The sequence below is a fragment of the Massilia sp. MP_M2 genome (genome assembly GCF_039123635.1).
GTDB lineage: Bacteria > Pseudomonadota > Gammaproteobacteria > Burkholderiales > Burkholderiaceae_D > Telluria.
On the sequence record NZ_JBCHJF010000010.1, the window covers coordinates 111,162 to 223,148 of the forward strand.

Below are 111,987 nucleotides of genomic sequence, written 5' to 3' on the forward strand. Positions count from 1 at the left end.
CACTTCGGTAACGGTCAGGCCGGTGACGTTCACTTCGGCCAGCGCTTCACGCACTTCGTCGAGCTTGAACGGTTTGATCACGCAGGTAATCTGTTTCATGGTGGTAGTCCTTTCGATGAGTCGGGGATGGTCGCCAGGTCGCCCAGCCAGACGGTGGCCTCGGAGTCGGACGGTGCCCGCCAGTCGCCACGTGGCGAGAGCGAGCCGCCGTTGCCGACCTTCGGTCCGTTCGGTACGCACGAGCGCTTGAACTGGCTGGTCTTGAAGAAGCGGTACAAAAAGATCGACAGGTTGCGCTTGATGGCGTCCATGTCGTAGGCATTGCGCTCGCCGGCCTCGTCCGGCCAGCGGCCCGCCGCGCTGTCGTGCCATGCCGAATACGCCATGAACGCGACCTTGCTCGGCTTGAAGCCGTAGCGCAGCGTATAGAACAGATTGAAATCTTGCAGCTCGTAAGGGCCGATGCGTTCCTGCGTGCTTTGCGCAGGCTTGGCATCGGCGCCGTGACTGCCTGCACCGCCAGGCACCAGCTCGGGGCTGATCTCGGTCTCGAGGATGTCGATCAGCACCCGCGACTGGCCCTCGGCGACGACCGAGCCCGTCTCGGCGACCCAGCGCACCAGGTACGAGATCAGCGTCTTGGGCACGCTGGCGTTGACGTTGTAGTGCGACATATGGTCGCCCACGCCGTAGGTACACCAGCCCAGCGCCAGCTCGGACAGGTCGCCCGTGCCGATCACGATCCCGTTATGGAAGTTCGCCAGCCGGAACAGGTGGTTGGTACGCTCGCCGGCCTGCACGTTCTCGAACGTGATGTCGTAGTCGGGCGTGCCCTCGCTGTACGGGTGCCCCAGATCCTTGAGCATCTGGATGCAGCTCGGGCGGATATCAATCTCTTGCGCGCTGCAACCCACGGCCGCCATCAGGTCGCGCGCCTGCCTGAGCGTGCGCTCGCTGGTGGCGAAGCCGGGCATCGTGTAGGCCAGGATGTTCGTGCGCGGCAGCTTCAGGCGGTCCATCACTTTCGCGCAGACGAGCAGCGCGTGGGTCGAGTCCAGGCCGCCGGACACGCCGATGACCACCTTCTGGATACCGCTCGCGGCCAGGCGCTGGATCAGGGCCTGCACCTGGATGTTGTAGACCTCGGTGCAGCGCTCGTCGCGCCGGGCGCGGTCGAGCGGGACATACGGGAAGCGCTCGACGCTGCGCGCCAGCGGCAGGGTGTGCTCGAGCGGCAGCGCGAGCTCGAAGCGCACGACGCGAAACGCCGCCACCTCGGCCGCATGGCGCCGGGCCGACTGCGCAAACGTCGTCGCTTTCATGCGCTCGGTCGACAAACGCTCGAGGTCGACGTCGGCGAAGATGATCTGCGATTCGTCGGAAAAGCGCGCGGATTCGGCCAGCAGCTCGCCCTTTTCGTAGATCAGCGACTGGCCGTCCCACGCCATGTCGGTGGTCGATTCGCCGCGCCCGGCCGACGTGTACAGATACGCTGCCATACAGCGCGCCGATTGCTGGCCAACCAGCTGATGACGGTAGCCGCTCTTGCCGACGACGACATTCGATGCCGACAGGTTGACCAGCACCGTGGCGCCGGCCAATGCCGCGAACGACGACGGCGGTACCGGTACCCAGACGTCTTCGCAGATCTCGAGGTGAAAGCGCAGCAGTGGCAGGTTGGCGACCTCGAACAGCAGGTTTACGCCGAACGGCACAGTCTCGCCAAACAGGTCGATCTGGTCGACGGGCGCGCAATCGGCGGGCGTGAACTGCCGGGATTCGTAAAACTCGCCATAATTAGGCAAATAACTTTTCGGCACCACGCCCAGCACGCGTCCATTGGCGATGGCAACGGCGCAGTTGAACAGCATATGGTTCACCCGCAGCGGCATGCCGATGACGATGGCCAGCGGCAGGCTGCGCGATGCATCAAGAACGGTGTGCAAGCCGTCCAGGCAGGCGTCGAGCAGCGCGCGCTGGTGGAACAGGTCGTCGCAGGTGTAGGCGGACAGGCCCAGTTCGGGAAACGCGACCAGCGCCGCGCCTTCGCTTGCCGCCCTCTGCGCCAGCTTGATCGTCTGTTCGACGTTGTAGGCCGGGTCGGCCACGCGGATGTGCGGGATGGCGACGGCAACGCGTGCAAAATGGTGCGAATAGAGATTGAAGAATCGGCTGTTCATGAATGGGTCTCTCGCAGTGCCGACGCGGCGAATCGCTGCCCGTCGCCACTCACTTCGTAGGATTGGAAGCAATGTTGAAAGCAATGACAGATTATCGCACGCATATCGTCTCGAGCCTGTCCGAAGTCGGGCAAGCACCATGGGACGCGCTGGTCCAGGCCCAGGCCGCGCCGACGCCGTTTCTCTCGTACGCCTTCCTGCACGCGCTGCATGCGTCAGGCAGTGCGGCGCCCGAAAGCGGCTGGCAGCCGCAGTTTTTGTTGCTGTACGACGCAGCCGACGTGCTGGCTGCCGCCCTGCCCCTGTACGTCAAGGGCCACTCGTATGGCGAGTATGTGTTCGACTGGGCCTGGGCCGACGCTTACGCGCGCAATGGCCTCGACTATTATCCGAAGCTGCTGTCGGCGATTCCGTTCACACCGGTGGCCGGCTCGCGCCTGCTGGCGGTCGACGCGGCCGCGCGCGCCGCGCTGATCGAGGTGCTGACGGCCACGCAGTCGGCCACCGAGGTCTCGTCGACCCACATCCTGTTCCCGCCCGAGGACGAAGCGCAGGCGCTCAAGGATGCCGGCTTCCTGCTGCGCAGCGGCGTGCAGTTTCACTGGCTGAACCGGGGCTATGCGAGTTTCGATGACTTTCTGGCCACGCTCGAACCGAAAAAGCGCAAGAACATCCGCGCCGAGCGACGCAAGGTGGTGGACGCTGGCGTGACAATGCGCCGCGTGCGCGGCGTGGACGCCACGCGCGACGACTGGGTGCTGTTCAACCGCTGCTACCGCAATACCTACAAAGACCACCACTCGACGCCCTACCTGAACCTGGACTTTTTCCTGCAGATCGGTGCGACGATGCCGGACAATATCCTGCTCGTCATCGCCGAAATGGAAGGCCGCGCCGTCGCTGCGTCCCTCGTCATCCACGACGCCGACACGCTCTACGGGCGCTACTGGGGCGCGCTCGAACACGTGCCGTGCCTGCATTTCGAGGCAGCGTACTACCAGCCGCTGGAATTCTGCATCGAACAGGGCATCGCCACGTTCGAAGGCGGCGCGCAGGGCGAGCACAAGATGGCGCGCGGCTTCCTGCCGACCAAGACCTGGTCGGCGCACTGGCTGGCGCATCCGTCGTTTGCGAATGCGGTGGAAAATTTCCTGCAGCGCGAAGCGGGCTGCATTGACGACTATCTCGATGAGTTGAACGAGAGGAGTCCCTTCCGGCAGCGTGGCGGGTAGCTTGCGGGCGTCGTGCAAGGGATCGCGTATGCGTGCCGGGTATTCTCACCCGATGTAGGCTGTGCGCGCGGCAAAACGCCTATAGTTGGTGATTGATGATTATTTACTTGCGAGGCGCGCATATGGCAACCCCTTCATCCACCGTCATCATCGATGGCGTCGAGGTCGATATCACGGCCGGGACGGACACGTTCGGCAACCCCACGCGCACGTTGGTCGTGCCGGTGGTTACGTCCACACGCGAGGATGGGAACGGCAACGCGCTGGCCGATATCCCGGTCACGACGAGCGAGGACGGCGGGCCTGCGCTGACGGCGCACCTGCCAACCGGGTACGGCATGCAGGTGACGGTGCTCACGGACGAGCAACCGATCACCGATGGCCCGGCGCTGTTGCAGGCGCAAATCGAAACGCATGTCCCGGCACCAAGCCAGGCCGCGATGAACGGCACCATCGCCGCACAGTGGGTGCTAATGGGCGTCTCGGGCAAGATCCTGCTGTCGACCGTCATGCCGACAATGGCAGCCGAGCGCGCACCAGGCGCGGTGATGCAGGTGTCGAACAGCGTAGGAAACTTTACCACCGCTGTGCTAATCGACACCAATGGCCTTGGCGACGCGGCGCACATGGCCGTGCGGGGCTTTAGCTTCACGCTCATCACCGGAGGCGGCACCTTCGATCACGTGATCGGCAGAGCCAACATCATCGCCGACGGCGCCAGCCAGACCATTGTTCTCGACGGTGGCGTGGACCAGGTCAGCGCCGGCGGCGGCAACGACCGGATCATCGTCGGCGAGAGCATCCAGGACACGATCGGGCACGTCGCGTTCAACACTATCAATGGCGGCGAAGACTATGACACGCTGCAGCTCAAAGGTGACAGCCGGGATGACTACACGTTCTTTGCATTCGACATGGGGGACGGTCGTGCCGCGTTCACCTTCAGCGACACAGATCGCCCCAACTTGATTTATAAGGCATTCAACATCGAAGCCTTCCAGTTTGCCGAGGCAGTTGCTGACACCACGGTGCGCGGCAGTGTCACCCGGTTGTACGAGACGCTGCTGGAGCGCTCGCCCGACGCCGGCAGCCTCGATTACTGGATGCGCACGCTGGCCGGCGACACCGCGCTGGTCGACGTCACGCAGGCCATCCTGGCGTCGGACGAGCTCGCTGGCAAGGTGCCGCAGTCGAACGCAGCTTACATCACCTGGCTGTACGACCAGGTGCTGGGCCGCGCCGCCGACGCTGGCGGCCTGGCCTACTGGACGGCCACCCTGGCCAGCGACGGCATCAGCCGCGCCGATCTGGCACTGGCGCTGGTCGATTCGGCCGAAAAACTGGCACAGGACGCATCGAACGAGATCGCATTCGGCGCCACCGACGTCGGCGTACTCATTCGCATGTACGACGCGCTGTATGACCGCCAGCCGGATCTGGCAGGCCTGAATTACTGGGTCGATCGCTTGGAGGATGGCACGTCGCTGGCCGATATCGCCGACAGCTTTGTCGATGCCGCCGAGTCGACCGGCCGGCTGGATGATCCAACCTTTGTCGCACAGCTGTACCGGATGGCGCTCGAGCGCGAAGCGACGACGATCGAACTGGCGGATTGGGCCGGGTTGCTGGCGCAAGGCCATGTCGATCGGGGCGATGTGCTGCTGGCGCTGGCCGAGTCCGCAGAGATGGTGGAACTGGTCGGCGTGATGAGCACGACGTTCGAGCTGGCCTGAAGCACTGCCGCGTGCGGCCCCGCGAAAATATAGTTGGCCGTTCAACATCGCTCACTTGCAAGGACTGCATATGGCAACCGATACATCCACCGTACTCATCGATGGCGCCGAGGTACGCATCACCACCGAAACGGCGCCCCTTGGCGACGTGACGCGCACGGTCGTTGTACCGGTCATCCAGCCGGGGCGCCAGGACCAGAATGGCAACGATGTGGCCGATATTCCCCTGTTGACCTTACCAGGCGGCGCTGCGGCGCTCACGGCGCATCTGCCCACCGGGTACGGGCTGCGAATGGAGGGGCCGCAGGCGCGCCACAGACGGCCTTGCGCGCGCTGGACATGCTGAGCGCGCAAATCGCGGCGCACGCCCCCGCAGCCGACCGGGCCGCGATGACCGACGCCCTCTCTGCAATGTGGTATTGGCAATTCAATTCGGTATTCCTGCTGTCGACAGTCTCGCCGACGACAGCCACGAGCACCGCAGCGGACGCCGTCATGGGGCTGACGAGCTGGCGCGATACGGCATTGAGCGCGGTCCTGATCGATACCAATGGCCAGGGCGACCGGGTGCACCTGGCCCTGGACAACTTCAATCTTTCCCTGATCACCGGGGCGGGAACCTTCGACCATGTGCGGGGCCGCGCCAACATCATTGCCGATGGTGCCAGCCAGACCTTCATCCTCGACGGTGGCCAGGACCGGGTCAGCGCCAGCGGCGGCGACGACCGCATCATCATCGGCGAGAGCATCGCCGAGTCGATCGGCCACGTGACGTTCAACTCGCTGGACGGCGGCGAAGGCTACGATACCTTGCAGTTGGGCCGCGCCAGTCGCGACGGCTATACCATTGGCGTCGGTCGCGATCTGGACGGGCTCGCCTCACTGGGCCTTCGCCCCGGAAACTTTGGCAACATCAGCTTCAGTGCGGATCACTTCGAAGCCTTCCACTTTGCCGAGGCCCGGGCCGACACGTCCGAGCGCGGCAGCGTAACGCGTCTGTACGAGAGCCTGCTGGAGCGCTCGCCCGACGCCGGCAGCCTCGATTACTGGGTGCGTACGCTGGCCGGCGACACCGCGCTGGCCGATGTCACGCAGGCCATCCTGACGTCGAGCGAACTGGCGGGCAAGGTGCCGCAGTCGAACGCGGCCTACGTCACCTGGCTGTACGATCAGGTGCTGGGCCGCGCCACCGACGCAGAAGGCCTGGCCTACTGGACGGCGACCCTGGCCAGCGGCGCCATCAGCCGCGCCGATCTGGCACTGGCGCTGGTCGATTCGGACGAAAAGCTGGGCATGGACGCATCGAACGAGATCGCGTTTGGCGCCACCGACGTGGGCATAATCATTCGCATGTACGACGCGCTGTATGACCGCCGGCCGGATCTGGATGGCCTGAACTACTGGATCGACCGCTCCGAAGCAGGCACGTCGCTGGCTGACATCGCGGACAGCTTCGTCAACGCCGCCGAGTCGACCGACCGGCTCGATGATCCGACGTTTATCGCGCAGCTGTACCGCGCTGCACTCGAACGTGAAGCGACGACGATGGAATTGGCGGATTGGGCCGGGTTGCTGGCGCAAGGCCATGTCGATCGCGGCGATGTGTTGCTGGCGCTGGCCGAATCCGCAGAGATGGTGGCGCTGGTCGGGGTGATGAGCACGACGTTCGAGCTGGCATGAGCCACAGTACGTCACCCATGAAAAAAGGCTGGTTCGCCAAACGGCGCCAGCCTTTGTTCTTAACGCCCTGCCAGGACAGGCTTAGTTCCAGCCGCCCGCGTTCAGGCGGTAGTCGACCTTCGATGGCTTGATGGCTTCTGCCCGCTTGCGCAGGGCATATTTGGCGCGGCTGCCGGCAGCGGCGACCAGTGCATGGACAATCTTTTTCACGTGCAGCTCCTTCGATTGCATTGCCCACATGGGCAACGCCTATGGTTTCAGTTGGTGTACAACTGTTATATAGGCGACTCAGTGTGTTTTCCAATTATGAGTTGCAATATCAGACATCAGCTTCGTGAATGTCAGTCGAGCTGCCTCTGTAGCCAAGCGCGTATCCCATCGAGCGAGCGAAACTCCGTGACCGAACGGCACGCGATGTTTTGTTTGCGCGACTGCAACATTTTTGACAGCGCGGCCCCCGGCCCCAGTTCGAGCGCCACCGTGATGCCGGCTTCGCTCATCGCTTCCATACAGTCGCGCCAGCGGATCGGCTCGGCGATCTGGCGCGGCAGTTCGGCCAGCGCCTTGCCTGCAGCAAACACCGGTTCGGCCGAGATGCCGGACAGCACCGGGAACGCCGGTGCGCGCCAGCACGCGTCGGCCAGCAACGCTCCGAACGGTGCGACCGCGCCGGCCAGCATTGGCGTGTGCGAGGCGACCGCGACCGGCAGCACCGTGGCATGGCCGCCGGCAGCCATCGCGGCGTTGGCCAACGCATCGCGCTGGGCGGCAGGGCCGCCGGCCACCAGCGCATCGTCACCGGTCACGATCGCCGGATAGAATCCGCAGCCGGCCAGCAAAGCGTCAACGGTCCCGGACGGCATGCCGGACAGCGCCACCATGCCCTGCTCCGCGCCATCGACCACGCAGGCATCCATCAGGCGCGCCCGTTCGATGGCCAGCTTGATCACGTCCTCCGGTGCCAACGCCCCTGCCACGCCATAGGCCGACAACTCGCCGATGCTGTAGCCGGCCACCAGCACCGGCGGCGCAATCGTGGCCTGCAACGCACGCCACATGGCCAGCGTGGCGGCGACGATCGCCGGTTGCGCGATGCGGTTCGTGAAGCGCTCTTCGCCAAGACCGGCCTGCAGCGTCGCGCCCAGCGCGGGATCGGCAAACCAGGCGTCAAGCAGCGCTCTGGCGGCGGGGTCAAGGCGCGCCATGTCGAACATGGCCAGATGCTGCGCGCCCTGCCCCGGGCACAGGATGGCCAGGCGCCCTGCCATCAGCGCGTCGTCACCGCGTGCACGAGGCACACGGCGCCCAGCAGATCGGCGGCGCCGCCCGGCGACAGCCGCGCCGCCACAAAGCTGCGGTGGCTGGCCAGCGCCCGCGCTTCCCAGTCCGGCGCGGCCGTAGCACCGCGCGCAACGAAGGCGCGCGCCTGGCGCCGCACCGTCAAGGCGCCTTCGATGCCGCCGCGATGGTAGACGTTGGTGTCGCTGATATGGGCCATCAGCGCGAACAGTGTGTCGATGCGTGCTTCGCGCATGCCGCGCCCCGCTGCCAGGGCACGCTGCAGCGCCGGCAGGCCGACAGCGAACACCGCCGGGAAGCCAAGCGCACCTTCTTCGCGCGCGCCGCTGGCTGCATAGCGCAGCGAGACACGGGCGCCGTGTGATGCATGGTCGTCGTTGACAATGCTGTGCGCGCCCAGCGCCTGGCCCCAGCATGCGCGCAGCAGGTCGGCGATGCGCGCCGGGGTCAAGGCTTCAGCGCGCGCCCGGCAGCGACCGATGGCCGCGCACAACATGCCGAGGCAAAAGATCGCGCCGCGGTGCGTATTGATGCCGGCGGTTGCGCGCAGCATCCGCGCTTCGGCGTCGATCCCCAGCTGCTTTAAAACGTGGAACGGCGCATCGACCATGCCGGCGCGGGTGATGTCGCCAAAGTAGCGCCGCAGCGCAAACAGGCTGCGCATGAAGGTGGCCGCCGTCATGTCGGTGTGGCTGCCGTTGTCGACGGTCGAGACCAGACCCGGCTTCGGATACAGCACCAGTTCGGCATACAGACTGCGCACGGCCACGCGCGCGATGCGCCGGCAAAAGGCGCGCTCGCCGGCGTCGCCCTGGTCGTGCCAAGCGGGCGCGCGCGCCGTCTGCACGCGGTTCAGGTCACCCATGTTCTTCCTCCAGCGTGGCCATCAAGGTTTCGGGCAGGACCAGCGCGATGCGCTCGAGCCCCTTCGTCAACACGCGCTTACCCGGCGCGCCGGCAAACGCCGCGCGCAGTTCTTTCCACGCGACCGCGCGGCCGTCGGGGAACACCACTTCGCCGTCGAGCGGCAGGATGCCCGCATGCCACGACAGCAGATCGAGACCGATCATCAGTTGGCGCCGCGTCTGCGGCTGCAGCAGCACGTCGATATCGGACAGCGGCGTCAGATAATACTGGCCCGTGAGCGCGGCCAGCGCCACCGAACCATACACGCAGAGGCTCACGCCGGCATCGGCCGCCTGGCGCTCGAGCGCTTCCAGGCCTTCGCGCCACTGCGCCGGCACGGCATAGAGCGCGCCCACCAGCGGCAAGGCGCGCGTACGCCGGCCGATATCGGACATCTCGACCGCGCAGCCGAACTTGAGTTTGCCGCCGTCTTCAGGCCGCGGCGGCAACGGGAATCCGATCGCCACTTCGCCCGGCAACGTGCCCACCTCAGCGCGCCGCACGACGGCCGGCCAGCCGCCTTCCTGCCAGCGATCCAGCGCAGACAGCGCTGCCGGCGGCGCAGCGGCGCGCACGCGCTGCCAGCCGCGGCTCGTCAGCCAGACCAGGTCATGCCGGGCGAACATCGCTGCCCACCCTGACCGCCTGCGCCACCGGATGCGCCATCAGGCGGCCGCCCCGCGTCAGGCCCAGCGCCATGCGCCCGTCCTCGACCTCGGCATCGGCCAGCGCGCGTACCAGTTCGCCGGCCAGATCGCCATCCCAGATGCCGTGCAGCCCCCCCATGCGCAGGTAGTTTTCCGGGCCCGGTGCAAACACGGGATTGTCCTTGGCCAGTTCGGTCAGGCGTTCCTCGGGCACCTTCGTGATGCGCGCCATCGCCGGCAAGCCCATCACGCGGATGGTGGCCTCGGGCAGCGCGTAACAGGCGCTGGCGATCAGGCCACTGGTGATGAAGCCACCCGACAGCGCCTGGTCGTAGACGAGGCCGATCACCGTGTGGCCTTCGCGCCGCGCCAGGTCGACGCACTTGCCCAGGTGGGCCATGTAGCTGTTGATGCCCAACATCTCGTCGCGGTGGCGCAGGCGCTGGCCTTGCGTGTCGACCAGGATCAGGATCGGGCGGCCCGGATGCTCGCGCACCGTCCGCAGGATCGCCTGGGCCTGGGCCAGCGCGATCTCGATGCCGATCGGCGTGTGGCCCGTGGTGCCGATGACGGCCACTGGTTTGCCGTCGACCTGCGCGCTGCCACTCAAAAAGTTGTCGGCTTCGGCGATGGCATGCCCGCCGGGGAACAGTTGTGCTGCTACAGTCTGCCAATCCATCATCGTGCTCCCAGCGTGGGCGTGGCGCGGTGCTGCGCCGCCAGTTCGAGGAAGGCGTCGGGCTCCAGCATCGGCACCCGCGCCGGGTCAGGCATGCCAAGCCCCTTCCAGACCTCCATCGGTTCGCTCATGCCCTGCGTGTCATGCAGGCGCCGTTCCAGCATCGCCTGCTCACCCAGCAGGCCATCGAGCGTCAGTGTTACCTCACCCGGCGGGATCGCGGCAATGGCCTCCAGCGCCGCCGCGCGCAGCGCTGCTGTGTCGTCTTCGACCAGCACCTGGCAGTCGCCCAGCAGGTAGCGGTGCTTGCCGCCCGTCGTGCGCCAGACCAGCGCGCGGTCGCGCGAATCGAATTCTTCCACGCCGTTGGCGGTCTCGATGACTTCGGGGCCCGACATCGCCAGGCGCCCTTCCTCGGACATGATGACCGTGTTGGCGCAGCGCGCCGCGATGCCCATGCCGCCAAAGCAGCCATTGGCGCCGCCGACCACCGCGATCACGGGGATGCCGGCTGCGCGCACGTCGAGCATCGCGCGCATGACTTCGGACACGGCGATCAGGCCTGCGTTGGCTTCGTGCAGCCGCACGCCACCCGATTCGAGCAGCAGCACGACGGCGTGCGCCCGCTCGTCAATCGCGCGCTGCAGCATGCCCACCAGCTTGGCGCCGTGGACTTCGCCCACGGCGCCGCCCATGAAGCCGCCCTCCTGCGCCGCGCCAAACACGACCTGGCCACCGAGCTTGCCGCGCCCGACCACGACGCCATCGTCGAACGATACCGCCGCATCGAGCTGCGCCAGGTGCGGACTGACGATGCGCATGGACGGCGGCAAAAATTCTTCAAACGTGCCGACGTCGAACATGGCCGGAATGCGCTGGCGCGCGGTGAGTTCCTGGTAGCTGCTCATGGCGCGCCTCCGGGAAGATTGGCGATCGATTCGACCGCCTGGTCCAGGCGCAGGCTCACGACCGCTGGCGTGGCGCCCATGTCGTTGACGCTCACGCGCGCATCGGCCAGGCTCCAGCGCGCGTGAAAGTCAGCCATGACGGCTTGCCAGGTGGCGCCGAAACCAACGGCTGCGGTGCGCACTTCGATTTCGCACGCGCCCTTCAGGTGCGCCGGTTCGATCAGGATTTCGAGGTTGCCCGAGCCGACCACGCCCACCAGCTGCGGCATCCCGGTCAGCAGGCGCCGCCCGCCTTCGAAACGATAATTCAGCGTTTCCATGATATGTGTTCCTTACCAGTTCCTGAAGCGCTTCGGCGGGTCGTACAACCCGCCCGATGCGCGCACCAGGCCCTTCATGTTCTTGGCGGCCAGCAGGTCGCGGGTCGCCATGCGTTTGTCGATGCCGAGATCTTCGGGCCGGCGGATGATGCCCCGGTCGCGCAGGTTCTCGACCATGCGCTTGTCGCGCGCCATGCCCACCGGCGTGTAGCCGGCCACGCCGCGGATCGCCTGCTCGCGCTCTTCGTCGGTGCGGCACAGCAGCAGGTTGGCGATGCCTTCCTCGGTCAGGATGTGGCTGACGTCGTCACCATAGATCATCACCGGCGGAATCGCCATGCCGGCCTGCTCGGCCAGTTGCCAGGCGTCGAGTTTTTCGACGAAGGCCGGCGCCATGTGTTCGCGGAAGGTCTCGACCATCTGCACTACCAGCTTTTGCCCGCGCGGGATCATGTTGCGGCCCGCGCGCGCCTGTTCGCCGGCTTTCAGCCACGCCTTGCTCGGATGGCGCCGGCCACGCGCATCGGCGCCCATGTTCGGCGCGCCGCCAAAGCCCGCGATGCGCCCCAGCGTGGCGGTCGACGAATTGCCCTGCAAATCGATCTGCAGCGTCGAACCGATGAACAGGTCGCAGGCGTAATGCCCGGCCGCCTGGCAGAAGGCGCGGTTGCTGCGCATCGAGCCGTCCGGCCCCACGAAGAACACGTCGGGCCGCGCGCGGATATAGTTTTCCATGCCCAGCTCGGAGCCGAACGAGTGCACCGATTCGACGAAGCCCGCTTCGATCGCCGGGATCAGCGCCGGGTGCGGGTTCAGCGCCCAGTGACGGGCGATCTTGCCCTTCAGGCCCAGGCTGGCCGCGTAAGTGGGCAGCAGCAGTTCGATGGCGGCGGTGTCGAAGCCGATGCCGTGGTTCAGGCGCTCGATCTCGTACTCGGCATAGATGCCCTTGATGGCCATCATCGCCATCAACACCTGGATCTCGGAAATCAGGGCCGGATCACGCGTAAACAGCGGCTCGATGTAGTACGGCGTGGGCGACTGCACGACGTAGCCGACCCAGTCGCCGGGAATGTCGATGCGGGGCAGCTTGTCGACGATCTGGTTCACCTGCGCGATCACGATCCCGCTCTTGAAGGCCGTCGCTTCGGCAATCGCCGGCGTGTCTTCGGTGTTCGGACCGGTGTACAGATTGCCCTCGCGGTCGGCCATCTCGGCAGCCACCAGCGCCACGCGCGGCGTCAGGTCGATGAAGTAGCGGGCGAACAGCTCGAGGTAGGTGTGAATCGCACCGATATTGAGCTTGCCCGACTGCGCGAGCTTGGCCAGGCGCCCGGCCTGCGGGCCCGAGAACGAAAAGTCGAGTTTCGACGCGATACCCTTTTCGAACACGTCCAGGTGTTCGGGGAGCGAGAGCACCGACAGCAGCATATGCAGGTCATGCACGCGCGCCGTATCGACGCGCGTCAGGGCCTTGCCGAGGAAGTCGGCCTGCTTCTGGTTGTTGCCTTCGAGGCAGACGCGGTCGCCCGGTTCGAGCACCGCGTGCAGCAGCTCGACGATGTGCGAGGCCTGCACGATCTTGCCGTCGAGCGCCCCGCCAAGGGCGGCGCCGGCGCGGGCCACGCGCTCGCTGCGGTTACGTTGCTGGCCGGTCCAGCGGCCTTCAGCATGATTCATGATAGTTCCTAAAATTTGCGTGGCCTTACAACACCACGAACAGCAGCCACACGACGATCGGCGCGACCAGCGTCACGATACCGCCATAGATCATCAGCTGGCGCAGGAATACGTCGCGGTCGATGCCCTGGGCACTGGCCAGCACGAGTGCACCATTGGTCGAGAACGGGCTGACGTCGACAATCGTCGATGCGACCGCCATGGCGGCGATGAAGCCGATGGCGTCCACGCCGGTGCCCGACGCCAGGAACGGCACAGCCAGCGGAATGAGCGAACCCAGCACGGCGGTGGAAGAAGCAAAGGCCGAGACGATGGCGCCGACGAACAGCAGCAGCAAGGCCACCGTCAGTGGCGACGTCAGGGTGGCAACGCTGTCGCCGACCCAGGTGATGGTGCCCATCTTCTGCATCACGCCGACATACGTGCTCACGCCGACGATCAGCATGATTTCGGGCCACGACACCTGGCCGATGGCGCGCTTTTGCACTTGCGGCGACAGGATGGAAATCACCAGACCGATGGTCAGGGCGACAAAGCCGATATCGAGTTTGAAGAACAGCACCAGCACCGCCAGTGCAGCCAGGCCGAACACGGTAAACAGCTGGTGGAAGGTCGGGCCGGCGTCGAGCGCGATCTCACCTGCACCCAGGCCGGAACCGGCACCACCGGCACCGACTGCGCCGACTGCCGCACTCGAACGCTGCGCGGTGAGGCGCTCTTCGCTGCCGGTTTCGTTTTCAGCGTCGCCGTAGATTTGCGGACCCTGCGCCGCGACCGCCACCGGCGGCGTGAATGGCGTCATGGGACGCACGCCCCGGCTGGACTTCGGCATTTCCTGGCGCATCAGTTTGGCACCGCCGAACACGAAGAACAGGATGATCGACACCGTCAGGTTCACACCCAGGCTGGTGAAAGCAGTGGTCAGCGGCGAGATCGGCAGCCCCGCTTCCATGACGACCTTGTTGGTGATACCACCGTAGATGCTGATCGGCGAGAAGCCGCCGCCCTGCGCGCCGTGGATCACGAGCAGGCCCATCATCAAGGGATTGATCTTGTACTTGGCAGCAAAGCTCAGCGCGATCGGCGCGATGATGGCCACCGCCGCAGGGCTGACGGCGCCGACGGCCGTCAGCAGCGCCGTGACGAAGAACATCACCCACGGGATGGCCGCGATGCGCCCGCCCACGGCGCGCACGGCTTGCCGCACCAGCCAGTCGATGGTGCCGTTGTTTTGGGCCTGCGCGAACAGGAAGGTGATGCCGACCAGGGTCAGGAACAGTTCGGCCGGGTAGCCGGACATGATGGCCTTGGTCTCCATGCTGAAGACCAGGGTGCCGACCAGGAAGGCGCCGACAAACGCGATGACGCCCATATTGATGGGCATGGCGGTGGCGACGATGAACATGAGCGCCAGAACGCAGATTGCAATGACATGAGAGGACACAGGGTGGCTCCTACGAGGTGCGGCGGCCGGTTCCACCCGGCGCGTCGCTGGTGATACGTCTCCAATGCATGGCCTGTCGCCATCGCTTCCTCGGACCGTGGTCTCGGGAACGTTGCGGGGCCGGCCATGCTCTTTTGTTATGCAGGTTGTGCGGCAAAGGTAAACCCGATCGCCGTCCAGATCAATTACGCTGAGTCGGCGACGTTTACTGTCAGCGGAAGTGTTAGGAAGTGTTACATTCCTGTCTTGGCAGAAATCGGACAGCACGCGCCCGGCGCGCAGGCGCGAGACCTTACTGCATCACCCAACCGGAGAACAAGTTGACAACGAGTGCGACACCGACATCCAACAAGGCACCAAGCGTCTTCGACACGGTCGCCCGCTGCGTGCTGGTCACCGGCGCCACGGGCTTCGTCGGCCAGCACCTGGTGCGCGCGCTGCTGCAGGACGGTCACGACGTGATCGCGCTGACCCGCGACGTACAACGCGCTACGACGCTGTTCGAGGGCCGGGTGCGCGCCATCGCTGCGATGGATGATCTGCCGCTCGAGCACCGGGTCGACATCGTCGTCAACCTGGCCGGCGCCCGGATTCTCGGCCAGCGCTGGACCGACGCGCGCAAGGCCGCGCTGCGCCAGAGCCGCGTCGCACTGACGGAAAACGTGGTCGACTGGATTGGCCGCGCCAGTCACAAGCCGCGGCTGCTGCTGTCGGCATCCGCGATCGGCTACTACGGTATCCAGGCGATCGGCGACGACGCCAAGCTCGATGAAACGGCGCCGCCACAGCCGATGTTCATGTCGGATCTGTGCCGCGAGTGGGAAGCGGCCGCCGCCGGCGCCGTGCGCCATGGCGTGCAGGTCGAGTGCATGCGCTTCGGCCTGGTGCTGGGCGAGCAAGGCGCGCTGCCGATGATGCTGCTGCCGATCCGGCTGGGCATTGGCGGCCGGCTGGGCAGTGGCCGCCAGTGGCTGTCATGGATTCACGTCGACGATCTGGTCGCAGGCATCGCCCATCGCTGGAAACAGGCGTTAAAGGATGCATCTGCGCCGACGTTTGGTGCGACCAATTTCACCGCGCCGATCGCGGTGTCGCAACTGGAATTCAGCCAGGCGGCTGCGCGTGTCTGGAACCGGCCCTGCGTGATCCCGACGCCAGGTTGGCCGATGCGCCTGGCGCTGGGCGAGCAGGCCGACCTGCTGCTCGAAGGCCAGCGTGTGGTGCCCTTGCGCTTCGCACGCGAAGGGTTCGAGTTCACCTATCCGGCGCTTGAAGCGGCGCTGCGCAGCCTGAAGTAACGGCGGGGACAGGGCCCCCGGGCCTGTCAGTCAGGTCCGGATTCCGGTATCATTCAGCATGCTTAGTTTTCCTTTTCAACCGTTTATTATTGGCGTCGCGGGCGGTAGCGGCAGTGGCAAGTCCACCGTGTCCAGGCAAGTGTTGTCCACGTTCGGCACCGAGATGGTCTCGGTCGTGATGCAGGACGATTATTACTGCGACCAGACGCATCTCAGCCCCGAAGTGCGCACCCAGCAGAACTACGATCATCCGCAGGCGTTCGAGTGGTCGCTGCTGGTGCAGCACGTCCAGGCCCTGCGCCGGGGCGAATCGATCGATATGCCCGAGTACGACTTCACGCTCCACAACCGCTCCGACCGCACCATCCGGGTCAAGCCGGCCCCGGTGATCGTCATCGAAGGCCTGTTTGCGCTGTATGACCCGGCCTTGTGCGACATGATGTCGCTGAAGATCTTTGTCGATACGGCGTCCGACATCCGCTTCATCCGCCGCATGCAGCGCGATATCACGGAACGCGGCCGCTCGGTGGACAGCGTCATCAGCCAGTACTTGGACACCGTGCGTCCGATGCACAAGCAATTCATCGAGCCGACCAAGCGCAACGCCGATGTCATCATCCCGCACGGAGCGAACAATCCGGCTGTCGACATGATCACCACCAAGGTCGCCAGCGTGATCAGCCAGCTCAAGCGCGCATGAGTATGGCTGGGCGCTGATCCGGACTGGCACCGGCGCCAACGCGCTCAGTTCGTTGGCGTGCGGTGTTTCAGCATCCGGCACACCGCCGCCAGCGCCAGCAGGTTCGGATCCCGCTCGCGCACGCGCAGAAAACTCAAGCCGATCGTCTGGCGCATCAGATAGTCGTTTTTCAACGGGATCAGCTGGACCTTGTCGCCGAACGCATGGCGCACGCGGCCAGGCAGCAGCGTGTAGCCGATCCCCGCCCCCACCAGATTCATCAGCGAAAAAATATCGCCCACGCGCGTGACGATGCTCGGCGCATACCCGGCGATGCGAAACGCTTCCTGAAAACCGCTGAAGGTCACGAAACCATCTTTCAGGCAGACGAATTTCTCGTCCGCGCAGGCGCGCAGATCCACCTCTGTCATGCCCGCGTACGGCGACCCGGCCGGCGCCGCAAAAAAAATCTCGTCCTCGAACAAAACGATCGATTCGATATCCGGATCGGGCTCGGGCACCGCCATCAGCGCCGCATCGATCGCATTCTGTTTGAGTTTGTGCAGCAGATCGGCGTTCGAACCCAGTACCAGTTCGGTTTCGAGTTCCTGCTTGCGCAGTTTGATGCCGATGATGACATCGGGGATCGTGCCAGTCGTCAGCGAATACAGCGAGCCGATCTTCAGATGATCCGCCGAATAACCGGCTGCCGAGCGCGTCGCCGCAATCCCGTCCGCCATCAAGCGCACCACTTCGCGGCTCACATCGGCCAGCACCTGCGCGGCGTCGTTGGGAATCAGGTTGCGGCCTTGCAGACTGAACAGCTGACAACTCATGCCGTCTTCCAGCGAATGCAGCGCGCGGTGCACGCTCACGGCACTGATGTCGAGCATGCGCGCGGCGGCGTTCAGGTTGCCGCCCTCCATGTATGCCAGCAGGATCTCGAGCTTGCGGAAGGTGATGTCGTCGCTGATCTGGCTGCGCATGGGGGCCCTCGTGAAATGGATACTTCGCGAGGATACATCAACCGCACGGCCGGGTCCTCAATCGCCGCAGCGCCGCATGGCTTGGTGAGACGGCGCGCCGCCGTTCGACCATCTGTTGCAACGCCGCCATTCGAACTGCGTATTCACCAGAGCGCTTGTTAATACGCAAGGCCACGCATGGTGCGCTCGTGCACATTCCCCCATTGAGCGACACATCCACCGTGGCGACGAACAACAAGGAGACATGCATGCGTACGATCAGAAAGATGAAGCTGCTGAACCCGTCCACGTATGCCCTGCTGGCCGCGTGCAGTGGCGCCATCGGCGCCGTCCATGCCCAGGAAGCGACGGGCGCCCCGGCAGCGGCGAACACCGACGACACTATCTCCAGGGTGGTCGTCACCGCCCGCCGGCGCGAAGAGTCGCTGCAGGACGTGCCGGTATCGGTCACCGCGTTCTCCGCCGACCAGCTTTCCAAGCAGGCGCTGCCCGACGTGACCGCCCTCGCGCTGTCGCTGCCCAACACGACGCTCAAGGCATCGCGCGCCACCAACAGCACGCTCACGGCGTTCATCCGCGGCGTCGGCCAGGCCGACCCGCTGGCCGGGTTCGAATCCGGCGTGGGCATCTATGTCGATGATATCTACCTGGCCCGGCCGCAGGCCGCCGTGGCCGACATCTACGACGTCGAGCGCATCGAGGTGCTGCGCGGCCCGCAGGGCACGCTGTACGGCCGCAACACGATCGGCGGCGCGCTCAAGTACGTCACGCGCAGGCTTGGCGCCCAGCGCAACGTGCGCTTGCGCGCCACGCTCGGCGACTATGGCCAGAAGGATGACGTGCTCACGGCCAGCACGCCGCTATCCGACACGGCGCGCATCGGCGGCACGTTCGCGCGCTTCAAGCGCGACGGCTTTGGCGACAACCTGAGCACTGGCAAGGGCAACTACGACAAGGACGTTACCGCCGGCCGGGTCTCGGCCGAACTCATGCCGACCCAGGACCTGTTCGTGCGCCTTGCCGGCGACGTCACGCAAGACGATTCCAGCCCCAAGAATGGCCATCGTTTGATCGTCGGGCGCACGAGCGGCGCGCCAATCCTGGACAACGTGTTCGACACGCGCGGCAACCTGACCAAGGCACTGGGCCGCGACCAGGAAGTGCGCTCGTACGGCGGCTCGGTCACGCTTGACTACACCGTCGACAGCGCGTGGCGCCTGAAGTCGATCACCGCCGCGCGCCGCGACAAGTCGTGGGCGCCGATCGACTTCGACGCCCTGCCCGTGGTCGACATGGAAGTGCCGGCGCTGTACACCAACCGCCAGTTCAGCCAGGAACTGCAAGCCACCTACACCGGCGCGCGCCTGCAGGGCGTGGCCGGCGTGTACTACATGGACGCCAACGCCTACAACAAGTTCGACACGCTGCTGGCCGGTGCGGTCCCCACGTCGACCTTCACGCTGGGCGACATGGACACGCAGGCCTGGGCCGCCTATATCGACGGCAGCTACACGATCACCGATGGCGTGAACCTGTCGCTGGGCGGGCGCTACACGGTCGACAAGCGCGAAGGCGACGTGCTGCGCCAGATCTATTTCGGCCTGGCCGGCTCGCCCGCGATGGGCAATCCGAACGCGATCCTGTTTCGCACCGATACTGACCTGACCGGCGGCCTGCTGGCGCGCACGGACAAGAAATTCACGCCGCGCGTGGCACTGAGCTGGAAGATGAACGACGCCCACAACCTGTACGCGTCGTATGCCGAAGGCTTCAAGGGCGGCGGATTCGATCCGCGCCTGAACGTGGTCGGCACGCGGCTCCCGATCGCCACCGCGCGCGCCGGCTATGCCCCGGAGACGATCGAGACGACCGAACTGGGCCTCAAGTCGGCCTTCAATGGCGGGCGCATCACCACCAACCTGGCCGTGTTCTACAGCGATTACCAGGACGTGCAGATACCGGGATCGGTCGCCATCGATACCAACGGCGACGGGCGCGACGACAGCTTCGCCGGCGTGACGACCAACGCCGGCAAAGCAAGGATCAAGGGCGTCGAACTCGAGGCGGTCGCCAACCTCACGCCCAGCTTCATGCTTGCCGGGATGTACAGCTACATCGACGCCAGCTACAAGGAATACATCGTGGCCAATGTCAATGTGGCCGGCCAGCGCAGGTTCCAGAACACGCCGAAGAATTCGGCCAACCTGCGCGCCAACTACGATATTGCGCTGCCGGTCATGGGCCATAACGGGCGCGTGTCGCTGATCGGCAGCTATGCGTTCAAGGGCGCCACCAGCCAGTTCGAAACCGCCTCGATCCTCGACCAGGACGCGTACAGGATCTGGGACGCCAGCATCGTCTGGACCCGGCTCGATGGCAAGGTGCGCGCCGGCCTGCACGGCAAGAACCTGGGCGATGCGCATTACAAGACCGCCGGCTACCTGTTCCCGACGCTGGGCAACGAAGGCACCTTGACCGCCTTCTACGGCAACCCGCGCACGGTGTCGGCAACGCTCGAACTGCGCTTCTGAATTGCAGCCTGAACCACGCGTGACACGACATCACCAGGAGACAGCATGCCCCATCCGATCATCCCCTTCGCCCTGCTGCTGCTGGCTGCGGTCGCACTGGGCGCGACGCCCCATGCGGGCGCGCAGGGCAAGGAAATCAAGGTTGCCCTCATCGCCGGCAAGACGGGCGCACTCGACAACTATGCGCGCGAGACGGAAACCGGCTTCATGCTGGGCCTCGAATACCTGACCAGGGGCACGATGGCCATCAACGGCCGCGCCATCAAGGTGATCGTCAAGGACGACCAGAGCAAGCCCGATCTGGGCCGGACGCTGCTGGCCGAAGCGTATGGCGACGACCGCGTCGACATCGCTGTCGGCACCACCTCGTCGGCCTCGGCGCTGGCCATGCTGCCGGTGGCGAAGGAATATAAAAAAGTCCTGATCATCGAGCCGGCCGTGGCCGATGCGATCACCGGAGACAAGTGGAACAAGTACATCTTTCGCACGGCGCGCAGCTCGATGCAGGATGCGCTGGCCGCCGCCAGCACCCTGAAAAGCGGCAGCGTGGGCTTCCTGACCCAGGATTACGCGTTCGGGCGCGACGCGATCAAGGCTGGCAAGGAAGCGCTGGCGGCCACTGGCAGCAAGGCCAGCGTCATCCACGAAGAATACGCGCCGCTGGCAACGACCGACTTCACCGCATCGGCGCAGCGCCTGTTCGACGCCCTGAAAGACAAGCCGCCGCCACGCGTGCTGGCGATCGTCTGGGCCGGGCCCAGCCCGATGAACAAGATCGCCGCCATGAAGCCGGAGCGCTACGGCATCGTGCTGGCGCCGGGCGGCAATATCCTGCCCGTGATGCAGACCTGGAAGGCCCATGCCGGCACCGAAGGCACCATCTATTACTACTACGATTTTCCAAAAAATCCGATGAACGACTGGCTGGTGGCGCAGCACACGAAGCGCTACAAGACCCCACCCGACATGTTCACCGCCGGTGGCATGGCCGCCGCCAGCGCGGTCGTTGCGGCGCTGGGCAAGGTGTCGGACGGGGATGGCGACAAGATGGCCGCCGCGATGGAAGGCATGCGCTTCGAGACACCAAAGGGTGCCATGGTCTTTCGCAATCAAGACCATCAGGCGATCCAGCCGATGTACCACTTTCGCATCAAGAAGAACCAGAAGAGCGAGTGGGATCTGCTCGAACTGGTGCGCGACATTCCGGCCGGCGAGTTACCGCTGCCGCTGCGAAACAAGCGCTGACATGGCCGCCGACCGCGCTCCTGACCGCATTGCGCCGTCCCTGTCCACGCGTGGCCTGACGATCCGCTTCGGCGGGCACGTTGCCGTCAACGCCGTCACGGCCGACTTTTATCCCGGCACGCTCACCGTAATCGTCGGGCCCAACGGGGCCGGCAAGACCACGTGGTTCAACCTGATCTCGGGCCAGCTGCGCGCGAGCGCCGGCAGCGTGCACCTGCATGGCCGCGACATCACGCGCCTGGGCGCCGCGCGCCGCACGCGTCTCGGCATCGGCCGCGCATTCCAGCTCACGAACCTGTTTCCGCTGCTCTCGGTGATCGAGAACGTGCGTCTGGCCGTGCAGAGCCGCGCCGGCATCGGGCTGAACTTCCTGTCGGTCTGGTCCAGCCATCAGGGGCTGATCGAACGCGCCGACTATTACCTCGAGCGGGTGGCGCTTGCCGCGCGGCGCGACATGCTGGTGGGCGCACTGTCGCACGGCGACCAGCGCAAGCTGGAAGTGGCGATCCTGCTGGCGCTGCAGCCGTGCGTGATGATGTTCGACGAGCCCACTGCGGGCATGAGCGTGGATGACGTGCCGGTCGTGCTCGACCTGATCCGCGAAGTCAAGGGTGACGCTGCCCGCACCGTCTTGCTGGTCGAGCACAAGATGGACGTCGTGCGCCAGCTGGCCGATCGCATCGTCGTGCTGCACAACGGCGCGCTGGTGGCCGATGGCGACCCGCGCGAAGTCATGGCATCCGCCATCGTTCAGGAGGCCTATCTTGGAACGTCCGACACCGAACATGCTCGCGCCTGACCCCGCGATGGGCCGACCGCTGCTGCGCCTGGCCGGCGTGCACACGCACATCGGCCAGTATCACATACTGCAGGGCGTCAACCTGCAGGTGGCGCGCGGCGAACTGGCCGTCCTGCTGGGGCGCAACGGGGCCGGCAAGACGACGACGCTGCGCACGATCATGGGCTTATGGCGCGCCAGCAGCGGCAGCATCCACTTCGATGGCTGCGACATCACCAACCTGGCCACGCCCGACATCGCGCGGGCCGGCATTGCGTACGTGCCCGAAAACATGGCCGTGTTTTCCGCGCTGACGGTGCGCGAGAACCTGGTGCTGGCCGCGCGCGACGGTCCGCTCGACGCTGCCCGCATCGACTGGATCTGCGGCTTCTTCCCGGCGCTGCGCACCTTCTGGCACCGCCCGGCCGGTAACCTGTCCGGCGGCCAGAAACAGATGGTGGCGATCGCGCGCGCCATGGTCGAGCCGCGCAAACTGCTGCTGGTCGACGAGCCGACCAAGGGGCTGGCGCCAGCCATCGTGCACAGCCTGATGGCGGCGTTTCGCGAACTGAAGGCCCAGGGCGCGACGATCCTGCTGGTCGAGCAGAACGTTCACGTCGTGCGCGCGCTGGGCGACACGGCCAGCGTGATGGACGACGGCCGCGTGGTCCATGCCGGCCCGATGGCCGTGCTGGCCGGCGACGCCGCGCTGCAACAGCGCCTGCTCGGGCTATCCCTCGACACCCACCCATAGGAATACCCATGTCCATCGCCACCGCCGTACCGCAGGCCGACGTCCAGCTACCGGCCACCCGCCCCGACATCGCGCCGCTGCTGCTGGTGCCGGCGCTGATGCTGGCCATGCTGCCGCTGGTGGGCAGCTGGTCCACCTGGGTCACCCTCACCGTCGCGGGGCTCGCGATGGGCATGATGATCTTCATCATGGCCAGCGGCCTGACCCTGGTGTTCGGATTGATGAACGTGATCAATTTCGGCCATGGCGCGTTCATCGCCGTCGGGGCATTTTCCGCCACGCTCGTGTTGTTGCCGCTGCGCGCCTGGCTCGAGATGGATTCGCTGCCGCTCAACCTGGGCGTGCTGGCGCTGGCGATCGTGGTCGCCATGCTGGTCACGGCGCTGCTGGGCTGGGCCTTCGAGCGCCTGCTCATCCAGCCCGTCTACGGCCAGCACCTCAAGCAGATCCTGGTCACGATGGGCGGCATGATCGTGGCCGAGCAGCTGATCCACGTCGTCTGGGGCGCCGGGACGATCGCCGTGCCGCTGCCCACGGCCCTGCGCGGCGCGCTCCTGCTGGGCGACGCGGCCATCGACAAGTACCGCCTGGTGGCGGTGGCGGTCGGGCTGGTAGTAGTCGTCGCGCTGCACCTGATCCTGAACCGCACGAAGATCGGCCTGCTGGTGCGCGCCGGCGTCGAACATGGCGAGATGGTCGAAGCGCTCGGCTACCGCATCCGGCGCCTGTTCGTGATGGTGTTCGCGGCCGGCGCGAGCCTGGCCGGCCTGGGGGGCGTCATGTGGGGCCTGTACAAGGAAACACTGACGGCGGCGATGGGCGGCGAGATCATGGTGATGCTGTTCATCGTCATCATCATCGGCGGCCTGGGATCGGTCGGCGGCTGCTTCATCGGCGCGCTGCTCATCGCGCTGGTGGCCAACTACACCGGCTTCCTGGCGCCCGGGATCGCGCTGGTTTCGAGCATCGTCCTGATGATCACGGTGCTGCTGTGGCGGCCCGCCGGGCTGTACGCGACGGGACGGGGCTGAGCATGCTGCTGAAATTGCTATCGGGCGACCTGCCGCGCAGCCGCATCCTGACGGCGCTGCTGATCGTGATCCTGCTCGGGCTCGCACTGGCGCCGTTCCTGACTTCCGGCGCGCGGCCGCTCAACTCGGCTGCCACGATCTGCGTGTATATCGTGCTGGTCGCCTCCTACGACCTGCTGCTGGGTTATACCGGCATCGTCTCGTTCGCCCACACCATGTTCTACGGGATCGGTGCGTATGGCGTCGGGCTGGCGCTGGCGCGCGTCGACACGCCCACCTGGAGCGTCGCCATGACGGGTCTTGGCCTGGCGCTGCTGCTCGCGCTCGCTCTGGCGCTGGTGGTGGGCCTGTTCGCGCTGCGCGTGCAAGCCATCTTCTACGCGATGATCACGCTGGCCGTGGCCTCGTCGTTTGCCGTGCTGGCCTCGCAACTGTCCGACTTCACCGGCGGCGAGGATGGTGTCACGTTCGGCGTGCCTGCTGTTCTCTCGCCCGGCTTCCGGCTGGTCGAGCACGAGGTATTCGGGCGCCAGCTCGATGGCCGGGTACTCACCTATTACGTCGTGTTCCTGGGCTGCGTGCTGCTGTTCCTGTTCCTGCTGCGGCTGGTCAATTCACCGTTCGGGCGCGTGCTGCAGGCGATCCGCGAAAACCCGTTTCGCGCCGAAGCACTGGGCTACCGCACGATGGTGTACCGGATCTGGGCCAACGTCCTGGCGGCGCTGACGGCGAGCCTGGCCGGCGCGCTGATGGCGCTGTGGCTGCGCTATGTTGGCCCGAAGACGTCGCTCGGGTTCGAGGTCATGACCGATATCCTGCTGATCGTCGTGATCGGCGGCATGGGCACGATGTATGGCGCGGTGGTCGGCGCCACGCTGTTCATCCTGGCCCAGAACTACCTGCGGGACTGGATGGCGCACGGCGCTGCCGCGCTCGGGGGCGTGCCGGTGCTGGCCGCCATCCTGCACCCGGATCGCTGGATGCTATGGCTGGGGCTGCTGTTCATCCTGTCCATTTACTGGTTCCCGATCGGGATCGTGGGCAAGCTGCGGCTGCGGGCGTGGCTGGCGCGCTCTTGACGCTACGCAACTTGCGACCTCGGCGTCTTTTTTTGGTTCCGCCTCCCCCTTTGCGCCACGCCGGGCAGGCGACGTGGCCGCCCCAACGCACCACAATACCGCAGCGCATGCCGTTTCTATGATGAAGCCACCACTCACCATACGACGGCTTACGATGCAACGACTCAATTACATGCTTGCCGCAGCAGCGGTCCCGGCCGCCTGCGCCCCACTGACGGTGCAGCCGGCCGGGATCGAGGTGCTCAGCGAAGACTTCAGCAATCTGGCCGCGTCCCCCGGCTGGGCGCGCATCAACCGCAGCGTCCCACCCGGCGCGCCGTGGTGCCAGGGCAATCCCGCCATCTTCCCGGCGCAGGCCGGCGCACCTGGCGCGTACGCCGCTGCGAGCTGTCTCAGCGCCGCCAACGGCATCGGCCTTGTCGACAACTGGCTGATCACGCCCACACTGACGCTCGGCGGCCTGAGTACGCTGTCGTTCTTCACCAGTCGCGAACGCGTCGACGGCTTCGACGACCTGCTCGAAGTGCGTTTCGGCCACGGCAGCGCCACCGCTGCGGCGTCCTTCGATACCCTGCTGGCCACCATCGGCGGCGCCACCGACTTCCCCGCCCAATGGCAGCCATGGCACCTCGACCTGACGCTCGACGGCGCAGGCCGCTTCGCGTTTCGTTACCTGGGCGACCCGGCCAGGCTAAGCCATGTCGGACTCGACGCGGTACGCGTGCTCACGCGCCTGCCGGAACCGACCAGCCGGCTGCTGCTGGCCAGCGGCCTGGGCGTGCTTGGCCTGCTGCGCCGCCACGAGCGCCACGAGCGCCACTGAGATAAAAAAGCCGGCGGTCCTTACGGGCCGCCGGCTTTCGTAGACTGCATGCGCGCTGGCTTATGCCTGGGCGCCCTTGTTGAACGCTGCCACGCCGGCAACGATCTCGGCCTTGGCTTCATCGATACCAGCCCAGCCTTCGATCTTGACCCATTTGCCGGCTTCGAGATCCTTGTAGTGCTCGAAGAAGTGCTGGATCTGCTTCAGGCGCAGCTCTTCCACGTCGTCGAGCGACTGGATTTTCTTGTACATCGGCAGCACTTTTTCGATCGGCACGGCGATCACTTTGGCGTCGCCGCCGCCGTCGTCGGTCATCTTCAGCACGCCCAGCGCGCGGCAACGGACCACGACGCCTGGCGGCAGCGGGAACGGGGTGATGACCAGCACGTCGCATGGGTCACCGTCGTCGGCGATGGTTTGCGGCACGTAGCCGTAGTTGCACGGGTAGTGCATGGCCGTACCCATGAAACGGTCGACGAAGATCGCGCCCGTGTCCTTGTCGACTTCGTACTTGACCGGATCGGAGTTCATCGGGATTTCGATGATGACGTTGAAGTCGTTCGGCACGTCTTTGCCGGCGGGGACGTTATTCAGGCTCATGAGGGGGTCCTTGGTTGCTAAATAGTCAAAATTAGTCCGTCATTATAGCGAAAGGCCCGCGTTACAACACGGTCGCCAGTGCGCACTGCCGGTAATGCTTTGCGGCCAGCTCTTCGTGTCCCAGCGCTTCGTGCATCTGGGCCAGTTTCAGATGCGCTTCGCGCACCATCGACGCTTCGGTCGCGTCCGACAAGGCTTGCTCCAGATAGCGCTGGGCCTTGCCCCACAATTTCTGTTTCAGGCACAGCGTGCCGAGCGTGAGCGCCAGTTCGGCGTCCTGTGGCCGTTCGCGGCGCCAGGTTTCGCAGGCTTCGATCTGGGCCAGCAGCGATGGCGAGCCGGCCGGGCTGGCCGCGTCGCGGTAGGCGCGCACGACGCGCTCGTCCCAGTTGGCCCTGAGCGACTCTTCGGCAATCGCGCGCGCTTCGTCGTGCAGGCCGCGCGCATTGAAGGCGCCGGCGGCGCGCGCCGCCACATACGGCACCGTGCGGTCTTGCAGCGGCACCGTGGCCCAGGTCCAGCGGATCGATTCGGCGTCGTGGTCTTGTTCGCCCAGCAGCGCTTCGTAGGCCATTTCGCGCAGGCGCCGGGCCAGGGCCGGATGCAGCGCGTTGCGCTTGTCGAGGATGCGTACCAGGCGCAGCACCTCGGGCCAGTTGCGCGCCTGCTGGTTGGCCTTCATCGCCCACTGCAGCGCATGGATGTGGCGCTGGCCGCTGGCATTGAGTTCGGCCACCGCTTCGAGCGCCGCTTCGGGCCGGTGGTCGTCCACCAACAGTTCGGTCAGCGTCATCAGGCGCGCCGTCTTGAGCGTGGTGTCGTGCGAGATGCCGGCCAACCAGGCGTCGCGTCGCGCCGGCTCGCGCATGCGATGCGCCGCGCGCGCGCCGATCAGGGCGGCCAGGCCCGTGTTCTCGGGCAGGTCGGCGGCGCGCATCGCGGCTTTCTCGGCATGGCCGAAACGGCCTTCGAACAGCGCCTTGAGCGCATCGCGCAAGCCCTTGTTGCCGTCGCGCTCGCGCCGGCGCTGGCGGTACGCCGCCACCCGCTGCGGCATGCGCGCCGTCGCATAGAACGTGCGCACCAGCACGTACAGCGTGGCAAACAGCAGCAGCAGCACCACGACAAACAGATTGAGCGACATGTCGATCCGGTGCGGCGGATAGAACAGCACCACATTGCCCGGATTGAAGCGCGCCGTCACCGCGATGCCGATGGCCGCAGCCATCAGCGTAACCAGCCAAATGAGTAGGCGCATGGTTATTGCTTCGCTTTGTAGTTACGTACCGCGCCCAGGCTTTCGGCGAGCGTCGGCAGCTCGATCGTCAGGTCGTTGGCCTGGACTTGGCGCAATGCCGCCTGGACCGATTGCGTCGTGCGGGCGCGCGTGTCGAAATACTTCGCCAGCATGGTCTGGGCGGTGGCCAGATCGTCGCGGAACGTGGCTTCGTTACGCGACAACAAGGCCAGGCGCGCATTGAGCAGGCGCAGCTTGAGGTTTTCGCGCACGAAGAACGACTCGCTCGGCGAGAGCATCAGCGCCTCGGGCTCTTCGACACTGCGCACGCGGATCAGCTGGCGTACGTCGTCCCACATTTCCTGGCTCCACATACTCCAGGTCTGCAGCAGGCGCTGGCCGACGCCAAGCGATTCGGGCGCGACGGCTGGCGCGGCAGTCCTGCCCGGCGCGGCTGCGGCCTCGAGCCGGCGCGTCGTGCGCACTGGCGCGACCGGCAGCAACGGCTTTTCGTCGGCCAGCATCGGCAGCGTCTCGACCTGGGCGATCGCATTGTCAAGGCGCAGCGCGACACCGGCCAGATCGACGGCCGGCAAGGCCTTGAGCTTGTCGATGTCGGCCGCGATCGCGCGGCGGATGGTCAGGAACTGCGGTGCGTTCGAGCTCGAGACGGCGCGGTCGGCGTTCTGCAGCGCGATCAGGGCGCCCTGCACATTGCCGGCCAGTTGCAGTTGCTGGCTCGCGGTGGCGAGCACCTGCTCGATTTCGGACAGTGCCCACTCGTCGCGGTTCTGCGACAGATCCTTGTAGAGCTGCTCGAGCGCGACCTGCTGGCTCTGCGCTTCGCTCTGACGGCTCTCCAGTACGCCGACCTTGATCTGCAGTTCTTTCGACTGATCGGCCACGTCGCGCGCCAGCGCTGCCGTCTCGGCATTGACCGCATTGCCCTTCTGCAGGCTGCGCGCCATGTCCTGGCGCAGCGAATTGATGCGGCTGTGCGACGAGAGGGTCTGCGCCACCAGCAGCACGGCCAGCGCGATGACGGCCAACGGCAACGGCCGCGCCACGCGCTCGAGCAGGCCGCGCGTGGCCGGGCCGCTCATGCGTGGCGCAGCAGCAGGCGGCACCTGCGCCTCCTCCGGCTTGGCAAGGCTGGGAGCGGGCACACTGGCCTGGGGTTGGTCTGGATTATTCGGCAATTCGTTCATTCTTGTGATTGTAACGCGGCTAGTAGGCGTGCATCGCCGGAACCGGTGAGGCGCACGTGTTCCAGGCCCAGATCGCGGGCCGTCTGTGCAATCCGCGCATGGGGCACGATCAGGCGCTGCTGCAGCAACCGTGGCATCAGCGCATCGTCTCCACCGTTGTCGATGGATTGCACCAGCCCTGCCAGGCCGCGCAGGGCTTCCGAGCTCGTGATTATCCAGTCGTTTGGCTGCGCCAGCAAGGTGCGCAATCGTGCAGCCAGTTCTGCCGTCAATACCGGCGTCGCGCGGCGATATGCGGCCACCGGCTCGACCCGGGCGCCGGCGGCGCGCAAGGCGTCGGCCAGCAGCTCGCGGCCACCGTCGCCGCGCACGATCAGCACGCGCTTGCCGGCGTACGATGCCAGGTCGAGGCGCTGCAGCAGATGCTCAGAATCGCTGTGCGCGCTGTCGGCCGGGCTGAAGATGGTGAAGGCGTCACCCGTCACGCCGTGGCGCGCCAGCGCGGCGCGGCTGCCGTCGCCGACGATTGCCACCGGGACCGCCGCTGGCCAGGCATCGATGTGCGCGAACGCGGCGTCGATGGCATTCGGAGAGACGAAGGCGACCAGCGCGAACCCGTCCAGTTCGGCCAGCGCCGCGCGCAGCGGCGCCGCATCGTCGACCGGGCTGATCTCGAGCAGCGGCAGGAGCACGACCGTGCGGCCGCTGGCGGCAACCGCCTGCGCCAGCGCGTCGGCCTGCGCGCGCGGGCGCGTGACGACGACGCTTGCCGTGTCAGGCATCCTGGTTTGCCGCGGCATCGAGACGGCACGCCGCCAGGATCGCGTTCGCATCCTGCTGGGCCAGCAACTCGGACACCTGCTCGCCCAGATACTCGGGCTGCTCGACCGGGCCGCTCACTTCGGCGTGCGCGCTGCGCTTGCCGTCGGGCGTGGCCACCATCGCGCGCAGGCGCAGTTGGCCACCCTGCACGGTGGCGAACGCCGCCAGCGGAATCTGGCAGCTGCCGCCAAAGATGCGCGACACCTTGCGCTCGGCCAGCACGGCGCTGGCCGTGTCGTCGTGATTCAGTGGGGCGAGCACCGCGCGCAGGTCGACGCCGTCGCTGCGCGCGTTGCTCAGGATTTCGATCGCCATCGCGCCCTGCCCGGCGGCCGGCAAGCTCATTTCAGGTTCGAGCAAAGCGCGGATGCGCTGCGGCAGGCCGAGGCGCTTGAGGCCCGCGGCCGCCAGGATGATGGCGGCATATTCGCCGCGATCGAGCTTGCCAAGCCGCGTATCGAGGTTGCCGCGCAGCGGCAGGATGACCAGGTGCGGATAGCGCGCCGCGATCAGCGACTGGCGGCGCAGGCTGCTCGTGCCGACGATGGCGCCGGCCGGCAGCACATCGAGGCTGGCATAGTCGTTCGAGACAAACGCGTCGCGCGGGTCTTCGCGTTCGAGCACGGCGGTCAGTTCGAAGCCTTCGGGCAGCTCCATCGGCACGTCCTTGAGCGAGTGCACGGCCAGGTCGGCGCGGCCTTCGGCCATCGCGACTTCGAGTTCCTTGACGAACAGGCCCTTGCCGCCGACGGCCGCCAGCGTGCGGTCGAGAATCTGGTCGCCCCGTGTCGTCATCCCGAGAATCTCGACCCGGCACTGTGGATATAATGCGACGAGCCGGTCGCGCACGTGCTCAGCCTGCCACATGGCCAGGCGGCTCTCGCGGGATGCGATAATGAGTTTTGACGGCGTCAAGCCTGCCGGCGTCGCGCTGGTGGACGCCGCTGGCGCCGAAGTTCCCTGCGAAGTTCCCTGATGTATAGCTGCTAACACACGAATTCTTTCACTGTCATTGGGCCGATCCGACCGATGCCGGTAACCGCTCCCTGCATAAGATCACAAATTTTATCATGGGGGCCTCTTGCAGACCGTGGCCAACCGCCCTCGCACAACGCTTACTTGTGGTCGATATGAACAACCCTGCTCTCCCTGACGTATCCACCGGCGCCGACAAGGACGCGCCGCTCAAAGAAGACATCCGCCTGCTCGGCCGCCTGCTCGGCGACGTGCTGCGCGACCAGGAAGGCGCCGAAGTCTTCTATCTGGTCGAAACCATCCGCCAGACTGCCGTGCGTTTCAGGCGCGACGACGATCCCGACGCCAGCAAGGAACTCACGACGATGCTGCACGGGCTCACGCGCGACCAGACCATTTCGGTGGTGCGCGCGTTTTCGTATTTTTCGCACCTGGCCAATATCGCCGAAGACCAGCACCATAACCGCCGCCGCCGCGCGCACCTGCTGGGCGGCTCGGCGCCGCGCGCGGGCAGCATCGGCTACGCGCTGGGCCAGCTGGCCGGCGCCGGCATCGGGCGCGACGAGGTCCAGGCATTTTTCAACGATGCCCTGATCTCGCCCGTGCTGACGGCGCACCCTACCGAGGTGCAGCGCAAGAGCATCCTGGACGCCGAACACGATATCGCGCGCCTGCTGGCCGAGCGCGACACGCCGCTCACGCCGCGCGAGCGCCAGCGCAACGAGCAGATGCTGCATGCGCGCATCGCCACGCTGTGGCAGACGCGCATGCTGCGCTACTCGAAGCTGACGGTGGCCGACGAAATCGACAATGCGCTGTCGTACTACCGCATCACGTTCCTGCGCGAATTGCCGGCGCTGTACGACGATATCGAGTTCGAGATCGCCGAGCAATACGGTCCTGACGATGAGGCAGAAGATGGCTCACCCCGGCCGCACGCGTCGTACCTGCAGATGGGCAGCTGGATCGGCGGCGACCGTGACGGCAACCCGAACGTCAACGCCGACACGATGCGCCACGCGCTGACGCGCCAGTCGACGACGATCCTCGACTTCTATCTCGACGAAGTCCATGCGCTTGGCGCCGAACTGTCGGCCTCCACGCTGCTGGTGGACGTCACGCCGGCGCTGGAACTGTTGGCCCAGAACTCGCCCGACGCCTCGCCGCACCGCAGCGACGAGCCTTACCGGCGCGCGCTGATCGGCATCTATGCGCGCCTGGCCGCCACCGCGCGCGAACTGGGCGTGGGCCACATCCTGCGCAAGGAAGTCGGCCACGCCGCGCCCTACCTCGACCCGGAACTGTTTGCGGCCGACCTCGAAACGCTGGCTGACTCGCTGCGCCAGAACCACGGTGCCATGCTCACCATGCCGCGCCTGGCCGGCTTGCTGCGCGCTGCGCGCATCTTTGGCTTTCACCTGGCCTCACTCGACATGCGCCAGAGTTCGGACATCCACGAGCGCGTGCTGGCCGAATTGCTGGCCCGTGCCGGCGTCGAGCCCGACTACGCCGCGCTCGACGAAGACGCCAAGGTCGCGCTGCTGCTGCGCGAACTCGACAGCGCCCGGCCCTTGATTTCGCCATGGGACACCTACGGCGAAGAGACAGCTTCCGAGCTGGCAATCCTGCGCTGCGCGCGCGAGATCCGCCTGCGCTACGGCCCGCGCGCGATCCGCAACTACATCATCTCGCACACCGAGACGGTGTCCGACCTGCTCGAAGTGCTGCTGCTGCAAAAAGAAACCGGGCTGCTGCGCGCGGGCAGCACGACGGGCGAAGTGATGGTGATCCCGCTGTTCGAAACCATCCCCGACCTGCAGCGCGCGGCCGGCATCATGGATGCCTGGATGGCGCTGCCCTTCGTGGCCAGCGTCATCGCCAAGCAGGGCCACCTGCAGGAAGTCATGCTGGGCTACTCCGACTCGAACAAGGACGGCGGCTTTTTGACCTCGAACTGGGAGCTGTACCAGGCCGAGCTGAAACTGGTCGACGTGTTCGCGCAACAGAAGGTCAAGCTGCGCCTGTTCCATGGCCGCGGCGGCACGGTCGGCCGTGGCGGCGGCCCGAGCTACGACGCGATCCGCGCCCAGCCGCCGGGCACCGTCAATGGCCAGATCCGCCTGACCGAACAGGGCGAGATCATCGCGTCCAAGTTCTCGAATGCCGAAATCGGCCGGCGCAACCTGGAGCTGCTGGTCTCGGCCACACTGGAGGCGAGCCTGACGCCCAACACCGCCAGCCAGGCGCAGACCGGCCGCCTGCACCGCTTCGAATCCGTGATGGCCGAGCTGTCCAACCGCGCCTACAAGGCCTACCGCGACCTGGTCTACGACACGCCGGGCTTCACCGACTACTTCTTTGCGGCCACGCCGATCGCCGAGATCGCGGAACTGAACCTCGGTTCGCGTCCCGCCTCACGCAAGTCGACACGCCGCATCGAAGACCTGCGCGCGATTCCATGGGGCTTTTCGTGGGGCCAGTGCCGTCTGCTGCTGCCGGGCTGGTTTGGCTTTGCCTCGGCGGTCCATGGCTGGCTTGGTGAAGGCGAGCGCGAGGCGAAACTGGGCGAGCTGCGCACGATGTTCCAGGAATGGCCATTCTTTGCCACGCTGCTGTCGAACATGGACATGGTGCTGGCCAAGACCGATCTGCCGATCGCCCGCCGCTATGCCGAGCTGGTCGCCGACGTCGGACTGCGCGAGCGGATCTTCAAGCGCATCACGGCCGAGCACGCGCTCACGCTGACCATCCTGGAAGAGATCACCGGCACGGGCGAGCGCCTGCAGGGCAATCCGCTGCTGGCGCGCTCGATCCAGAACCGGTTTGCGTATCTGGACCCATTGAACCACCTGCAGGTCGAGTTGATCGTGCGGCACCGGGCGCTGGCGCTTGACCCGGCGAGCCAGGTCGATGCGCGCGTGCACCGGGGCATCCACCTGTCGATCAACGGCGTGGCGGCCGGCTTGCGCAATACCGGCTGACGGTTCAGCCTGCCCGGGCCAGCGGCCCGGGCAATCACCCTGCGCGGCCGCTCAGGCCAGCTGCAGGGCGACAGCCTGGCGCCGCCGGCTCACCGGCGCCAGCTGTACCGGCGCCGCCTGGCCCAGCTTGAAATTCCCGACCAGTACACTAAGGTTGGCCGTCTGCTCCTGCATCGAGGCCGCCGCCGCCGCCGCCTGTTCCACGAGCGCGGCATTCTGCTGCGTGACGGCGTCGATTTCTCCGATCGCGCTATTGACCTGCGCGATGCCCAGCCCCTGCCGATGACTGGCATTGGCAATCTCCGCCACGATCTCGGTCACGCGCCGCACACTGACCACGATCTCGTCCATCGTACCGCCGGCCGCTGCCACGAGGGCGATGCCGTTGTCGGCGTGGCGCACCGACTCGTCGATGAGCACCTTGATTTGGCCGGCTGCCGTATTGGCGCGCTGGGCAAGGCTACGCACCTCGGACGCCACCACGGCAAAACCGCGCCCCTGCTCGCCGGCGCGCGCCGCTTCCACCGCCGCATTGAGCGCCAGGATATTGGTCTGGAACGCGATCGACTCGATTGTGCCGGTGATGTCGACGATGCGGCGCGACGAGGTGTGGATCGCGCCCATCGTGTCGACCACGCGCGCCACCGCCTCGCCGCCCTTGACGGCGACCGCGGAGGCCGATGCAGACAGGGTGTTGGCCTGCAAGGCGCTGTCGGCGTTCTGCTTGACCGTCGCCGTCAGTTCTTCGATCGACGCCGCCGTTTCTTCCAGCGCGCCGGCCTGCTGTTCGGTACGGCGTGACAGATCCAGATTGCCGCTGGCGATTTCACCGGACGCCGTTTCGATCGCGTCGGCACTGCCGCGCACCTGGCTGACCACCCCATGCAGGTTGGCGCGCATGCGCTGCAGTGCCACCTTCAGGCGACCGGTTTCAGTCTTGTCGTCGGCGTTGCACTCGAGCGTTGCGCCCAGGTCGCCATCGGCGATGCGGCCTGCGAACGCCACCGCTTCTTCGAGCGGGCGCCGGATGGCGCGCGCCGACAGCTGGCCCACCACCACCATCAGCATCACGGCGATCAGGGCAGCGATCAGGAGCAGGCGTTCCGAGCGGGCAATCAGCGCGTTGCCGCCAACGCGTGTGGCTTCCGAACTGGCCTCGATGGTGTCGCTCAGCTCGCCCATACTCGTTTCCAGCTTGCGAAAATGCCCCACGAAGTCCGCCTGCGCCTCGCGCGCCGCGACGGGATTCGTGAACGCCAGGTCGATCATCCGCGCCACGCTTTTGAGGTAAGCGTCGACGTCGGCGCGCACGGGGGGAATGGCGCTTTGCAGCGCGGCGTCGGTACCCTCCTTGGCCAGCGTGTCGATCAACCCGGCCAGCGTCGCCGCGTGCTGCGCATGGTCACGCCGGACCTCGGCCTGCTTGGCTGCGTCATCCGGCCCGGCGATCAGCGCGGCCAGCACGTCGGCGCGCAAGGCGTCGTGCGCCATGTCGGCCTGGAGCTGGTGCTTCAGCGCGGTGCCGTTGACGGTGATCGCGTTGATCGCCGTATCGAGCGACAACATCGCGCCGTAGCCGATACTGGCGACGATGGCGGCCAGAAAGACCGCTGCCAGGTTCGATAGAAACAGCCGGTGCCGGATCGTCAGATTCATGGTGGATTCTCCCTACAGTTTGAACGATAGCCCGACCGTGAGCGCGGCATCGGGCGTGCGCCGGTTCAGGCCCAGCGCGAGCATGGTGTCGAGCTGGCAGCGCTCCGACAACAGCCAGGCCATGCCCGCGTCGAAGGTGGCCACGGTGCCGCCGTTGGCGCTGCGGGCGATCTGCGGCGCCGCCACTTCGACGAACGCGCGCCACGTCGGCGTCAATTCCTTGCCAAGCACGATGCCGAAGATGCCGTAGCCGTAGCGCTTGCCGTCCTCGGTGCGCTCGCGCCCGATGCCGGGCATTACGCCCAGCGCGAGGCCGCCCGGCAATTCCCATTCGGCCGCCATGCGCAGCGACGGGCGTACGCCCTGGCCGCGCCAGGCGCGCGAGCCGCTGGCCAGGTCGGCGTGCAGCAGCACACCGACTGACGGGCGGCCCGGCGACTCGTCCTGCACATGCCACTTCACGCCGAGCGCCGTGTCGGCGTAGCCGGCTGACGTGCCATCGCCGCTGACATGCTGGACCGTACGGCCGTCGGTCTCGAGCCGCAGTTCGAGAACGTCGCCCACGCCGTAGCGCAGCAGCGTCGGCATGCTGTAGGTGCGCGCGCGCGCACCATCGGACTTGTCCCGCTCGGTCAGCACGCTGGTCTCGATCTGGAACCGGCCGCGGCCGACCACATTGCTGGACTCGACGAAATCGGGACGGTCGGTGACGATGCCGTCGTCGTCGCCAGCGACGGCTGACAGCGGGGCCAGCAGCGCGAGGCTGGCCAGACAGGTAAAGGTAAGGCGTGGGGTTTGGATGGAAGGCATCTTGCGGTCTTTCAGGAAGGAGGTCTGAGCCTGGCGTGCAGGTCGAGTATTGCAAAAATTTGTGCGCGCAGAGCAGATGTCCAAATTTATTTCTGCTGTTCAATAGAACGTGTGTATTGACAACCACGATTTACTTGGGAAAGTGACAAAGAATCGTGTTCGCGGCACATCCGTGGTTTATCCTGACAGGTGGTGCGCACTGCATCGATCGCAGAAAAACGACAGCGCAAAAAAAGCCGCCCGGCGCAAACCGGGCGGCTTTGTCACGTCGAGACCACCGACGCTTTGGAACGAATTACTGATTGTGCAAGAAAGTCTTGAGCTTGTCCGAACGCGACGGCTGGCGCAGCTTGCTCATCGCCTTGGCTTCGATCTGGCGAATCCGCTCGCGCGTGACGTCGAACTGCTTGCCCACTTCTTCCAGCGTGTGGTCGTTCGACATCTCCACGCCGTAACGCATGCGCAGCACCTTTGCTTCGCGCGGCGTCAGCGAGTCCAGCACTTCCTTGATCACGTTGCGCATCGAGGCGTGCAGCGCAGCGTCGAGCGGCGCCAGCGTGGCGTTGTCTTCGATGAAGTCGCCCAGCTGCGAATCGCCGTCCTCGCCCATCGGCGTTTCCATCGAAATCGGCTCCTTCGCGATCTTCATGATCTCGCGAACCTTGTTCTCTGGCATTTCCATCTTCAGGGCCAGCGTCGGCAGATCGGGCTCGCTGCCGGTTTCCTGCATGATCTGACGCGAGATGCGGTTCATCTTGTTGATCGTCTCGATCATGTGCACCGGCACGCGGATCGTGCGGGCCATGTCGGCGATCGAACGCGTGATCGCCTGGCGGATCCACCATGTCGCATAGGTCGAGAATTTGTAACCACGACGGTATTCGAACTTGTCGACCGCTTTCAGCAGGCCGATATTGCCTTCCTGGATCAGATCCAGGAACTGCAGGCCGCGATTGATGTATTTCTTGGCAATCGAGATCACCAGGCGCAGGTTGGCCACGGTCATTTCGCGCTTGGCCTGGCGTGCGCGCTTCTCGCCCGCCGCCATCTGCTTGTTGATCTTGCGCAGGTCGGCCAGTGGCAGCGCCACGCGCGCCTGCAGGTCGATCATGCGCTGTTGCAGTTCCTTGATCGCCGGCAGGTTACGGCTCAGCACCGCGCTGTACGGATAGGCGCAGTCGACTTCGCGGTCGCCCCATTGCAGATCGGTTTCGTTGCCCGGGAAGACCTTGATGAAGTGGGCGCGCGGCATGCCGCAGCGGTTCACGCAGATATCCAGCACGGCGCGCTCGATCGAACGCACTTCGTCCATCTGGCCGCGCAGCGTGTCGCACAGCTTTTCGACGACCTTGGCAGTAAAGCGGATGCCCAGCAGCTCGTACGAGATGACGGCTTGCGCATCTTCGTAGGCGGGCGAACCATAGCCATTGTTCTTGAAGGCGTGGCCCATCAGGTCGAACTGCTGCTCGATCAGCGCGAATTTTTCGAGCGCGCTTTTCTTCAGTTGCGCAAGCTGCTCAGGCGAGTAGCCGGCAGCGGCGCCGCTGTTGACGTCGCCCTCTTCTTCTTCAACTTCTTCCTCTTCTTCTTCGTCGTCCTCTTCGCTGATCGCAGCGGCGTGGGCGACCGACGCGGCTGGCGCCGGGGTGTCGTTCATGTCGACGAAGCCATCGACCACGTCGTCGATCTTCAGCTCATCGTTGGCGATCTTGTGCGACAGCGCGATGATTTCCGAAATCGTCGTTGGGCAGGCCGAGATCGCCTGGACCATGTCCTTCAGGCCCTGCTCGATACGCTTGGCGATTTCGATCTCGCCTTCGCGCGTGAGCAGCGACACGGCGCCCATTTCACGCATGTACATGCGCACCGGATCGGTCGTGCGGCCGAAGTCGGAGTCGGCGGTCGACAGCGCGGTCGCGGCCGCCGCTTCCACTTCGTCTTCGCTCGTCGGCGTCACGGCCTGGTCCGACAACAGCATCATTTCGGCTTCAGGCGCGCGTTCGTAGACGGCGATGCCCATGTCGTTGAAGGTCGCGATGATGCCTTCGATCGCTTCCGGATCGATGATGTTTTCAGGCAAATGGTCGTTGATCTCGGCGTGGGTCAGGAAGCCCCGCTCCTTGCCCATATTGATCAGGTTCTTCAGCTGCTGGCGGCGACGCTCGAGTTCGGTCTCGGAGAAGCCTTCTTCCTTGAGCAGCGCAATGCCCTTGGCCTTGCGCTCACGCACTTTCGATGCAGCCTTCATTTCGGCGCGCTCGACGGCGTTCAGCGCCGCGACTTCGTCGTTTTCCGGCACGAATTCGCTCGGCTTGCGGCCACGGCGGCCAGGCACCTTCACCTGCGGCAGCAGGTAGCCCGACGTGTCGATCGCAGCCAGCGCGGCGGCGTCGGTGGTCTTGCTGACGGTGCCGACGGCATTGGTCTGGGCGACGGGGACGGATGCCGGGCTGGCATCAACGCGGCGCGCGGTGCGGGTGCGCACGACTTTCGGCGCTTCCTCGGCCACCGGGGCAGGGTCGGCAACGGCGGCGGCCACCGCCTCGGCCGGTGCAGGCTCGGCAGCAACGTCGCTTTCCGACTCGGCGTTTTTCAGTGCCGCCAGACGGCCGCGCTTGCGCACGATGACAGGTGGCGCGGCCGGCTTGGCCTGCGTTGGCATGTAGTCGTCGGCAGGATCGTGCGCGGCGATGGCATCGGCGGCAGCGTCGGCAGCGTCGGCAGCGTCGGCGTCGACGCTAGCCGGCTCGCTGAACTCGGCAGGAGCCGCAGCTTGCACCGGGGCTGCGGCCAGTGGAGCTTCAACGACCACCGGGGCCTGGGCTGCGGCTGGCGCGGCAACTGGCTCGCTGACCACAGGCTCGGCGGCGGGGCCACCGGCGGCCAGGATCGCGTCGGCCTGGGCTTTGAGCGTCGCCAGGCGCGAACGGGTCTTGACCACCGTGACCTTGGCCGCCGCGTCCGTTTCGAGGAAGTAGGAAGTGGCGGTTTTAGGCACTGCCAGCGGGGCCGATGCCTTGGCAGGGGCTTTTTTCGCTGTCAGTGTCAATGTCTTGGCGGTGTTTTTCATAGCTTAAAACTCTCCAGTCGAGGCGAGTGGCGCGCCTGCGAAGTCAATAATCCAGCGGGCCCCGCGTACGGGACCTGGGAATGGGGAACGGAAGTGGCCCTACCTTAGGGCGTACATGCCAGACTTCAAGCTCGACCTGCCCTTCGGTGCGCGCGCCGGCGTAATATCGGGGCTGCGGGCAGATGGCGTTGGTCGCTGTTCAAAATCGTGCTGTGCATGTCGGAACGAAAAAAAGCCCGCTAATACGGGCTTGCATCTATTTTTCTAGAAGAATAGGAGATGGGGCCATTACGCCCCAATGCAAGTTTTGGTGATGATCGCTCGATCCGGTGAAGGATCTGCACGCATCACCGAGTGCATTGCCCCGGCATGACGACCTTCTTGCTGGTCTGCGCCGGCGCAAGCCGGACTCAAGGCAAGAGGCGGATCATACACGATTTCGCGTTTCAATGCTTCATCGCAGTGCGTCTTTCTCAACATTTATTAGTGGAACTAGTACAATGCGGCTTTTAGCGCCGTGCTATCCTTCGCAATCCTGTTCTTACCATGAAGTCAATGAATACCAATACCCCTGCAGAGTCCGTCGACACCACCGCCGCGCCAGCCACCCCGGATGCAGAGCAGCCATCGCAGTCGCCAGCCGAGCCGGCAGCGCCAGCAGCCCCGGCTGCGGCCCCGGCCCCGGCATCAGGCCAGTCGGCGCGCTCGCTGCTCAAGCAACTCCAGCAGGAGTATCCCGCCTTCCGTGACTGCCTGCCACTGTCGATCGGTATCGACAAGCAGCTGCAGGCACGCATGCCAGGCCTGGACAAGAAAACGATGCGCGCTGCCCTGGGCATCCACACCGGCTCGATGCGCTACCTGCGCGCGATGGAAAAAGCCACGGTCCGCCATGACCTCGACGGCACCGCCGGCGCCGAAGTGCCTGAAGCGCATCGCCTGCACGCCAAAGAGCAATTGCAGCAGCGCTTCAAGAAAGAAGCCGACCGCAAGAAGGCCGAGCGCGACGCCGCCCTCGAGGATGAAAACAACCGCAAGCGCCAGGAAAAGCTGCAGGCGCTGGCGTCCAAGTTCTCCAAGACTTGAATTCGGGCGACGCCTCCAAGGGCGTGGCGGCGCACGCGCTGCCACCCGACTTGCCACCCGAGCTGCCCGCCTACATCGGCATCGACCCGGCCCATGTGCGGCTGGTGCGCTGCGAAGCCGACGCGCAGCAAGCGCTCGCGGCGCTGCTCGCGGCCGACGTCATCGGCTTCGACACCGAATCCAAGCCCACGTTCGCCAAGGGCGAAGTCTCGACCGGGCCGCATCTGGTGCAACTGGCCACCGATGAGGTCGCCTTCCTGTTCCAGACCGCCACGCCGGCTGGCAACGCCCTCGCCTTCACCGTGCTGGAACCGGTACTCGCGTCCAGCAGCATCCTGAAGGTGGGTTTTGGCCTGGGTGACGACGTACGGCGACTCAAGTCCAAGTTCGGTATCGAGCTGCGCCACGTGCTCGATCTGTCCACGGCGCTGCGCCGACGCGGCGAAAAGAATCCCCTTGGCGCGAAGAGCGCCGTGGAGCGCTTCTTTGGCCAGCGCCTGCAAAAATCCAAGCGCATCACGACCACCAACTGGTCGCTGCCGCACTTGTCCGACAAGCAGTTGCAATACGCGGCGGACGATGCGCATGCGGCACTCCGGATCTATCGGCGCTGGAAAATGGAACCGCCGGCAGTCTGAATCCCGCGCGGCGTTCAATATTCGCGCTATCATCGTCAGCGTCCATGCTGCCGGTGAATCCATGCCATCTCGACGCTTCCGTTGGCCCGCTGCTGCGCTTTTCTGTGCCGTAACGTCCGTGGCCAACGCCGCGCCACAGCCCGTCCCCGACACCCTCACCCAGCGCCTGCTCGCCTGCGCCACCTGCCACGCGCGCGTCGATGCGCGCGGCAATCCCGTCAACGACAGCTTCTATCCGCGCATCGGCGGCAAGCCGGCCGGCTATCTGTACCACCAGCTGCGCAACTTCCAGGACGGCCGGCGCCACTACCCGGTGATGACCTATCTGGTCGGGCACCTGCCCGACGCGTATCTGCGCGAGATTGCCGCGCACTTTGCGGCGCAGGCGCCGACCGCGCTGCCACCCACGCCGATGAACCTGTCCCCCGCACAGCGCGAACGCGGCCACCAGCTCGTGCACGAGGGCGACCGGGCTCGCAGCATCCCGGCCTGCATCGCCTGCCACGGCGCGCGCCTGACCGGCGTGCAGCCGGCCATACCGGGCCTGCTTGGATTGCCGCGCGATTACATCAACGCGCAGTTCGGCGCGTGGCGCAACGGCGTGCGGCGCGCCCACGCGCCTGATTGCATGGGTCAGGTGGCCGCACGCCTGTCGCCCGATGATGTCGCCGCCGTCTCGGGCTGGCTGGCGGCGCAGCCAATGCGGTCCGATGCGCGGCCGGCCGAGCGCAGCGCCGGTCCGCTACCGATCCCCTGTGGCAGCGCGCCATGATGAAGACGACGCGCATGGTCCTGCTGGCGGCGGTGGCAACCGTCATCCTCGCGATCGCCCTGGCCTGGCCGCGCGCCGCGTTGGTCCCGGCCAGCTCTCCCGCCGCCTGGGCGTCCACACCCGCCAATATCGCACGCGGCGCCTATCTGGCGCGCGCCGGCGACTGCATTGCCTGCCACACGACGCGTGGCGGCGTGGCGTATGCCGGCGGGCGCGCGCTTGATACGCCGTTCGGGCGCTTTTACGGTCCGAACCTCACGCCCGATCGCGACACAGGCATCGGCGCCTGGAGCGCGGACGACTTCTGGAACGCGCTGCACAATGGCATCGCGCCAAATGGCCGCCTGCTGTATCCGGCCTTCCCCTACACGAACTACACGAAGGTCACGCGTCCCGATGCGGATGCGCTGTATGCGTACTTTCGCAGCCTGCCCCCGCAGCGCCAGGCGAACCGCCCGCATGCGGTCCGCTTCCCGTACGACCAGCAGGCATTGCTGGCCGGCTGGCGCCTGCTGTACTTCCGGCCCGCTGTCCATGCCCCGCAACCGGCGCGCAGCGCCAGCTGGAACCGGGGCGCCTACCTGGTCGAAGGACTGGGTCATTGCAGCGCCTGCCACAGCGCGCGCAACGGCCTGGGTGCAACCGATGGGACGCTGGGCGGCGGCATGATCCCGACCCTTGGCTGGTATGCGCCGTCGCTGACCGCCAACCGCGAGGCGGGCCTTGGGGACTGGAGCGACGCGCATATCGTGGCGCTGCTGGGCACCGGCATCTCGCCACGCGGCGCGGCGACTGGCCCGATGGCCGAAGTGGTGGCGCGCAGCCTGCAGTACCTGACGCCGGACGATCTGGGCGCGATGGCGGGCTATCTGAAGACGCTTGCCGCCACGCCCGCGAGTGCGCAGCCGGCACCGGCGCCGGCGTCGATGACGGCCGCTGAACAGGTGCTGGCTGAAGGCGGCCGGATCTACGCGGCGCAGTGCGCGGCGTGTCATGGCGACGATGGCAAGGGAAGAACGCCGGCCTACCCGCCGCTGGCAGGTAACCGCGCCGTATTGATGACGCCGGCCGTGAACGCCATCCGGCTGACGGTCAACGGCGGCTTCCCGCCCGGCACGCGCGGCAATCCACGGCCATACGGGATGCCGCCGTTCGGGCATGAACTGAATGACGCGCAGGTCGCGGCCGTGCTGACCTGGATCCGGGCCAGCTGGGGCAATACCGGCGCGCCGGTCACGGCGACCGAGGTGAACCGCTATCGGGCGGTGTCGCTCGACTGAGTCGCCAAGGACTCACACCATATCGGCAAACGCCACCCGATCGGTGGTGGCATTGCGCGCATCCTCGACGCGCACTTTGTGCGAGGCCAGCAAGCCTTCGAGCGACGCATTCATCGTGTGGCAACCGGCATCGATGCCACGATTCATGTGCGCGCGGATGCTGCCCAGGTCCCCTGATTCGAGCATGCGCACGACCGCCGGACTCGGCGTCAGGCATTCGGTGGCGAGGTGATAGCGGTTACCCTCGACCGATGGCAGCAACGCCTGGCACAGCACGCCGCGCAGCGCGTGGGCAAGCGCTTGCGCCTGGGCGTCGGTATTGCCCAGCAGGCGCAGCATCTTTTGCAGGCCCAGCTCGGTCGAGCGCGCATGCAGCGACGCCAGCACCAGCGGGCCGGATTCGGCCAGCGCCAGCGCTTCCTGGGCCGTCTGGGCGTCGCGGATCTCGCCGATGACGATCACGTCCGGCCGCTCGCGCAGCGCGTCGAGGGCGCCCAGGTAGTAGCTGTCGACGTCGCCATCCTCGCCCACTTCGCGCTGCGTGATGATGCAGCGGCGCTGCGGAATCAGGGTTTCGACCGGGTCTTCGATGGTGATGATGTGGCCCGAGCGGTGACGGTTGATCTCGTCGAGGATCGACGCGATCGTCGTCGACTTGCCCTGGCAGGTGTCACCGATGATCAGGACCAGGCCGCTGGTCAGGCGGGCGAACTCGCGCTCGTCGTCCCACAGACCCAGGTCAGCCAGCGGGATCGGCTCTTTCGGGAAGCGGCGGATCACGCAGCCGATCCGCTTGCCGCCCTGGAAGCGAAAGCAGTTGGCGCGGATGCGCGCCGTGTGCAGGTCGATGGAACGGTCGAACGCGCGCGAGGCGATCCTTTGCTGCCAGTTCGGCTCGATCACGTCGAAGAATTCTTCCAGCTCTTCTTTCGTGATCGGCGAATCGGTCACCGCCACCAGGCCCTTCGGCTGGCGCAGCATCAGCGGACTGTTCTGGTGGATGATGATGTCCGAAAACACCAGCTTCGAGTTCAGCAGATGCAGGATCTGCTGGACCAGCGTTTCGAACACCGGGTGGTCTTCGTTCTCGATATACGACAGGGTGGGAATCTGCGAGGACTGGTGATGTTCCATCTGGCCGATGCTGGTAAAAGATCAAGTGTCGACCATTATAGAACCGGAATATTGCAGGAAAGAAAAAAATCTTCAGCGTGACATGCTTGCAACAATGCGCTCGCCGAACACCGTGATCGTCACCCCGGCCACCACCACCAGCGCGCCGAAGATACGCACACCGGACACCTTGCGCGTCGCCATATTGATCAGGCCAAAGTGATCGATTGCCATCGAGCTAAGCAGCTGACCGGCAATCACCAGCACGATCAGGCTGAGAAGCCCGATGCGCGGTGCCAGAAACACGGTCCCGAACACGAACGCCGCGCCCAGAAAACCGCCCAGGAACTTCCATGCAGGCTGCGACGGCAAGGCCGCCAGCGTCGCGCCCAGGCCACCGACGCCGCTCTTGGCCAGCGCGACTGCCAGCAACACCGCCGTGCCGCAGCTGAACGACACCAGCGCCGCCATCACCGAATTGGCACCGATCGAATGGGCCAACTGGCTATTGACTGCCGCCTGCACCGACATGGCCATGCCGACACAGAATGCCATCGCCAATAAAATCACGTTCATCGCACTACTCCGTTGCAAAAAGCGCACTAGTTTAGTGCATCTGGCGCTTGTGCGTCAGGTTGTTCGGATCATGCGGCTCAATCCGCACAGTTGCATTTCACACCACGCCGCGCGCAGTCTGTCGCAAACGGCTCGGCGCCACAGGCCCGCCCTGCCAGGATGTGCAGCATTCCCACCGACTTTCAAGGAGCCCCGCCATGTCGCATAACCCCTATTTCCACCCTGCCCTGCGCGCCCTGATGCTCGGCGCCGTCCTCGCCTGCACCGTGGCGCCCCCGGCGGCCATGGCCTGGCCATTTGGCGGCGAACAAGTCGAAGGCAACGGCAGCGTCACGCGCCAGGTGCGCCAGGTCGGCTCGTTCAATGGCATCGCGCTGGGCCTGCCAGGCCGACTGGAACTGCGTAGTGGCAGCGTCGACAGTGTCACGGTCGAAACCGATGACAACCTGCAAGCTCTGGTCGAGACGCGCGTCGAAGACGGCATGCTGCGCATCCGCCCCGCCAAGCGCATGCTGAACCTGCGCACCCGCAATCTGAAGATCGTCGTGACGGCGCGCCAGATCGAGCGCCTGTCACTGGGCGGCTCGGGCACCATCGATGCGGATGTCCTGCGCGCCAAGCGCCTGGACGTGGACGTCGGCGGGTCAGGCAAGATCCAGATCGGGCGACTGGAGGCCGAGACGGTTGCAGCCAGCGTGGCCGGCAGCGGCGACCTGCGCGCCGATGGCGGCGCGGTACGCGAACTGTCAGTGTCGATCGGTGGTTCGGGCAATGTCGACCTGGGCAAGATCGCCGCCGATAACGCGCGCGTCAGCGTGGCCGGCTCCGGCGATGTCACGGTGTGGGCAAAGAACGACCTGCGCGCGAGCATCGCCGGGTCGGGCGACGTCGGCTATTACGGTGACCCGAAGGTCAGCCGCAGCGTGGCAGGTTCGGGAGAAGTGCGGCGCATCGGGAATGCGCCGCGCTGATGGTGTGAAATCGCCGGCTGCGCTCAGTGCGCCGAGTGGCCGGCATGCGCACCGTGCGCATCCTGCGCTGCTGGCTTGCCGCTGTGCGTCAGCGGCATGACCGGCAGCGTCACTTTCACTTCCTGGCGCTTGGCGCCGGCGTCCTGCACCACCAGGGTCAGCTCGACGTTCTCGCCTTCTTTCAGCTGGCGCTTCAGGTCCAGCAGCATCACGTGGTAGCCGCCCGAGGCCAGCACGACCGGTTTGCCGGCCGGCAGGTCGATGCCCTTCACCTGGCGCATGCGCATTACCTGGCCTTCCATGGCCATCTCGTGGATCTCGGCGCGACCGGCCGCCGGTGTGCGCACTTCGAGCAGGCGCGCGGGCGTGGCCGATTGCAGCTGCATGAAGGCGCCCGTGCTTTTCTGGGCCGGCACGGTGGCGCGCACCCAGGGCTCGGTGACGGTGACCTGGGCCAGCGCGGAGACGGAAAACAGGCCCGCGGCAAGCGCGGCGATCAGGTGACGGGTCATAGTAATCCTTGGCAAATGAAAGTCAGTGAAAAATACAATCTTACACCGCGCCGCGCAACGCTTCACGCTCGACCAGCACGGTGTCGGTGCCGTCGGTCAGCCACACCTGGCCATCCTGGATCGTGCACTGCAGCGCCATCGAGCGTGACGCCATCTTCTCGAGCTGGGCACTGATGTCGGACGGGATGTTGATCACGCTGACGTTTTTCGCGCGCTCGATCTTGTTGGCGATGCCCTTGAACCAGATGCTGCTCGTCGCGCTGTAGCTGTAGACGATCACTTTCTCGGCGCGGCCAGCCGCTTTCAGCAGGCGCTTTTCATCAGGATGGCCCACTTCGATCCACAGGTCGATGGCGCCGGTCAGGTCCTTGAGCCACAGCGCCGGCTCGTCGACGTCGAACAGGTCTTTGGTGAACGCCAGCGCCGGATCGGCGTGCAGCGCGTAGGCCAGCACGCGGATCATCACGCGCTCGTCGGTCTCGGACGGATGCCGGGCAATCGTCAGGCTGTGTTCGTGGTAATAGTTGCGGTCCATGTCTGCAATCGACAGGTCGGCCTTGTAGATGGTCGCTTTGATAGCCATTGGTGCGGTGCTTTGAACGGATTGATCGGTGGTCGGACTCTTGAGCCCGCTATTGTCGCATGCGCGGCGCGCGCCGGGCGGCGGCGCGGGTTAGACTTCCGGCACAGATCATCCAACCCTGACCAGGAGACCCGCATGACCGATACCTTTCCACCGAACCAGCAATTCCTGCTCGCAGCCCGCCCGGTCGGACTGCCGCAGCCCCACGACTGGCAATTGCACGAACAGGCGGTGGCGGCACCTGGCGAGGGCGAGATCGTGGTCAAGGTTCTGTACCTGTCGCTCGACCCGGCCATGCGTGGCTGGATGAACGAAGGAAAATCGTATATCCGGCCGGTCGCCATCGGCGAAGTCATGCGCGCCGGTGGGCTGGGCGTCGTGGTGGCATCGCGCTCGCCCCGTTTCGCGGTGGGCGACCATGTCGCCGGCGGCACCGGCGTGCAGCGCTACTGGTGCGGCCCCGCCGACGACAAGGGCGCCAGCTTCAACAAGATCGATCCGCGCATCGGTAACCTTACCGCGTGGCTGAACCTGCTGGGCATGCCGGGCATGACGGCCTACTTCGGCCTGCGCGAGGTGGGTCAGGCCAAGGCCGGCGACACGGTCGTGGTCTCGGGCGCGGCCGGCGCCGTCGGCATGACCGTGGGCCAGGTCGCCAAGCGCATGGGGTGCCGCGTGGTGGGTATTGCGGGCGGCCCCGAGAAATGCCGCTTCGTCGTCGAGCAACTGGGTTTTGATGGCTGCATCGACTACAAGGCGGGCGGCCTGCACGCGGCGCTCAAGCAGCATTGTCCGCAAGGCGTCGACGTCTATTTCGACAATGTCGGCGGCGAGATCCTCGACGCGGTCCTCACGCGCATCAACCTGAAGGCCCGGATCGTGATCTGCGGGGCGATCTCGCAATACAACGTCACGGCGCCGGTCAAGGGGCCGGCGAACTACCTGGCGCTGCTGGTGAACCGCGCGCGGATGGAGGGCATGGTGGTATTCGACTACGCGGCGCGCTATCCGGAAGCCGTGGCCGAACTGGGCGCATGGCTGGCGGCCGGCGAGATCGCCAGCCACGAGCACGTGGTCGACGGTTTCGAGCAATTCCCGCAGACGCTCTTGATGCTGTTCGAAGGCCGCAATCTGGGCAAGCTGGTATTGAAGGTGGCCGACGCCTAGTCGCAGCAACACTGTCTCCCATCCCGCCCTGGCGTGAAAACGGCGGAACTTACGCTCACCACGTTTCTCTAAACACGAGAGCGTAACCTGTGTGCGCTCGTGGCATTCGGGCACGACTTCTTCCACTGACAGCCCAAGGGTACAAGGAGATCGACATGGCGAGCAAAGAGAACGGCAGCAAAGGTACGGGTACCAGCAGTGCCCAGAAGAGCGGGCCACCGGCCAAGCGTGGTTTCGCGGCGATGGACCAGAACCAGCAACGTGAGATCGCCAGCAAGGGCGGCCAGGCAGCACATCAAAAAGGCACGGCGCACGAATTCGATTCCGAAGAAGCGCGCCGCGCCGGTCAGAAAGGCGGCGAAGCCGTCAGCTGCAATCGCGCGCACATGGCCGATATCGGCCGCAAGGGGGGCGAAAGCCGGCAGTCGGCGCAGCGCGCGGCAGCTGCGGCAATGGCCGACAAAGGCAATCGCCAGAGCAGCAAGGACACTTAGCCCTGTCAGCGTCGTTCCCCGCCGGTGCGGGAACGACGCTTTACCGCGGTGCCACCTGCGTCGCGTTTCGGCCGGCTCCTAGCGACGCATCATCCCCGGGCCGTGGCCGTGACACTGGCCCACCATCCAGGCACGGCGCCAGCCCCTGTGGTACATTGCCCGGCTTATGCACACCCTGAAATACCTGACCGCCTACCCCGAACAACTGCGCACCCAGGTCAGCGGCCTGATCGCGCAAGACCGTCTTGGCGACACGCTGCGCCAGCGCTATCCGGCGCCGCACGGCATCCGTACCGACCGCGCCCTGTACGACTACGTCCAGGACCTGAAGGACGACTACCTGCGCCAGGCCGCGCCGGTGTCAAAAGTCGCCTTCGACAGCAAGATCCAGGTGGTCCAGCATGCGCTCGGCCTGCACACAGCCATCTCGCGCGTTCAGGGCGGCCGCCTCAAGGCCAAGCACGAGATTCGGATCGCCAGCCTGTTTCGCGATGCGCCACTGCCATTTCTGCGCATGATCGCCGTGCACGAGCTGGCGCACCTGAAAGAAAAAGAACACGACAAGGCGTTCTACAAGCTGTGCTGCTGGATGGAGCCGGCCTATCATCAGCTGGAGTTCGACGTGCGGCTGTACCTGACCTGGCTCGATCTGGCGGGCGCACGCCTGTGGAACGCCGAACCAGCGCCGCTTCCACGTTGATGTTACCATTCGCAACTATCGTTGCGCATGCGCAACGAAAATCACCGTCAATCGCTTGTCCTGTCGCGCTCCGCTCGACTTTGCCAGGACGCTTCGCTAGAGTCGTCTGGTTCTGGCCCGGTGTCACCCGACACCACACAGGCCCATGGCGCCAACATCACATCACATGCCTTCGCACTATTTTCCCGGCAAGCTATTGCCTGCCGCATTCGCCACTTGTGTGCTCGCCTGCACGCCCCTGCAGGCACAGGCGCAGACACAGGTAGAGGCACAGGCAGCCGACCCGGCGCCCGAGACCGTCGCAGGTCCCACGTGGAACCTGTCCGGCTTCGGCACGCTCGGCGTTGTCCATTCGAACCGCCGCGATGCCGATTTCAGCTCGTCCATCCTGCGCGCCAGTGGCGCCGGCGCGTCCGGCTCATGGAGCCCGGACGTCGACAGCCGCCTCGGCGCCCAGCTCGACGTGGGCCAGGGCGCGTGGTCGGGTGTGCTGCAGGTGATTACTGAGCAGCGCTTCGACCGCAGTTATCATCCGCGGATCGAGTGGGCCAATATCAAGTACCAGCTGACGCCCGATCTCGCCGTGCGCGTCGGCCGCATCGCACTGCCGGTGTTTCTCGGCGCCGAATCACGCAAGGTCGGCTATACCATTCCATGGGTGCGTACGCCGGTCGAAGTCTATGGCGCATTGCCGATTTCAAGCAGCGACGGGGTCGACGCGACCTGGCGCTGGAATGCGGGCGCCATGCGCCACGCCACCCAGGTCTTTTCGGGCAGTACCGACCAGGATCTGGGCTATGGCCTGCAAATCGACGCCCAGAATATTCTGGGCCTGTCGCACAGCATCGACTCCGGCCCCCTGACCGTGCGCCTGTCGGCGGCGCGCGCACGTCTGAGCACGGCCATCGCCGCCGACCTGTTCGCAGGCTTGCGCATGTTCGGCCCCCGCGGCCAGATGCTGGCCGAGCGCTACGCCATCGTCGACAAACGGGTGACGATGATCAGCGCCGGCGCCAGCTACGATCCCGGCACCTGGTTCGTCACCGCCGAAGCGGGGCGCACGCGCACCGACTCCCTGCTCGGCGGCGCCACTGCGGTGTATGTCGGCGCCGGCTGGCGCCAGGGCGCATTCACGCCCTATGTCGGCTATGCGCAGATCCGCGCCGACGTACCGACATCCGACCCCGGCCTGCCGCTGGAAGGCTTGCCCGCGCCCCTCGCCGCCCGCGCCGCCCGGATCAATGGCGCACTGAACATGCTGCTGGCGGCGATTCCGATCCAGACCACCTGGAGCACCGGCGTACGCTGGGACGTCGCCGCCGACCTGGCGCTCAAGCTGCAGTTCGAGAGCGTGCGGCCGCGCGGCGGCTCACGCGGCACCCTGATCAATTCCACGCCTGCGTTTCGTTCGGATCGCACGACGAACGTGACCAGCATTGCGCTGGACTTTGTCTTTTGACACCGATGAAAACACGCCTCGGTACCTATGCCCGCCACATGCTGGCCCTGTGCACGCTGTGCTTTGTCGCCACGAGCGCGTCGGCCGAACTGGTCGTCATCGTCTCGAGCCGTAACCCGAACCCTGTTCTCAACACCGAGCAGGTCAGCGCCATCTTCCTCGGCCAGACGGGCCGCTTCCCGGATGGCGCCGCCGCCGTTGCCATCGACCAGGGACTGGGCGCAGCGCAGCGCGACCTGTTCTATCTCCAGCTCACCGGCAAGACCCCGGCGCTGCTCAAGGCGCACTGGTCCAAGATGGTGTTCACCGGCCGCGGCCAGCCGCCGCGCGAAGCTGCGAGCGACACTGCCGTGCGCCGCATGGTGGCCGACAATCCGTCGATGATCGGCTACATCGAGCGCGCCGCGCTCGATCCGTCGGTGCGCCCGGTGCTGGTGCTGCAGTGAGCACGCCATGAACATGCTCGCGCGTCCCACCGGTCCGGGCTCCGCTACCGGCGGCGAGCCGTCGGCGGGCGCACCGGGCATGCGCGGCCTGCGCGCGCGCTGGCTTGGCCTGGCGCTCGAGACGCACATCTCGCTGCCGCTGTTCGCGCTGGCGCTGCTGGGCGCCATGTGGTTCGGCACATTGCATGTGATCGAATCCGAGCGCCGCGCCGCCGTCTTGGCCACGCGCGACGCCACCCAGGAATTGCTCGACACCTATGAAGCACAACTGGCGCGCAGCCTGAGCGCGATCGACCAGACCCTGCGCGTTCTGAAGTACGCGGTCGAGCAGAATGGTCCGACCGGCGCCCTGCCCGCGCTCGCAGCCAAGGGTCTGCTGCCGCCCGGCCTCGTGTTCCAGGTCGAGATCAGCGACGCCAGCGGGCGCATTGTCGCCAGCAATCCCGCATCGACGCAGCGCGACCTGGCACGCACGGCGTGGTTCGAATTTCATCGCCAGACCCGCGACGACGTCCCATTCGTCAGCCTGACGAGCCAGGGCGAGGGTGCGCAAGAACCGACCGTCCACTTTTCGCGCCGCATCAACGATGCGGCCGGGCGCTTCTCCGGCGTGGCAGTCGTCGCGCTCGATCCGGCCTATTTCACCAGCGGCTACGAACGCTCGCGCCAGGGCGATCGCGGCCTGCTCGGCATGGCAGGCACCGATGGCGTGCTGCGCGCGTTGCGCGTGGGCGAAACGGTGTCGTGGGGCCAGCGCTTTGCGCTGGGCGCACATGGCGGTGTGGCGGCCGGCACGACCGCGCGCGGCGCCCCCGTGCTCAAGGCTGTGGTGCGCTCGGTCGCCAGCCGTCCGATGAGCAGTTTCCCGCTGGTCGCGGTGGCCGGCCTGTCCGAAGCAGAGCAGATGGCCGAGTTCTACCAGGGACGGCGCGCCTGGCTGCTTGGTGCGGGTGCGGCCAGTGCGCTGTTGATTGCCGTCGTGATCCTGGTCAGCGCATGGTCATGGCAGCTGGCCAAGGCGCGTCGGCGCGAACGGCTGGCGCAGGAAACCTACGCTGCTGCGTCCGAAGCCAGCCCGGATGCCTTCTTCGTGCTGCGCACCGTGTTCGGTCCGCGCGGCGAAGTGCGCGATTTTATGGTTGCCACCACCAACAGCCGCGCCGAGCGCTTCACCAGCCTGTCCAAGCAGCAGATGGCCGCCAAGCCGATCTCGGGCCTGTTGCCACCATCGATCAGCCAATCCATATTCGACGACCTGGCGGCAGTGGCGCGCGACGGCATTGCGCGCGAGACGGAATGGCAGGCGCAGACCATGCCCCAGCCCGGTGTCTGGCTGCATCGCCAGGCGGTGGCCGTCGAGGGCGGCGTGGTGGTGATCGTGCGCGACATCACCGAGCGCAAGGTCGGCGAGCAGCGCATCCGTCATCTGGCGCACCACGACGACCTGACCGGCCTGCCCAACCGCAGCCTGCTGCGCGAGCGCCTGGGCAAGGCGATCGTCACCGCCGCCGAAGCGGGCCGCGCGGTCGGCCTGGCGTTCATCGACCTCGATGGCTTCAAGCTGGTCAACGACACGCTGGGCCACAACGCCGGCGACGAACTGCTCAAGGTGGTCGGCGCGCGCATGCACCGCTGCCTGCGGCGCGACGACACGCTGGCGCGCTTTGGCGGTGACGAATTCGTGATCCTGCTGCCGGAACTGGCGGGCGATCCGATGGCGATCGCCCCGCTTCTCGAGCGGGTGCGCGAAGCCGTCACCGAGCCGGTGCTGGTCGAGGGCCAGGAAGTCCAGGTCAGCTGCAGCATCGGCGTGACGTTCTACCCGCGCGACGGCGTCAGCGCCAATGCCCTCATGATGCACGCCGACGTGGCCATGTACCGCGCCAAGGAATTGGGCAGCAATAACGTGCAGTACTACGTCAGCGAAATGAACGAGAGCGTCGACGAAAAACTCGTGCTGCTCGAAGGCCTGCGCGCAGCGATCGACACCTGCGCCGAAGACTATCCGGGCCCCTGCCAGTTCCAGCTGCTGTACCAGCCGAAGATCGACCTGCGCACGAATTGCCTGTTCGGCGTCGAGGCGCTGATTCGCTGGCACCATCCGGAGCAGGGCCTGGTCTCGCCGCTGCGCTTCATCGGCCTGGCCGAAGAAAGTGGCCTGATCGTGCCGATCGGCGACTGGGTGCTGCGCACCGCCTGTGCCCAGGCCCAGCAATGGCGCACCGATGGTCTGCCGCCAGTGAGCGTGTCGGTCAATGTCTCGGCGCGCCAGTTCGAAGACAAGCGCCTTGTCGAGCGCGTTGCCGACGCCCTGCGCACCAGCGGCCTGCCGGCCAATGGCCTCGAGGTCGAAGTGACCGAAAGCCTGATCATGCGCGACCTTGGTCGCTCGGTCGACAAGATGCGCGAGCTCGAAGCGATGGGCGTGGCGCTGTCGATCGACGACTTCGGCACCGGTTACTCGAGTCTGTCGGCGCTGAAGTCGTTCCCGATCAGCCGCCTCAAGATCGACAAGTCGTTCGTTGCCGACCTGGCCGACTCGCCCGACGACCAGGCGATCGCGATGGCCGTGATTTCGTTGGGCCACATGCTCGACCTGCGCGTGATCGCCGAAGGCGTCGAGACCGAGCAGCAACGCGACTTCCTGCGTGCCAACGACTGCGACGAAATGCAGGGTTACCTGTTCAGCCGTCCACTCCCGGCCGGCGACATCGCACGCCTGCTCGCAGGCGGCGCAGGAGACGCACATGCACGCTGCATCCAGTAACGCCAGCACGAGCGCTGCACTGCCCCAGGACGCGCTCATGCAGCGCCGCATGCGCAACTACTGGTTCGCCACCGCGATGCTGTACGTGGCCACCATGGGCCTGCTGGCGGCGCAGGTCGGGGCTGGCTACACGCCGCGCGGCCCGGCGCTGGTGCTGAGCATCGTCGCCGCCTGCGGCACGCTCGCGTTCTATGCCCTGATCCGCTTCAGCAAGCGGCTACAGATCACGCCCGACATGCTCGCCGCGCTGCAATCGCTGTTCGCGATCGGCTGCGTCATCGCGGGCTATGCGATCGCCGGCCCGCTGCGCGCCTCGCTGTTGAGCATGCTGGTGGTGGCGATCGCCTTCTGTACGTTCGCCATGCACCCGCGCCGGGCGCTGCTGCTGGCCGGCGCCGCACTGGCCGGCATGGCCGGCATCATGTGGTATTTGCAGGCCAGCGATCCCATGCGCTACCCGCCCGCTGTTGAAGCGATGAGCTTCTGCTACCTGGCTGCCGCCTTGCTGGCGACCACGCTGCTGACCAGCGAAATGACCAAGTTGCGCCGGCGCATGAAAGCCAGCCGTCAGGAGCTGCTGGCAGCGCTCGACACCATCCGGCTGCTTGCCACGGTCGACGAATTGACGTCGCTGGCGAATCGTCGCCACATGAACGCGTTGTTGGGCGCCGAAGAACGGCGCTCGGTGCCCACGACCAGCTGCGTGGCGCTGCTCGACCTCGACCTGTTCAAGCAGGTCAACGACCAATATGGCCACGCGGTGGGCGACGCCGTACTGCGCGGGTTTGCCGGCGCGGCGCATGGCGCGCTGCGCGAACACGACACGCTGGCGCGCTGGGGCGGCGAAGAATTCCTGCTCCTGCTGCCGGACGCCACGGCGCAGGCGGCGCGCCAGGTACTCGAGCGCATCGTCGCGCGCGTGCGCGCGCTGCAGATCGACGGGATGGATCCGGCGCGGCCGATCAGCTTTTCGGCCGGTCTGGCCGAACGCCGCGATGGCGAACCATTCATGGAGGCGATCAACCGCGCGGACAAGGCCCTGTACCGGGCCAAGGCGGCGGGACGCGACCGGATCGAAGTGGCGTAGCCTCTTAGCGCTAGCCTTTCAATTCGTCGGCCGCGGCCGCTGGCAGGCTTGACGCCAGCACAACGGGAGCGGCTGCGCGCAGGCGCTGGATCAGCAGGTCGGGATCGCTGTCGGCGATCATCAGGTGTTCGTGTTCGGGCCGCACGAACCCTTCGGCCACCTGGTGGCCCACGAAGGCACGCAGGCCGTCGTAGAAGCCGTTCACGTTCAACAGGCCGATCGGCTTGGCGTGGATGCCCAGCTGGGCCCAGGTCACCATTTCGAACAGTTCTTCGAGCGTGCCCATCCCGCCCGGCATGGCGATGAAGCCTTCGGACAGATCGGCCATCATCGCTTTGCGCTCGTGCATGTCCTTGACGACGAACAGACGCGTGAGGCCCGCGTGGCCCACTTCGCGCTCGACCAGCGCGCGCGGGATGACGCCGGTGGCTTCGCCGCCCAGGCGCAGCACTTCGTCGGCGATCACGCCCATCAGGCCGACCTTGCCGCCGCCATACACGAGGCTGATATTGTGGTCGACCATCGCGCGCGCCAGCAGGCGCGCAGCATCGGCGTGGACCGGGTTGACGCCGCGCGCGGCGCCGCAGTAGACAGCAAGGGTTTTCATCGTAGGCATTTTCAAAGGAAATCAGCGCCAGGCCGGGCGTCGGCCGACAGTTTTTTAAGATAGTCGTCAGAGAGCTTCTCGAACAGCACGCGCGTCTCGCCATTGAGGTAGGGGCCGACCATCGACAGCACCTGGTAGCAGCCGCGCGCCAGCGCATCGGCAATGGCCTGCTGCTCGCTGTATTTGCGTGGGTTGCGCACGTATTCGAACGAAAGCCAATAGGTGGCCACCACCACCATATTGGTGGCCATGGCACCGATCTGCTGGTCGGACGCGTCGAGCGAGCCTTCGCTGCGCAAGTCTTCGCACAGCTGGCGCGCGACCTTGATCTTGTGCGCGTGGATCGCCTTGAAGTGCAGTTCGAGCTTGCGATTGCGCGACAGCAGGTCGTTCAGGTCGCGGTAGAAGAAGCGGTAGCGCCAGATCAGCTTGAACATATGGTGCAGATACAGCCACACGTCTTCCATGTTCGAGCGGCGCCCGGCAGGCACCGTCAGGATGCGCTCGATCTCCGCCTCGAACTGGACGAAGATCGAGTTGACGATATCGTCCTTGTTGCGGAAATGATAGTACAGATTGCCGGGCGAGATATTCATCTCTTCGGCAATGACGGTGGTCGTGATATTGGGCTCGCCGAACTCATTGAACAACCTGAGCGAGAGCTCGAGGATGCGTTCACGGGTCCGGCGCGGTGCTTTTTGTTGCATGTAGGCCGCTGTTCGTGTGTGTACCCGCAAGGATATCATCGAACGGTCGTTCTATCGAGCAAACTGCCGGATGACTGGCCTGGGAATCGCCTTACGCCATGCCCCGCGCGCTCTGCAGGCGGAAGGCTGCGTCGAGCTGCTCGCGCAGCGCGCGTGCGCCAAGCGGCTTGATGTAATGGCCATCGGCCACGCCGCTCCTGATGGCCGCTTCGATGTCGGTCAGGTCGGGCTGGCCGGACAGCATCAGGCGCACCGTGTTGGGGTAACGCGCTGCCGCCTCGGCCAGCACTTCGGTGCCGCGCATGCCGGGCATGGCCTGGTCGCACAGAATGACTTCGACCGGTTCGTGCGACAGCACCTGAAGCGCTTCTTCGCCCGAGCAGGCGCTGAGCACGCGGTACGGCTGGCCGACCAGCATGTCGTTGAGCACCCCCAGCATGAAGCGGTCATCGTCGACCAGCAGCAGCGTGCGCGCGCCGGTGTCCCGCGCTGATGCCGCCCCGGTTGGCGCCGTTGCCTGGGCCGGGGACGGGGATGGAGACGGCGCCGGCGCAGCTGCGGATGCCGGCGCGGTGATGAGGAATGCTTCGAGCTCGGCCACGAAGCTCTCGGGTTCAATCGGCTTGCTGATGTAGCCATCGAAGCCGGCAGCCAGCAATTTTTCACGGTCGCCGGCCATCGCCAGCGCGGTCACGGCCAGGATCGGCACCGCGGCCAGCGCCGGGTCGCCCTTGAGTTCGGCCAGCACGGCAAATCCGTCCATGCCGGGCAGGTTCACGTCACAGGCGATCAGGTCGGGGCGCTCGCTGCGCGCCGCGGCAACACCGCGGGGGCCATCGGCCGCGCTCAGTGGCGTGTGACCGTATGCGCTGAGCAGGAACGACATCAGTTCGATGTTCGCCGGGTTGTCTTCGATGATCAGGATGCGCGCCACTAGGTGCTCCGAAGAATGCGTTATTGACATCACTGTACCACGCGCGGGCGCGGGGTGGATTCACGCAACGCCGTGCACAACAAGGAGTGCGGGACAGGCCGTCTGCACGCGCGCGATCTCGGCCATGACCAGCGCCAGCACGCGCCGGTTGCGGCCCAGCGCAACGTGGCCGACGCCGCCCATCTCGACGTTGCGCGCACCAATCAGGTGACCCGATGTCTGGGGCGCCACGATATTGTCGTGATGCGTGTAGATCGACGTGATGCGCGCGCGCGTGGCGGCGTTTTCGTGTGCCGCGAGTTCGTTCAGCCACGCGCAGGCAGGACCATCGATCCCTCCCCGCCGCATCTGCGCCGCGTTAATGCCGATCCCGAACGCCGCCAGGCATGTGCCGTGGTGCGGCGTACCAAGCGTGATGACGTGCGCCGCATGCGCGCTCCCATGACGGCGCAGCCAGGCGCGCGCCGCCAGGCCGCCCATGCTGTGAGCGACGACGATCACCTGCTGCGCGCCACTCTGTTGCCGCAAGCGTGCCACGCCCTGCTCGATCGCATCGGCGAAGCCGTCGATGTCGCCGGTGAGCGGCTCCAGGTCGAGCGTGGCGTGGCTGATGCCAGCCGCCTCGAGCCGCCGCGTCAGGTGCGCCCAGTAGCCGCTGTTGCAGCCGTAACCGTGCAGCAACAGGACGGGCGGCGTGGCGCAGCCGGGATGGATACGCATACAGGGCCGCGCGCGCGGCATGTGCCAGGAGCTGGCCAGCATGCTGGCACCGAACTCTTCGCCGAACATCCGCAAGGCGGCTACCACCCCGAGCTGGTGCTCGGGCGGCGTGGGACTGGCCACGCGCCAGCTCATCACGAAATTGTTCGCGTTGATCGCCAGGCGCACCAGCATCACGCTCGCCAGGCCGATAGCGGCAGCTTGCCACGGCCCGGCGCCGGCCCGCGCTGCGCCCGCGCCGATGGCACAGGCGATCAGCACCTGCACGAGCAGGACGAGGCGCAGCAGCAGGCGCGAACTCATGCCGGCGCCGCCTGCGAAAGGCTGGCGCGGCGCGGGGCAGGATCGATGCGGTTGGTGTCCATGACGCGAGTATAGGCTTGCGGCGGCGGCGCCATCAACGGGGTGGCGTGTCCTTCAGGATCGCGCGCGCGATGCCGCGCAGGATATTGACTTCTTCGAGCTCCAGGCCACCCCGCGCGAACATCCGTTTGATGCGCGGCATGAGTTTTTTGGGGTTGTCGGCATTCAGAAAACCGATGGCGACCAGTGCCTGCTCGAGGTGCGTGTACATGCCGTCGATCTGGGTCACGCTGGCGGTGTCGCCCTGGAAGCCGACGCCACGCGTATCCGGGACGCCACCCATGGACGCCATGGCTGCCATGCGCGCCTCGTAGGCCAGCACCTGGGCCGCCTGCGACAGGTTGAGCGACGAATAGTCGGGGTTGGCCGGGATGTTGATCAAGACATTGCAGCGCTCTACAATCTCGTTCGGCAGTCCGACGCGCTCGTTACCGAACACGATGGCAGCGCGCAGCTCGGGCGCCGTGCCGGCGTGTTCGGCGAATGCGCGCGGCGTCCAGACGGGGGGCGAAAATTCACGCAATCGGGCCGAGACGGCAGCGGCGAAGTTGCAGCCGTCGAGCGCCGCGCCGATATCGGATACGACCCGTGCATTGTTCAGGACGTCGCCCGCGCCGCTGGCAAAGGCGACGGCTTGCGGATCGCTGACGAAATCGGCGCACTTCGGCGTGACCAGCACCAGATCGGTAAAGCCCATCGTCTTCATTGCGCGCGCGACCGAGCCGATGTTGCCGGCGCGGCTCGTTTCGACGAGGACAAAACGCAAACGGCCGAACAGCGGCGGCGCTCTGAAAGAAGAAGTGTCGGTTTGGGTCGGGTTCATTTACAATAGCGACCATCGCGTGTTGCGGACGGTTTTACGGTAGCGGGGGAAAGCCCCGGATTGTAACGGGTTCCGGCGCCACCCTGCTCTTTAATCACTCTTCAATAGCTGATCGTTCACGACGCCCCATCGGTGCGTGAGTGGGCGTTCGCGTTCTTACGGAAAAAGCCTCCATGCACCCAATGCTCAACACGGCCATCAAGGCCGCCCGCCGCGCAGCCACCGTCATCAACCGTGCGTCCTTCGATATCGACCGCATCGTCGTTTCGGAAAAGCAACACAACGATTTCGTCACCGACGTCGACCAGGCGGCGGAGCACGAGATCATCGAAACGCTGCTCAAGGCATATCCGGGCCATGCCATTCTGGCCGAGGAAAGCGGTGCATCAGCCAATCTGAACGACGAGAGTGAAAACGTGTGGATCATCGACCCGATCGATGGCACCACCAACTTCCTGCACGGCTATCCCAACTATTGCATTTCGATCGCGCTCAAGCAGCGCGGCGTGATCACGAACGGCCTGGTCTATGACCCGGTCCGCAACGACCTGTTTACCGCCACCAAGGGCGGCGGCGCCTATCTGAACGACAAGCGTATCCGCGTGCGCAGCACCGAGCGTATCGGCCGCGCCCTGCTGTCGTCGGGCCACGGTCCGGATCCACGTGCACTGGCCGAATACCTGCGCATGTACGAAGTCGTGGCCTCGCGCAGCCATGGCGTGCGCAGCGGTGGCTCGGCAGCACTGGAGCTGGCCAACGTGGCTGCCGGTCGCATCGACGGCTTCTTTGAAAAGAACCTCAAGATCTGGGACATCGCGGCCGGCGCCCTCCTGGTGACGGAAGCTGGCGGCATCGTCGGTGAGTTCAGCGGCGAGTCCGATTACCTGAACAAGGGCGACGTCATCGCCGCCGGCCCGAAGGTTTTTGGCGCGCTTGTCCCGCTGTTGTCGCCTTTCGCGTAAAATACACGTTGTAACAGTCAGGCCACTCGCAGGCGGCGCTTGCCAGTGGCCTGTGCTTTTGTACAAAACGTTACAGAGTTCCGCATCAAATACTTTCTACAGTGAAATACACTTCACTATAATCCCTGCTAGCCGCCTGTGCGGCAGCGTCCGGGCGCCCGCTAGCTTGCGCGCCTGCATCGATCAATCCGATTCCAGGACTGCCGCCATGCATGGCGACGGGCCGCTTTTTTACTGAAAAACTCTATGTCATTTTCTTCACTTGGTCTTTCTGACGCGATCGTGCGCGCGGTAACCGAACAAGGCTATACCGCCCCGACCCCGATCCAGAGCCAGGCCATTCCCACCGTGCTCAACGGCGGCGATCTGCTCGCCGGCGCCCAGACCGGCACCGGCAAGACGGCCGGCTTCACGCTGCCGATCCTGCATCGCCTGTCGAACGACACCATCGGCGCAGCGCAGAAAAACAAGACCTCGCCACGCGTGATTCGTGCGCTGGTCCTGACCCCGACCCGCGAACTCGCGGCTCAGGTCGAGGAAAGCGTGCGCCTGTATGGCGCGTACACGAACCTGAATTCCGCTGTCATCTTCGGCGGCGTCGGCATCAATCCACAGATCAAGCTGCTCAAGCATGGCGTCGACATTCTCGTCGCCACGCCTGGCCGCCTGCTGGACCATGCGGGCCAGGGCACGGTCGACCTGTCGAAAGTGGAAATCCTGATCCTGGACGAAGCTGACCGCATGCTCGACATGGGCTTCATCCACGACATCCGCAAAGTGCTGGCGCTGCTGCCGGCCAAGCGCCAGAACCTGCTGTTCTCGGCCACGTTCTCGGAAGAGATCAAGACGCTGGCCGATCGCCTGCTGAACAATCCGCAGATGATCGAAGTGGCGCGTCGCAACTCGACCGTCGAAGTCATTGCGCAAAAGATCCACCCGGTCGACCGCGACAAGAAGCACCCGCTGCTGTCGCACCTGATCAAGTCCAACAACTGGACGCAGGTCCTGGTCTTCATGCGCACCAAGCACGGCGCCAACAAGCTGGTCGAGCAACTGGGCAAGGACAGCATCGGCGCGATGGCCATCCACGGCAACAAGAGCCAGTCGGCACGTACCAAGGCGCTGGCCGAGTTCAAGGACGGTAGCCTGCAGGTGCTGGTCGCCACCGACATCGCCGCGCGCGGCATCGACATCGACCAGTTGCCACACGTGGTGAACTACGACCTGCCGAACATCCCGGAAGACTACGTACACCGCATTGGCCGTACCGGCCGTGCCGGCGCGACGGGTGAGGCGGTGTCGCTGGTGTGCGTCGACGAGCACCAGATGCTCAAGGACATCGAAAAGCTGATCAAGCAAACGCTGCCGCGTGAAGTGATCGAAGGCTTCGAGCCCGACATGAACGCCAAGCCGCAACCAATCCAGCTGCGCAGCGGCGCCCCGGGGCACACCGGCCGCGGCGGCCGTCCCGGCAATGGCGGTGGCCGCAGCAACGGCGGCGGCAACGGCGGTGGCAACAAGCCGCGTACCCCCGGCGGCGCCCCCGCAGCCGCAAAACGCAGCGGCCCCCGCCCCGCCTCAGCCGCCCGCCGCGACCGCTAATCCAATTAGGGTCAGAGTCGAATTATCGAGAAAGATTGTCACAACGCTCGCTAATTCGATGTAACGCAGAGGTGAATGGCACTAAAGCTATTACTCAATAATGAGGGTCAGAGTCGAATTGTTTGACAACTTTAAAAGTTGTCATTTAATTCGACTCTGACCCTCATTTTTTATTGCCATCCAGCTTCTAAAACTGCGGCTATTTCAGCAATCAGTTTTCGACAAAAAAATTGCTTCGTAAGTTAGCGCTTATTTTTGGCCGCACAACTGTTTTTCACTTGATAATCAATTAGGGTCAGAGTCAAATTATCGAGCAACATCCCGGCATCAGTTTGCCGGGGGATTCTTGCATCGTCGACTTCCTCAAATTCAATTACACAATAAGTAGGGTCAGAGTCGAATTTTTTGATAACTTTTAAAGTTGTCATTTAATTCGACTCTGACCCTACTTTTATTTTGAGGCGGTGAATGGGTGGGTATTGAGGAATGACAAGGTCGAATGGCCGGGGGTGGGAAGAATGGGATTTTCTGGATTCGGGAGGTGGTATGGGGCGCAGAGTGGTGGTGCGTGTGGGGATTCTGGTGGGACTGTTGTTGGCGGGATGTACTTCGCCGGAACAGGTCAGCTTGGGTCAAGTGAGGGAATTTGCGGATGCGTCGGCCAGGCTGGGCGGGTATGCAGAGTTGTCGCGGCGGTATCGGGATACCTATGAGCGGGAATTGCCGTACCTGTCGCCGCAGGCCGAACGCCTGGCACGCGAGACCGATGCCAGGCGGCGGGCGGTATTTGATGATTTTGTCGCAATTCAGAAAACGCTCGTGCTGTATATGCAGACGCTGAGTTTGCTGGCTGGCGATGGCCGCTACGATTTATCGGAGCGCATTGATGACCTGGGGAGCGGTCTCAATGCGATGGCGGATTCCGGGCTGAAGAAGCAGCACGTGGCGGCGTATGCCGGGCTGAGCGGACTGCTGACGCGGGCGATCGCGTCCCGCTACCAGAATCGCAGCGTCGACACGATGGTGCGTGATGGGAATGCCGATGTGCAGGCGCTGATCGATGCCATGATCATCCTCACCAGCATTTATGAAAAGGCCAACGAGAATGAACAGAAGACCGTACTTGGCCTCTTTAATGCGGAAATCCCGATGTCCAACCGTAATGCCGATCGCATGCTGTTGACGCTGGCGAAAGTGCACCTGCAGAACAAAACGGCCGAGTACAAGCTGATCGACCGCCGTTACAAGCTCGCCCAGCAGGGCCTGACCAAGGTAGCGCTCGGCCACCAGAAAATGCGCGAGAACATGTCGCAGCTGAGCAGCGACGAAACGCGCCGCATGCTGGCCGGCTATGTTCGCGACCTGAATAAAATCCGCGACGCTCTCAGCGCCGAATAAGGGGGAACATCATGGCAACATCTTCACAGGGTCATCCCGGGCAGGTGCCAGACAAAGTCAGCAAGACGCCAACCACGCTTGCTCCAGGGCAGCAGGCGGCATCGCTGCTGCCGAACGAACCGTCACCACCGGCGTCGGCCGTGACCTGCTTGACCACCGGCGCAATGTCTACCGCGCACCAGCCTGCCACTGCCGATCTGGGTATCGCTGGCGCCGTTGACGCCAACGCGCTCTCGAGCATGCCACACGTGATTGACCTGGCCGACAGCGTGGTCCGGTTCGCGGATCGACTGCACGAACGCATTTTGCAAGAGATCGCGAGCCATCACGGTCACACCATCCCGGATGCGCAGCAGGTCATGCTCCGCGCATTGATGGACGATGAGCTCTTGCTGCGCCAGCACGCCCATGCGCTATACCTTGACGCAGCCACATTCGTCATCCACGATCTGGCCCAACCACAACATCGCTTGATGGCACTCACGACCGAGGCGGCCGAAAAAATCCGGCGTATTGGTGTCATCGGTGAAGCCATCGGCCTCGTTGGCGGCGTTCTTCTACTGGTTGGCAGCATCGGTACCGGTCAGTTTTCGCAGGTGGGCGCCGCGCTGGATAAGATACAGCTTCACAACGCCACGCTCAAAACGCTCAAACCAGGCCTGCCGCCCAAAGCCTGACCCCCTGCGCCGAGCTGGTGCGGCCAGCGACAAACCGCCACCTCGAACACGCACTCAGGCGATGACGTCAGGCCGGCTCGATGGATCGAAATCGGCCCAGTCGCCGGCAACGATAGTGCCCTGCGCACGCTCGATATGATGCGCACCGAGCTGGCGCAGCAGATCGACGGCGCGCTCCTGGAGCGCTGGGTCGGTCAACGCGACAGCCACCAGCATGCCGGCCGTGCGTGGTGCCACTGCGTTTTCGCCCCCCTCTTCCGGTTCGCCCCGGTCTTTCATCTTCGAAAAGCTGAACAGCGAGCCGATATGCCCGCCCACCAGTCCGCCGACGATCGGGCCGATCGGCCCGGTCAAGGGCGACGTTGCCGCGCCAACGGCCACGCCAACGGCGCCGCCCGTTGCCATGCCCTGCACAACGCCCTCGGGGGTCTCCTTTGCGCCGGGCGACTGCACATGGTCGCCGCCGATGGGTGTCATATCGTGCTGTCCGGGCTGGCTCAGATAAAAGCCACTGATGCGATCGGCTTCGAAGCCCGCCTCGACCAGCGCACTGCGCGCGCGGTCGACGTCGTCCTGAAGCTGGAAACGCCCTGCGATGATCATAGACATAAGCAAGTTCTCCTGGATAGAGAGATCAGCATGCGCCTGCCACCGCGACCCATCTGTACGGCGCCGCACGCACCCTGTCACACCCCGGCAGACGAGATTTTCAGCAGACTTACCTCAGCTTAGCGCCACTGCCCATAGACCACACCGTACTGCGGCGGTTCCTCGTCCGGCACCGGTGGGGCACTTTGCCATTGACGTGGATCGATCCTGTAATACTTGAGGAATTCATCGTACAAGGCGGGATGGCGCGCGGCCAGCTGGTGCGGTTGCTCGAAGAAGCTTTCCGTGGCGACCGCGAAAAATTCGGCGGGGTTCGTGGCACCGTAATGATCCAGCACACCCTGCGTGCCCCACATGGCCTCATGCCGCAGGTTCGCGTAATCGCGCGACAGCACCTTGGACCAACTACGGTAGCGCTCGCTGCTGCCCAGATATGGCGCGCCATTGGTGTCGCCGGACTCGCTGTCAAGCTGATGCGCAAATTCGTGCAGTACGACATTGTGGCCGGGCGCATCGGCGGTATCGCCGCGCCGCACATGATCCCACGACAGGATCACGCGCCCATCGCCCCACGATTCGCCGAGCAAATCCTGCCGCTCTTCGGTCACCACGCCGGACGCATCGATCTGCTTGCGCGGCGCCATGAACGCCCCCGGATACACCAGGATCATCTCGAGCGTCGGATAACTGACCGGCGTTGCGCTCTCACCAACCCGCCCCAACAGGAGCAAACACGCCTGGCCGGCAATGGTCACGCGTATTTCGTCCGTTACCTCAAGCCCGGCGCAGCCGACAAACTTCTTTTGATGCAGAAAATGCTGGACCATCCGCGCGAGCCGTTGCCGCTGCAGGTCATCCATGCCCTTGTATTGCATGATATTGCGCGCCAGGATGGCGACATGCGCCGGCGGCAGCGGCCGTGAAACGGCGCGGCGCAGGCGCCACTTGGGCACCAGCCAGGCGGCCAGGATGACGACGACCAGCAACCCGAGAACAAGCGCTTCCATCATCAGGTCCGTTCAGCGAGCCAGGCCTCTACATCATCGGCGCCGCCGATCAATTCACCACCGACAAACACTTGTGGCCACGTCATGCGGCCGCTAATGCCGCGCAAGACGATGGAATTGATCTTCTGGTCCTCGGCAATCTCGGTGAAATGCAGGTCGTGATCACGTAACGCCTGCTTCGTGCGCGCGCAATGCAGGCAGCCGGGCCGCGAAAACAGGACGACCGGCTCAGGCACCTGGGCTTGCGGCGCAACGTAATCAGGCATCGTGTCGGCGTCCGAGACCTCGAATGGATCGCCTTCCTCGTCGGCCTCGATGAAGATCTTGTCGATCACACCATCGCGCACGAGCATCGAATAGCGCCACGAGCGGCTGCCGAAACCAAGGTCGCGTTTGTCGACCAGCATGCCCATTCCGGTCGTGAAGTCACCATTGCCGTCCGGGATGACCGTGATATTGTCGGCATCCTGCCCTGCTTTCCACTGGTTCATGACATAGGCGTCATTGACCGATATACACAACACTTCATCGACGCCATGCGAGCGCAGCACGGGTGCCAGCTCGTTGTAACGTGGAAGGTGTGTGGAGGAACAGGTTGGCGTGAAGGCCCCCGGCAGCGAAAACACCACCACGGTGCGTCCCTTGAAAAGCTCATCTGACGTGACATCACGCCACTGGTCATCCGGGCGCGCCTTGAACGTCACCTTTGGTACGGATTTGCCTTCCAGCGATTCGGTACTTGGTAACATCGATACTCCTATCTGGTTGATTGTGCATCGCGCAACGACAGCGATATGGCAGGTCAGGTGAGGACTATTGATTTGTTTTCAACATACGCCCGCAAAAAACACGGCCCAAAAAACAAAACCGCGCAATATGCGCGGCAAAGGACGACAGCGTTCGTCAGGACCGTGGCCAGCGCGGGTCTCGACCGCACCAGCCTCGGGGGCGCAACTGCGGCGCCTTACTTGACTGCAGGTTGGCCTGGTGGCGGGCCGAACAGTGCTGCAACGAGTGGATCGCGTGCCACAGGGCTGCGATTGACGCGGATCGCGTAATGCGTGTCATCGGCCAGGATGTGGAAATGACGACCGCTGCCGGCCATGTTCTGCTCGCGCAGACCTGGACGCTCCTTGCGTGGGGCCACGCCTTCGCGCTTTGGCTGGCAGATCGCTGCCAGGAACGCCTTGACGCGATCCGGGTCAGGCGAAATCTGGTACACGGCCTTTCCCAGGTAAGTGGCGGTGCCTTCGATGTAGCGGGCCAGTTCGATCACGCCGGCTTCACGCAGGTCGCGGATGTACTTGCGGGCGCCGGACGGCGAGAACTTGAGGAACCAGGCGATTTCATCGGCCAGCATTTCGTGGCTCGACAGTTCATTGATCAGCTTTTGCATGTTTTCAATGCGGCGCTGGGTGGCGGACGTCGAACGCACGCGCTCGATCGGGGCCAGGGAAATCGGTGCGCGCTCGGTTGGCTGTGGTGGGACGCGTTCAATCAGCGCCGAATTGCCGGAGGTGTGCACTGCGCCGGTTTCGCTATGTACCGCGTTGTGCTGTGTCGTTGCATGCATATTGATTAGCTCCAATAGAGAGTGAGACTGTGTGGTCCGGATCGCTGTGTGTCGTGTGACACCCTGACAACATCTCGGTTCCGCTTAACTAGCCTCAAGATTGCCTGCATCAGACACCATGGTCTGTGCGCCATCCAACATTCGACAAGATTCCTGAAAGCACCATGGTGCAGAGCACCAAACACATTGTTTTGGGGCTGCTGGTGGGGTACGTTGTAATCTTGTGAACTCTCTAAAACATGACAACGTGGCGGCGTCATGTCATCTGCACGAACAACACTATACCTGCATGACGGCCACATGACATTCAGCCGTGCGCACCCTCTATTGCGTGACATGACAGCGCCGTTACAGTTCGTTTCACCTTACAAAGGTGCGAATTTGACCACTGTTGTAAAATCGCACAGCGTTTTTCCTTTAGGTGCGGTAGCGCACCGAGGATTCTGAACCAGCACTGTTAAGCTTTGTCCAACTTAGCTGCTGACGCATGCTTCGTATTCAATTTTAACCAACGGGAGTTACCTGTGAACAACACCAAGAAAATCGCTCTGGCTGCAGCACTGCTGTGCGCATCCGGCGCCACCATCGCGCAAGAGATCAACCCATCGTGGTACATCCAGCCTAGCGTGAACCACGTTAAGCCAGATGCAGACTTCGGCGTTGATGACCGCGACACGGGTGGCGGCCTGAAGTTCGGTAAAGCGGTCAGCCAGAACTGGGACATCCAGGTCGGCGCGAGCCAGACCCGCTTCGAACAGGGTCGCAGCGAATACCGCCAGACCCTGCTGGGCGCGGACGCTCTGCTGATGCTGAGCCGTGAGCGTTTCCGTCCATTCGTCCTGTTCGGTCTGGGTGTTGAGCGCGACAAGGTCAACAATCCACTGCGCAACGTCGAGAAGAACTCGCCGTACGCTACCGTTGGTATCGGTTTCCAGGCAAGCCTGACCCCGCAATGGTCGCTGCAAGCTGACCTGCGCACCGTGCGTGGCTTCCTGCGTGATGACGAACTGTTCGGCTTCAAGCGCAGCAACAACAAAATGCTGACCGTCGGCGTGAACTACGCGTTCAACCCGCCACCAGCAGCACCAATGCCAGCACCGGCACCAGTGGTCGAAGCACCAGCTCCAGCACCTGAGCCAGTCGCACCACCACCACCACCAGCACCACGCTTCCAGAAAGTCACCCTCGAAGCGACCAAGATGTTCGCCTTCGACAAGGCTGTCGTGATCACCCCAGCGCCTAAGCTGGACGAGATCGCTGCTGCCCTGCAAGCTGACACCAGCGTCACCAACGTTGAAATCACCGGCTACACCGACCGTCTGGGTTCGGAAAGCTACAACCAGAAGCTGTCGGAGCGTCGCGCCATGGCCGTGCGTGAATACCTGGTCGGCAAGGGTATCGACGGCAACCGTCTGCGCGCTATCGGCAAGGGCGAAGCTAACCCAGTCGTCGAGTGCAACCAGAAAGGCCGCGCTCAGCTGATCGCTTGCCTGGAACCTAACCGTCGCGTCGAAGTCGACCAGATCACGGTTGAAGTCCCAGTCCAGCGTTAATACCTGAAGCTGTCACTGCCGCATGCCGGTGGTGACAATGCAAGATCGAGGGGGCTTCGGCCCCCTTTTCTTTTGGAGAAGCGGTTATGGCAGTAAATAAATGGTTCCCGTACACGCACCAGATCTACAAGGTGCTGCGCGCTGCAGTCATGGACTGGATCGATCACCGTGCATCCAGCAAAGGCGCTGCGCTGGCGTTCTATACGCTGTTTTCGCTGGCACCGATCCTCGTGCTCGTGATTGCCGTCGCCGGCTTTTTCTACGGTGCAGAAGCGGCCCAAGGGCAGTTGCTCAATGAATTGCGTGGCCTCGTCGGTGCCCAGGGTGCTGACACGATCCAGGCGATTCTGGCAGGTGCACAAAACAAGGAAACCGGCATGTTTGCCACAATCGTGGCCACACTGCTGCTGATCGTCGGCGCGACGACCGTGTTTTCAGAACTCAAAGACAGTCTGGATGAAATCTGGAACCTGCCGCCGCCACCGAATGGCGGCATATGGAACCTGATCCGCACGCGCCTGCTGTCGTTTGGCGTGATCCTGGTACTGGGCTTCCTGCTGATGGTGTCGCTGGTGATCAGTGCCGCGACCACGGTGGCTGAGAAATTTATCAGCGGTATGTGGCAAGAAGCCGCGATCGTCATGGGCTGGATCGCCTCGGGACTGGGCTTCCTGGTCATCGCCACCCTGTTCGGCGTGATTTACAAGCTGCTGCCGCGCGTGAAATTGTCGTGGAAAGACGTGGCCATCGGCGCGCTTGGCACGGCGGCAATGTTCACGCTGGGTAAATTCGGCATCGGCCTGTACATCGGCAACAGCGGCACCACCGACAGCTTTGGCGCAGCCGGTTCGCTGATCGCGTTGCTGTTGTGGGTATATTACTCGGCGCAGATCTTTTTCCTGGGCGCGGAATTCGCGCGCCAGTATGCGTTGCAGATGGGTAGTTTGCGTAACAAGCCAAAGTCGGTCACGGGCGTAGACCCGAAACCTGCGGCGGAATAACGTTCTACAGCAGGGTCGGCGGCCTGGCTGCCGACCTTATTCTCCCAGCAGTTCCGACACGACTTCCATGCCTTCGACGCGCTCGGCCACGACCTTGAGCACCATCACCAGCGGCACCCCCAAGAGCAAGCCCCAGACGCCCCAGAGCCAGCCCCAGAACAGCAGGCTGACGAACACTGCCGCCGGATTCATGCGCGCGATCTTGCCCGTCATCCAGGTTGCGACGACCATGCCGACCAGTGTCGCGATGCCCAGCGAAGCGCCGGCGACCAGCGTCACCATGCCCACGGTTTCGAACTGCAGGAACGCAGCCATGCCAGTGGCGACCGTGATCACGAGCGGACCAAAGTACGGCATCAGGTGCGCCACGCCGGCAAATGCCGCCCAGGCGCCGGCGTTTTCGAGACCGATCGCGCGCAGCGTACCCCACATCAGCAGCGCCAGCAGAACATTGGTTACCAGTAGCATGAACATATAGCTCTGGATCGAGGTGTTAATGTCGTCCAGGATATGGACCGTGACTTTCTTGCGGGTCAGCGAGGGGCCGGTGAGCTTGACCAGCTTGCGCTTGAACGTGTCTCCCGCCAGAAGCAGGAAGAACACGAGAAAAATCACCATCGTTGCCTGCGACATGAAAGCGGCCAGGCTCATCGAGCCGGCCAGCACCCAATCCATCACGCGGATTGGCGAGCTCGAGGATGAATCGCCCGCATTCTGGCGTCGCTGCTGGGTGACGCGGCGGGCATCCGAACCCACATTGCTGGCTGCACGTTCGATCTCGGCGGCCGCCGCCTGCATCTGCTGCAGCGTCGATCTCTCGCCCGTGGTGTTGGACAGGATGCGCGTGACCTTCGACGTCAGCGTCGGCAGATCGTCGATGATATTGAAGAATTCTCCCTGCAGCCGGTAGACGGTGCCAGCCATGGCGCCGACGATCACGACCGTGACCAGCGTGGCACCGACGATGCGGCGGATATGCCAGCGCTCGAGCCAGCGTACGACAGGATTGAGGGTATAGGCGATCAGAATGCCGAGCAGGAGCGGCACGAAGAATTTTTGCGCCCATTGGAGCGCGAAGACAAAAGCGATGGTAGCGAGGACGCCGAGCGCGAGGCCGCGGGCATTGACGTGCAATGGTACGCGCAGCGCACCGATGTGCAGCGCGAGATCATCGCCGGTGGAACGCACCTCGGGATGGAGGGCGTCACCGTTGCTGCTTGGGGGCAAAGCCCCCGGGGCGGCAGTATGGGGCGGGGTTGCCGGCAGGGCCGGATCAGATTGCGCTAGCTGCATATATGTGCCTGAACAAGTGACCGGGCCGCCCCGGCGATACAACTATTACTTGACGCGGATGTCGTTCTTGACTGCGGTGACGCCTTTGACGCCACGTGCGATCTCGACAGCGCGCTGTGCATCGCGTGCATCAGCAACAAAGCCCGACAGCTGAACGTCGCCCTTGAACGTTTCGACGTTGACTTCACGTGCTTTCACGTTGGGGTCGTTGATCAGGGCAGCCTTGACCTTGGTGGTGATCACTGCGTCGTCGACGTATTCGCCGGTGCTGGCTTGCTTGTTGGTCGACGAGCAACCGACAGCGGTGATGGCGACGGTAGCGAAGATGGCAGCGGAAATGATGCTTTTAGCGATTTTCATGATGGCTCCTAATAATGATCATGTTAAAACTGACCCTTGCGGGCGGATTACGCGGCGCCGGTAAGCCGGCCCGCAGGTTTATTTGCCGTACGCCGTCCGGGCGGTGCTCACGCACCCGTCCCTGACGGCGCCGGCGAAGGCATCGCACTTCTGCAGTGCGACGCGATATTCGGCTTCGATCTTGGCGTCATTCGCATCCAGTCGCGCTTCGATCGACTTGCGGTCGGCCCGGGCATCGGCCTGGAGCGCAACCAGTATCGCCTTGGCCTGAGCCAGGCAGACTTCGCGTTCATTGCCCACCAACGCACCGCAGCGCGTCTTGTCACGCTCATGGAACGCGGTGGCAATGCGCATGCGTGCCTGGGTATAAGCCGCCAGCGTGTTCTTGTGGGCCGCCGTGGCTTCTTCCTCGACCCGGATCCGTGCTGCGCGCGCATCAGCAACACAGATCTCGTGCGGCACACCCGCCATGCTGTCGCACCGCGCCTTGGCGGCATCATAGCCGGCTTCGGCGCTGTCCATGGCATATTGATAAGCGGTCTTCGCATCCTGCCCTGATTGTTGCGCCAGGGCCGGAACAGTCCAGGCCATGGCAACACCTATCAGAAACATCACGTGCGAATTCTTCATTATTTTTGTTCACCATTTGTCAACACTGGCGCTATCTTTACATGCGCCACCCCGCTCTTCTGTACGCTGCCGAACATAAAAAGAAGAGTGTTGGCCCTTGTCACGCAAACAAGGCACATTGCCTGACATATTCAGCGCTGGCTGGGTGAAAACGGCGCTTGTAGCAAAACAAGGTGGGTGCGGCAACGCACAGACCCCTACCCCCAGGGTGACTATTCTGAACAAAACCTTTTTGTCAGGAGAACAAATATGAATGCAAACCGTAAACTTATCGCCGTCGTCCTTGCCACTGGCGCCCTGCTCACCGGTTGCGCCAGCAATAGTCAGCAGCCATTTGGCGGCGGCTACAACAATGCCAGCAGCAGCGCGTCGGCCGGCTATGGCGTGATCGATTCGATCCAGGTCGCGCAGGCTGAAAACCGTACCAGCGGCGCTGGTGCCATCCTTGGCGGTGTCGTCGGTGCACTGGCCGGCAACCAGATCGGCAGCGGCAGCGGCCGCACTGCAGCCACCGTCGCCGCCGGCGTGGCGGGTGCAGCACTGGGTAACAATGTTGAAAAGAACCGCAATGCACCGGGGCCTGAGCAGTATCAGATCAATGTCCGTATGGATAACGGCGAATACCGCGCCGTGATGCAGGACAGCGTCTACGATCTGCGCGTGGGCAACCGCGTGCGCATCGTCGACGGTCGCGTCTATCGTTACTGATCGACGGGCTGACCCGACATTGCCCGAGCGGATGCGGGGATGGGGCGTGCCCCCGTCAACGCATCCGGCCCGCTAGGAAGCACTGATTTATTCTGGGGGATGGAATTGGCTGCGGAAAAAGCCACCATGCAAGGCGCAAATCGCAGCAATAGCGGGCTATTGCGAGAATTTGCAACGCCGCAGGGTGGCTATTTTCCGCGCCAAGTCCGCCTCCATGAATTAATCAGTGCTTCCCTAGCACCACCATTTGTCGCACTGCATCTGGAGACCATTATGGCCCATGTCATTCGCTCCGCCAGCGCCTGCCTGCTTGCGCTTGCCACCTCGCTTACTTGCCTGAGCGCTGCTGCACAACAGACACCGGCTACCGGCGGCGACGCCAATGTCAGCCAGGTCGCTGCCCGTCAACAAGCCCAGGAAATTGCCAACGGCGACCCGGCACGCTGGTACCGCAACGATTCCGAGCAACAAACACTACGCAAGGAACTGCGCGCGGCACTGCAGGAAGCGCAAAACGCCTGCCGGCAACAGCCTGCCGCCGAACGCAAGGCCTGCGTGGCCGGGGCGCGCGCAACGTTCCAGCGCGATTCGGCATTGCTGACCAAGGCGCCATCGAACTGACGCCATCGCTGATAGCGGCCAGCGCGGGCGTCAGCGCTTTTTTTTGCGCGCTGGTAGTGGAAACACGTCCGCCACCAGTGTGCTCTCGCCAATTTGCCGACTCGGCGATGCCGAATCGTGCACCACCAGCAAACCTTCTTCGGCCCCATCGCGACTGGCGAACAGCGAGATGCCTTCCGGGTGATCGACGCCTTGCCCGAACGGCAGGTTCAGCACGTGCTCCAGCATCTCGGCGGAGACGACCGTCTCGCCATTCGGCTCCGCGCCGCCTACCCACCTGAACAGCGTGACGGGCCCATCCAGGTCCATTGTCGGTCCGGCCAGGATCAGTAAATCTCTTCCCTGCTTGCACAGGTCGCGAATGCCCAGCCCGCCCAGGTCGAGGAAGTGCTTTCGGTACAGATTGCCATCACCATCGATTGGCGCCAGGCGCAGCGAACCGGCCGTCTCGTCATCGACGGGTGCGACTTCGATGATGGTTGCCCAGCCCCGCAGCACCGGCCCACGCAAGCCAAGCAGCACGTGCTTGCCCGCCAGAGCAATGCCTTCGATATCGAACCCGTTGTCCTTGCCGGGAATGGCCAGGAACGGAGCGATGTGCTCATCGAGCTTGAGCTGCGCCGTGAGTTCGTTGCCATGCGCGTCGCCGCGCAGCAACGCCGCAGTGCGGCGCTTGCCCTTGTGCGCGACCTCCTTGAGCAAGGTGGGCACGCCATCCTGCTCGCCCATCGGAATGCGGCCCAGCAGATAGCGGTTACCGTCGGCGCTGACCGTTGCCAGACGCTTGTGCGTACGCTTGTTGCCATCTTCCGGGTCAGGCTTCTTGCGACGCAGGCTGTGGGAGCCCGTCACCCACATATACTTGCCATCGCAGGCCAGGCCTTCGACATCGGCTTCGTTGATGCGGCCTTTCTCGGCGTCGAAGGCCGGCAGCGGCAGGTCGAAGAAATCGTGCAGCGCGAACTGGTGGTGCTCGCGCGCAAAGCTGCTCTGGCCACGACTGTCTTCTGCCACCAGGGTCAGGCGCTCGATGCTCACCGACTCATCGTTTGCCAGCCACAACGTCTCCCCCATGCGCAGTGCTACCGACAAGCCATTGCGCAACTCCTTGTCGGGGCTGAGGTCATCGCGTTCAGGGTGGAATTCGAGCAGGACAATATTCGAAGGATGCATGGGTGTCTCATGGTGAATGATGTACATCTAGCATACCCGATCAATCGCGCGGCCAACACGGGCAAAAAAAGACGGCGTCCACCTTGCGATTGGACACCGTTCAAGCCCCACCAAAGCCATTCCAGCGCGCTGCACTGTATCGTCACTTGTTGCCCGTGGCCGATGTTCACCATCGACCAGGACGCTCAGCCTTCTTTAGCCGCTTTGCGCGCCCGCTTGCGATTGAAGTACCAGCCCAGAACGCCCACCGCCACTGCAGCACCGGCCACCGGTTTGCCCAGCCGACGCTGGCGCACGAAGTTCAGCGCATTCATCACATACGGCATCAGCATCGCCACATTGGCGCCGGTCGGCTTGAGCAATGCGTCAGCCTTGGTGCGCAGTGCCACCGTGGTGTGGTCAAAGGCCGTGCGCATCATCACCTCAGGCTTGATGCCATGCTGAATGCTGGCCTTGGCGTGGGCCACGCCGGCGCGGAAGAACTCGCCTTCACGCAGTAGTTCCTTCTTGCGCACCGCCGGCTCCAGGCTGTGTTGATGACCGGCCAACCCGGTCGTCTCGTCGTGTTTGTGCATGTTGGCCTCTTTGGATGCGCCGCTCACAGCAGCATCTCGCGATCGTTTTTCAATTCTTTCATCGTGGCCGGGAACCCCAGCTTGTTCTGCTTGATCAGTGCCATGCCCTTGGTGACCAGGATGGCGGTAATCAGCGTGAACACCGCGAACATGATCAACAGGATGGTCCAGCCCATCGATTCCCACGCCAGCGCCACGATGGTCATGGCGCCAAAAGCAATGGCAAACCAGACTGCCAGCACGGCGACTGCGAAGATGGCCACCAGCTCGATGACATGGTTACGGATCTCGGCCAGCTCGAGTGCGGCGAGTTCCACGCGCGAAACAGCCAGACCGAACAGACTCTTGAACAGACTGGAAATGCCGGCGAACACACCGGGGTTATGCACGATTGCTTCTTCTTTATCCACGTAGCCCCCAACCTTAATTTTTGCGGCTGAGTAGCACGCCGATGAGCACACCGACACCCGCCGCCACAGCCACGATGCGCCACGGATTGTCTTTGACGTAGACATCAGCGGTATGAACCAGTTCCTTGCCCTTGACGACGGCCTGGGTCGGGACCAGGCCGGCGCCGCCCAGTACGGTGTCCAGCAGGGCCATGCCACGCTCACGCAGCTCTTCGGCTTTCTCGCCGGTGAGCGATGCGGCAGCAGTGAGCATCGACTGCGCGTCGCGCACGAGCGCCTTCATGTCGGACTGGGTGGCATAGGTGCTGCCGCTGATCGGGTGCATGCTGCCGTTGCTGTTGCTGTTGCTATTGCGGGAAGTGTCCAGCATGTTCTACTCCTGTCACAAATCAATCATTGAAACTGACCCGCACGGGGCGGGTCACCGTCAGGCTCAGGCCATCAGGTCGCGCATGTCGTCGGCGTGCTCTTCTTCGACAGCCATAATTTGCACCAGCATATTGCGGGTGGTTGGGTCCTTGTCGCCGATCGCCACGATCATCTGGCGATACGACTCGATGGCCACGCGTTCGGCGATCAGGTCGGCGCGGACCATGTCCTGCGCATCGAGCGACTCGTCGTATTCGGCATGGCTGCGCGCAGCGAACGTCGCCGGGTTGAAGTTTGGCGAACCGTTCAGTTGCACGATGCGTTCGGCGATCTGGTCGGCGTGTTCCTGCTCTTGCTGCGCATGCTCGAGGAACTCGGCCTTGATCTGGCCGGTACCCGGGCCGCTGACCGTGTAGTAATGGCGCTTGTAACGCATCACGCACAGCAGTTCGGTCGCCAGTGCATCGTTGAGCATGGCGATGACCGCTTCGCGATCGGCCTGATAGCCCTCGGTGACGGCGCCGTCGTCGAGATTGGCGGCTGCTTTGCGAATGGCCGAAACATCAAAGCCGTGGCCAAGGTTACTGGTTTGTTCCATGGTGATTCCTTAATTCAAAGTCGGTTCAAAAATGTGATCAACGCGTTGCGGCGCGGGGCGGAATGGCCGCGCCTTCGTTCGACAGAACGATTTCTACGCGACGATTTTGCTGACGACTTGCCGCGCTGTCGTTGGATGCAACCGGGAAGGCTTCGCCGTAGGCGCGCATGGCAATCCGCTCGCGCGGCACGCCCTGGCCTGCCAGCGCAGTGGCGACGGCGCTGGCGCGGCGTTCCGACAGTTGCTGGTTGTGGCTCGCGCTGCCGGTGCTGTCGGTAAAGCCTTCGATCAGCACGGTACGGTTCGGGTTCTGTGCCATCACGTCGGCCAGTTTGCGCAGGGTCGAGACGCCGTTGGCATTCAGTACGGCCTGGTCGGTCGCAAACAGGACGTCGCCGATCGTGACAACGAAACCGCGTTCGGTTTTGACGGCCTGCAGGTCGACCAGCAGCGCTTCGAGCTTGGCAGCGCGTTCAGCCATCGCAGCGGTTTCGGCCTGGGCAGCCTGTGCTTGCGCCTGAGCTTGCTGCGCCTGGCCTTGCGCCTGCTGAGCAGCAGCCTGGGCGGCTTCAGCGTCGCGCTTGGCGCGATCGGCTTCGGCGGTGCGCGCGTCGAGGCGGACCATGTCGCGCTGGCGCGTCGCATCGGCGATATTCGCTTCCGCGGCCTTGCCCTTGGCGACTTCTTGCGCCGTGGCGATGCGCTGCTTGGCCAGGTAGGCCAGGCGGTCGATGTCGCTCAGGCTTTCGCGGCGGGCTGCGGCCTGGTTGGCCTGGTCGAGGGCCTCGCTGGCCTGCTTGAATTCGAGGGGCGCGTAGGTCGAGACTTGCGCGTTGTTGTTGGCGCTGACAAAGTCGGCGCGCGCCTGGTCGAGCGTTGGCGTGGTCATGGGCGCGCTGGCGCAGGCAGCAGCCAGCACGGCGGCGGCCAGGATCGATACGGCGGATTTGCGGTTTTTCATGTTGTTATTCCTTTTATTTTCCAGAGGCGCCGGATCGTCGGCGCGAACTCCCGTCGGCAGCAGACAGGAAGCAGTGCAATAGCCTGATAGGTGTTATTTGGTGTTGGCGCGATCGACTTCTTCACGCAGCACACGCAGATCATCGTTCAGCTGAGTCGATGCAGCAGTGGCCTTGCTCGATACCGCTTTGCTCTGCGCCAGCTTGGCGTCGGCCTGGGCCTGCACCGCCAGTTCACGTGCCAGCTTGTAGTCGCGCGCTGCCAGGGCCTGATTGGCCTTGCCCATCTTCTCGCGTGCCGCCGTGATTTCAGCCGGCGCCAGGTCGGCTGCACCTGCCGACACCGCGTTCTCGATCGCGTTGCGCGAGACTGCCACGTCGGCCGTCGCAGGCGCCTTGTCTGGACTTGCGCAGGCAGTCAGTGCCAGCAGAGCGGCAACGCAGCCAAGGCGGGCAAACCCGGTCATCGATTGATGTTTGTTCATCACATTTTCTCCTGGGAAGTGGTGTAGTTAACGTTATAAACCTGTTATCGGATTCGCTCAGTTCGGTGACGCACATTGCCTGCAGCGCAGCGCACCCGCGGTGCACGCCATGCGATCACCGGCACTGTGTGCGCCATCGCACGTAGACACCGCCCCCGGTAGGCTACCCTCGCCGCACACATCATATTTACTCACGACAAAGGACTATCATGGTCGAGCCAACGCCGCTCGCGGCGCAGCGCCCACCAGGGCCGCGCCGCAGCAAGACAACACAAGTTGCCTTGTCCGTCCTCGCAGTGCTGATCGCGCTGCCCATCATCGCCGTCATCGTCATCCTCACCTTCGACTGGAACCGCGCGCGGCCGTGGATCAACAACAAGGTCAGCGACGCCATCGACCGCCCGTTTGCCATCCACGGCGACCTGACCGTCTCGTGGGAGCGGCCTGCGACAAGTCTGGCCGCTGCCCAGCGTACATGGCGCGATCACATACCCTGGCCCTACCTCGTCGCGCGCGACACCACCATCGGCAATCCGGCCGGCATGGCGACCGCGAACATGGTCAGCGTGGGCCAGTTTTCGTTCTCGCTCGATCCGCTTGCGCTGCTGGACAAGACGATCGCGATCCCGCTGCTGCGCTTCGACGCGCCGCGCGTCGCGCTGCTGCGCACCGGCGCGACCACCAACAACTGGACCTTCCGGCGCAACGAGCAACCGTCGCGCTGGAATCTCGACCTCGAACGTGTGGTACTGACCGATGGCGTCATCCACGTCAAGGATGCGGTCACGAACGCCGATGTCACGGCCCGGGTGCGCACGCTCGAGCGCGACCCGGTGTATGGCGTGGCCTTCACGCTGGATGGCACCTATCACGGCGCCAGGGTTGGCGGCGGTGGCAAGCTCGGCTCGGTGTTTTCGCTGAAAAACGAGACTGCGCCCTACCCGATCCAGGGTGAATTCAAGTCGGGCAAGACACGTATTGCCCTCACCGGCACCATTACCAATCCGGCCCGGCTGGCTGCGCTGGACGTACGACTCGAACTGGCTGGGGCCAGCATGGCGCGCCTTTACAATTTCACCGGCGTCCTGTTGCCGGAAACGCCGGCATTTTCCACGTCGGGCCGCCTGACCGGCCGACTCGGCAAGGATGTCAGCCGCTGGGTCTACGACGGCTTTGCCGGCAAGGTTGGCGCAAGCGATATCGGCGGGCGCCTCGAGTACGCAACCGGTGGCGCGCGCCCTGTGTTGTCGGGCAACGTGCGCTCGCGTCAGCTCGTGTTTGCCGATCTGGCGCCCCTGGTCGGCGCCGATTCCAACGCCAGCAAAACGGCGCGCGGCGTCGAGGTCAAGCAGCCGAGCGGCAAGGTATTGCCGGTAGAAGAATTCCATACCGAACGCTGGACAGCGCTCGATGCCGACGTGCGCTTTGCCGCCGACAATATTGTGCGCGACCAGGCGCTGACGATCAGTAAGCTCAGCAGTCACATCAAGATGGACAACGGCGTGCTCCGGCTCGATCCCCTCGAATTCGGCATGGCCGGCGGCACCGTGCGTTCGACCATCCGCCTCGACGGCAGCGGGCGCAGTGGCAAGAACGCCATCAAGGCCGTGGCTGATGTGCGGGCGCGCAAGATCGGCATCAAGCAATTGTTCCCCAAGATCGAGCAGATGCAGGCAACCGCAGGCCAGATCAATGCCGACGCCAAGCTGTCCGCGACCGGCAACTCGGTCGCGTCGCTGCTGGCCACATCGAATGGCGAACTCAAGGCACTTGTCAGCGAAGGCACGGTGAGCAAGATGCTGCTGGAAATGGCAGGCCTGAACGTGGCAAATATCGTCGTGACCAAGCTGTTCGGCGACAAGCAGGTCGAACTCAACTGCGTGGCGGCCGACTTCGCCGTCCAGGACGGCATCGCGCGCACGCGCAGCTTCATCGTCGACACCGAAGAGGCCATCATCACCGTCGACGGCGCCATCAACCTGGCGGGCGAACAGATGGACCTGCGCATCCGGCCCGAAACGAAAGCGCTGCGCATCTTCTCGCTGCGTGCGCCGCTGTATGTGCGCGGCCCGTTCAGCAAGCCCGACGTGGCCATCGACAAGGGCGTGCTGGCAATAAAAGCAGGCGGCGCAGCGGCACTGGCGGTCGTGGCCGCGCCCCTGGCCGCCCTGCTCCCGCTGATCAATACGGGGCCGGGCGAAGACAGCGATTGCGCGCGCCTGCTGGCCCGGGCACGGCAAGCACCGAGCGCACCGCCGCCAGGCCGGCGCCAGAGCCGCTGAAATAGCTTGACGGATACAACCTGTAACAATCTGGCACGGGCTCTGTGTGTTGCCGAACAGATCAATTTGGCAATCCTGACTATGATCACGCCCAGGTCATCGAGAAAAGAAATACCCGCATGAACGGATCGAGCATCAAGCGTTTTGGCAGCATCCCCGTTTTACTGGCCGCACTGGCCGGTGGAGCACTGACGGGATGTGCGTCCGGACTACCCGGTTTCGGCAAGGTCGACACGGTTCAGGACGATGTCATCACGGCTGAGGTGCACAGCGCCATCCGGCGCGATCCGGAACTGAAGGTATCCGATCTGGATGTCAATACGTACCAAGGCATTGTCCGGTTGCGGGGATTCGTCTCCTCGGCCGACAGCGTCGCCGCAGCGGCATCGGCCGCGCGAACCGTCAACGGCGTGAAATCGGTCAGAAATGACCTGCGCCTGAAATAACCCCATTAAAGGAGAACTTCATGAAACTCATCAAAAACCTGGTAGTGACGGCAACCCTGGCGACTGCCGCTTTCGGTATGGTCGGCTGCTCGAACATGTCGAAGCAAGACCGTAACACTGCAGTCGGCGCTGGCGCCGGTGCCGTGATCGGTGGCGTTCTGACCGGTGGCAGCGCAATCGGCACCGTCGGCGGCGCAGCTGTCGGCGGCGTGGTCGGCAATCAAGTCAAGACCACCAACTGATCCCGCTTCACCGGCCAATGGGCCGGTGACGTGACAGCCAATACAAAACGCCCGGCTTGCCGGGCGTTTTGTATTGGGGGTGCGCCGCTTGTGCAACAACAAGTCAGACGGTATCGGTGGCGGGCGCAGCCCCGGCCTCGCGCACGATCTGATAGCAGGAACATGCCGCCGCCGCGAGGCCGGCCGGATCGAGGATCTCGATATTGCCACGGCTGTAGTTGATGAGGCCCTGCTGCTGCAGCGCACTGGCTCCCTTGGTCACGCCGACCCGGCGCACGCCCAGTGCGTGCGCGAGAAATTCGTGGGTCAGATGGAATTTGTCCGATTGCAAGCGGTCGCGCGTCATCAGCAGCGAACGCGCCAGGCGCGCCTCGAGCACATGGAAGCGGCTGCACACCGCGATCTGGATCGCCTGCGCGAGCAAGGAATCGGTGTACCGGTACAGCACGCGCTGCAGCGCCGGATTGCGCGAGACTTCGAGGCGAAAGCGCCCGCCGTCCATCCGGCTGGCGCTACCGGCGCGCTGGACGACGGCGCGCACTTGCGTGGTGTCGTGGCCCAGCGCCGTGGTGGCGCCGAGCATGCCTTCTCGCCCCACCTGGCCGACCTCGAGCGTCATGCGGCCTTCCGCCACGCCCAGCAGCGACACCAGACAATCGTGCGGGAAATAAATATGAAGAATGGGGTCACCCGCTTCGCACAGGACCTGGCCAGCTTCTACCCTGACCTCGTCGAGCTGCGGCAGCAGCTGAGCAAGATCTTTCGGGGGAAGCGCTGCGAGCAACAAGTTACTGTTGGGCTCGAATACAGGCGGGTGGACGGCAGAATTCATCATTTCCTCACAGGTTGGTGCGTGGGTCAGCCGGGACCGCTGCGACCAGTTACATTTACAAACAATGTCATGCAGCCTAATGGCACAGGGTGCGCAGGTATGTACGGTGACGCACGGAAGCATTAGTTGTTCCTGAGGACAATCATCGTACATCCGGCTTAGTGCCTATACGAAAGGAACAAAAGATGACAACCCCGCCAAACATGCCTGTCAAGAATCGTACGCATCCGCTGCTGCTGCTGGCAGCCGCCGCTGTCGTGCTGTTCTCGCTGGTCGGTACCGCCGCCATCATGGGCTGGCTGCCGTCCTCGGTCGGCGGCACCGCCAACCGTCAATTGACCGAGGCCGATCGCCTGGCGCTCGCCTCCACCCTGCCGCAAGGCGCGCCGCCGGCCGGCTACGCCTATCCTGCCGATGCCCAGGCGCCAGCCCTGGCCTATGCGCCGGCCCCCGCCTCTGCTCCTATCCCGGCACCAGTGCAGCAAGCCGCGCCTGTGACGCAGATCAAGGAAAACCAGCCGACCCAGATCGCAGCAAAAAGCAACTGGTGTGAAAACTGCGGCAACGTGGAATCGGTCCGCACGATCAAGCAGCGTGCCGAAGGCAGCGGCCTGGGCGCAGCCGGCGGCGCCGTGCTGGGTGGCTTGCTGGGCAACCAGATCGGCGGCGGTAATGGCAAGACACTGGCCACTGCAGCCGGCGCCATCGGCGGCGCGGTCGTCGGCAACCAGGTCGAAGGCAATGTGAAGGCAACGACCAGCTATGAAATCCGGGTTCGCCTCGATGACGGCACGCTGCGTACGTTCCGCCAGAGCAGCCAGCCACAATGGGGTAACGGCGACCGCGTGCGCATCGTCAAGGGCCGTCTGCGCTCGGTGGCATAACAGCTGAACAGGAGTTTGCAGTAACAGCACATGGCCGGGATCGCGCAAGCATCCCGGCCATTTTTTCCTCAATGCAATGTGTGCTATCGCACGGAATTATTGATGAGCTAAGACGACAATCGACCCATGCTGAATCGATTGGCGAACAGCATCCATCAGGGAGGCGCGCATGAACACTTTGACCTGGATTGGCATGATTATTTGGGGAATGGTACTGACGCTGTTTGGCCTGCTGTCGGCGGGCCCGGCGCCTGCCATGCAAGGGCTGGTACAGGCGCATGACGTGCTCTTTATGGTCGCCGGTGGCCTGTTGACCTGCGTGATCGGCTTTGCCGGCCTATTCGGAATGATGGGCTGGATTCCCGGCATACAAAAGCAAAAAAGTTGCGTTTAATGTACGCCATCGAACGGTAGTCGCTCGCAAGAAACAACATACTGGATTCACAGCGCACATCGGCGCACCCCTTCTAGGAGATTCATCATGCTGTACACAATTGCTGTCGTCCTCGTTATTCTCTGGCTGCTTGGCTTGGTGACGTCGTACACCATCGGCGGTTTCATCCACATCCTGCTCGTCGTCGCCGTCATCATGATCCTGGTTCGCCTGATCAGCGGTCGCGGTATATAGCATCTTTATGACAGGTCCCCGCTTGTCGTAAAATCCAATCCGTTTCGCGGTCGCGCCTATTCTGGCGGGACGGCGAAACGGATTTCTTACTTTTAAGGAGTTCCACCATGAACAAAAACTTCATCAAAACCACCGCAGCAGTCGCCATTGTCGTCATGACGGCCACCGGTTGCGCAGATATGTCCGGCACCCAGCGCGGCACCGCAACCGGCGCCGGCATTGGCGCAGGCCTGGGCGGCCTGATCGGCGGCACGACCAGCGGCGGTGGCGGCGGCCGTGTGGCAGGCGGCGCAGCAATTGGCGCAGCAGCCGGCGCCGTGATCGGCAATATCTGGTCCAAGCGCATGGAACAGCAAAAACAAGCCATGGAACAAGCGACCCAGGGCACCGGCGTGCAAGTTACCCAGACCTCTGATAACCGCCTGAAGCTGGAAATCCCGAGCGACATCTCGTTCGATACCGGCCGCTCGGATATCAAGGGCAACTTCCAGCCAGTGCTGCAACGCTTCGCATCGACGCTGCAAGAAAACCCGAACACCAACGTCGTGATCATCGGCCACACCGACAGCACCGGCAGCGACAGCATCAACCAGCCATTGTCGGTCGACCGCGCATCACGTACCCGTGATTACCTGGCAGGCCGCGGCGTGAACCCGAACCGCATCACCATCGAAGGCCGCGGTTCGCGCGAACCGATCGCTTCGAACAACGACAACGCAGGCAAGGCGCGCAACCGCCGCGTCGAGATCTATGTCGCAGAACCAGCACGCGGCTAATCGCCACGTTTGCTCGTAATACAAAAGGCCGGCATTTGCCGGCCTTTGTTTTAGCACAGTCCCCGACTGCTTATGCGGCCTGTGTGAACGCCATATACAGCGCGCGCGCCTGACGCGCCACCGGGCCCGCTTCCAGCGCATGGTCTTCGTAGAGTGTGCACGGCGTGACCTTGCCATAGTTACCGGTGCTGAAAATCTCTCGCGCCGTGCGCAGTTCGGCTTCTTCGACGGTGCGCTCTTCCACGTCGATCCCGACACCAGCCAGCAGCGCCATCACGCGCGCACGCGTGATGCCGGCCAGGAAGGTGCCGTTCAATCTTGGCGTGACCACCTTGCCGTCGGCCGTGACCAGAAACAGATTCGAGGCGGCAAATTCAGCGACGTACCCGTCGCCGTCGAGCACGATCGCTTGCTGGAAGCCGCGCGCCGCCACTTCGCGCATGGCGCGGGTCGAGTTGGCGTACAACGCCGACGCCTTGGCATCCGTGGGTGCCATGCTCGGCTGGGGACGGCGCATCGTCGACAGGCCGGCTGAAAAACCGACGAATGGCGGCAGCGGGGCATCGAACAGCGTCAGTGCGAACTGGCTTTTCTCGGCAACCGGAATCAGGAACCCTTCCGTACCGAACACGAGCGGGCGCACATACAGCTCGGCATCCGGCGCAAATCTGGCAACGCCTTCGTGCACCAGCGCTTCCATCTCGGCCACGCTCAAGGGGCAGGCCAGCCCCAGTTTCTCGGCCGAGCTGATGACGCGCTCGAGGTGCGGACGCAGGTCGGGCAATTTGCCGGCCAGCGAACGCGCGCCGTCGAAAACCGACGAACCCAGCCACAGGCTGTGATCCATCGCGCCGTACAGGGGCACATTGCCCTCGGCCCATTGGCCATTAAAATACGTGAGGTACATGGTTTCCTTCGTCAGTGCGACATTGCAAATCCAGGCCAGTGTAGCGGGCTGCCCTGCCCTCGTCCAGTTGCCAGCAGCGACATTCCGGGCATTAAAAATGCCATACGGACATTTCCGAGAGGTTACTGTTCGTTGCCACACCATCTTGGGCGGGCGCCTCGCGTACACTGAGGCTTTACCAGTTCCAATTTTTTTTCATGCTTGCTACGCTCGAACGAATCGACCCCAACAGTGACAACATCGACCTGCTGGTCGAGTTGGTCTGCCATCTGCGCCCGCGCCAGCGCTGGGTATGGCAAACCGTGGACGATCCTGCCCAGTCCGTACGTACGCTGACCCAGCTCCTCAAGGGAAATCCCGACCAGGCATGGGCATTGCGCCGCTACATCACCACGCTGCTTGAAAAGCGCCGCCACACGAGTCTGTATAGCGACATCGGCATCCTGTCGAACGACGGCTTCGTCACCGAGCTGAAAAGCCGCATCACGTACCGGATTTTGCCGCCGGCACTGGAAGACCTGTATTTGTCCGATGCGCTCGATCAGGTACTGTACCGCCAGGACGATTACGAATGGATACGCGCGGTGCCCGACACCGACTGGATGGCGCTGTTCCATGTGATCGAAAGCGCGCCGGTTCCGGCCGACGCGAATCCCGGCCGCGCGCGGGTGGTCACGCTCAAGGGTCTGCTCGATGCGATCCGCACGCTGTCATGCCGCGTCTGCGCGCTGGGCCTGGAGCCGCGCCTGGTGCACAGCTACAGCCAGATCGAGAACTTCGATTCGCCATTCCTGATGCAGAATATTGAGGTCAACCGGTACCTGGATGAATACGCGCGCTACCTGAACGGCGACATCCCGCGTCCGGACGACGCCCGCCACCTGCTCGTGATGCTCGACCAGTGCGAAGACGTCGTGCTCAAGATCCGGCGCCTGGCGCTGAGCAGCGGTACCAGCATCGCCCTGACCTATCTGCTGGTCGCGCTGCAGCAAAGTATCGACCGCCTGCAAAAACTGCTGTTCCTGGTGGACGTTCCCGAGGTCGACGCGACGGCTGACACACCCGACCCGACGGCCGCGACCCAGGATGTGCTGAGCGCCATGGCGACCGGGACCCCGCAGCTTGCCGACGCGGCTGCCGCACCGGTCACGCTGACGCCGCAAGGCAACATCGCCGTCGTCACCGACCAGCCGGCGCCGGAATTGACGCTGCGCGAGCGCGCCGTGATCGAACTGGCGGAAGAACTGATCGAAGCGCACAACACCAAATACCAGGTGACGAACCTGGTGCGCGACAACGTCGACCTGCTGGCACGCAATGTCACCGAAAACGCCAGCCGCACCGGCGAGCATTACATCGCTGAAGACCGCAAGGGCTTGCGCAAGATGCTGTGGTCGTCTTCCGGCGCCGGCTTCATCGTCGGCTTCATGGCGCTGCTCAAGATCCTGCTCGGCTATCTGCACTCGCCGCCACTGGTGCAGGCATTTTTGTTCAGCATGAATTACTCGTTCGGCTTCGTACTGATTCACATGCTGCACTTCACCGTCGCGACCAAGCAACCGGCCATGACGGCCCAGCGCATTGCCGCCTCGCTGCACCGCTCGGAAACGGGCCGTGGACTCGACGTCGACCGGCTCGCTGAGCTCGTCAATAAAGTATTCCGCACCCAGATGGTCGCGGTGCTCGGCAACGTGCTGGTCGCGTTCCCGGTGGCCTGGGCCATCGCCGAGAGCGTGCGCTGGTACCGGGGCGAGCATCTGGTCGACCCGATCAAGGCGCTGCACCTGCTCAACGAGATCGATCCGGTCAACAGCCTGGCCCTGTTCTATGCTGCGGTGGCAGGCGTCTGGCTGTTCGTGGCCGGCCTGGTGTCGGGCTACTACGACAACAAGGCCCTGTACACCCGCATGGGCCAGCGCGTCCAGCAATTGCGCGGCTTGCGCACCCTGCTCGGCCCCGAACGGCTGGCGCGCCTGGGTGGGTATGTCGAGAACAACCTCGGTGGCCTGATGGGTAATTTCTTCTTCGGCATCCTGCTTGGCACCACGGGCACGGTCGGCTTCCTGCTGGGCCTGCCGATCGACATCCGTCACATCACGTTTTCGGCCGCCAATTTCGCGACCGCACTGGTGGCGCTCGACTACCAGATGACGGTGCCGCAGATCATCAACGCCACCGCCGGCGTGCTGCTGATCGGCACGATCAACCTGCTGGTCAGCTTCGGCCTGGCGCTCTGGGTCGCCCTGCGCGCACGCAAGATCCGCTTCAAGCGCGGTATCCTGCTGGTGCAGGCGCTGGGCCGCCGCTTTGCCTATTCACCGGTCGAGTTCTTCCTTGGCCCCAAGCACCGCCAATTGGCGCCCCCCGATACCGATCCTGTACGAGGACCAAAATGATCAAACAGCGCTTCGCCGCCTGGTGTGCCATCGCCGCTCTCGCCTGCGCGGTCACCGCATGCAAGTCACTGCCCGATGCCAGCACCATGACGGGAACGCCCGGCCAGTCCACGCCGACGGTCACGACCCAGCACGGCGAACTCAAGCAGAAGCAGGCGGCGGCGTTGCTCAAGCGCCGCTGGGCGCGCGCATCGACCGACCTCAAGGGACTGGCGGTGCTGGAAGAACAGGCCACCGGTGTGCCGATGATCGCCGGCAATGCCGTCACGCTGCTGTTCGATGGCCCGGCGACGATGCGCGCGATGATGGCAGCGGCGCGCGCGGCCAACAAATCGATCAACCTGGAAACCTATATTTTCGATCACGACGAGATCGGCGGGCAGTTCGCCGAAATCCTGATGCAGAAACGCCGCGAAGGCGTGGTGGTCAATGTCATGGTCGACGGGGTCGGGACGCTGTCCACCCCCCGGGAATTCTTCGACCGGCTGCGCCAGGCCGGCGTGAACGTGCTGGTGTTCAATCCGGTGGACCCGACCAAGCGCCCCGGCAAGTGGGCGCTGAACAACCGCGATCACCGCAAGATCATGATTGTCGACGGCCTCGTGGCCTTTACCGGCGGCATCAATATCAGCAGCACGTACGCCAACAGCTCGCTGTTTCGTTCCAAGAAGCGCCCGGATGACGTGAGCCAGGACAAGATCGGCTGGCGCGATACCCACATCAAGATCCAGGGCCCCGCCGTCGGCGCGCTGCAATGGGCATTCATCGACAACTGGGTGCACCAGGATGCCGGTGAATTGCCGCAGATCGATTACTTCCCACAACTGGCGCCAGCCGGCGACAAGGTGGTGCGCGTGCTGGCCACGTCGCCGGACCGCGATTCAACCATCTACAAGTCGCTCATCGTCGCCATTGGCGAATCGAAGAAATCGATCCACCTGACCGCCGCGTACTTCGTGCCGGACCGCCAGATCGTCGACAGCCTGATCGCTGCGGCCCGGCGCGGCGTGGACGTGCAGCTCGTGCTGCCGGGCGTGTCGGATCATGGCTTCATCCGGCATGCGGGCGAATCGTTCTACGAAGAGCTGCTCGAGGGCGGCGTGCGCATTCACCAGTTGCAGGTCGCCGTCTTGCACGCCAAGACCACGGTGATCGACGGCATGTGGTCGTCGATCGGCTCGGCCAATATCGACCGCCGAAGCTTTATCCACAACTATGAAGTCAATGTGGTCGTGCTGGACCTGGCCTTCGGGCGCGAGATGGAGGCCGCCTTCAAGGAAGACATCGTCCATTCAAAGGAAATCAAGCTCGACGCCTGGCAACGGCGACCATGGTCGGACCGCCTGCGCGAGGCGATGGCGCGCCTGACCGAATACTGGATCTGAGCGCCAGGCGGCGCGTCAGATCCCCGCGGCCAGCATGCCGTCGGCGTGGGGTGACCAGACGCTGCCCGCCTGCATGAACTTTTCGGTCGTGATCACTTCAAACTTGCCGCCTACGGCATCCCAGCCATAGCGGTCGATCTCGACCCGGTGCGCATCCACCCGCACCACATTGAACGAGTTCACTTCGCCGCGCCCGCGCGTCGACGTGGCCGTGCCGGCCTGGATCACCAGCGCCGCATAGGCATCGATCTGGTAACGCGCCGCCGTGCTGCCGGCGTGACTGGCGTGCATGTGGCCGGCCATCAGGATATCCACGCCGGTTTCTGCAAAGACTTCCATCGCCAGTGGCGCGCGCACGACCAGGTCGCGCTTCTCGAAATGGTCCGGTAAATCGAATGGATGGTGCGTGACGACGATGCGCGTGATGTCCGGCGCCAGACCGCTCAGGCGCTCGCGCAGGCCGGCGATCTGCTCGTGGCTGACGCGCCCGTCCTTGATCGTCAGCGAACGGGCCGTGTTCAGGCCCACGACGGCAATCTCGTCGTCGATGAAGACCGGCTCGAGATTGTCGGTGATGTAGCGGCGGTAGCGCGACAGCGGCCGGGCAAACCGGCGCAGCACGTTGTACAGCGAGATATCGTGGTTGCCCGGGACAACGATCTGGGGCCCCGGCAGTGAGTCGAGGAACGCGCGCGCCTCCTCGAATTCTTCCACCTTGGCGCGCTGGGTCAGGTCGCCCGAAATGACGACGACATCGGCCGCGATCGCGTGCACGAGATCGCGCAACGGGCCCAGCAGGGCTTGGTCGACGCGGCCGAAGTGCAGGTCGGACAGGTGAACGAGAGTACGCATCGAAAAATTCCTTACATGTCTTGAGGTGAAGCCGCGCCGGACTCGCGCCGCTCACGGGCTCTGCGGCGGCGATTGAGGGTGGCGGTGCCACTGATGCAGATTGCGAGCCAGCCGCAGCCTTCCACCAGTGCGGCCAGGATGTCGGTGAGATAGTGCGCGCCGAGATACATGCGCGAGAACGCCACGGCGCCGATCATCAGGGCGGCGAGCACGAACGGCAGCACCCTGCCTGGCCACGTGCGCGCGTGGCGCGCGACATAGCAGGCCAGCACGCCGTACAGCACGGTGGCGGCCATCGTATGCCCGCTGGGGAAACTGTAGGTGGTCAAGGTGACGATCGGCTCATCGAAGTGCGGCCGCGCGCGCTCGAACGTGTGCTTGAGCGCGACGTTGAGCAGCATTCCGCCCGGCACGCTGGCGATGACGGCCACCGTCCAGTAACGCTGGCCGGTGCGATACAGCCAAAGCGCGACGCAGAAGGCCAGGACGAGAATGCCGGGCGTGCTGTGCATGTGGGTCAGGATCAGGAGGGCTTCACGCAGCAGGCCGCCCTGGCGCGCGTGCAGGTGCAGCCAGTTGGCGACCTCGGCGTCGAATTGCGTGATCGGCGCACCGGCCACGACGGCGCCGGCGAGCTGGGCGAACACCGCCATGGCAGCGAGCAGCAGCGCCACGCCGATGGTCAGGTGCAGCCCGTACTCGCCCTCGGGCGAGAAGCGGTTGGCGGCGAAACGCTGGAGTCGGGGCAGTGTTTTGGTCATGATGACGCGATTATGACTGACTTGGCGAAAATACCACACACGGCAAAAAGTACTGTATGCCCGAACAGTAACTGTTGATTCATACAGTGGTTGTGGTATTCTTACTTCACTGCATAACCACTCGATACGAGGAAACGAACATGACCACGCTCAACAGCTCTTTTGGTATGGAACACGCCCCGACCCCTTTCATGGTCCGCATTGGCCGTCGCGAAATCCTGGTGACGCGCGACTTCCGCAAGCGTTTCTATGCCGTCAATCCGGTCATCGAGTGCGATACGGGCGTCGAAGCCGGCCATGTCGAAATCCTGCTGTTCCGCCGCTGGCTGCTCATCCTGTCGAAGGCACATTGAGCCCCAAGGGCGCCGGCGCAAAAAACGCATAAGGTTGCTTGAATTTATTCGTTATGTTTCTATAGCCAAAGACCGTACGCTACCGTCTCCGACCTAGAGAAAGATAACAATGCTTCGCAAAACCTTCATCAGCTCGCTGGCAGCCCTGACCCTTCTGGCGCACGCACCTGCATTTGCTGCCGACATCAGCCTGCTCAACGTATCTTATGATCCGACACGCGAGCTGTACCACGAGTTCGACGCGGCGTTTGCCAAGCACTGGAAAGCAAAAACCGGCGACAACGTCACGATCAAGCAATCGCACGGCGGCTCGGGCAAGCAGGCGCGCTCGGTGATCGACGGCCTGCAGGCCGACGTCGTCACACTCGCGCTGGCGTACGACATCGATGCCATCCGCGACAAGGGGCTGATCAATCCGGGCTGGGAAAAAAAGCTCAACTACCGCAGCGCGCCATACACGTCGACCATCGTGTTCCTGGTGCGCAAGGGCAATCCAAAACAGATCCGTGACTGGGGCGACCTCGTCAAGCCGGGCGTGTCGGTGATCACACCGAATCCGAAGACGTCGGGCGGCGCGCGCTGGAACCACCTGGCTGCCTACGGCTACGCGCTGCGCCAGCCGGGCGGCAACGATGCGAAGGCGCGCGACTACCTTGCGCGCCTGTACAAGAACGTGCCGGTACTCGACTCGGGCGCCCGTGGTGCCACCACCACCTTCGTCGAGCGCGGCATCGGCGACGTATTGCTGGCCTGGGAAAACGAAGCCCTGCTGGCGCTGCGCGAACTCGGCCCGGACAAGTTCGAGATCGTCGCGCCGTCGGTCAGCATCCTGGCCGAGCCGCCGGTGGCCGTGGTCGACAAGACCGTCGACAAGCGCGGCACCCGGCCGGTGGCGCAGGCGTACCTTGAGTTCCTGTACGGCGACCAGGGCCAGGACATCATCGCCAAGAACTACTACCGCCCGTCGGTCGAGAAGTTCGCCAAGAAATACGCATCGCAGTTCCCGCAGATCAAGCTGTTCCAGATCAGCGATTTTGGCGGCTGGACTGCGGCGCAGAAAACGCACTTTTCCGATGGCGGTGTGTTCGACCAGATCTACTCGAGCAAGTAAGGCGTGGCACCTGCCCCGCGGCTGCTCACGTACAGTCCTCATGAAACGCCGTTCCCGCATCGTGTGGGGACGGCGTTTTTTTTATTGGGGCCGTCCGCACGCCCCGTCCCGCCCATGCTGGCGGCACGCGCCGCCGACGCCCTTGCCCATCTGGCCGAAGAACTCACCACGCTTGGCGCCGAGGTCGTCACCGTCATGGCCGACGTCGGCAATATCGACGACGTGGCGCGCATTCGTGAGGCCCCATCGAGGGTTTCGGCGGTATCGAGCGCAGCAAATACACGGCGGCGGCGCTGCGCTCGAATACACTGAGCACCGCCCTGCTGGGCGGCGGCGCCTTGTTAGCGGCTTGCGTCCTGACCCGGCGGACGGCTCGCCAGGAAGTCGGTGTCCTCTTCGGTCAGTGGCAGGTCGGGGATGGACTCGATGCGGTCGGTGTCGATGTCGGCGCCGTCCCGGACGACAGCGTCGCGCCCGGCAGCGGCGCGTTCACCCGTACCGCTGCGATCGCTGTCGCCCGAAAAATCGGCGTCGCCGACATCCGGACCGGCCGTCTCGCCTGCATGCCCGGCTTCGAGGTCGGACGTGGTGCCGCCGTCGAAGTCGAGTATCTGCTCCGGATCGATATTGGTGGCAAAGCCAGGCCCGCCAACGACATCGCTGCCGGTGTCCGACAGGTCGCTCGGGCCGAGCGCATCAACGCCATGGCCCTTGCCCAGGCTGCGGTCTGGTGCTTCCGGGAAGTTATCCGGATCAAGTGTGCTGGTGCCAGTCATAAGGTCTCCTCAATAGTTAATGAACCATGAAGACACATTACTGAATTTCGCCGATTCCTGTCGCAGCGTAGGGATGGCGCGCGCACCATCACATGGTCGTCAGAACGCGCGTCGCATCCCGACGTTGAGTGCCGAACCATTGCCCGGCCTGGCGCCGCGCTCTACGCCGGCCAGATGCTGGATGCGCGAATACGCCGCGTAGAAATCCATACGGCGCGAAACGGCATAGCTGGCACCAACTGCGAGCTGGCGCGCATCGCGATTGGACAGGTCGCGGTCGTTGCGGCGGATGTACGAGGCCAGCAGCGTGGTTGAATGGTTCATGGGCACGGCCACGCCGGCCAGCACGTCGCGGCTGTTGGTCGAGCGCGTGGCGGCCACGCCAGCGCTGTAGGGATTATCAGGATTGAACAGCGGCGAGCTGCCCCAGCCGCGGCTGGCGCTGTAGGCAGCGTATGCCGTGCCCCAGTCGAAACGCATATTGGCCGCGACGATGGAATTCTTGGCGGCCATCGTGATGTCGATCTGGTCATAGCGCGTGACCTTGGCCACGTTGCGGTTCTGGTGGGCCGCGCGAATGTTCAGCGGACCCAGATTGACGCCGACCGACATGCCCCAGGCGCGGCCCGAGGGGGAGCCGTCGACATCGCCCTTGCCCCACTTGGCGCCGGTCGAGACGCCGGCAAACGTGCCTTCGTAGGCGATGCTGTCGTCGGCGCGTGCGCCGCGCGGTGCAGCCTGCGCGGAAAGCCCGCCGTGGAACGGGTCGCCCACATCATTGAGCGTCGTGTAATCGATATTGAATTGGCGGCCGACGGTCAGCGTGCCCGGGCTGCTCCGCCTGGACGTTGGCTCGGGATCGCCGGCAGTTTCACGGGTGAAAACAGCATTGCCGCCAGGCGCATTCAAACCATCGGCGCGTGTCGCAAGTTGCAGTTGGGCCTGGCAATCCTGCGCACAGACGGTTTCAGGGATCACGGCGCTGCCGGCAGCCCTTGCGGTGGCCGCCGATTCTTGCGCCGAAGCACATACCGCACTTGATCCCAGCACGGCCATAGCGATGAAAGACATTTTCATGGCGTCACACTCTCCCTGACACCTACTATCCGCCAAATGTGGCGAACCCATCTGTCTAATACTTCACATTACGCCATATGAGGCTGCGTCAGATCCGTCATCGCGCAGCCAGTGCAACCGATCATACTCTACCGGCGCAGGCCCGCAAAGCCCGCCGGCTCCCACTCGCGTAGTGCGAGCAGCAAGCCGGTGCCACGCCGCTGCGCCAGTGGCGCCGCCAGGGATTCGTCGTGCAATTGCGCAAAGCAGCTACGCAATTGCCGCAGTTCCTGTTGCAGCTTGGCGCGCGCGCTTTCGGTCAGCATCCCGTGCGCAAAGTCGAGCGACTCGCCCACGCCGCAAAACGCGCCGGCCACGAATTCCGGCAAGCCCTGCTCGCGAAAGTATGCACGGATCGGGCCGTGGGGCAACCAGTCAAAATCGCGCGCCACGTTCACACGGATGCGGTTTCCGGGCAGAAGCGAGATCAGCTGCAGGCGGTCGAGATGGAGCAGATGCTGGACGCACTGCGCTTCGGTAAGGGCATAGGCGCCGAGGATGTCGAGCATGCGCCAGTGGTTCAGCGCGCAGACAGCGACGAGCAACAGTTTCGGGTCCGACACCAGCTCGGCCTCCTGCTCGGGGCTCAAGGTGCACAGCCGGCGCTGGCCGTTCTGTGCTTCCTGCGTGATTTCAGCGAGGGTGAAGCCAAGCAGGCTGCAGATTTCGACGATGCGGTCGAGCGTAAACTGCTCGCTGGCGAACAGGCGCTTGACACTCGGCTCGGACAGGCCGAGAGCAACGGCAACGTCACGGTAGGTCAGCCCTTGCAGTTTCAGCTGACGCTTGATGGTGGCGATGATCTGGCTGATTTGGGTCATGAGGGTACTGGCAATCACAAAGGAACACTTGGGGCGTGAAGGCCAGTACGCGCCCTCACACTGGTACGGCAGCCAGGGCCACCGCATTCTTGCCGCCGCGCTTGGCGGCGTACATGGCATGGTCGGCGCGCGCCAGCCAGGCATCGAGATCGGGCTTGTCGCCCGGCGCAAAGACCGCAACGCCAATGCTGGCGCCCACGGTCACGTCAGTGGTGCTGAGCTGATACGGCTCGCGCACGCGGTCAAGTAGCTTCCAGGCAGTTTCCTCGGCATCGGTGCGCGACGTCAGCATTTCCAGCACGACGACGAATTCGTCACCTGCCAGGCGCGCGACCATGTCGGTCAGGCGTATAGCCCCGGCCAGGCGCGCGCCGAACTGGCGCAGCAATTCGTCGCCTTCTTCGTGGCCATGGTTATCATTGACTGCCTTGAAGCCATCCATGTCGATGAACAGCAACGCCGCCGGGCGCCCGCCCCGGCTGGCACGGCCCATCGCCTCGGGCAGCGCTTCGAGCAGCGCCCGCCGGTTCGGCAAGCCCGTCAGCACATCGCGCAGCAGCAGCGCCTGCAGTTCCGCTGTGCGCTGCGCCACCTTCGATTCCAGGTGTTCATTCATCTGCTGCAAGGCGCGCCGGTAGTCCGCTTCGCTGTCGACCAGGTTGCGCATCGTGCGCGACAGCATATTGGCTTCGTAGAAGCCCTGGATATGCGGGATCGCCGGCAATTCATGGCCGCCAGCGGTCGCTTCCGTCACCCGCTCGATCGCTTCGCCCAACCGCGTCATCGGGCGCGCCAGGCGCTGCGCCAGCAAGGCCGCGACCACGGCCAGCACGACACCCAGCAAGGCGCTCCACATCAACATCCGGTGCTGCAGCAGTTTGGCGCTCTGCAAGGCCTTGTCTTCGTCCTGGCGTACCAGCACCGCCCAGTTCAGCGACGCTTGGTTGCCGATTTGGCCCGTCTGGCTATAGCCGGTGAGATAGGTACGCCCATCGGGCCATGCTTCGCGCAGCGCGCCCGTGTCGCCCAACTTGGCGCGGCGCAGGCTTTCTGTTGAAATCTTTTTCTCGACCAGTTCTGGCGGGCCAAGCATGACCGTCCCGTCATTGCGCACGACCAGGATCTCGGCGCCGTACTCGCGCAGTGCCGGGGTCAGAAGCTTGCGCGCCTGACGCCGTGCCCAGTCCCAGCTCAGGTGCAGGCCGAGCACGGCGAACAGTTCGCCATCCTGGCTGAACACGGGCGTGGACACATCGACAAAGCGCCACGGATCGGCGCCATGAGGCATGAGCTTTTCAAGCATCAAGGCGGGATGGTAATCGGTGGCGCGCACGCCCATCTGGCCGGACTTGAACCACGGCCGGGCGCTGACGTCCGCGCCTTCGAGCAGTCCCTTGGTCGAGGCTGTTACCTTGCCGTCGCTGTCGGCCAGGCCGATCCAGGCGTAATCGGGGAAGGTTTGCTGCAGGCTTTCCAGCGCAACGCGCGCGGAAGCCGGATTGCGTGCCTGACGCACCTGTGGCAAGGCAGCAAGAAGGCGCGCGTCACCGGTGGCCTGCTCGACCACGCGGTTGAGCGAATCGCGCATTTGCCAAGACAACTGTTGGAGCCGCAACTGCGCTTCAGCATTGGCCTGACGCACCGCAAAATGGTTGACCACTGCCAGCAGCAGAGCGACCGTCAGTGCCACCGTGGCGCACACGGCCAGCGTCATCAGGGTGGACAGTCGAAACCTACAGAGCAAACCTTGCATGTGCGGTATTAGCAAACGGGTAATAGCTCGTCATGATAGCGCCGAAACCATGCGTGAATCGGAATTGCTGCAGATGCGCCATGGAAATACAATTTCCGGTCCGCTATTTTGGATGAATTGCAACACTGTAACGGAGATTGGCAGGCCTGACCACCTCCAGGACAAGATTGCCATGCCAAGCCGGCCATGCCGGATGGCACTCCCCCTGGCCGTCAGCGGTACCGACTTTGCTGCTACCGGTCGATTACTATCTGGTAACAACCTTTCAACCATTCGATCCAGAGGCCCTGTCCATGTCGTATCGTTCCCTGCTTCCCCTGCTTGCCATATCTCTCGTCGTGGCCGCGCCGGGCGCGACCGCGTCGCCAGGCGCACCGGTGATCGCCATCGACACTGGCAGAGTGGCAGGCTCGACCGATGTAGGCGTCACCAGCTGGAAAGGCATCCCGTTCGCCGCCCCGCCGCTGGGCAAGCTGCGCTGGCGAGCGCCAGCGCTTGCCCAGCCGTGGCCGGGCGTGCGTCCGGCCACGGCCTATGCGGCAGATTGCATGCAGGTGCCCTTCCCCAGCGACGCTGCCCCACTGGGCACGACGCCGAGCGAAGACTGCCTGTACCTGAATGTCTGGAAGCCGGCCGACGCCAAGGGCGCACTGCCCGTCATCGTCTGGATCTATGGCGGCGGCTTTGTCAACGGCGGCGCGTCGCCCCCGACCTATTCCGGCGCCGAACTGGCAAAACAGGGCGCGCTCGTCGTCAGCTTCAACTACCGCATCGGGCGCTTCGGCTTCTTTGCCCATCCACAGCTGACGCGTGAAACCGGCGTCAACGGCGTTGTTGGCAACTATGGCTTCATGGACCAGATCGCGGCGCTGGAATGGGTCAAGCGCAATGTGGCAGCGTTTGGCGGCGATCCGTCCAATGTCACCATCGCCGGTGAATCGGCGGGCGGCATGTCGGTCAATACGCTGCTGACTTCGCCAATGAGCAAGGGCTTGTTCGCCAAGGCAGTCGTGATGTCGGGCGGCGATGGTGCAGCAGCGCCAACGCCGATGGCGGACATCGAACAGATCGGCGTGAATTTCGCGACCGGCAAGGGCATCGCGGCGGACGCGCCGAACGCACTCGAGAAACTGCGGGCGCTGCCGGCAGACATGATCGCCGACGGCTTGAACCTGGCGAACTTCATGCAGCGCGACAAGCCGACGTATCACGGGCCGTATGTCGACGGCAAGCTGGCCATCGATTCACACGCCGCATTTGCCGCCGGCCGCATGCACAAGGTACCGGTGATGATCGGTGCAACCAGCGCCGATATCGGCGGCAAGACCGGGTATATGGTCGCCGGTGCGCGCAGTCTGGCAGCGACGCTGGCCGGGCATGGCGCGCCCGTGTATGCGTACCGGTTTTCCTACGTGCACCAGGCAAACGAGAAACCGGGCGCTGGCGCCGGGCATGCAACGGATATTCCGTTCTTCTTCGATACGGTGGCCATCAAGTACGGGGCGCAGGCGACGGCCCGCGATCTTGGCATGGGCAAGGCGATGAGCACGTATATGGTGAATTTCGCCAGAAGCGGCAATCCCAACGGCGCCGGGTTGCCGGTATGGGAACGGTATGCGCGTGCAGCCGACGCGATCATGGACTTCACCGCAAACGGCACCCCGGTGATGGGCAAGGATGCCTGGGGCGCCGACATCGATGGGGCGCAAGCGACGCCCACCAAGCCTGGCGAGCGTCGCTGAAGCGCCGTTCTTCAACGGCGGGCCTTGCATCAGGCCAGTTGCGCCTGGTAAGGAACGGCGCTGGCGCTGACGCGACGCGGCGTGACCGGCTTGGCCGGCGCCGACACGGCTGACGGCGCGATCTTGAACACGCTGACCCGTTCGGCCAGCCCGGCAGCGCTTTCCTGCAACGATGTGGCGGCGCTCGCGGCTTCCTCGACGAGGGCCGCGTTCTGCTGCGTGACCTGATCCATCTGGCTGATCGCCTGGTGAATCTGCTCGATGCCCGAGCTCTGCTCGGCGCTGGCCACGCTGATTTCACCCATGATGCCCGCCACCCGGCGCACGCTCTGCAAGATTTCTTCCATCGTTGCACCGGCCTGGTCGACCAGGCGCGTGCCCGCATCCACCTTGCTGACCGAGTCGCCGATCAATTCCTTGATTTCCTTGGCGGCACTGGCCGAGCGCTGCGCCAGATTGCGCACTTCGCTCGCAACGACGGCAAAGCCACGGCCCTGCTCACCGGCACGCGCAGCTTCCACGGCGGCATTGAGCGCCAAGATATTGGTCTGGAACGCGATGCCGTCGATGACGCCGATGATGTCAACGATCTTGCGGGCTGACGCATTGATCTCGCCCATGGTGCCCACGACTTCGGTCACGACCGCGCCGCCACGGGTCGCGATCTGCGTGGCCGATGCCGCCAGCTCATTGGCCTGGCGCGCATTTTCCGCATTCTGACGCACCGTGCTGGTCAACTCTTCGACGGACGCCGCGGTCTCTTCGATCGCGCTGGCCTGCTGTTCGGTACGCGACGACAAGTCCATATTGCCGGCGGCGATCTGCGTCGACGCCGTGGCAATCACTTCACTTTCACTACGCACATCCTTGACGATACCCGCCAGCGATGCGGTCATGTCGCGCATGGCTGCCAGCAGCTGGCCAAATTCATTGGTCGACTTCACCGGCGCTTGCAGACTCAGGTCGCCATCGGCAACACGGCGTGCAACGGCCACGGCTTGCATCAGCGGCGTATTGATCGCACGGACCAGGTAGAAAGCTGCACTGATGCTGAGCAGGATTGCCACGACGATGGCAGCGATCACGAACGCGTTGAGCATGGCAAGTTCCTGGTGCAGCTCCTTGCCCTGGAGGACGATGCGCTCGTTCATCAGCGCCTGTAAAGCAGCAAATGCATCGGTCGACTTGTTGTACGTCGGGTTAATTTGTTTGCCGAGCATCAGATTGGCGTCATCCCACTGGCCCGCCTCGATGGCGCGCATGGCTCTGCCGATCAGGTCGATACCCAGGTTGTCACTGGCAGCCATCCACGCACCAAAACGCTCGCGGGTTTCGGCAAAGCGCAGACTCGCCTGCAGCTTCTGCTGCTCCTTGCGGATTTCTTCGCTGTTCTTGGCAATGAAGTCAGTATGGAACGCCAGCGGATGGTTATGCAGCGCCGCATGCTTGTTCTCAGGATTGTGCTGCAGCGCCTGCAGGATGTGGCTGCGGTTGGTTTCCATGCGCATTTTCAGGTCGGACAAACCGACCTGCTGGTTGGCTGTGGTGAGCGCGAGGTTTTCGAGGAGATCGACGGCGCGTTGTGTGGAATGGTAGCCAATGGCGCCGACGGTGATCACCGCGAAGATGAGCAAGCCGATGACGGCGACAATCACGTACTTGATGCTGAAGTTTTTCATGATGGAGGGAAAGTGGGGCGCGATGGATGTCGCTGAGGAAGGTGATTATCCACGCACTTCGGACCGATTCCGCTAAAGAAACATGGCTTTCCGTCTGGCAATATTTACAGTTGTGTTTCGGTCAAGGAAGTTCAATTGCGAGCCGCCGCCAGCTGTCGCCGGGCCACACAGCATTGGCCAGCGACGTTTCTCCTGCGCCGCGTACTCGGCGCCGTTCGAGCCGCTGGGCATATCGCGTTCGATGATGATGTCCCTGCGTCGTTTGACAGCAGGCAGCGCTTGCCTGTCGTTCGCGCGCGATACTGAAACTGGTCGCATCAACGTCACGCAGCGCCATCTCACGTTGCAAAAAAAAGCGTCCGGTTGCAGTACGACACAGGCCGCGCCTGACATCAGCCAGCATCGAGCGGCGCCCGTGCGCGCCGCTTGACCCAGCCGCTCCAGCGTACCGGCTCCACCAGCGCCATATGCGGCACCGTCAGCGCGGCCAATCCGACAAATAGCCATTGGATCAGGCCCGCTTCGAGCGGCTGCGCGCGCCAGCAGTACGCAACTGCGGCGCCAAGCACCAGCGTGCCGAAGGTGGGAAGCAGCGCGGCCCGACCCAGCCGCGCTGCCTGGCCTGCACCAGCGCCGACATAGTGCCAGGTGCGCACGATATGGCGAGCACTGTGCATGACACAAAAAAACACGGCGAACCCCAGTAAAGGCGGCGCAAACAAAGCCAGTGCAGCCGCAACCGCCATTTCGAGGCCGGTCAGCCAGTCGCTGCGCGCCTGCCAGGCCGCCGTCAGGGCAGTTGCCAGCAGCCACGGCCCGCTCAGTTCGTGCAATAGGGAAGCCTGCGCGGCAGCCGCCTGCTGCGTCACCAGGAAGGCGAACAGGCGCCCCATCTCGTCTTCATGGAGCAATGCCGGAAGCACGATCACAGCGCCGCCAAACAGCAGGCGAGCCGTGACAGGGGTACCGCGCGCCGGGTCGCCCGAAAAATGCAGCGCTGACAGCAGCAGGAAGCTCGACAGGAACAGTTGCGGAACGAAATGCCACAACAGCACCACCAACAGCGCCATTCCCAAGTAGGCCAGCACGAATGCGCACCATCCGAGCACACCGTGCACGCCGTACAGCTCTTGGGCGAAGACCGGGTCGAGCGCGCCGTGCGGCACGCCGAGCAGCAGGATGGGTGCAGCGAGCAGAAACAGCACGGCGGCATCGTCCGGTGCGCGCGCGACGCCGGCGACGACGATGGCGGCAACACCGGCGCCGATGGCGCAAAACAACAATCCCTGGACACGTAGCGCCGTCATGGCGCAAACGCACAGCCGCGACGCGCCGTCCGTTTGACGATCGCATCGGGCAGCTGACGCAGAAACCGGCCGGCGGCCTCGCAGGTGGGCGCAATACCCGCCAGTTCGAGCGCGCTCTTACATTGCGGCGTTCCGAGCGGCATTAGATCAAATTGCGTCACGTCGACGATTCGTCGATATTGTGGCTGGCGGCGACACTGTCGGCAGCGCTTGGTCGCTTGCTACGTGATGCCCCGTCCGACCAATTACGTCTCGTAAGACAGCATGCGGGTACATGTTTTCTCTCCAGAAATTAGAAAACTTCCACTGGGGCCAGTGGCCCCAGTGGATGTTGTGCTCACGTCCCGGATTGACGCTTATGCACTGGCGTGTCGATCCGCATGCACCCCGGAAACATATCCGTCGGCGGCAGATTTGCGCACCGCAATCATGTAGATCAGTACACCGAACACCGCTTTTGCGACGATGTCAGCGACCGTGTATCCGACTTGGACAGCCGTGGTAGCGGCACCGCCCGTGAAGCCGATCATCGGGAATACGAAGACCACCGGATAGAAGCACCACGACACGACCGTGAGCCAGCGTGCAGCACTGATCAAGCCGCGCGCTGATTCCGGTTGCGAGTCGATTGACCGTTTCAAGCCGACGAACAAGTCATACACAATGATCAGGAAAGGAATCATTGCCAGCGCCCACCAGAGCCAGCGCGTGCCTGGGATGGTTGAAATTTCACCGGGATACCCAAGAACCACCATCAGTGCTGCCAGAATACCGAGCTTGGTCCCTTTCGCCACCGTTTCGGCCGATGACAAACGCATCACCAGAATCAGTTCGATTAACAGTAGCGGTACCGTTAATAGCCAGTCAACGTAGCGGTAGGCGTCGTTGAATTTGACACCCGTCGCGGTTAACTGGCCTGCCACCACCGTGTACGATGCTTCCCAGGAGGCGAAAATACGCACATAGTGATAAGCCGCTATCAGCGTGACGATACCGGTGATGGTCATGGCAGTCTTGTAGCTGGGCGCCACCTGGGAACGACCCAGAAAAAAGAACACGGTTGCCGCACCCATGACGGCGATGGCAAATGAAAACGCATTAAAAACCAGTTCGTACTGGTTTAGGGAAATGATGTCCATAGTTTCTCCTATCCTTTTGAGTTCACAAGGTAATTATTGTAGTTCCGTCTCAAAACGGATCCTTCACGGATCCTCCTCCTGCTCTTCACAAACGATCATTCCGCGTCTCCTTCAGCAACACGCTCGGCTACGAGCGGCAGAAATACCCTGGATTATTACAGCGCTGTCATTTCGGCCCGGAAGAAAATTTCCCGGAGCGCTTCTTTTACGCACTGCGCGACCACCAAAGATTCGACCAATATTGCTGTAGCATCGATTATTTTATTGAAGCATACAGTCCAAGAACCCTCGTATCTCCTTTGCGAAGTTCGACTACAAATTGGCTCTTTCCGGCCCTTGCTTGGCAATGTCGTGCTCACTGAAGTCGTCGCGATCGGGCAGCGGCAAGACACTTCCCATACTGGATAAGAAGTAGGCGATCGACGGGTAGATGCCGGGAACCAACTGAGAACCGATCGGAGACTCATCCGTGTCGGGCTCTGAGCCTTCCAGACTGGAATGGTTCACTCGCGTCGTCGTCTCAAGCATCACAGCCATGGGAAGCGCATTTTCGGCCAGCACCTGGCCTGTACTGAAACAGTACATCTTCAGGTTTCGTGCGATGGCGTAAAGGAAGGTGGAGAATGCTCTTTGGAAACGCAAGCCCGTCAAGCGTCGATAAGTGTGAAAGAATGCTTCCCGGGTTACTTCCTGGGCCACTGTGGCACTGAGAACCAAGGCGTTGACCAGTGCTGCCACACCGCACTGGTATTTCGTCACAAGTATTGCCAGGGTGCGAAGATCGCTTTCGCAAAAGCAGCGGCGCAACATGTCGTCGACTTTTCCGGTGTCGGAAAGTGGCGGCCAGTAACGTGACTTTAACAATGTTGACATTAGATGCGCTCCTGGAAGCGTCTCCGACGCTCTCTAAATCCGTTGTCTGCTCACTTTAATAACGAACACAATGGTAACCTAGTTTCTATCACGGTCATGTCGCATTTTTTCTTATAAGATTGCCGCCAAGCACCAATAAGAAGAGAACAAATTCGTTCTGGGCTACTTCCTTAATGACTTTATCTTTTTTTATTTATTGCACATATGCACTGTAGCTAATCAAAGACCCAGTGCTCCGCACTGCATTAGTGTAACTATGCAGCGCAGGTCGATTTTAGTTGGGTGACAACGATATTCTTAAACAACGCGATTAGCAAGGATCATCACTGACCTTTTCAAGTCATTGTGCATAGAAACGTCAAGGCCCGTGATCAGTCGATTTTTGAACCAATCTTGAACCGATGTTTTTATATCGTTTTGCATCGCCAATGATTTGCAAGATGTTTGAGTAAATAACGGCCGGGATGGGCCAGGGCCGTTTTTAACGCCATAGGCATGACACATTCCTGCCATGCCGCAACAATCCTCTCGCAGAATGCGCCTCGCTTCTTCGCCGCGCGCCAGCGGCTCACAAAGGTCAGCCAGCATGGTGGCGTCTTATCCGGCAGTGAGGACGCCAGCCTGGGCGATCCTGCTGGTGAAGGTCCGAAGACACGGGAGCGGACGGCGGGGCTTTCAATTGCGGCTTGACGCGTGCGACCAGGTCGTCGCACCTAAGGCCGCAATTTCGCCGTTGGCGCGCTAGTCCGGTGCCTTCGCCGCCTGCCACCAATGCTTGATGTTCTCGAAGCGCGTCTGCTCGCTGACACCGATATCGGGGCTGAGAAGGTATATGGGAGGGTCGGCGAGCTCGCCAAGCCGACGCGATAAGGCGGGAGTTGCGGAAATCGTTTCCGCAAGCTGTTAAGCAATGTGTGAACAGTGTTGCGCCGCAGACGAGTTTCTCAGTCTGCAGAAACGAAAAAGCCGTCGAAAATCAACGGCTTGTTTCTAAATTCTGGCGGAAGCGGTGAGATTCGAACTCACGAACGGCTCACACCGTCGGCAGTTTTCAAGACTGCTGCCTTCAACCACTCGGCCACGCTTCCTGTAGCACGGCATTATACATAATCATCGGCTGGATGAGGGAGTTCTGACCCGGCCGAGCCACCAGTGCCGCCGCCTTGACGAGACCGACCTGAGAAAACGGCGCGGCGGCAACAGGCACGCGCGATCGCCCTCTCACCCCACCGACGCCCAATTCTCCCGCAACGCCTTCTCGAACGCATACGCCGGCAACGGCGCCGCATACAAATACCCCTGCACCTCGTCACACCCGGCGCCGCGCAGAAACGCCAGCTGGTCCAGCGTCTCGACACCCTCGGCAATCACGCGCAGGCACAACTGCCGCGCCATGCTGATGATGGTCCCCGCAATCGCGCAGTCACTCCCGTCCGCCGGTATCCCCATCGTGAACGAGCGGTCGATCTTCAAGGTATGAATCGGGAACCGCTTCAGATACGACAGGCTCGAGAACCCGGTCCCGAAATCGTCAAGCGACAGCGACACGCCCAGCGCCGTGATCTGGTCCATGATGGCCGTCACGCGGTCCACATCGTGCATCAGCGTGCTCTCGGTGATCTCCAGCTCCAGCCACGACGGATCGAGGTGGTAGCGCCGCAGCGTGGTGGCCACGCGCTCCGGCAGCGCTGGCGTGAACTCGCGCGCTGATACGTTCACCGCGACGCGGAACGGGGCGATGCCCGAGCGCTGCCAGATCGACGCCTGCGCGCAGGCTTCTTCCAGTACCCACTCGCCAACCTGCACGATCAGGCCCGTGGTCTCGGCCAGCGGGATAAATTCGCCGGGCGGTACGATGCCGCGCTCGGGATGCATCCAGCGCACCAGCGCTTCGGCGCCGACCAGGCGGCCGCTCGCGATTTCGAACTTGGGCTGGTAGTACAGCACCAGCTCGCCATTGCCCAGCGCATGGCGCAGGCCGGATTCGATGCGCATGCGCTCCTGCATGCCCTTGTTCATGTCCTGGCTGTAGAACGCGACGCTGCGGTCGGGGTTGGCGTCGTCGCCCTTGGCGCGTTCCATCGCGATGTCGGCCAGCGCCAGCAGCGTTTCGGCGTCGTCGCCATCCTGCGGGTAGACGCTGATGCCGATGCTGGCACCCACGCGCAGGTCGTGGCCGCCGATCATGAACGGTGCGTCGAGCGCGGCCTGCAGTTTCTGCGCCACGGTGGTGGCTTCGAAGTGCTGGCGCACGTCGGCCAGGCCCACCGCGTATTCGTCGCCCGACAGGCGCGCCACCAGGTCTTCGTCGCGCAGCGTGGCCTTCAAGCGCTGGCCGACCTGTTTGAGCAGTTCGTCGCCGATGCGCCGGCCCAGCGTATCATTGATGCGCTTGAAGCGATTCAGGTCGATGAACAGGATGCAGCCGGCCGTCTCGTTGCGCTGCGCGACCATCAGGGCCTGGTCGACCAGGCGCGCGAACAGCGTGCGGTTCGGCAGGCCGGTCAGCTCGTCATAGTAGGCCAGGTGGTGCAACTGCTCTTCGGCCTGTTTGCGCTCGGTGATGTCGGTCAGATAGGCGATCAGGCCGCTCGGGCGGCCGGCCAGGTCGCGCAACGGCGACAGCGACAGGCTGGCCCAGAAGATGTCGCCCGACTTCTTGCGGCGCTTGACTTCCATCATGCGCCCGCCGTGCTCCGCGAACAGGTCGGGCAGCGCGCTGCCCTCGTCGTCGCCCAGCTCTTCGTCAGCGTACAAAAACAGGATGTTCTGGCCCACTGCTTCGAGCGCCGTGTAGCCAAAGAGGCGCTCGGCGCCCCGGTTCCAGCTGGTGATGTAGCCCATCTGGTCCATCGTCAGCACCGACTCGTGGATCTGGTCGAGGATCTGCGACTGGTGCGCCAGTTGCGCTTCCATCTGCGCGTAGGCGTGGGTCGAGCGCTGCGCCAGCGAGTGCATCTGCATCAGGCTCGCGGTCAGCTGCGCGAGCGAGGCCAGTGCGCGCGCGCTGGCATCGGCATGATCGTGATAACCGCTCACTTCATACCAGCCGAATTGTTCGATGCCCACGGCCACCGCGTGGCGCAGCACGCGCCCGCCCGGCAGGCCGGGGTCGACCAGGCCCGGGCCGGGCACGAAGCGGCCCTGCTTGCTGCCGGTCAGCATGCGCGCCAGGCGGCCCAGTTCCAGCACCAGCGCGTCGCCACGCAGGCGCAGGACCGCGTCGCAGACCGCGCTCGTGCCTTCGATGAAGGCGGTCGGGGCCAGTTCGCGCACGTCAGACATTGCGGCCCACCTCGATTGCCCAGTGGTAGGCGTGCAGCTGGCTGCTCCACCAGTGTTCGAGGCTCACGCCGGCTTCGCGCAGCACCGCTTCGGTCGGATTGGCGTCGACCAGGTCCAGCCACGTGCCCAGCTGGCCGCTGTGGTTCACGAGCGCGCCGTAGACGTCGTCGGGCAGGTACAGTTCGGCTGCGATCTCGGTCATCGGCATGTGCAGCAGCCGGTCGAGCAACGAGAATACGCCGGTCATGAAGGCCAGGTCTCGTGCATCGCGGTCGTCGCCCTGCAGGCGCGCGAGCGCTTCGAGCTGGGCGCCGCGGCGCGCCGCCAGCGGCAGCAGCAGGTTGGGCAAGCCGTCCGGTTGCTGGCGCGCGTACAGCAGCAGTTGCAGCCAGCGCTGCAACTGGCGCCGGCCGAGCACCGTGATCGCCTGGTTAAAGCTGGTCACTTGCGTCGAGACCGTGAAGGCAGCCGAATTGACCAGCTTGAGCAGGTGGTAGGCCAGTGCCGGATCCTGCTTGACCTGTTCTTCGAGTTCGCGCGAGTCGGCGTCGCGCGCCAGCAAACCCAGCAGCGTGAGGATGCGGCGGCGCGAACTGCCGTCGTCGTCGGACGACGGCGCGATGTCGGGATCATACGCATAGTCGCCGATGAACCAGTCGAAGCCCGCGATCTCGCAACCGAAGAAGCGGCGCGCGCTGTCGACGCCATGCGCGATGTGCGGAGCAAACAGCGCCACCAGGCGCCCGGGCGGCATGGGTGCAACGCGACAGTTGCGCGCAACCGAGCGCAGCGCAGGCGGCGCGGTGACGCCGTCGGGAATCTCGCCGTCCAGCCAGATGCGGTAGCCGCAAGCGTGCAGTTCGGCGAGCTTGCGCGCCACGCCATCGGTGGCCAGCGCGTTCGCGTCGATCACCAAGCCGACGCGGTTGGCCGGCAACAGCGCCAGCACTGGCGGGGTCAAGGGGGACGGGTCGTGCAGGTTCAACAGGCAATCGAGCGGCGCAATGGCCGCCAGCAGGTCGGGCGTGCCGAACACGGTCTGCAGGCGCTGGGGCAAGTCGCTGCCCGGCACCAGGCGCACGCTGAGCGCGACCCATTCATTTTGTGCGTTAGCGACCGGCTCGATTGCGACCAGCGGACATGTTTCCTGCTCTGCCATGGAAAGTTTCAAAGTAGTGTCCGGGCAATCTTATTGCACCGAATGCCATAAAGCAAATCGAAGTTTCCTACTGGACAGCCCGGGTTGACCATCAGTTACCACCGGCGCGCTGCACCGCAAACCGGATCAGCTCAGCCTGGCCTTCGATACCCAGCTTGCGCTTGATGTTCAGGCGGTGCGTTTCGACCGTGCGCACCGACAGGTCGAGGTCGCGCGCGATCTGCTTGTTCGACTGGCCGGCGGCGATATGCCCCAGTACTTCGTGCTCGCGCGCCGTCAGTTGGTCGCTTGGCACGGCCGGATTGGCCAGCTGGCGCGCCAGCGCGGCGCTGTAATAGATGCCGCCGCCCATCACGGTGTCGATGGCCAGCACGATGTCCTTGCCCGGCGCGTCCTTGAGAACGTAACCGCGGGCACCCGCGCCAATCGCCTGGCTCACGTATTCGGGTTTGTCGTGCATTGACAACATTAATACCGCAATGCCGGGGAAACGCGCGGTGAGCTGGAAGGTCGCCTCGATGCCGCTGCCGCCGCGCATGTTCACGTCCATCAGCACGAGATCGGGGTGGTATTCGCCGGCGCGCTCGAGTGCCTCGGCGCTCGAGCCTGCTTCGGCCACGACATTCAGGTGCGGCGCCGACTCGAGCCGCGCGCGCAGACCGTCACGTACCAGCGGGTGGTCGTCCACCAGCAAAATCTTCACTTCTTTTATGTCACCGTTCACTGCCCTACTCCTTCAAGTCGATGCTGGCCACCACACTGGTGCCGCTGGACGACGAGTCGACCGACAGGCGGCCGCCGATCGCTTCCATCCGTTCCATCATATTCCTCAAGCCGATGCCACGCTTAGGGTGCACGGCCACGTCATCGGTGTCGAAGCCCACGCCGTCGTCGGCAATCGACAGACTGACGCGGTTGGCCACACGCTCCAGCGAGAGCTCGATGGTGCTCGCCTGGGCGTGGCGTTCGACATTGGTGAGCGCCTCTTGCGCGATGCGAAACAGCACCGTGCCGACCATGTCGGGCAGCGCATCGACCGCGCCGGCCGCGCGAAAGCGCACCGGCGTGCCGGCGTCCTCGCCGAATTCGCGGGCCAGGTATTCCAGTGCCGGCGCCAGGCCCATGTCGTCGAGCAGCGTCGGGCGCAGGTCGTGCGAGATGCGCCGCACTTCGCCCAGCACCGTGTTGACCTGGTCGACGGTGCGCTCCAGACCTGCGCGCGCCTGTTCGCGCTTGCTGGCGTCGCCGGCCAGGCGGATGATGCCCGCTTCGAGCTGCAGCTTGACCGACACCAGCGCCTGGCTGATCCCGTCGTGCAGGTCGCGCGACAGGCGCGCCCGTTCTTCTTCCTGCGACTCCACCACGCGCTGGGCCAGCGCGCGCAGCTTGGCATCGGCCAGCCGCCCTTCGCTGATGTTCAGCGCCAGCCCGCCACCGGCCACGCCCACTGCGGCCAGCGTGGCCAGTACCGCCATCCAGAGCAGCGTCTGGTCGCTGTTGCGCGACTGCTGGGCTTCGACCAGTTCGAGCGCCGCCTCGACATCGTCGAGGTAGATGCCGGTGCCCATGACCCAGCCCCAGTGCGCGACCGGGACCACGTAGCCGAGCTTGGGTGCCGCCGCCTTGCTCGACGGCTTGGCCCAGGTATAGCGCAGGAAACCGCCGCCGCCCTGTGCCAGCCCGATCAGGCGCTGGATGGTCAGCGAGCCAGTGGAGTCGCGCCAGTTCCACATATCGGTGCCGACCAGTTCGGGCTGGCGTGGGTGCGCGAGGCTCTTGCCACGCGTGTCATACACGAAGAAGTAGCCGTCGCTGCCGTAGCTCAGTGACGACAGGATGCGGATCGCCTCGGCCTGCGTGGCCGGGTCGCTGCGCCCGCTCTGCGTCAGGTGCGCGATCGAGCGCGTGGCCAGCTCGACGTAGTGGCGCAGTTCGGCCTCCTTGCTGGCCAGATAGGCGCTGGCGATCGTGTCGCGCTGTTGTTGCGCCAGTGTGACAGCCTGCTGGCGCACGTAGAGCGTAATCGCGCACAGGGCCACGACCAGGGGCGCCACTGCCAGCATGATGACTTTTTGCTTGAGCCGCATGGGCCGACTGCCTTGTAGTGAGGGAAGCGACGCATTTTACGTGCGTTACGGGCAGGCGAACTACGTAGTCGTACGTAGCTCCTGCGTAATTGTTACGCTTGCAGTCCTGATAATTGTGCAAGATACTCCTTGCCATGCTGTAAAGAATGGCGCCGGCATGTACTGGCGTACGAAGCATCAATCCATATCGGAGGAGTCACCAATGAAGAAAATGACGAGCATGCTCGGATGGATCGCCTTGTCCATCCTGGGCGCGTTTTCGCTCGGCTACATCGCGCTCAAACGCGGTGAAACCATCAATGCCATCTGGATCGTCGCGGCCGCCGGCTGTGTCTATCTGATCGCTTACCGTTTCTACTCGAAATTCATCGCCAACAAGGTGCTGGGGCTCGACGCTACCCGCCAGACACCCGCCCACAAGTTCAATGACGGCCTCGATTACGTGCCGACCAACAAGAACGTTTTGTTCGGCCACCACTTCGCCGCGATTGCCGGCGCCGGCCCGCTGGTGGGCCCCGTGCTTGCCGCGCAGATGGGTTACCTGCCCGGCATGATGTGGATCCTGGCCGGCGTCGTGTTTGCCGGTGCGGTGCAGGATTTCATCGTGCTGTTCATGTCCACGCGCCGCGATGGCCGCTCGCTCGGTGACCTGATCAAATCGGAAATGGGCGAAATCCCCGGCATGATCGCGCTGCTCGGCACCTTCATGATCATGGTGATCATCCTGGCCGTGCTGGCGCTGATCGTCGTGAAGGCCCTGACCGGCTCGCCGTGGGGCACCTTCACCGTGATGGCCACGATCCCGATCGCGCTGTTCATGGGCATCTACTCGCGCTATGTGCGGGTCGGGCGCATCGGCGAGATTTCGATGATCGGCTTCGTGCTGCTGATGCTCGCCATCATCGGCGGCCAGTGGGTGCACGATTCGCCAGTCTGGGGCCCGATGTTCACCTTCACCGGCACCGAACTGACCTGGATGCTGATCGGCTACGGCTTCGTCGCTGCCGTGATTCCGGTGTGGCTGCTGCTGGCGCCACGCGACTACCTGTCGACGTTCCTCAAGATTGGCACCATCCTGGCGCTGGCAATCGGCATCCTGGTCGTCGCACCTGACCTGCGCATGCCGGCCGTGACGAAGTTCGTCGACGGAACTGGCCCGGTCTGGTCGGGCGGGATCTTCCCGTTCCTGTTCATCACCATCGCCTGCGGCGCCGTGTCGGGCTTCCACGCGCTGATCGCCTCGGGTACCACGCCGAAAATGCTGGAAAATGAAACGCAGGCGCGCTTCATCGGTTACGGCGGCATGCTGATGGAAAGCTTTGTCGCCATCATGGCGCTGATCGCCGCGTCGACCATCGACCCGGGCATCTACTTCGCCATGAACAGCCCGGCTGCCCTGCTGGGCACGACGGCGCAATCGGCCGCCGCAGCCGTCTCGCAGATGGGCTTCGTGATCACGCCGGAAGCGCTGGAACAGATGGCCAGGGACGTCGGCGAACACACCATCATCTCGCGCGCCGGTGGCGCACCGACGCTGGCGGTGGGCATGGCCCACATCCTGTCGAACGTGATTGGTGGCCAGGCCATGATGGCGTTCTGGTACCACTTCGCGATCCTGTTCGAGGCGCTGTTCATCCTGACCGCCGTGGATGCGGGCACCCGCGCCGGCCGCTTCATGCTGCAGGATCTGCTGGGCGCGTTCGCACCATCGCTCAAGCGCACCGATTCGCTGCCGGCCAACCTGCTGGCCACCGGCCTGTGCGTGGCGGCCTGGGGCTATTTCCTGTACCAGGGCGTGGTCGATCCGCTGGGCGGCATCAACACCTTGTGGCCACTGTTCGGCATCGCCAACCAGATGCTGGCCGGTATTGCGCTGATGCTGGGTACCTGCGTACTGTTCAAGATGAAGCGCGGCAAGTACGCGTGGGTCACCGCTCTGCCAACGCTGTGGCTGCTGGCCTGTACGCTGACGGCCGGCTACCAGAAGATCTTCCACGTCGACCCGCGCATCGGTTTCGTGGCGCACGCCAACAAGTACCAGACCGCGCACGACGCCGGCACGATCCTGGCACCAGCCAAGTCGATCCTCGACATGGAGCGGATTATCTTCAACGACTACGTGAACGCCAGCCTGGCCGGCTTCTTCATCTTCGTCGTGCTGGCCGTGCTGTTCTATGGCCTGCGTACGGTGATGGATGCCCGCAAAGCGAATGGCGCGACCGCAAAAGAGTCGCCGTACGTCGCCATGCCCGCACCGACGGTCGCCTGATGTTCGGCACCCTGAAGCAGGCCGGCAGTTACCTCGGGCAGTCGCTGCGCCTGATGGTCGGCCTGCCCGAGTACGACACGTACCTGGCGCACATGGAGCGCACGCACCCGGATGAGCCGGCGATGACGTACGAGGAGTTCTTCCGTGAGCGCCAGGAGGCGCGGTACGGGGGCAGTCGGGCTTCGTGCTGCTGAGCCTGCTAATGGTTACTACGTAGCAAAGGGGACGCCACGGCGTCCCCTTTTTAATTTTGCAAAAGCAGGGTCAGATACCGTCTTGAATTGCAAGCCGATTCGATAAGAATTTTGCGTCGAATGGCTTGCCTGTTCGAATGACGCCGTAAATCAGATGGGCCAATTTGTGCGTAACAGCGCCGATGACGGCTTTGTTCGCCATGCCGGTTGCAAGCAGGCGGTCGGCAAACTGGCGCAAAATGGGGTTATGACGGCGCGCCACCATGCTCGGCATAAAGAGCGCAGCTCGTAGT

Annotated in this window: 109 protein-coding genes, 1 tRNA gene and 1 pseudogene (1 of these 111 cut by a window edge); 49 read left to right on the forward strand and 62 right to left on the reverse strand. The window is 64.1% G+C overall.

Annotation, left to right across the window (positions count from 1 at the left end):
• On the reverse strand, window positions 1-99 hold the 5' end (the start) of the coding sequence (locus RCH14_RS19600; protein ID WP_183550870.1) for a P-II family nitrogen regulator. It extends 240 nt beyond the left edge of the window; the window shows 99 of its 339 coding nt (coding positions 1-99); it begins with the start codon at window positions 97-99; its stop codon lies beyond the left edge, outside the window.
• Window positions 96-2,180 carry an NAD(+) synthase gene (locus tag RCH14_RS19605; protein WP_343027774.1) on the reverse strand — a complete coding sequence of 695 codons (2,085 nt, stop codon included), beginning with the start codon at window positions 2,178-2,180 and terminating at the stop codon, window positions 96-98. Before RCH14_RS19605 ends, RCH14_RS19600 begins: the two co-directional genes overlap by 4 nt.
• 83 nt (window positions 2,181-2,263) lie before the next feature.
• On the opposite strand from RCH14_RS19605, the gene RCH14_RS19610 reads away from it, so the two are divergent.
• The 4 genes from RCH14_RS19610 to RCH14_RS19625 all read left to right on the forward strand — a co-directional run bounded on the left by RCH14_RS19610 (window position 2,264) and on the right by RCH14_RS19625 (window position 6,825).
• Entirely contained in the window at window positions 2,264-3,412 is a 1,149-nt protein-coding gene (locus tag RCH14_RS19610; protein WP_343027775.1) for a GNAT family N-acetyltransferase, read from the forward strand.
• A gap of 122 nt (window positions 3,413-3,534) precedes the next feature.
• Window positions 3,535-5,145 (forward strand): DUF4214 domain-containing protein, encoded by a 1,611-nt coding sequence (locus tag RCH14_RS19615; RefSeq protein WP_343027776.1) that lies wholly within the window; start codon window positions 3,535-3,537, stop codon window positions 5,143-5,145.
• A 70-nt stretch (window positions 5,146-5,215) separates the two neighbouring features.
• Window positions 5,216-5,491 (forward strand): hypothetical protein, encoded by a 276-nt coding sequence (locus RCH14_RS19620; protein ID WP_343027777.1) that lies wholly within the window; start codon window positions 5,216-5,218, stop codon window positions 5,489-5,491.
• A complete protein-coding gene (locus tag RCH14_RS19625) occupies window positions 5,485-6,825 on the forward strand; it encodes a DUF4214 domain-containing protein (protein ID WP_343027778.1) in 1,341 nt (446 codons plus the stop codon). The genes RCH14_RS19620 and RCH14_RS19625 overlap by 7 nt, the downstream gene beginning before the upstream one ends.
• Window positions 6,826-6,906: 81 nt before the next feature.
• Here RCH14_RS19625 and RCH14_RS19630 read toward each other — a convergent pair whose 3' ends face one another.
• The 9 genes from RCH14_RS19630 to RCH14_RS19670 form a co-directional block, all read right to left on the reverse strand.
• The gene (locus RCH14_RS19630) at window positions 6,907-7,035 is read right to left on the reverse strand and encodes a hypothetical protein (protein ID WP_258837507.1); all 129 of its coding nucleotides are present in this window, start codon (window positions 7,033-7,035) and stop codon (window positions 6,907-6,909) included.
• 131 nt (window positions 7,036-7,166) lie between these two features.
• Window positions 7,167-8,123 (reverse strand): acyltransferase domain-containing protein, encoded by a 957-nt coding sequence (locus RCH14_RS19635; RefSeq protein WP_343027779.1) that lies wholly within the window; start codon window positions 8,121-8,123, stop codon window positions 7,167-7,169.
• Window positions 8,093-8,989 carry a triphosphoribosyl-dephospho-CoA synthase MdcB gene (gene mdcB / locus RCH14_RS19640; RefSeq protein ID WP_343027780.1) on the reverse strand — a complete coding sequence of 299 codons (897 nt, stop codon included), beginning with the start codon at window positions 8,987-8,989 and terminating at the stop codon, window positions 8,093-8,095. The genes RCH14_RS19635 and mdcB overlap by 31 nt, the downstream gene beginning before the upstream one ends.
• A complete protein-coding gene (gene mdcG, locus RCH14_RS19645) occupies window positions 8,982-9,656 on the reverse strand; it encodes a malonate decarboxylase holo-[acyl-carrier-protein] synthase (protein ID WP_343027781.1) in 675 nt (224 codons plus the stop codon). The genes mdcB and mdcG overlap by 8 nt, the downstream gene beginning before the upstream one ends.
• Window positions 9,640-10,356: a biotin-independent malonate decarboxylase subunit gamma gene (mdcE, locus tag RCH14_RS19650; RefSeq protein ID WP_343027873.1), complete on the reverse strand. Its 717-nt coding sequence runs from the start codon at window positions 10,354-10,356 to the stop codon at window positions 9,640-9,642. The genes mdcG and mdcE overlap by 17 nt, the downstream gene beginning before the upstream one ends.
• On the reverse strand, window positions 10,356-11,264 hold the full coding sequence (locus RCH14_RS19655) for a biotin-independent malonate decarboxylase subunit beta (protein WP_343027782.1): 909 nt from the start codon (window positions 11,262-11,264) through the stop codon (window positions 10,356-10,358). The genes mdcE and RCH14_RS19655 overlap by 1 nt, the downstream gene beginning before the upstream one ends.
• Window positions 11,261-11,584 carry a malonate decarboxylase acyl carrier protein gene (gene mdcC, locus RCH14_RS19660; RefSeq protein ID WP_343027783.1) on the reverse strand — a complete coding sequence of 108 codons (324 nt, stop codon included), beginning with the start codon at window positions 11,582-11,584 and terminating at the stop codon, window positions 11,261-11,263. The genes RCH14_RS19655 and mdcC overlap by 4 nt, the downstream gene beginning before the upstream one ends.
• A 12-nt stretch (window positions 11,585-11,596) precedes the next feature.
• Window positions 11,597-13,264 (reverse strand): malonate decarboxylase subunit alpha, encoded by a 1,668-nt coding sequence (gene mdcA / locus RCH14_RS19665; RefSeq protein ID WP_343027784.1) that lies wholly within the window; start codon window positions 13,262-13,264, stop codon window positions 11,597-11,599.
• A 25-nt stretch (window positions 13,265-13,289) separates the two neighbouring features.
• Window positions 13,290-14,708, reverse strand: a complete 1,419-nt coding sequence (locus tag RCH14_RS19670; RefSeq protein WP_343027785.1) for an SLC13 family permease — start codon at window positions 14,706-14,708, stop codon at window positions 13,290-13,292.
• Between the two features lie 320 nt (window positions 14,709-15,028).
• On the opposite strand from RCH14_RS19670, the gene RCH14_RS19675 reads away from it, so the two are divergent.
• Both RCH14_RS19675 and udk read left to right on the forward strand, forming a co-directional pair.
• Window positions 15,029-16,006 carry a TIGR01777 family oxidoreductase gene (locus tag RCH14_RS19675; protein WP_343027786.1) on the forward strand — a complete coding sequence of 326 codons (978 nt, stop codon included), beginning with the start codon at window positions 15,029-15,031 and terminating at the stop codon, window positions 16,004-16,006.
• Window positions 16,007-16,064: 58 nt separating this feature from the next.
• Window positions 16,065-16,706: a uridine kinase gene (gene udk, locus RCH14_RS19680; RefSeq protein WP_343027787.1), complete on the forward strand. Its 642-nt coding sequence runs from the start codon at window positions 16,065-16,067 to the stop codon at window positions 16,704-16,706.
• 44 nt (window positions 16,707-16,750) lie between these two features.
• Here the strand turns inward: udk and RCH14_RS19685 are convergent, their stop codons facing one another.
• Window positions 16,751-17,671: a LysR family transcriptional regulator gene (locus RCH14_RS19685; protein WP_343027788.1), complete on the reverse strand. Its 921-nt coding sequence runs from the start codon at window positions 17,669-17,671 to the stop codon at window positions 16,751-16,753.
• Window positions 17,672-17,919: 248 nt separating this feature from the next.
• Here RCH14_RS19685 and RCH14_RS19690 point away from each other — a divergent pair, with 248 nt between their 5' ends.
• The 7 genes from RCH14_RS19690 (at window position 17,920) to RCH14_RS19720 (ending at window position 25,912) form a co-directional block, all read left to right on the forward strand.
• Window positions 17,920-20,202, forward strand: a complete 2,283-nt coding sequence (locus RCH14_RS19690; RefSeq protein WP_343027789.1) for a TonB-dependent receptor domain-containing protein — start codon at window positions 17,920-17,922, stop codon at window positions 20,200-20,202.
• A 45-nt stretch (window positions 20,203-20,247) separates the two neighbouring features.
• Window positions 20,248-21,447, forward strand: a complete 1,200-nt coding sequence (locus RCH14_RS19695; protein ID WP_343027790.1) for a substrate-binding domain-containing protein — start codon at window positions 20,248-20,250, stop codon at window positions 21,445-21,447.
• Between the two features lies 1 nt (window position 21,448).
• Entirely contained in the window at window positions 21,449-22,246 is a 798-nt protein-coding gene (locus RCH14_RS19700) for an ABC transporter ATP-binding protein (protein WP_343027791.1), read from the forward strand.
• A gap of 7 nt (window positions 22,247-22,253) precedes the next feature.
• Window positions 22,254-22,979, forward strand: a complete 726-nt coding sequence (locus tag RCH14_RS19705) for an ABC transporter ATP-binding protein (RefSeq protein ID WP_343027874.1) — start codon at window positions 22,254-22,256, stop codon at window positions 22,977-22,979.
• A gap of 8 nt (window positions 22,980-22,987) precedes the next feature.
• Window positions 22,988-24,010 (forward strand): branched-chain amino acid ABC transporter permease, encoded by a 1,023-nt coding sequence (locus RCH14_RS19710; RefSeq protein WP_343027792.1) that lies wholly within the window; start codon window positions 22,988-22,990, stop codon window positions 24,008-24,010.
• Window positions 24,011-24,012: 2 nt separating this feature from the next.
• On the forward strand, window positions 24,013-25,089 hold the full coding sequence (locus RCH14_RS19715) for a branched-chain amino acid ABC transporter permease (protein WP_343027793.1): 1,077 nt from the start codon (window positions 24,013-24,015) through the stop codon (window positions 25,087-25,089).
• Window positions 25,090-25,243: 154 nt separating this feature from the next.
• Window positions 25,244-25,912, forward strand: coding sequence for a choice-of-anchor J domain-containing protein (locus RCH14_RS19720; protein WP_343027794.1), 669 nt, complete (start codon window positions 25,244-25,246; stop codon window positions 25,910-25,912).
• A gap of 60 nt (window positions 25,913-25,972) precedes the next feature.
• On the opposite strand, the gene ppa is transcribed toward RCH14_RS19720, so the two are convergent.
• The 5 genes from ppa to hemC form a co-directional block, all read right to left on the reverse strand.
• On the reverse strand, window positions 25,973-26,512 hold the full coding sequence (ppa, locus tag RCH14_RS19725; RefSeq protein ID WP_258837489.1) for an inorganic diphosphatase: 540 nt from the start codon (window positions 26,510-26,512) through the stop codon (window positions 25,973-25,975).
• A 61-nt stretch (window positions 26,513-26,573) separates the two neighbouring features.
• Window positions 26,574-27,770: a heme biosynthesis protein HemY gene (locus tag RCH14_RS19730; protein ID WP_343027795.1), complete on the reverse strand. Its 1,197-nt coding sequence runs from the start codon at window positions 27,768-27,770 to the stop codon at window positions 26,574-26,576.
• Between the two features lie 2 nt (window positions 27,771-27,772).
• Complete coding sequence (locus tag RCH14_RS19735; RefSeq protein WP_343027796.1) at window positions 27,773-28,957, reverse strand: uroporphyrinogen-III C-methyltransferase; 1,185 nt, start codon at window positions 28,955-28,957, stop codon at window positions 27,773-27,775.
• On the reverse strand, window positions 28,954-29,739 hold the full coding sequence (locus tag RCH14_RS19740) for a uroporphyrinogen-III synthase (protein ID WP_343027797.1): 786 nt from the start codon (window positions 29,737-29,739) through the stop codon (window positions 28,954-28,956). Before RCH14_RS19740 ends, RCH14_RS19735 begins: the two co-directional genes overlap by 4 nt.
• Window positions 29,732-30,694, reverse strand: a complete 963-nt coding sequence (gene hemC / locus RCH14_RS19745) for a hydroxymethylbilane synthase (RefSeq protein ID WP_343027875.1) — start codon at window positions 30,692-30,694, stop codon at window positions 29,732-29,734. Before hemC ends, RCH14_RS19740 begins: the two co-directional genes overlap by 8 nt.
• 215 nt (window positions 30,695-30,909) lie before the next feature.
• On the opposite strand from hemC, the gene ppc reads away from it, so the two are divergent.
• Complete coding sequence (gene ppc / locus RCH14_RS19750) at window positions 30,910-33,735, forward strand: phosphoenolpyruvate carboxylase (RefSeq protein ID WP_343027798.1); 2,826 nt, start codon at window positions 30,910-30,912, stop codon at window positions 33,733-33,735.
• 51 nt (window positions 33,736-33,786) lie between these two features.
• Here the strand turns inward: ppc and RCH14_RS19755 are convergent, their stop codons facing one another.
• From RCH14_RS19755 to rpoD, 3 genes are all read right to left on the reverse strand, one after another.
• Window positions 33,787-35,391: a methyl-accepting chemotaxis protein gene (locus RCH14_RS19755; RefSeq protein ID WP_343027799.1), complete on the reverse strand. Its 1,605-nt coding sequence runs from the start codon at window positions 35,389-35,391 to the stop codon at window positions 33,787-33,789.
• Between the two features lie 12 nt (window positions 35,392-35,403).
• Window positions 35,404-36,201 carry a transporter gene (locus RCH14_RS19760; protein ID WP_343027800.1) on the reverse strand — a complete coding sequence of 266 codons (798 nt, stop codon included), beginning with the start codon at window positions 36,199-36,201 and terminating at the stop codon, window positions 35,404-35,406.
• A gap of 295 nt (window positions 36,202-36,496) precedes the next feature.
• Window positions 36,497-39,271 carry an RNA polymerase sigma factor RpoD gene (gene rpoD / locus RCH14_RS19765; RefSeq protein ID WP_343027801.1) on the reverse strand — a complete coding sequence of 925 codons (2,775 nt, stop codon included), beginning with the start codon at window positions 39,269-39,271 and terminating at the stop codon, window positions 36,497-36,499.
• Window positions 39,272-39,826: 555 nt separating this feature from the next.
• Here rpoD and RCH14_RS19770 point away from each other — a divergent pair.
• The 4 genes from RCH14_RS19770 (at window position 39,827) to RCH14_RS19785 (ending at window position 43,047) form a co-directional block, all read left to right on the forward strand.
• Complete coding sequence (locus tag RCH14_RS19770) at window positions 39,827-40,357, forward strand: ProQ/FinO family protein (RefSeq protein ID WP_343027802.1); 531 nt, start codon at window positions 39,827-39,829, stop codon at window positions 40,355-40,357.
• Entirely contained in the window at window positions 40,354-40,995 is a 642-nt protein-coding gene (locus RCH14_RS19775) for a 3'-5' exonuclease (RefSeq protein ID WP_343027803.1), read from the forward strand. Before RCH14_RS19770 ends, RCH14_RS19775 begins: the two co-directional genes overlap by 4 nt.
• A gap of 61 nt (window positions 40,996-41,056) precedes the next feature.
• Window positions 41,057-41,767, forward strand: a complete 711-nt coding sequence (locus RCH14_RS19780) for a c-type cytochrome (RefSeq protein WP_407070100.1) — start codon at window positions 41,057-41,059, stop codon at window positions 41,765-41,767.
• Window positions 41,767-43,047 (forward strand): cytochrome c, encoded by a 1,281-nt coding sequence (locus RCH14_RS19785; RefSeq protein WP_343027876.1) that lies wholly within the window; start codon window positions 41,767-41,769, stop codon window positions 43,045-43,047. Before RCH14_RS19780 ends, RCH14_RS19785 begins: the two co-directional genes overlap by 1 nt.
• Window positions 43,048-43,059: 12 nt before the next feature.
• On the opposite strand, the gene RCH14_RS19790 is transcribed toward RCH14_RS19785, so the two are convergent.
• The gene (locus RCH14_RS19790; protein WP_343027805.1) at window positions 43,060-44,181 is read right to left on the reverse strand and encodes an ATPase, T2SS/T4P/T4SS family; all 1,122 of its coding nucleotides are present in this window, start codon (window positions 44,179-44,181) and stop codon (window positions 43,060-43,062) included.
• A gap of 72 nt (window positions 44,182-44,253) precedes the next feature.
• Entirely contained in the window at window positions 44,254-44,736 is a 483-nt protein-coding gene (locus RCH14_RS19795) for a DMT family transporter (protein WP_343027806.1), read from the reverse strand.
• A gap of 197 nt (window positions 44,737-44,933) precedes the next feature.
• On the opposite strand from RCH14_RS19795, the gene RCH14_RS19800 reads away from it, so the two are divergent.
• Window positions 44,934-45,707 carry a head GIN domain-containing protein gene (locus RCH14_RS19800; RefSeq protein ID WP_343027807.1) on the forward strand — a complete coding sequence of 258 codons (774 nt, stop codon included), beginning with the start codon at window positions 44,934-44,936 and terminating at the stop codon, window positions 45,705-45,707.
• A gap of 23 nt (window positions 45,708-45,730) precedes the next feature.
• On the opposite strand, the gene RCH14_RS19805 is transcribed toward RCH14_RS19800, so the two are convergent.
• The gene (locus RCH14_RS19805; RefSeq protein WP_343027808.1) at window positions 45,731-46,219 is read right to left on the reverse strand and encodes a copper chaperone PCu(A)C; all 489 of its coding nucleotides are present in this window, start codon (window positions 46,217-46,219) and stop codon (window positions 45,731-45,733) included.
• Window positions 46,220-46,259: 40 nt separating this feature from the next.
• Window positions 46,260-46,802 carry a YaeQ family protein gene (locus RCH14_RS19810; protein WP_343027809.1) on the reverse strand — a complete coding sequence of 181 codons (543 nt, stop codon included), beginning with the start codon at window positions 46,800-46,802 and terminating at the stop codon, window positions 46,260-46,262.
• 135 nt (window positions 46,803-46,937) lie between these two features.
• On the opposite strand from RCH14_RS19810, the gene RCH14_RS19815 reads away from it, so the two are divergent.
• The 7 genes from RCH14_RS19815 to RCH14_RS19845 all read left to right on the forward strand — a co-directional run bounded on the left by RCH14_RS19815 (window position 46,938) and on the right by RCH14_RS19845 (window position 54,922).
• On the forward strand, window positions 46,938-47,969 hold the full coding sequence (locus tag RCH14_RS19815) for an NADP-dependent oxidoreductase (RefSeq protein ID WP_343027810.1): 1,032 nt from the start codon (window positions 46,938-46,940) through the stop codon (window positions 47,967-47,969).
• Window positions 47,970-48,124: 155 nt separating this feature from the next.
• Window positions 48,125-48,463, forward strand: coding sequence for a KGG domain-containing protein (locus tag RCH14_RS19820; RefSeq protein ID WP_343027811.1), 339 nt, complete (start codon window positions 48,125-48,127; stop codon window positions 48,461-48,463).
• A 166-nt stretch (window positions 48,464-48,629) separates the two neighbouring features.
• Entirely contained in the window at window positions 48,630-49,163 is a 534-nt protein-coding gene (locus RCH14_RS19825) for a M48 family metallopeptidase (RefSeq protein ID WP_343027812.1), read from the forward strand.
• A gap of 166 nt (window positions 49,164-49,329) precedes the next feature.
• Window positions 49,330-50,622, forward strand: a complete 1,293-nt coding sequence (locus tag RCH14_RS19830; protein WP_343027813.1) for a hypothetical protein — start codon at window positions 49,330-49,332, stop codon at window positions 50,620-50,622.
• A gap of 5 nt (window positions 50,623-50,627) precedes the next feature.
• Window positions 50,628-51,068, forward strand: coding sequence for a phosphate ABC transporter substrate-binding protein (locus tag RCH14_RS19835; RefSeq protein WP_343027814.1), 441 nt, complete (start codon window positions 50,628-50,630; stop codon window positions 51,066-51,068).
• A 7-nt stretch (window positions 51,069-51,075) separates the two neighbouring features.
• On the forward strand, window positions 51,076-53,835 hold the full coding sequence (locus RCH14_RS19840) for an EAL domain-containing protein (RefSeq protein ID WP_343027815.1): 2,760 nt from the start codon (window positions 51,076-51,078) through the stop codon (window positions 53,833-53,835).
• Window positions 53,816-54,922: a diguanylate cyclase domain-containing protein gene (locus RCH14_RS19845; protein WP_343027816.1), complete on the forward strand. Its 1,107-nt coding sequence runs from the start codon at window positions 53,816-53,818 to the stop codon at window positions 54,920-54,922. Before RCH14_RS19840 ends, RCH14_RS19845 begins: the two co-directional genes overlap by 20 nt.
• Window positions 54,923-54,932: 10 nt before the next feature.
• Here the strand turns inward: RCH14_RS19845 and RCH14_RS19850 are convergent, their stop codons facing one another.
• From RCH14_RS19850 to RCH14_RS19870, 5 genes are all read right to left on the reverse strand, one after another.
• Window positions 54,933-55,529 carry a TIGR00730 family Rossman fold protein gene (locus RCH14_RS19850; RefSeq protein WP_343027817.1) on the reverse strand — a complete coding sequence of 199 codons (597 nt, stop codon included), beginning with the start codon at window positions 55,527-55,529 and terminating at the stop codon, window positions 54,933-54,935.
• Window positions 55,530-55,540: 11 nt separating this feature from the next.
• Window positions 55,541-56,236 carry a TetR/AcrR family transcriptional regulator gene (locus RCH14_RS19855; protein ID WP_183550752.1) on the reverse strand — a complete coding sequence of 232 codons (696 nt, stop codon included), beginning with the start codon at window positions 56,234-56,236 and terminating at the stop codon, window positions 55,541-55,543.
• A gap of 91 nt (window positions 56,237-56,327) precedes the next feature.
• Entirely contained in the window at window positions 56,328-57,170 is an 843-nt protein-coding gene (locus RCH14_RS19860) for a response regulator (protein ID WP_343027818.1), read from the reverse strand.
• Between the two features lie 60 nt (window positions 57,171-57,230).
• Window positions 57,231-58,193 (reverse strand): alpha/beta fold hydrolase, encoded by a 963-nt coding sequence (locus tag RCH14_RS19865; RefSeq protein ID WP_343027819.1) that lies wholly within the window; start codon window positions 58,191-58,193, stop codon window positions 57,231-57,233.
• 94 nt (window positions 58,194-58,287) lie between these two features.
• Window positions 58,288-59,076 carry an RNA methyltransferase gene (locus RCH14_RS19870; RefSeq protein ID WP_343027820.1) on the reverse strand — a complete coding sequence of 263 codons (789 nt, stop codon included), beginning with the start codon at window positions 59,074-59,076 and terminating at the stop codon, window positions 58,288-58,290.
• Window positions 59,077-59,258: 182 nt separating this feature from the next.
• Here RCH14_RS19870 and RCH14_RS19875 point away from each other — a divergent pair, with 182 nt between their 5' ends.
• The 4 genes from RCH14_RS19875 (at window position 59,259) to RCH14_RS19890 (ending at window position 63,715) form a co-directional block, all read left to right on the forward strand.
• Window positions 59,259-60,038 (forward strand): inositol monophosphatase family protein, encoded by a 780-nt coding sequence (locus tag RCH14_RS19875; RefSeq protein ID WP_343027877.1) that lies wholly within the window; start codon window positions 59,259-59,261, stop codon window positions 60,036-60,038.
• Window positions 60,039-60,284: 246 nt separating this feature from the next.
• On the forward strand, window positions 60,285-61,640 hold the full coding sequence (locus RCH14_RS19880; RefSeq protein WP_343027821.1) for a DEAD/DEAH box helicase: 1,356 nt from the start codon (window positions 60,285-60,287) through the stop codon (window positions 61,638-61,640).
• 546 nt (window positions 61,641-62,186) lie between these two features.
• The gene (locus tag RCH14_RS19885) at window positions 62,187-63,038 is read left to right on the forward strand and encodes a hypothetical protein (RefSeq protein ID WP_343027822.1); all 852 of its coding nucleotides are present in this window, start codon (window positions 62,187-62,189) and stop codon (window positions 63,036-63,038) included.
• Between the two features lie 164 nt (window positions 63,039-63,202).
• The gene (locus RCH14_RS19890; RefSeq protein ID WP_343027823.1) at window positions 63,203-63,715 is read left to right on the forward strand and encodes a hypothetical protein; all 513 of its coding nucleotides are present in this window, start codon (window positions 63,203-63,205) and stop codon (window positions 63,713-63,715) included.
• Window positions 63,716-63,769: 54 nt separating this feature from the next.
• Here the strand turns inward: RCH14_RS19890 and RCH14_RS19895 are convergent, their stop codons facing one another.
• The 4 genes from RCH14_RS19895 to RCH14_RS19910 form a co-directional block, all read right to left on the reverse strand.
• Window positions 63,770-64,324, reverse strand: coding sequence for a hypothetical protein (locus RCH14_RS19895; RefSeq protein ID WP_343027824.1), 555 nt, complete (start codon window positions 64,322-64,324; stop codon window positions 63,770-63,772).
• 119 nt (window positions 64,325-64,443) lie between these two features.
• The gene (locus tag RCH14_RS19900) at window positions 64,444-65,331 is read right to left on the reverse strand and encodes a M90 family metallopeptidase (protein WP_343027878.1); all 888 of its coding nucleotides are present in this window, start codon (window positions 65,329-65,331) and stop codon (window positions 64,444-64,446) included.
• 2 nt (window positions 65,332-65,333) lie between these two features.
• Window positions 65,334-66,080, reverse strand: coding sequence for a glutathione peroxidase (locus RCH14_RS19905; RefSeq protein ID WP_343027825.1), 747 nt, complete (start codon window positions 66,078-66,080; stop codon window positions 65,334-65,336).
• 215 nt (window positions 66,081-66,295) lie between these two features.
• Window positions 66,296-66,904, reverse strand: coding sequence for a winged helix-turn-helix domain-containing protein (locus tag RCH14_RS19910; RefSeq protein ID WP_332529899.1), 609 nt, complete (start codon window positions 66,902-66,904; stop codon window positions 66,296-66,298).
• Between the two features lie 524 nt (window positions 66,905-67,428).
• Here RCH14_RS19910 and RCH14_RS19915 point away from each other — a divergent pair.
• A complete protein-coding gene (locus RCH14_RS19915) occupies window positions 67,429-68,457 on the forward strand; it encodes an OmpA family protein (protein ID WP_343027826.1) in 1,029 nt (342 codons plus the stop codon).
• 86 nt (window positions 68,458-68,543) lie between these two features.
• Window positions 68,544-69,458, forward strand: coding sequence for a YihY/virulence factor BrkB family protein (locus tag RCH14_RS19920; protein ID WP_343027827.1), 915 nt, complete (start codon window positions 68,544-68,546; stop codon window positions 69,456-69,458).
• Window positions 69,459-69,494: 36 nt separating this feature from the next.
• Here RCH14_RS19920 and RCH14_RS19925 read toward each other — a convergent pair whose 3' ends face one another.
• The 3 genes from RCH14_RS19925 to RCH14_RS19935 form a co-directional block, all read right to left on the reverse strand.
• Entirely contained in the window at window positions 69,495-70,751 is a 1,257-nt protein-coding gene (locus tag RCH14_RS19925; RefSeq protein WP_343027828.1) for an AI-2E family transporter, read from the reverse strand.
• Between the two features lie 45 nt (window positions 70,752-70,796).
• Window positions 70,797-71,111, reverse strand: coding sequence for a BON domain-containing protein (locus RCH14_RS19930; RefSeq protein ID WP_183550710.1), 315 nt, complete (start codon window positions 71,109-71,111; stop codon window positions 70,797-70,799).
• A gap of 78 nt (window positions 71,112-71,189) precedes the next feature.
• Window positions 71,190-71,741, reverse strand: coding sequence for a hypothetical protein (locus tag RCH14_RS19935; protein ID WP_343027829.1), 552 nt, complete (start codon window positions 71,739-71,741; stop codon window positions 71,190-71,192).
• 249 nt (window positions 71,742-71,990) lie between these two features.
• On the opposite strand from RCH14_RS19935, the gene RCH14_RS19940 reads away from it, so the two are divergent.
• Window positions 71,991-72,449: a glycine zipper 2TM domain-containing protein gene (locus tag RCH14_RS19940; protein ID WP_343027830.1), complete on the forward strand. Its 459-nt coding sequence runs from the start codon at window positions 71,991-71,993 to the stop codon at window positions 72,447-72,449.
• Between the two features lie 39 nt (window positions 72,450-72,488).
• Window positions 72,489-73,070, forward strand: coding sequence for a hypothetical protein (locus tag RCH14_RS19945; protein ID WP_343027831.1), 582 nt, complete (start codon window positions 72,489-72,491; stop codon window positions 73,068-73,070).
• Window positions 73,071-73,100: 30 nt separating this feature from the next.
• Here RCH14_RS19945 and RCH14_RS19950 read toward each other — a convergent pair whose 3' ends face one another.
• The 7 genes from RCH14_RS19950 to RCH14_RS19980 all read right to left on the reverse strand — a co-directional run bounded on the left by RCH14_RS19950 (window position 73,101) and on the right by RCH14_RS19980 (window position 77,639).
• On the reverse strand, window positions 73,101-74,243 hold the full coding sequence (locus RCH14_RS19950) for a DUF3616 domain-containing protein (protein WP_343027832.1): 1,143 nt from the start codon (window positions 74,241-74,243) through the stop codon (window positions 73,101-73,103).
• Between the two features lie 185 nt (window positions 74,244-74,428).
• The gene (locus RCH14_RS19955) at window positions 74,429-74,818 is read right to left on the reverse strand and encodes a hypothetical protein (protein ID WP_343027833.1); all 390 of its coding nucleotides are present in this window, start codon (window positions 74,816-74,818) and stop codon (window positions 74,429-74,431) included.
• 23 nt (window positions 74,819-74,841) lie between these two features.
• Entirely contained in the window at window positions 74,842-75,207 is a 366-nt protein-coding gene (locus RCH14_RS19960; protein WP_343027834.1) for a phage holin family protein, read from the reverse strand.
• 34 nt (window positions 75,208-75,241) lie between these two features.
• A complete protein-coding gene (locus RCH14_RS19965) occupies window positions 75,242-75,598 on the reverse strand; it encodes a DUF883 family protein (protein ID WP_343027835.1) in 357 nt (118 codons plus the stop codon).
• Between the two features lie 63 nt (window positions 75,599-75,661).
• A complete protein-coding gene (locus RCH14_RS19970) occupies window positions 75,662-76,195 on the reverse strand; it encodes a ferritin-like domain-containing protein (RefSeq protein ID WP_343027836.1) in 534 nt (177 codons plus the stop codon).
• A gap of 37 nt (window positions 76,196-76,232) precedes the next feature.
• Window positions 76,233-77,156 (reverse strand): OmpA family protein, encoded by a 924-nt coding sequence (locus tag RCH14_RS19975; RefSeq protein ID WP_343027837.1) that lies wholly within the window; start codon window positions 77,154-77,156, stop codon window positions 76,233-76,235.
• 93 nt (window positions 77,157-77,249) lie between these two features.
• Window positions 77,250-77,639 carry a DUF4398 domain-containing protein gene (locus RCH14_RS19980; protein WP_258837448.1) on the reverse strand — a complete coding sequence of 130 codons (390 nt, stop codon included), beginning with the start codon at window positions 77,637-77,639 and terminating at the stop codon, window positions 77,250-77,252.
• Between the two features lie 209 nt (window positions 77,640-77,848).
• On the opposite strand from RCH14_RS19980, the gene RCH14_RS19985 reads away from it, so the two are divergent.
• The 3 genes from RCH14_RS19985 (at window position 77,849) to RCH14_RS19995 (ending at window position 80,609) form a co-directional block, all read left to right on the forward strand.
• Window positions 77,849-79,921, forward strand: coding sequence for an AsmA family protein (locus RCH14_RS19985; protein ID WP_343027838.1), 2,073 nt, complete (start codon window positions 77,849-77,851; stop codon window positions 79,919-79,921).
• Window positions 79,922-80,040: 119 nt separating this feature from the next.
• Complete coding sequence (locus tag RCH14_RS19990; RefSeq protein ID WP_343027839.1) at window positions 80,041-80,367, forward strand: BON domain-containing protein; 327 nt, start codon at window positions 80,041-80,043, stop codon at window positions 80,365-80,367.
• 20 nt (window positions 80,368-80,387) lie between these two features.
• Window positions 80,388-80,609, forward strand: coding sequence for a glycine zipper 2TM domain-containing protein (locus RCH14_RS19995; RefSeq protein ID WP_343027840.1), 222 nt, complete (start codon window positions 80,388-80,390; stop codon window positions 80,607-80,609).
• A 103-nt stretch (window positions 80,610-80,712) separates the two neighbouring features.
• Here the strand turns inward: RCH14_RS19995 and RCH14_RS20000 are convergent, their stop codons facing one another.
• Window positions 80,713-81,441: a Crp/Fnr family transcriptional regulator gene (locus tag RCH14_RS20000; RefSeq protein WP_343027879.1), complete on the reverse strand. Its 729-nt coding sequence runs from the start codon at window positions 81,439-81,441 to the stop codon at window positions 80,713-80,715.
• A gap of 185 nt (window positions 81,442-81,626) precedes the next feature.
• Between RCH14_RS20000 and RCH14_RS20005 the strand changes: the two genes are divergently transcribed.
• The 4 genes from RCH14_RS20005 to RCH14_RS20020 all read left to right on the forward strand — a co-directional run bounded on the left by RCH14_RS20005 (window position 81,627) and on the right by RCH14_RS20020 (window position 83,729).
• Window positions 81,627-82,325: a glycine zipper 2TM domain-containing protein gene (locus RCH14_RS20005; protein ID WP_343027841.1), complete on the forward strand. Its 699-nt coding sequence runs from the start codon at window positions 81,627-81,629 to the stop codon at window positions 82,323-82,325.
• 169 nt (window positions 82,326-82,494) lie between these two features.
• Window positions 82,495-82,719 carry a hypothetical protein gene (locus RCH14_RS20010; RefSeq protein ID WP_343027842.1) on the forward strand — a complete coding sequence of 75 codons (225 nt, stop codon included), beginning with the start codon at window positions 82,495-82,497 and terminating at the stop codon, window positions 82,717-82,719.
• An 87-nt stretch (window positions 82,720-82,806) separates the two neighbouring features.
• Window positions 82,807-82,953, forward strand: a complete 147-nt coding sequence (locus RCH14_RS20015) for a lmo0937 family membrane protein (RefSeq protein WP_005671362.1) — start codon at window positions 82,807-82,809, stop codon at window positions 82,951-82,953.
• A 107-nt stretch (window positions 82,954-83,060) separates the two neighbouring features.
• Complete coding sequence (locus RCH14_RS20020; protein WP_343027843.1) at window positions 83,061-83,729, forward strand: OmpA family protein; 669 nt, start codon at window positions 83,061-83,063, stop codon at window positions 83,727-83,729.
• Between the two features lie 70 nt (window positions 83,730-83,799).
• On the opposite strand, the gene RCH14_RS20025 is transcribed toward RCH14_RS20020, so the two are convergent.
• Window positions 83,800-84,636, reverse strand: a complete 837-nt coding sequence (locus RCH14_RS20025; protein WP_343027844.1) for a branched-chain amino acid aminotransferase — start codon at window positions 84,634-84,636, stop codon at window positions 83,800-83,802.
• A gap of 197 nt (window positions 84,637-84,833) precedes the next feature.
• Between RCH14_RS20025 and RCH14_RS20030 the strand changes: the two genes are divergently transcribed.
• Window positions 84,834-87,032 carry a site-specific recombinase gene (locus tag RCH14_RS20030; RefSeq protein ID WP_343027845.1) on the forward strand — a complete coding sequence of 733 codons (2,199 nt, stop codon included), beginning with the start codon at window positions 84,834-84,836 and terminating at the stop codon, window positions 87,030-87,032.
• Window positions 87,029-88,417: a cardiolipin synthase gene (gene cls, locus RCH14_RS20035; protein ID WP_343027846.1), complete on the forward strand. Its 1,389-nt coding sequence runs from the start codon at window positions 87,029-87,031 to the stop codon at window positions 88,415-88,417. The genes RCH14_RS20030 and cls overlap by 4 nt, the downstream gene beginning before the upstream one ends.
• A gap of 15 nt (window positions 88,418-88,432) precedes the next feature.
• On the opposite strand, the gene RCH14_RS20040 is transcribed toward cls, so the two are convergent.
• Together RCH14_RS20040 and RCH14_RS20045 are read right to left on the reverse strand one after the other, a co-directional pair.
• Window positions 88,433-89,269, reverse strand: coding sequence for a metallophosphoesterase family protein (locus RCH14_RS20040; protein WP_343027847.1), 837 nt, complete (start codon window positions 89,267-89,269; stop codon window positions 88,433-88,435).
• Window positions 89,270-89,280: 11 nt separating this feature from the next.
• The gene (locus tag RCH14_RS20045) at window positions 89,281-90,030 is read right to left on the reverse strand and encodes a phosphatase PAP2 family protein (protein ID WP_343027848.1); all 750 of its coding nucleotides are present in this window, start codon (window positions 90,028-90,030) and stop codon (window positions 89,281-89,283) included.
• 140 nt (window positions 90,031-90,170) lie between these two features.
• On the opposite strand from RCH14_RS20045, the gene RCH14_RS20050 reads away from it, so the two are divergent.
• The 3 genes from RCH14_RS20050 (at window position 90,171) to RCH14_RS20060 (ending at window position 91,806) form a co-directional block, all read left to right on the forward strand.
• Window positions 90,171-90,383 carry a hypothetical protein gene (locus RCH14_RS20050; RefSeq protein ID WP_343027849.1) on the forward strand — a complete coding sequence of 71 codons (213 nt, stop codon included), beginning with the start codon at window positions 90,171-90,173 and terminating at the stop codon, window positions 90,381-90,383.
• A 109-nt stretch (window positions 90,384-90,492) separates the two neighbouring features.
• Entirely contained in the window at window positions 90,493-91,494 is a 1,002-nt protein-coding gene (locus RCH14_RS20055; RefSeq protein WP_343027850.1) for a sulfate ABC transporter substrate-binding protein, read from the forward strand.
• Window positions 91,495-91,608: 114 nt separating this feature from the next.
• Window positions 91,609-91,806 carry a hypothetical protein gene (locus tag RCH14_RS20060; protein WP_343027851.1) on the forward strand — a complete coding sequence of 66 codons (198 nt, stop codon included), beginning with the start codon at window positions 91,609-91,611 and terminating at the stop codon, window positions 91,804-91,806.
• A 29-nt stretch (window positions 91,807-91,835) separates the two neighbouring features.
• On the opposite strand, the gene RCH14_RS20065 is transcribed toward RCH14_RS20060, so the two are convergent.
• The 4 genes from RCH14_RS20065 to RCH14_RS20080 all read right to left on the reverse strand — a co-directional run bounded on the left by RCH14_RS20065 (window position 91,836) and on the right by RCH14_RS20080 (window position 95,921).
• A complete protein-coding gene (locus RCH14_RS20065) occupies window positions 91,836-92,270 on the reverse strand; it encodes a hypothetical protein (RefSeq protein WP_343027852.1) in 435 nt (144 codons plus the stop codon).
• Window positions 92,271-92,369: 99 nt separating this feature from the next.
• On the reverse strand, window positions 92,370-93,347 hold the full coding sequence (locus tag RCH14_RS20070; protein WP_343027853.1) for a porin: 978 nt from the start codon (window positions 93,345-93,347) through the stop codon (window positions 92,370-92,372).
• A gap of 128 nt (window positions 93,348-93,475) precedes the next feature.
• Complete coding sequence (locus RCH14_RS20075; protein WP_343027854.1) at window positions 93,476-94,207, reverse strand: helix-turn-helix transcriptional regulator; 732 nt, start codon at window positions 94,205-94,207, stop codon at window positions 93,476-93,478.
• A gap of 55 nt (window positions 94,208-94,262) precedes the next feature.
• Window positions 94,263-95,921 carry a diguanylate cyclase domain-containing protein gene (locus RCH14_RS20080; RefSeq protein ID WP_343027855.1) on the reverse strand — a complete coding sequence of 553 codons (1,659 nt, stop codon included), beginning with the start codon at window positions 95,919-95,921 and terminating at the stop codon, window positions 94,263-94,265.
• Between the two features lie 332 nt (window positions 95,922-96,253).
• Between RCH14_RS20080 and RCH14_RS20085 the strand changes: the two genes are divergently transcribed.
• Window positions 96,254-97,702, forward strand: coding sequence for a carboxylesterase family protein (locus RCH14_RS20085; protein WP_343027856.1), 1,449 nt, complete (start codon window positions 96,254-96,256; stop codon window positions 97,700-97,702).
• A gap of 29 nt (window positions 97,703-97,731) precedes the next feature.
• On the opposite strand, the gene RCH14_RS20090 is transcribed toward RCH14_RS20085, so the two are convergent.
• From RCH14_RS20090 to RCH14_RS20135, 10 genes are all read right to left on the reverse strand, one after another.
• Complete coding sequence (locus RCH14_RS20090) at window positions 97,732-99,381, reverse strand: methyl-accepting chemotaxis protein (protein WP_343027857.1); 1,650 nt, start codon at window positions 99,379-99,381, stop codon at window positions 97,732-97,734.
• A gap of 392 nt (window positions 99,382-99,773) precedes the next feature.
• Window positions 99,774-100,688 carry a Brp/Blh family beta-carotene 15,15'-dioxygenase gene (locus RCH14_RS20095; RefSeq protein ID WP_343027858.1) on the reverse strand — a complete coding sequence of 305 codons (915 nt, stop codon included), beginning with the start codon at window positions 100,686-100,688 and terminating at the stop codon, window positions 99,774-99,776.
• Window positions 100,689-101,044: 356 nt separating this feature from the next.
• Window positions 101,045-101,827, reverse strand: coding sequence for a bacteriorhodopsin-like (locus RCH14_RS20100; RefSeq protein WP_343027859.1), 783 nt, complete (start codon window positions 101,825-101,827; stop codon window positions 101,045-101,047).
• 312 nt (window positions 101,828-102,139) lie between these two features.
• Window positions 102,140-102,700 carry an RNA polymerase subunit sigma gene (locus tag RCH14_RS20105; protein ID WP_343027860.1) on the reverse strand — a complete coding sequence of 187 codons (561 nt, stop codon included), beginning with the start codon at window positions 102,698-102,700 and terminating at the stop codon, window positions 102,140-102,142.
• Between the two features lie 297 nt (window positions 102,701-102,997).
• Window positions 102,998-103,288, reverse strand: a complete 291-nt coding sequence (locus RCH14_RS20110; RefSeq protein WP_343027861.1) for a hypothetical protein — start codon at window positions 103,286-103,288, stop codon at window positions 102,998-103,000.
• 410 nt (window positions 103,289-103,698) lie between these two features.
• Window positions 103,699-103,788, reverse strand: a tRNA-Ser gene (locus RCH14_RS20115).
• Between the two features lie 133 nt (window positions 103,789-103,921).
• A complete protein-coding gene (locus tag RCH14_RS20120; protein WP_343027862.1) occupies window positions 103,922-105,985 on the reverse strand; it encodes an EAL domain-containing protein in 2,064 nt (687 codons plus the stop codon).
• Complete coding sequence (locus RCH14_RS20125; protein ID WP_343027863.1) at window positions 105,978-107,144, reverse strand: HDOD domain-containing protein; 1,167 nt, start codon at window positions 107,142-107,144, stop codon at window positions 105,978-105,980. Before RCH14_RS20125 ends, RCH14_RS20120 begins: the two co-directional genes overlap by 8 nt.
• Before the next feature lie 91 nt (window positions 107,145-107,235).
• A complete protein-coding gene (locus RCH14_RS20130; protein ID WP_343027864.1) occupies window positions 107,236-107,868 on the reverse strand; it encodes a response regulator transcription factor in 633 nt (210 codons plus the stop codon).
• A 4-nt stretch (window positions 107,869-107,872) separates the two neighbouring features.
• Window positions 107,873-109,231 (reverse strand): cache domain-containing protein, encoded by a 1,359-nt coding sequence (locus RCH14_RS20135; protein WP_343027865.1) that lies wholly within the window; start codon window positions 109,229-109,231, stop codon window positions 107,873-107,875.
• 202 nt (window positions 109,232-109,433) lie between these two features.
• Here RCH14_RS20135 and RCH14_RS20140 point away from each other — a divergent pair, with 202 nt between their 5' ends.
• A complete protein-coding gene (locus tag RCH14_RS20140; protein WP_343027866.1) occupies window positions 109,434-111,500 on the forward strand; it encodes a carbon starvation CstA family protein in 2,067 nt (688 codons plus the stop codon).
• Entirely contained in the window at window positions 111,500-111,694 is a 195-nt protein-coding gene (locus RCH14_RS20145) for a YbdD/YjiX family protein (RefSeq protein WP_183550582.1), read from the forward strand. Before RCH14_RS20140 ends, RCH14_RS20145 begins: the two co-directional genes overlap by 1 nt.
• A 70-nt stretch (window positions 111,695-111,764) precedes the next feature.
• Here RCH14_RS20145 and RCH14_RS20150 read toward each other — a convergent pair.
• A pseudogene (locus RCH14_RS20150) lies at window positions 111,765-111,987 on the reverse strand (IS110 family transposase); the annotation flags it as partial.

Excerpts from the sequence above, each read along its gene's own strand:
- RCH14_RS19605 (WP_343027774.1), bottom strand. The coding sequence starts at position 2,180 with ATGAACAGCCGATTCTTCAATCTCTATTCGCACCATTTTGCACGCGTT.
- RCH14_RS19610 (WP_343027775.1), top strand. The coding sequence starts at position 2,264 with ATGACAGATTATCGCACGCATATCGTCTCGAGCCTGTCCGAAGTCGGG.
- RCH14_RS19615 (WP_343027776.1), top strand. The coding sequence starts at position 3,535 with ATGGCAACCCCTTCATCCACCGTCATCATCGATGGCGTCGAGGTCGAT.
- RCH14_RS19620 (WP_343027777.1), top strand. The coding sequence starts at position 5,216 with ATGGCAACCGATACATCCACCGTACTCATCGATGGCGCCGAGGTACGC.
- RCH14_RS19625 (WP_343027778.1), top strand. The coding sequence starts at position 5,485 with ATGCTGAGCGCGCAAATCGCGGCGCACGCCCCCGCAGCCGACCGGGCC.
- mdcB (WP_343027780.1), bottom strand. The coding sequence starts at position 8,989 with ATGGGTGACCTGAACCGCGTGCAGACGGCGCGCGCGCCCGCTTGGCAC.
- mdcG (WP_343027781.1), bottom strand. The coding sequence starts at position 9,656 with ATGTTCGCCCGGCATGACCTGGTCTGGCTGACGAGCCGCGGCTGGCAG.
- mdcE (WP_343027873.1), bottom strand. The coding sequence starts at position 10,356 with ATGGATTGGCAGACTGTAGCAGCACAACTGTTCCCCGGCGGGCATGCC.
- RCH14_RS19655 (WP_343027782.1), bottom strand. The coding sequence starts at position 11,264 with ATGAGCAGCTACCAGGAACTCACCGCGCGCCAGCGCATTCCGGCCATG.
- mdcC (WP_343027783.1), bottom strand. The coding sequence starts at position 11,584 with ATGGAAACGCTGAATTATCGTTTCGAAGGCGGGCGGCGCCTGCTGACC.
- mdcA (WP_343027784.1), bottom strand. The coding sequence starts at position 13,264 with ATGAATCATGCTGAAGGCCGCTGGACCGGCCAGCAACGTAACCGCAGC.
- udk (WP_343027787.1), top strand. The coding sequence starts at position 16,065 with ATGCTTAGTTTTCCTTTTCAACCGTTTATTATTGGCGTCGCGGGCGGT.
- RCH14_RS19685 (WP_343027788.1), bottom strand. The coding sequence starts at position 17,671 with ATGCGCAGCCAGATCAGCGACGACATCACCTTCCGCAAGCTCGAGATC.
- RCH14_RS19690 (WP_343027789.1), top strand. The coding sequence starts at position 17,920 with ATGCGTACGATCAGAAAGATGAAGCTGCTGAACCCGTCCACGTATGCC.
- RCH14_RS19695 (WP_343027790.1), top strand. The coding sequence starts at position 20,248 with ATGCCCCATCCGATCATCCCCTTCGCCCTGCTGCTGCTGGCTGCGGTC.
- RCH14_RS19700 (WP_343027791.1), top strand. The coding sequence starts at position 21,449 with ATGGCCGCCGACCGCGCTCCTGACCGCATTGCGCCGTCCCTGTCCACG.
- RCH14_RS19705 (WP_343027874.1), top strand. The coding sequence starts at position 22,254 with ATGGGCCGACCGCTGCTGCGCCTGGCCGGCGTGCACACGCACATCGGC.
- RCH14_RS19710 (WP_343027792.1), top strand. The coding sequence starts at position 22,988 with ATGTCCATCGCCACCGCCGTACCGCAGGCCGACGTCCAGCTACCGGCC.
- RCH14_RS19715 (WP_343027793.1), top strand. The coding sequence starts at position 24,013 with ATGCTGCTGAAATTGCTATCGGGCGACCTGCCGCGCAGCCGCATCCTG.
- RCH14_RS19720 (WP_343027794.1), top strand. The coding sequence starts at position 25,244 with ATGCAACGACTCAATTACATGCTTGCCGCAGCAGCGGTCCCGGCCGCC.
- ppa (WP_258837489.1), bottom strand. The coding sequence starts at position 26,512 with ATGAGCCTGAATAACGTCCCCGCCGGCAAAGACGTGCCGAACGACTTC.
- RCH14_RS19730 (WP_343027795.1), bottom strand. The coding sequence starts at position 27,770 with ATGCGCCTACTCATTTGGCTGGTTACGCTGATGGCTGCGGCCATCGGC.
- RCH14_RS19735 (WP_343027796.1), bottom strand. The coding sequence starts at position 28,957 with ATGAACGAATTGCCGAATAATCCAGACCAACCCCAGGCCAGTGTGCCC.
- RCH14_RS19740 (WP_343027797.1), bottom strand. The coding sequence starts at position 29,739 with ATGCCTGACACGGCAAGCGTCGTCGTCACGCGCCCGCGCGCGCAGGCC.
- ppc (WP_343027798.1), top strand. The coding sequence starts at position 30,910 with ATGAACAACCCTGCTCTCCCTGACGTATCCACCGGCGCCGACAAGGAC.
- RCH14_RS19755 (WP_343027799.1), bottom strand. The coding sequence starts at position 35,391 with ATGAATCTGACGATCCGGCACCGGCTGTTTCTATCGAACCTGGCAGCG.
- RCH14_RS19760 (WP_343027800.1), bottom strand. The coding sequence starts at position 36,201 with ATGCCTTCCATCCAAACCCCACGCCTTACCTTTACCTGTCTGGCCAGC.
- rpoD (WP_343027801.1), bottom strand. The coding sequence starts at position 39,271 with ATGAAAAACACCGCCAAGACATTGACACTGACAGCGAAAAAAGCCCCT.
- RCH14_RS19770 (WP_343027802.1), top strand. The coding sequence starts at position 39,827 with ATGAATACCAATACCCCTGCAGAGTCCGTCGACACCACCGCCGCGCCA.
- RCH14_RS19780 (WP_407070100.1), top strand. The coding sequence starts at position 41,057 with ATGCCATCTCGACGCTTCCGTTGGCCCGCTGCTGCGCTTTTCTGTGCC.
- RCH14_RS19785 (WP_343027876.1), top strand. The coding sequence starts at position 41,767 with ATGAAGACGACGCGCATGGTCCTGCTGGCGGCGGTGGCAACCGTCATC.
- RCH14_RS19790 (WP_343027805.1), bottom strand. The coding sequence starts at position 44,181 with ATGGAACATCACCAGTCCTCGCAGATTCCCACCCTGTCGTATATCGAG.
- RCH14_RS19795 (WP_343027806.1), bottom strand. The coding sequence starts at position 44,736 with ATGAACGTGATTTTATTGGCGATGGCATTCTGTGTCGGCATGGCCATG.
- RCH14_RS19800 (WP_343027807.1), top strand. The coding sequence starts at position 44,934 with ATGTCGCATAACCCCTATTTCCACCCTGCCCTGCGCGCCCTGATGCTC.
- RCH14_RS19805 (WP_343027808.1), bottom strand. The coding sequence starts at position 46,219 with ATGACCCGTCACCTGATCGCCGCGCTTGCCGCGGGCCTGTTTTCCGTC.
- RCH14_RS19810 (WP_343027809.1), bottom strand. The coding sequence starts at position 46,802 with ATGGCTATCAAAGCGACCATCTACAAGGCCGACCTGTCGATTGCAGAC.
- RCH14_RS19815 (WP_343027810.1), top strand. The coding sequence starts at position 46,938 with ATGACCGATACCTTTCCACCGAACCAGCAATTCCTGCTCGCAGCCCGC.
- RCH14_RS19820 (WP_343027811.1), top strand. The coding sequence starts at position 48,125 with ATGGCGAGCAAAGAGAACGGCAGCAAAGGTACGGGTACCAGCAGTGCC.
- RCH14_RS19825 (WP_343027812.1), top strand. The coding sequence starts at position 48,630 with ATGCACACCCTGAAATACCTGACCGCCTACCCCGAACAACTGCGCACC.
- RCH14_RS19830 (WP_343027813.1), top strand. The coding sequence starts at position 49,330 with ATGCCTTCGCACTATTTTCCCGGCAAGCTATTGCCTGCCGCATTCGCC.
- RCH14_RS19835 (WP_343027814.1), top strand. The coding sequence starts at position 50,628 with ATGAAAACACGCCTCGGTACCTATGCCCGCCACATGCTGGCCCTGTGC.
- RCH14_RS19840 (WP_343027815.1), top strand. The coding sequence starts at position 51,076 with ATGAACATGCTCGCGCGTCCCACCGGTCCGGGCTCCGCTACCGGCGGC.
- RCH14_RS19845 (WP_343027816.1), top strand. The coding sequence starts at position 53,816 with ATGCACGCTGCATCCAGTAACGCCAGCACGAGCGCTGCACTGCCCCAG.
- RCH14_RS19850 (WP_343027817.1), bottom strand. The coding sequence starts at position 55,529 with ATGAAAACCCTTGCTGTCTACTGCGGCGCCGCGCGCGGCGTCAACCCG.
- RCH14_RS19855 (WP_183550752.1), bottom strand. The coding sequence starts at position 56,236 with ATGCAACAAAAAGCACCGCGCCGGACCCGTGAACGCATCCTCGAGCTC.
- RCH14_RS19865 (WP_343027819.1), bottom strand. The coding sequence starts at position 58,193 with ATGAGTTCGCGCCTGCTGCTGCGCCTCGTCCTGCTCGTGCAGGTGCTG.
- RCH14_RS19870 (WP_343027820.1), bottom strand. The coding sequence starts at position 59,076 with ATGAACCCGACCCAAACCGACACTTCTTCTTTCAGAGCGCCGCCGCTG.
- RCH14_RS19875 (WP_343027877.1), top strand. The coding sequence starts at position 59,259 with ATGCTCAACACGGCCATCAAGGCCGCCCGCCGCGCAGCCACCGTCATC.
- RCH14_RS19880 (WP_343027821.1), top strand. The coding sequence starts at position 60,285 with ATGTCATTTTCTTCACTTGGTCTTTCTGACGCGATCGTGCGCGCGGTA.
- RCH14_RS19885 (WP_343027822.1), top strand. The coding sequence starts at position 62,187 with ATGGGGCGCAGAGTGGTGGTGCGTGTGGGGATTCTGGTGGGACTGTTG.
- RCH14_RS19890 (WP_343027823.1), top strand. The coding sequence starts at position 63,203 with ATGTCTACCGCGCACCAGCCTGCCACTGCCGATCTGGGTATCGCTGGC.
- RCH14_RS19895 (WP_343027824.1), bottom strand. The coding sequence starts at position 64,324 with ATGTCTATGATCATCGCAGGGCGTTTCCAGCTTCAGGACGACGTCGAC.
- RCH14_RS19900 (WP_343027878.1), bottom strand. The coding sequence starts at position 65,331 with ATGGAAGCGCTTGTTCTCGGGTTGCTGGTCGTCGTCATCCTGGCCGCC.
- RCH14_RS19905 (WP_343027825.1), bottom strand. The coding sequence starts at position 66,080 with ATGTTACCAAGTACCGAATCGCTGGAAGGCAAATCCGTACCAAAGGTG.
- RCH14_RS19910 (WP_332529899.1), bottom strand. The coding sequence starts at position 66,904 with ATGCATGCAACGACACAGCACAACGCGGTACATAGCGAAACCGGCGCA.
- RCH14_RS19920 (WP_343027827.1), top strand. The coding sequence starts at position 68,544 with ATGGCAGTAAATAAATGGTTCCCGTACACGCACCAGATCTACAAGGTG.
- RCH14_RS19925 (WP_343027828.1), bottom strand. The coding sequence starts at position 70,751 with ATGCAGCTAGCGCAATCTGATCCGGCCCTGCCGGCAACCCCGCCCCAT.
- RCH14_RS19930 (WP_183550710.1), bottom strand. The coding sequence starts at position 71,111 with ATGAAAATCGCTAAAAGCATCATTTCCGCTGCCATCTTCGCTACCGTC.
- RCH14_RS19935 (WP_343027829.1), bottom strand. The coding sequence starts at position 71,741 with ATGAAGAATTCGCACGTGATGTTTCTGATAGGTGTTGCCATGGCCTGG.
- RCH14_RS19940 (WP_343027830.1), top strand. The coding sequence starts at position 71,991 with ATGAATGCAAACCGTAAACTTATCGCCGTCGTCCTTGCCACTGGCGCC.
- RCH14_RS19945 (WP_343027831.1), top strand. The coding sequence starts at position 72,489 with ATGGGGCGTGCCCCCGTCAACGCATCCGGCCCGCTAGGAAGCACTGAT.
- RCH14_RS19950 (WP_343027832.1), bottom strand. The coding sequence starts at position 74,243 with ATGCATCCTTCGAATATTGTCCTGCTCGAATTCCACCCTGAACGCGAT.
- RCH14_RS19955 (WP_343027833.1), bottom strand. The coding sequence starts at position 74,818 with ATGCACAAACACGACGAGACGACCGGGTTGGCCGGTCATCAACACAGC.
- RCH14_RS19965 (WP_343027835.1), bottom strand. The coding sequence starts at position 75,598 with ATGCTGGACACTTCCCGCAATAGCAACAGCAACAGCAACGGCAGCATG.
- RCH14_RS19970 (WP_343027836.1), bottom strand. The coding sequence starts at position 76,195 with ATGGAACAAACCAGTAACCTTGGCCACGGCTTTGATGTTTCGGCCATT.
- RCH14_RS19975 (WP_343027837.1), bottom strand. The coding sequence starts at position 77,156 with ATGAAAAACCGCAAATCCGCCGTATCGATCCTGGCCGCCGCCGTGCTG.
- RCH14_RS19980 (WP_258837448.1), bottom strand. The coding sequence starts at position 77,639 with ATGAACAAACATCAATCGATGACCGGGTTTGCCCGCCTTGGCTGCGTT.
- RCH14_RS19985 (WP_343027838.1), top strand. The coding sequence starts at position 77,849 with ATGGTCGAGCCAACGCCGCTCGCGGCGCAGCGCCCACCAGGGCCGCGC.
- RCH14_RS19990 (WP_343027839.1), top strand. The coding sequence starts at position 80,041 with ATGAACGGATCGAGCATCAAGCGTTTTGGCAGCATCCCCGTTTTACTG.
- RCH14_RS19995 (WP_343027840.1), top strand. The coding sequence starts at position 80,388 with ATGAAACTCATCAAAAACCTGGTAGTGACGGCAACCCTGGCGACTGCC.
- RCH14_RS20000 (WP_343027879.1), bottom strand. The coding sequence starts at position 81,441 with ATGAATTCTGCCGTCCACCCGCCTGTATTCGAGCCCAACAGTAACTTG.
- RCH14_RS20005 (WP_343027841.1), top strand. The coding sequence starts at position 81,627 with ATGACAACCCCGCCAAACATGCCTGTCAAGAATCGTACGCATCCGCTG.
- RCH14_RS20010 (WP_343027842.1), top strand. The coding sequence starts at position 82,495 with ATGAACACTTTGACCTGGATTGGCATGATTATTTGGGGAATGGTACTG.
- RCH14_RS20015 (WP_005671362.1), top strand. The coding sequence starts at position 82,807 with ATGCTGTACACAATTGCTGTCGTCCTCGTTATTCTCTGGCTGCTTGGC.
- RCH14_RS20020 (WP_343027843.1), top strand. The coding sequence starts at position 83,061 with ATGAACAAAAACTTCATCAAAACCACCGCAGCAGTCGCCATTGTCGTC.
- RCH14_RS20025 (WP_343027844.1), bottom strand. The coding sequence starts at position 84,636 with ATGTACCTCACGTATTTTAATGGCCAATGGGCCGAGGGCAATGTGCCC.
- RCH14_RS20030 (WP_343027845.1), top strand. The coding sequence starts at position 84,834 with ATGCTTGCTACGCTCGAACGAATCGACCCCAACAGTGACAACATCGAC.
- cls (WP_343027846.1), top strand. The coding sequence starts at position 87,029 with ATGATCAAACAGCGCTTCGCCGCCTGGTGTGCCATCGCCGCTCTCGCC.
- RCH14_RS20040 (WP_343027847.1), bottom strand. The coding sequence starts at position 89,269 with ATGCGTACTCTCGTTCACCTGTCCGACCTGCACTTCGGCCGCGTCGAC.
- RCH14_RS20045 (WP_343027848.1), bottom strand. The coding sequence starts at position 90,030 with ATGACCAAAACACTGCCCCGACTCCAGCGTTTCGCCGCCAACCGCTTC.
- RCH14_RS20050 (WP_343027849.1), top strand. The coding sequence starts at position 90,171 with ATGACCACGCTCAACAGCTCTTTTGGTATGGAACACGCCCCGACCCCT.
- RCH14_RS20055 (WP_343027850.1), top strand. The coding sequence starts at position 90,493 with ATGCTTCGCAAAACCTTCATCAGCTCGCTGGCAGCCCTGACCCTTCTG.
- RCH14_RS20060 (WP_343027851.1), top strand. The coding sequence starts at position 91,609 with ATGCTGGCGGCACGCGCCGCCGACGCCCTTGCCCATCTGGCCGAAGAA.
- RCH14_RS20065 (WP_343027852.1), bottom strand. The coding sequence starts at position 92,270 with ATGACTGGCACCAGCACACTTGATCCGGATAACTTCCCGGAAGCACCA.
- RCH14_RS20070 (WP_343027853.1), bottom strand. The coding sequence starts at position 93,347 with ATGAAAATGTCTTTCATCGCTATGGCCGTGCTGGGATCAAGTGCGGTA.
- RCH14_RS20075 (WP_343027854.1), bottom strand. The coding sequence starts at position 94,207 with ATGACCCAAATCAGCCAGATCATCGCCACCATCAAGCGTCAGCTGAAA.
- RCH14_RS20080 (WP_343027855.1), bottom strand. The coding sequence starts at position 95,921 with ATGACGCTGGCCGTGTGCGCCACGGTGGCACTGACGGTCGCTCTGCTG.
- RCH14_RS20085 (WP_343027856.1), top strand. The coding sequence starts at position 96,254 with ATGTCGTATCGTTCCCTGCTTCCCCTGCTTGCCATATCTCTCGTCGTG.
- RCH14_RS20090 (WP_343027857.1), bottom strand. The coding sequence starts at position 99,381 with ATGAAAAACTTCAGCATCAAGTACGTGATTGTCGCCGTCATCGGCTTG.
- RCH14_RS20095 (WP_343027858.1), bottom strand. The coding sequence starts at position 100,688 with ATGACGGCGCTACGTGTCCAGGGATTGTTGTTTTGCGCCATCGGCGCC.
- RCH14_RS20100 (WP_343027859.1), bottom strand. The coding sequence starts at position 101,827 with ATGGACATCATTTCCCTAAACCAGTACGAACTGGTTTTTAATGCGTTT.
- RCH14_RS20105 (WP_343027860.1), bottom strand. The coding sequence starts at position 102,700 with ATGTCAACATTGTTAAAGTCACGTTACTGGCCGCCACTTTCCGACACC.
- RCH14_RS20110 (WP_343027861.1), bottom strand. The coding sequence starts at position 103,288 with ATGCTGGCTGACCTTTGTGAGCCGCTGGCGCGCGGCGAAGAAGCGAGG.
- RCH14_RS20120 (WP_343027862.1), bottom strand. The coding sequence starts at position 105,985 with ATGTCTGACGTGCGCGAACTGGCCCCGACCGCCTTCATCGAAGGCACG.
- RCH14_RS20125 (WP_343027863.1), bottom strand. The coding sequence starts at position 107,144 with ATGGCAGAGCAGGAAACATGTCCGCTGGTCGCAATCGAGCCGGTCGCT.
- RCH14_RS20135 (WP_343027865.1), bottom strand. The coding sequence starts at position 109,231 with ATGCGGCTCAAGCAAAAAGTCATCATGCTGGCAGTGGCGCCCCTGGTC.
- RCH14_RS20140 (WP_343027866.1), top strand. The coding sequence starts at position 109,434 with ATGAAGAAAATGACGAGCATGCTCGGATGGATCGCCTTGTCCATCCTG.
- RCH14_RS20145 (WP_183550582.1), top strand. The coding sequence starts at position 111,500 with ATGTTCGGCACCCTGAAGCAGGCCGGCAGTTACCTCGGGCAGTCGCTG.